The sequence below is a fragment of the Streptomyces sp. SudanB182_2057 genome, assembly GCF_964272715.1.
GTDB classification, from domain to species: Bacteria; Actinomycetota; Actinomycetes; order Streptomycetales; family Streptomycetaceae; genus Streptomyces; species Streptomyces rubradiris.
The window spans coordinates 4,003,832-4,119,174 of the sequence record NZ_OZ186798.1 but is presented as its reverse complement, the minus strand read 5'-3'; the positions used below and the strand labels follow the sequence as shown (position 1 = coordinate 4,119,174).

Sequence of the window (115,343 nt, the reverse complement as noted above, 5' to 3'; positions counted from 1 at the left end):
GGCGTTGCACTGGCGGGAGGTACGGGCCGACCTGGCGATGTTCGCCGGGGACCCGGCGCGCAGCTGCCGGGCCTGGCTCGCGGTGGCCGAGGCGCGGCTGGCCGCCGGGCAGGCGGCGGACGCGCCCGCCGTGGAGGCGGCCGTGGACCGCGCCCACCACCAGTGGGGCCGCATCGAGGACCCGGCGCACCTCCGCGAACTCGGATCCACCCTCGCGGAGTTGCGCCTCAGGGTGCCCGGACGCAGGCGCGGCGCGCTGGAGGACATCCAGCGGCAGCTGGGCCGGCTCCAGGCCGCGCCGTAGGCAGGAGGCCCACGCTCGGGCCGTCCGGAAGAAGACGACCGGCATGCGCTGTCCGCACGCGACCGGCCGGTGCGACCGGTCGCACCGGGCACCAGGCCGGCGCGGTTCGTCACCCGCGCGTTGATACGAACCGGCCCCGCGTCCGTACCGCTTGGGTGTCCGGGCCCGCGTACCGCCGTGCGTCCGGGCCGACGACGGACGATCCCCGGCAGGAGGCACGGTGCGCTTTTCGCGGAACGCGACCGGAACGCTGTTCGTGGGCGGTGCGATGGCCCTGACCCTCGCCGCGCTCGCCTACCCGGGCATGCTCGGCCTGAGCACGGCCTCCGGCGCGCAGGACCGAGTCATCGCGAGCACCCCGTGGGGGCCGCTGACCGAGCAGGACCGGGACTTCGTGGTGAAGGTGCGGGCGGCGGGACTGTGGGAGTACCCCGTCGGCCGGATCGGACTGCGCAAGGGCGGCTCCGAGGCGGTGATCACGGCGAGCCGGCACCTGGTCGACGGACACGCGGCGCTCGACACCACCTGCCGGAAGATCGCCCCGATGCTGGGCATCACGCTGCCCGACGAGGCGAGCCCCCAGCAGCGGGGCTTCGTGCGGCAGCTGGACGGGGAGAGCGGTGCGCGGTTCGACACCGACTTCGCCAACATCCTGCGGATGACGCACGGCTCCATCTTCAACACGGTGGCGAAGATCCGGTCCACCACGAAGAACTCGCTGGTGCGGGCCCTGGCCGACCAGGCCAACGACACCGTGCTGGACCACATCTCCATGATGGAGAAGACGGGCCTGGTGGACTTCGACCGGACCCTGTACCAGCAGACCACCCCGCCCAAGCTGCCCGACTCCGACCTGACCCCGCCGCCCCCGGCCGCCGGCCGGCCGGAGGTGGTCCTCACCCCGCCGCCGTCGGCCACCTCCACACCGGTGGACATCGACGCCCTCGCGCGCGGCGGCACCGGGGCGGGGCCGAGCCCGACCCCGCCGGCCGGTTAGCCGCGGCGCGGCCGGAAGGGCCTACGCCAGCCACACGGTGGTGTCCGGCGGCAGCACCCCGCCGCCGGGCAGCGGTGTGCTGCTCAGCAGGACCTCGCCGGGCGGCAGCGGCACCGGCTCGGTGCCCAGGTTGGTGACGCTGCGCCAGGTCTCGGTGCGGGTGAAGTCCAGCACGCCGTCCGGCGCGTCCGGGGTCCACGTCAGCGTCTCGCCGTCCAGCAGCTTGCGGCGCAGCCGCAGGGCCGTGCGGTACAGCTCCAGCGTGGAGCCCTCCACACCGGCCTGCGCCTGGACCGCGTACCCGGCGAAGGACGCGGGCTGCGGCAGCCAGCCGGCCCCGGGCCCGAAGCCGTAGGACGGCCCGGCCGTCGTCCACGGCAGCGGCACCCGGCAGCCGTCACGGCCCTTGCGGGTGTGGCCGGTCTGCTCCCAGATCGGGTCCTGGAGCACCTCCGTGGGCAGGTCCGCGACCTCGGGCAGGCCGAGTTCCTCGCCCTGGTACAGATACGCCGAGCCGGGCAGCGCCAGCATCAGCAGGGTCGCCGCCCGGGCCCGGCGCAGCCCGGCCGCCGGGTCGACGGCGGGCGCCGCGCCGTGCGCGAGCAGCCAGGCCTCCGGGTCGGTGCCGGGCGGCAGCATGAGCCGGGAGGCGTGCCGTACGACGTCGTGGTTGGACAGCACCCAGGTCGCGGAGGCACCGGCCGAGCGGGCTGTGGCCAGCTCGCCGGCGATGATCTCGCGCAGCTCCCCCGCGTCCCAGCGCGCCTGGAGGTACTCGAAGTTGAAGGCCTGGCCGAGTTCGTCCGGGCGGGCGTACAGCGCCCGGCGGCCGCCCGGGACCCATGCCTCGGCGACGGCCATGCGGGGCGGGCGGTAGGCGTCGAAGATCTTGCGCCAGTCGCGGTAGATCTCGTGCACCTCGTCCCGGTCCCAGTACGGGTGACTGCCCGGCGACAGGTGCCGCAGCGCCGCCTCGCCGGCCGTGCCGAGGGCGCCGAGGTCCCGCAGCGGCTCGGTGAGGTCCTTGGCCAGGCCGTGGGCGACGTCCACGCGGAAGCCGTCCACGCCCCGGTCCGACCAGAACCGCAGGGTGGCGCGGAAGTCGGCGCGGACCTCCTCGTTGTCCCAGTTCAGGTCGGGCTGCTCGGGGGCGAACAGGTGCAGGTACCACTCCCCGTCGGCCACCCGCTGCCAGGCGCTGCCGCCGAACACCGACTGCCAGTCGGTGGGCGGCAGTTCCCCGTGCGCGCCGCGCCCCGGCCGGAAGACGTACCGCTCGCGGGCGGCCGATCCGGGCCCGGCGCGCAGCGCCTCCCGGAACCAGCGGTGCAGATGGGAGGTGTGGTTGGGGACGATGTCCACGACGACCTTCAGGCCCAGCCGGTGCGCCTCGCCCACCAGGGCGTCGAAGTCGTCCAGCGTGCCCAGGCGTTCGTCGACACCGCGCGGGTCGATGACGTCGTAGCCGCCGTCGGCGAGTTCGGAGGGGTAGAAGGGGCTCAGCCACAGGGCGTCGACGCCCAGCGTGGCGAGGTGCGAAAGCCGCTGGGTCAGGCCCCTCAGGTCACCGAGACCGTCACCGTCGGCGTCGGCGAAACTGCGGGGATAGACCTGGTAGATGACGGCCTGGCGCCACCAGTCGGGGTTCCTGGACGAGAGGTCCGGCGGACGGTCTGCCATACGGGCTCCCATGGGACGGACAGCGGTACGGGATCTGTATCTGTCCACATTGCCCGAAAGGGAACCTTTTCCGGGACGATCAGGCGGCGCAGTGCTCCAACAGGCCCCTTACGTCCTCGTCCACCACCCGATAGCGCACCACGCGCCCCTCTTTCTCCCCTGCCACGACCCCCGCCGCGCGCAGCAGCCGCAGGGCCTGGGAGACGGCCGGGTCGTTCATGCCCGTGGCGATCGCCAGGTCCGAGACGGCCAGCGGCCCGGTCCGGTGCAGCGCGAGCAGCAGCGCGAGCCGGTTGGCGTCGGCCAGCAGCGAGAAACGGTCGGCCCAGGTGCGCAGACGCCCCGCGTCACCGATCGCGGCGATCGCCTCGCACACCCGGTGCCCGTCGATGGTCCGACGCCCGGCCCGGTCGGCAGGAACGAGATGCATGCTCCCATCCTGGCAGGTGGCGATGTGATCTTGCATACCTGCCCGACTGCGCAGCTATGCAGGCGACCGCGTGCCCCTCTACGGTGGGCGGGCCGTGGTGTTCGGGAAGCCGGTGTGAGACCGGAGCGGCCCTCGCCACTGTGATCGGGGAGTTCCCGTTCCGTCCGGCACCCGCCGGGCCACTGGTCGAAAGGCCGGGAAGGCAGGAACGGCGGACGCGTGACCCGTAAGCCAGGAGACCGGCCACGGCAGCTCAGAAAGATCCACGAGGTGCTGGAGCTGACCATATGAACCTGCCCGGGACGTCTCTGTCCGAGTCCGCGCACCCCTCGTTCCGCTGGCGACGCGAGGACACCGTCAAGACGGCGGGGCTGCTGGTGGTGATCCTCGCCCTGCATGTCGTCGCCTTCGGGATCCTGTATGTGCTGGTGGCCCCGCGCCATTTCGAGGTGGGCTCCCAGGTGTTCGGCGTGGGGCTGGGGATCACCGCCTACACCCTCGGCGTGCGCCACGCCTTCGACGCCGACCACATCGCGGCGATCGACAACACCACCCGCAAGCTGATGGCCGACGGAAAGCGCCCGGTGTCGGTGGGGTTCTGGTTCGCGCTCGGGCACTCCAGCGTGGTCGTGCTGCTGGCGCTGCTGATCGCGGGCGGCACCTCGCTGGCCGGGAAGGTGATGAACGAGGGCTCCGCCACCCACCAGGTGCTCGGGGTGCTCGGTACGACGATCTCCGGGTCCTTCCTCTACCTCATCGCCGCCCTGAACCTGGTCGCGCTGGCGGGCATCCTGAAGGTGTTCCGGGCGATGCGCGCGGGCGGGTACGACGAGACGGAGCTGGAACGGCACCTGGACTCGCGGGGGTTCATGAACCGGCTGCTGGGGCGGCTGACGAAGTCCGTGTCCCGGCCGGGGCAGATGTACCCGCTGGGCTTCCTGTTCGGCCTCGGCTTCGACACGGCCACCGAGGTCAGCCTGATGGTGATGGCCGGCTCGGGCGCGGCGGCCGGCCTGCCCTGGTACGCGATCCTGTGCCTGCCGCTGCTGTTCGCCGCCGGGATGAGCCTGTTCGACACCCTCGACGGCACGTTCATGAACTTCGCCTACCAGTGGGCCTTCGCCAACCCCGTCCGCAAGGTCTTCTACAACCTCGCCATCACCGGGCTGTCCATCGCCGTGGCCTTCTTCATCGGCACCATCGAACTGGTCGGGGTGCTGCACGAGAAGGCCGGCCTCAGCGACCCGGTGACCGGCTGGGTGGCCGGTCTGAACCTGGACAGCGTCGGCTATCTCATCGTCGGCCTGTTCGTGGTGGTGTGGGCGGCGGCGCTGGCGTACTGGCGGCTGGCACGGGTGGAGGAGCGCTGGTCGGTGCGGGCGGCGCCGTCCGACTGAGCCGGCGGGCGAGCGCGGCGCAGACCACCAGCTGGAGGGTGTGGTAGAGCATCAGCGGCAGGACGGTCATGGCGACCTCGTCCGCGGGAAACAGCACGGAGGCCATCGGCAGCCCGCTGGCCAGGCTCTTGGTCGCCCCGCAGAAGACCGCCGTCACCCGGTCCTCGCGGGGCAGCCGCAGCGCCCGCGCGGAGCGGTCGGCCAGCAGCAGGGCGGCGGCGAGCAGCACCGCCACCAGAACCCCGAGCAGGACCAGGCGGCCGGGGGACACCCGCTGCCAGATGCCGGTGGTCATGCCCCGGCTGAACGCCGCGTAGACGACGAGCAGGATGGAGCCCCGGTCGCAGAGCCCGATCACCTTGCGGTGCCGGCCGAGCCAGCCGGAGATCCACCGCCGCACCGCCTGCCCGGCGGCGAACGGCAGCAGCAACTGCACGGCGATGTCCACGAGTTGGCCCGCGCCGATCGGGATGCCGCCGCCCTCGCCGCCGCCGATCAGCGCGACGGCCAGGACCGGGGTGAGGACCACGCCCAGCACGGTGGAGAAGGACGCGGAACACAGGGCCGCTGCCACGTTGCCGCGGGCCAGGGAGGTGAGGGCGATGGAGGACTGCACGGTGGACGGCAGCACCGCCAGGAACAGCACCCCGGCGGTCAGTTCGGCGCCGAGCCACCCGTCCGGCAGCAGCTTCGCGCCCAGGCCGAGCAGCGGGAAGGCGGCGAACGTCAGGGCGAGCACCGGGAGATGCAGCCGCCAGTGCCGTACGCCGTCCAGCGCGGCCTGCGGGGAGAGCCGGGCGCCGTAGAGGAAGAAGAGCAGGCCGATCGCCAGCTTGGTCAGCCACGAGACGGCCTCGGCCGCCGTGTCCTCGGCCGGGACGAGCGCGGCGATCCCGATCGCGCCGAACAGCGCGACGATGTACCAGTCGACACGGCGCGCCAGACCGCGGGCCGAGCCGGTGAGCGTCTGAGACATGCGCTCCTGCCTTGGAAGCGGGTGGCATGGGACGGGGGATGCCTCTATGGGGCGGGCTCACCCATGGGCTACGTCCATGGGGCACGCCCGTGGGTTCGTCCATGGGGTTCGTCAACCGGTGGGGCCCGCGTGCCGGGTGCGCGCGGGCCCCTGGGGTGGATCAGGTCACGCCGGGGTGCGGACGTGGTGCCGGCTGATGTTCTTCTCCAGCAGGGCCAGGCTCTCGGCGACCCCCACGCTGTCCGGCCCGGTCTGCGGCAGGCGGCCGTCGGCCTCCTTCAGCTCGGTCAGGGCGCGGTCGATGGCGGTCTGCGCGGCGAACAGGCAGGGCGTGCTGTAGATGGCGACGTCGACGCCCAGGTCGGACAGCTCGCTCAGCGACAGCCGCGGCGACTTGCCCCCGGCTATCTGGTTGAACAGCAGCGGCTTGTCCCCGATGACCTTGCGCACCTTGTGGATCCAGTCCACGCTGCGCACCCCGTCGACCAGCACCACGTCGGCGTCGGTCGCGGCGAGCGCCTTGGCGCGGCGCAGGATCTCGTCCTCCTCGGTGGCGTCGGTGCGGGCGACCACCACCAGGTCGCGGCGGGACTGCAGGACCAGCTCCAGCTTCTCCAGGTACTCCTCCAGCGGGAGCACCTGCTTGCCGTCGACGTGACCGCAGCGCCGAGGCCGCTTCTGGTCCTCCAGGATGACGCCGGAGGCGCCGACGGCCTCGAGGTTCTGCACGACGTGGCACGCGGTCTCCGGGTCCACGTAGCCGTCGTCGATGTCCACCAGCAGGTGCTGCGTGGGGAACGCCATGCGCAGGCGCTGGACGAAGGCGATGATGTCGGGCCAGGCGATGAAGCCGATGTCGGGCAGACCGTAGTGGGACGCGGCGAAGCCGAAGCCGGAGACGAACATGCCGTCGTAGTGCTGCGCCGACACGGACGCGGAGAACATGTCGAAGACGCCGATCAGAGGGGTGGTGCCGTCCGAGTGAATGGCATCGCGTAGCCGGTTGGGGTGGCTCACGGTATCCTCCGTGGTTGCTGGTTGCGTGGGCTGTGTGCCGTTGCGACCGTCTGCCCGCCAAAGCTGTTGGCCGCGCGGCATGTTCCGCACCAGACCGGCCGGGTGCCCTTCCTTGTGAGAGGCGCCCGGTCTACAGCTGTCCAGCCCGGTGGCCCGAAGATTAGGAAACCCTTTGCCGAGCCACAACCATCTCTTTGCGATCGCGGTCCGAAACGTGGCGTTCCGGAACGCCGGTTCAGGCACATGAACGCCTGCTCACCCATGTGATCGACCGGCTACCGGCCGTACCGGTGGGCCGTACGATGGCCGGATCGGGTCTCCCCGACGAGCCGGACACCCTTTTTGTAAAGGGCGTTGCCGCGACCGCGACCGGGACCGGCGGAGGACAGGGCCTAGGGCCGCTCCACCGTCTCCAGGTACAGCCGCACGTACCGGTCCACGTCCACGTCCAACGCCACGTCCACCAGGGTCCGTTCGGAGTCGTCGGCGTGGAACTCGGCCTCGCCGGGGCCGGGCCGGAGGTCCACGACGGTCTGGCCGCGGGCCGGGCCGGGCGCCAGGCAGACCTCGACCGGCAGCAGCCGGGTGGTCAGGCCCGCCGGATCGGCCACCGCGCACACCGCGCCCGCGTCGCCGAGGCCGCCCGCCTCCTCCGCTCCCGGCTCCGCGCCCTGCCTGGTCGGCCGGCACGCGAGGAGTTCCCCGGCCAGCCGGGTGCCGGGCTCGTCGCTCGCGCGCAGCCGGCGCACCTCGGCGCCGGGTACGACGACCCGCCGGAAGACGTCCAGGCCGTACATGGTGATCGGCACCCCGGCCGTCAGCAGCACCGCCGCGGCCTCCGGGTCGTGCCAGACGTTGAACTCCGCGACCGGGGTGGCGTTCCCGGTGCTCACCGCCCCGCCCATGAACACGATCCGCTCGATGTTCCGGGTGACCTCCGGGTGGGTGCGCAGCAGCAGCGCGATGTTGGTCAGCGGGGCGGTCGGGATCAGCGTCACGGGACGCGGGCAGGCGAGGATCTCCCGGCGCAGCAGGGTGACCGCGTCCACGTCGGCCGGGCGCCGGGCGGGCGCCGGCAGCCCCAGGTCGCCCATGCCGTCGGCGCCGTGCACCGGCGCCCGGCGGGCCGGCTCGATCAGCGGGCGCTCGGCACCCCGCGCCACCGGGACGGCCGGAGCGCCCGCCCGCTCCAGCACGGTCAGGGTGTTGCGGACCACCCCGTCCACGCCGGTGTTCCCGGCGACACAGGTCACGGCCCGCAGATCGAGCCCCGGGTGGCGCACGGCGAAGAGCAGGGCCAGGGCGTCGTCGACGCCGGTGTCACAGTCGATGATCACGGGCACGGGCTGACCGGCCACGGCGGCCTCCTTCCGTCCAGCCGACCTTAGACCAGCGGATCCTCGTCCCACAGGACGGTGGAGTGGGCCGCCACCCGTGCGGTGATCCGGCGCAGCAGTTCCGGTGCCGGCAGCGCGCCCGGTCGCCGTCCGTCCCGCAGCCGCAGGGCGGCCAGCCCGGCGCCGGCCTCCCGGGGGCCGATCACCGCCTGGTACGGCACCAGCCGCGCGGCCCGGATCCTGGCCCCGAGGGTGCCCTGGGCGGGCCCGGCCGACTCGGCGCGCAGGCCGGCCGCGACGGCCTCCCGGACCAGCCGCTCCGCCTGCTCCGACTGGTCCTCGGCCACCGGCAGGACGACCAGCTGGACCGGCGCCAGCCAGGCCGGGAAGGCTCCGCCGTGGGTCTCGACGAGGTGGGCGACCGCCCGTTCCACGCTGCCGATGACGCTGCGGTGCACCATCACCGGCCGGTGCCGGGCGCCGTCGGGGCCGGTGTAGCGCAGGCCGAAGCGGGCGGGCTGGTGGAAGTCGATCTGCACGGTGGACAAGGTGGACTCGCGGCCCGCCGGGTCGGCGATCTGCACGTCGATCTTCGGGCCGTAGAACGCGGCCTCGCCCGGCGCCTCCTCGTACGCCACCCCGGCCTCGGCCAGGACCTGCCGCAGCAGTGCGGTGGCCCGCCGCCACAACTCGGGGTCGGCGACGTACTTGCCGCCCGCGCCGGGCAGGGAGAGGCGGTGGCGTACGGCCTCGATGCCGAGGTCCGCGTAGGCGCGGCCGATCAGCTCCAGGGCGGCGCGGGCCTCGGCCACCGCCTGGTCCAGGGTGCAGAAGACGTGCGCGTCGTTGAGGTGGATGGCGCGCACCCGGGTCAGGCCGCCGAGCACCCCGGACAGCTCGGCGCGGTGCATGGTGCCCAGTTCGGCGATGCGCAGCGGCAGCTCCCGGTGGCTGCGGGCGCGGGAGCGGTAGATCAGCGCGTGGTGCGGGCAGAGGCTGGGCCGCAGGACGGCCTCCTCGCCGCCGAGCCGCATCGGCGGGTACATGTCGTCGCGGTAGTGGTCCCAGTGCCCGGAGATCTCGTACAGCTCCCGTTTGCCGAGCACGGGCGAGTACACGTGCCGGTAGCCGGCCCGGCGTTCGGCCTCCCGGATGTACTCCTCCAGGGCGTGCCGGACGGCGGCGCCGTCGGGCAGCCAGTACGGCAGTCCGGCCCCCATCAGCGGATCGGTGCCGAAGAGGCCGAGCTCGCGGCCGAGGCGGCGGTGGTCGGGGCGGTCGGGCCGGTGGGAGTGGTCGGAGTGGCCGGGCTGGTGGTCCATGGGTGTCCTTCCGTCGGGGTGGACGGGGGCGGACGGCCCGGGACACGCGAAAGCCCCGGGGCGTGCGCCCCGGGGCTTTCGATGCTGGTCAGGTGTCAGCGCGCCGGGACGGTCTCCGGCGTCGTCGTGCTCGACGGGCACTGCGGGGCGCGCTGCATGGCCGGGACGGTAACAGGGGCCGTACGGGACGCCCCACTGAATTTCCCCCGCGCCCCGCGGCGCCCGGCCGTACGCCCTCACCCGTACGGCCCCGAGCGCTGGTGGGCCGCCCGGGCCGGTGGTGCCGTGAGACCAGGCACCCCGGCCGCCACGCAGTCCAGGAGGCACCGATGTCCCCCGCGATATCCCCGCGCGTCCCCCGCCTCCCCCGTGCCGTCGCGCTGCCCCTCCTCGCCACCGGCCTGCTGCTCGGCGGCGGCTGCGCGGCCCTCGGGCTGCACCACCCGGCCAGCGCCCCGTACCCGCTGCCCACACTCGACCGGCCGGCGCCCGCGTCCCCGGCGCCCCGGCGGGCCGACGGCTCCACGCTCGGCGACGAGCAGGCGCGGGCCGCGCTGATCACCCCGACCGACCTCGGCGCCCCCTGGACCGCCACGCGCGGCGCGGCCACCTGGCGGGACGGGCTGCTCAAGAGCCGCACCACGGCCGGGGAGTGCCAGCGGCTGCTGGACGCCCTCTACAGCGACGAACTCCTCGGCGCCCCGGCGCGCGTCGCCGTCGGCTTGGACGACCCCGGCACCGGGGCCCAGCTCCGGTTCCAGATCGGCGCCCGCCGCCCGGCGGACGTCGACGCCGTGCTGACCTGGCTGGGGGAGCTGCCGGTGCGCTGCGGCCGGTTCACGGCGACCACGCAACTGGGGCTGCTGGAGGACGTACAGGTGTGGAACGCCCCGCTGCCGGAGGTCGGGGACGCGCGCCAGGGGCTGCGCGTCACCTGCGCCGCCACCGATCCGGACGGACGGCGGTCCCTGCTCACCATGGACGTGGCGGCCGTCCGGGTCGGCGAGGACGCCTTCGCGCTCACCAACGCCGGCCTGGGCGACGTACCGAACGAGGCGACCCAGGCCGCCGTCCAGATCGGCGCCCTCCGGCTGGCGGACATCCGCCGGCAGGGCCGGGCGCAGGTGTGAGGGTCACAGCGGGGACCGGTCCGGGAGCGGGGGCGCGGGCCACAGCGGGGGCTGGGCCGGGGCCGGGCCCAGGGTGGTGGTGCCGGGGGCGGTGCGGTGGCCCAGGCCGGTGCGGTAGGCGTCCAGGGCGGCCTCGGTCCGGCCGGTGCGGCGCAGCAGGTCGCCCAGCAGCCGGCACAGGTCGGCGAGGTCACCGGCGGCGCCCGCGCGCTCCAGGAGGCTGAGGGCGCGGACGTAGTGCTCCTCGGCGGCCTCGGTGTCCCGGGCGTCCTCGGCGATGATGCCGAGCAGGCGGTGCGCGGCGGCGGCGTGCACGGCGCCGCGCTCGGAGGAGAAGTCCCCGAGCACCCCCTCCAGCAGCTCGGCGGCCTCCGCGGAGCGGCCCCGGCGGTGCAGCACGTCGGCGAGTTCGACGGCGGCCTGGCTGCGGTACAGGGCGGCCCGGGTCCGCGCGAGCATGCCGTATGCCTGGCGCAACTCCTGCTCCGCCCGCTCCAGTTCGCCGTTCTGCGCGCAGACGTAGCCGCGCATCCAGTGGCAGTTGGCCAGCTCGGTGCGCAGCCGCAGCTGGGCGTACAGCTCGGCCGCCTTGGCCAGGGAGGCGTCGGCCTCGGCGACACGGCCCTCGGCGAGCAGGGTGCGGGCGACCGAGCGGTGCATCCGGGCGATCAGCGCGGGGTCGCCGGCCCGCGGGGCGAGCGCGAGGGCGAACTCGGCGGCCTGGGCGGCGCGGGCGTGGGCGCCCATGTCCATGTACGGGCCGATGACGCTGGCGTAGAGCAGCAGCAGCGCGTCCGGGTCGTGCAGTCCGCCGCGGTTCAGCTCGTCGAGCGCGGACTCCAGGAGGTAGACGGCGTACCGGAGTTCACCGGCCAGGTAGTGGGCGACGGCCCGGCCGCGCACCGCGGGCACCCGCACCGGCAGGGCCTGGTCGGCCAGTTGCTCCTCGGCCCGTTCGAAGCAGTCCCGCGCCTCGCTCAACGCGCCGGTCTCCAGGGCGCATTCGCCGAGGCCGAGCAGCGCGTCGGCCTGTTCGCGGCCGAGCCCGTGGGCCGCCGCCTCGGCGCGGACCAGGCCGTACTGGACGGCGGCCTCCTCGGCCCGGCCGTCGGCGAGGATCCGCTGGGCCTCGGTGAGCCGCAGCCGCAGGCCGGTGGCGAGGTGGGCGGGGCGGCCGACGGCCAGCTCCTCGACGGTGACCCCGAGCCGGTCCGCGATGTGCCTGAGCGCCTCGTCCGAGGCCCGGACCCGGCCCGCCTCCAGGGTGGAGATGTAGGCGGGGGTGTACGCCGGTTCCGCCAGCTGCCGCTGGGTCAGCCCCCGCTGGGCGCGCAGCCGCTGCACCCGCCGCCCGACGACCTCCGGTTCGTCCCGCTCCCGCATGCCTGCCCGCCCCCCAACTCGGCCTGCCGCCCTTGCCGTTGGGCGGCGACAGCACCTAGGTTAAACGGCGGATTAAGCATGCTTAACACTCCGCTGTTGTGTTGCGAGGTCGCCGTGTCCGGACGTACATCCGCACCCTACGCATCCCACTCCCGCACCCGCCCCGGCGTCCGCCCGTCCGGGCGGGCCTCCGCGGCCCGGGGGATCACCGCGGCCGTGATAGCCGCGTCCGGTCTGCTCCTGGCGGCCAACGTGGGCCCGGCCGGTACCGCCGACACCCCGCAGGCACCGGCGTCGGTGGTCCGGCAGACGAGCGGCTGAGAACGCCGTACCCACTTCCTGCGGATCGCCCTTGCGGGTGGCCGGAAGCGTTCACCCTGCGGGGAGTGACGTTGTGAGCCAATATGGGGACATTGGCCGCATCGCTCTCTTCCAAGGGGGCCTCCATGGCTGTGGACATCCCTCCACTCGTCAAGACGTCCCGGCTCAGAAGCCGGGGCGGTCTGCTGGGCGAGTGCATGGCGGAGTTCCTCGGGACCTTCGTCCTCATCTCGTTCGGCTGCGGCGTGGTCGCGATGGCGGTGGCCGCGCTGCCGGGTTCCGGCCGGGCCGCCACGTCCACCACGATCTTCCTGGCGGCCGGCGACTGGCTGCTCATCGCCTGGGGCTGGGCCTTCGCCGTCATGTTCGGCGTCTACGTCGCCGGCGGGATCAGCGGCGCCCACCTCAACCCGGCGGTGACCCTGGCCATGGCCTTGCGCCGGGGCTTCTCCTGGGCCAAGGTGCTGCCGTACTGGTTCGCCCAGTTCGTGGGCGCCCTCACCGGCGCGGCGCTGGTCTACCTCGTCTACCACGACGCGATCAACGCCTTCGACAGCACCGTGGCCGGGCCGAAGGTGAACGGGCACACGAACACCACCTTCTCCATCTTCGCCACCTTCCCGGCCCCCTACTTCCACGGCGGCGTCTGGGGCCCGCTGATCGACCAGATCGTGGGCACGGCGTTCCTGCTGATGCTGATCGCCGCCGTCATCGACCTGCGCAACCAGGCCGTGCAGGCCAACCTCGGCCCCCTGATCACCGGCCTCGTCGTCGCCGCCATCGGCATGTCCTACGGCGCGAACGCGGGCTACGCCATCAACCCGGCCCGCGACTTCGGCCCCCGCCTGTTCACCTACGCGGCGGGCTGGGGCAGCCTGGCGTTCCCGGGCAGCGTGTCCGGCGCCTTCAGCGGCTACTGGTGGATCCCGATCGTCGGCCCGCTGATCGGCGGCGCGCTCGGCATCCTGCTCTACGACCTCTTCATCGGCGACGTCCTGCTCACCCGCACCAAGCTGGCCCAACTCCCCCCACCGGGCCGCTCCACCCCGACCCGCCCCCGCCCCGAGGAGTGACCACCGCCCCTTTCGCGCGGGGGGCCGGGCGCCGACCGGTCGGCTAGGTTCCGATCCCGGTCAGCGTGACGCGGGTGCCGACCTCCGTGTGCTCGTACAGCCAGCGGGCGTCGTCGGGGCGCAGGCCGATCACGCTCAGCGTGGACGGGCGGCGTCCGGGGACGTCGGTGGCGGTGTCGTCGGCGCCGTAGAGGTAGTGCGGTTCCCGCTCGGGGCCGCTGAAGGCCATCACCCACTCGTGCCGCTCGATCTCGCCCGTCGGCGAGACGCTGAACCGGGCGTGCCGCAGGCGTTCGGTGACCCGGGCGACCGCGTCACCGCGGAACGGCCGGTTCATACCGGGGGCGGAGATGGGGAACGTCCGTCCTCCGGCCCGCAGTTCCAGCGCGGACAGGTCGATCCGGATGTCGTCGACGGCGGCGTCGTCGGGGGACGGGGGCGGTGCCGGGGCGGTGGTGGAGGCGGTCGCGGCGGGTGGCGCGGGCCGCTCGGCGCCGCCCAGCAGGGTCGTGGCGGTCAGGACGGCCGCGCCCGCGACGACGAAGCCCGCCGACGCCAGGGCGGCCCGTCGGGTACGGCGGCGCAGCAGGGCCCGGCGGCGCACGGCGGCGCCCGGGCCGGGCGCGGGGCGCCGGCCCTGCTCGGCGACCTCGCGCAGGGCGTGCGTCAGCCGGTCGGTGCCCTCCCCGGGCGCGGCCGGGCCCGTCGGGTCATGGGGCATGCGTGGCCTCCTTCGTCCCGGTCATGGTCTCGGCCTCCTCGGGCGACAGATGGCGGGCGAGCGCGGCGCGGCCCCGGGCCAGCCGCGCCTTGACCGTGCCGGCGGGCGCGCCGGTCTCCGCGGCGATCTGTTCCACGCTCAGGTCGCACACGTGGTACAGGACCACGGCCAGCCGTTGCGCCGGGGGCAGGGTGCGCAACGCGGCGACCAGGGCGACGTGTTCCGGCCCGGGCCCCGGGACCTGCTCACGGGGGGTGTCCTCGCGGACGAGCTCCAGCCAGCGCCGGGCGCGCCGGAACCGGCTGACCGCGAGCCGGGTGGCCACCGTGCGGATCCACGCCTCCGGCGCCTCGGCCGCGTCGAAGGACGTCCGCCGGTCCCAGGCCCGTACGAACGCCTCCTGCACGACGTCCTGCGCCTCGGCGTGGTCACCGGTGAAGGCGTAGAGCTGGCCCACCAGTCGGGGGAAGGCAGCCGTGTAGAAGGCGTCGAACTCCTCCTCCGTCATGCCGGCTCCCGTGCTGTTCGTCCCGAAAGGGTGCATCCTACGGCGCGTGAGGTGCCGGAAATTTCGCCCGGTCCCGATGCAACCGGGGCGCCGCGCCGTGCGTACAGACGATGTCCGTACGCATCCCAGGGGGGAACTTCCGTGTCCACGCACGCGCACCGCTCACGCATCCCGCAGGCCCCGTCAGCCCGTCCGGCCACCGCCCGTCCGGCCACCGCCCGCCCGGCCACCGGTCACCCGGCCACCGGTCAACCGGCTACCGGTCACCCGAGTACCGGCCGTCCGCCCGCCCGCCGTTCGAAAGCCGTCGCCGGTGCTCTCGCGGCGGCCTGCGCGCTGGTGCTCGGGGCGACCGGCTGCGCGGCCACCACCTCCACGGCCGCGACCGAACCGGCCGTCCCGGCCGCCGCGCGCGCCTCCGCCTCGCCCCGCCCCACCGTGCCCGCCGTCCCGGAGCCGGCCGCGCTCGCCGGCGCCGAGGTCAACGTCGGCGAGGGGGCCACCGTAGGCGTGGGCATGCCGATATCCGTGACCTTCCCGCGCCCGGTGCCGCGCTCCGAGCGGGCCGCGGTCGAGCACTGGCTCGGTGTCGCCGCCCAGCCCGCCGTCACGGGCGCCTGGAGCTGGGTCAAGGACCGCAACCTGTTCGACGGGCAGCGCGTCGACTACCGCCCGCCCACGTACTGGAAGCCCGGCACCCGCGTCACCCTGCGCGTCGGCAGCCACTCCGTACGGCACTTCTCCATCGGCCGTTCCCTGACCGCGACCGTCGACGTGCGCACCCACACCATGACCGTCACGGAGGACGGCAGGCCCGACACCCGCATCCCGGTCACCGCCGGCCGCCCCGGCCTGGACACCTGGAACGGGACGATGGTCGTGATGGACAAGCAGCCCAAGGTCTACATGGACTCCCAAACCGTCGGCCTCGGCGACGCCTACCACGGCTACTACGCCTGGGCCATCCACACCACCGCGTCCGGCACCTACGTCCACCAGAACCCCGGCGCGAACACCCACGCCGGGAGGACCAACGTCACCCACGGCTGCGTCGGCCTCGCCACCGACGGCACCGCCGAACGCTTCTACCGGCGGGTGATCCCCGGTGACGTCATCCGCGTCACCGGCTCCAAGGACACGGTCGAGGCCGGAAACGGCTACGGCGACTGGAACCTCACCTGGTCCGAGTGGCTCGCCCACAGCGCGTCCCGGCACGGCGGCGACGGCCGGTGAGGCGCTGAGGAACGGCGGGGATCACAGGGCGAGCAGCAGCGCGGTCAGCGCGGTGCAGCCCGCGCACACCGCGAGCACCACGGCCAGGCAGCGTCGCCGCAGTTCCTGGTAGCGGTGCTCGTACTCGGCCCGCAGCGACACGCACCGGGCCGCGACGCGCTCCAGGTCGGCGCGGGCCCGGCGCAGGCTGTCGGCGGTGTACTGCCGCTCGATCTCCTCGCGCTGGGCCGTCGTCAGCCAGTCCAGGGGCCCGGTGAACTCGCGGGCGCGCTGCTCCGCCTCCGCGACCCGGGCCTGCCACAGCAGGTAGCCCTCGACCTCGTTGCCGAGGGCGCCGCCCGCTTGGGTCCCCCGCTTGCGCAGGCCGCTCATCCGCGGGGCCGGTCGCTGGTGGGGATCTCGTAGCCCTCCTGCTCCCGCGCCGCGATGTCCGGGTGGTGCAGGTCGAAGGCCGGGGATTCGCTGCGGATACGGGGCAGGGTGACGAAGTTGTGCCGGGGCGGCGGGCAGGAGGTGGCCCACTCCAGGGAGCGGCCGTAGCCCCACGGGTCGTCCACGCCGACCGGGGTGCCGAACCGCGCGGTCTTCCACACGTTGTAGAGGAACGGCAGCATCGACAGGCCCAGCAGGAAGGAGCTGATGGACGACAGCGTGTTCAGCACGGTGAAGCCGTCGGAGGCCAGGTAGTCGGGGTACCGGCGGGGCATGCCCTCGGCGCCCAGCCAGTGCTGGACCAGGAAGGTGCCGTGGAAGCCGATGAACAGCGTCCAGAAGGTGATCTTGCCGAGGCGTTCGTCGAGCAGTTTTCCGGTGAACTTGGGCCACCAGAAGTGGAATCCGGCGAACATCGCGAAGACGACCGTGCCGAAGACCACGTAGTGGAAGTGGGCGACGACGAAGTACGTGTCGGAGACGTGGAAGTCCATGGGCGGCGAGGCGAGGATGACGCCGGTCAGCCCGCCGAAGAGGAACGTCACGAGGAAGCCGGCCGCCCACAGCATCGGGGTCTCGAAGGAGAGGCTGCCCTTCCACATCGTGCCGATCCAGTTGAAGAACTTCACCCCGGTCGGCACGGCGATCAGGAAGGTCATGAAGGCGAAGAAGGGCAGCAGCGCCCCGCCGGTGACGTACATGTGGTGGGCCCACACCGTGATGGACAGGCCGGCGATGGCGATCGTCGCGGCGACCAGGCCCATGTAGCCGAAGATCGGCTTGCGGGAGAAGACCGGGATGATCTCGGTGATGATCCCGAAGAACGGCAGGGCGATGATGTAGACCTCGGGATGCCCGAAGAACCAGAACAGGTGCTGCCACAACAGGGGCCCGCCGTTGGCCGGGTCGTAGACGTGGGCGCCGAAGATGCGGTCGGCCGCCAGGGCGAACAGGGCGGCGGCCAGCACCGGGAAGGCCAGCAGGACCAGCACACCGGTCAGCAGCACGTTCCAGGTGAAGATCGGCATGCGGAACATGGTCAGGCCGGGGGCACGCATGCAGATGATCGTGGTGATGAAGTTGACGGCGCCGAGGATCGTGCCGAACCCGGAGAACGCCAGGCCCAGGATCCACAGGTTCCCGCCGAGCCCGGGGGTGCGGGTGGCGTCGGACAGCGGGGTGTAGGCGAACCAGCCGAAGTCGGCCGCGCCGTTCGCGGTGAGGAAGCCGCCGACCGCGATGAGCGAGCCGAACAGGTAGAGCCAGTAGGCGAACATGTTCAGCCGGGGGAAGGCCACGTCGGGCGCGCCGATCTGGAGCGGCATGATCCAGTTGGTGAACCCGGCGAACAGCGGGGTGGCGAACATCAGCAGCATCACGGTGCCGTGCATCGTGAACATCTGGTTGAACTGTTCGTTGGAGATGACCTGCAAGCCCGGACGGGCCAGCTCGGCGCGCATGATCAGCGCCATCACCCCGCCGAACAGGAAGAACGCGAAGGACGTCGTCAGATACAGGGTGCCGATCGTCTTGTGGTCGGTGGTCGTCAGCCACTTCACCACGACATTGCCGGGCTGCTTGCGCCGGACCGGCAGCTCGTTCTCGTACGAGTCCTCGGCCGCCGCGCCTCCGCCCTGGGGTTCGTTCAGGATGCTCACAGGTCGTCCGTCTCCCGATCCTCGCGTCCGCCCGTGCCGTGACGGCGCTCCACCCGCCATCCTCGCCGCACGGGCACGCTCCAGGCGCCCCCTGAGCGGTCGTTGTGCGGCCATCCGGGTGAGCGATACACCCGGACGCAGCAGCGCACCAAGGGGCGCCAGCCTCCGCACACGGGACTGCCCCGGCCGGTGGGGCCGGGGCAGCACCGGGTCCAGGTCAGCGACCGTCGTGGAGTTCCTGGTGCATCTGGGGCTGCCTGTCCTTGTCGTGGGTGACGGCGTCCTCCAGCACCTTGTTGAACACCTTGCCGCCGGCGCCGATGGCCTCCTCGCGGGGGTCGACACCGGTGACCTTCTTGGCGGCGCCGCCGAGGACGCTCCCGAACCCGCCGAGCGCGCTGTTGCCGGCGGCAGCGGCCTTGGCACCGAGGTCGACGGGGCTGCGCGGCACGCCGGCCATGTCGGCGTACTTGTCGGTGAGCGCCTGGCGGACCATCGCGATGAACATGTCGGTGACGCCGGGGACGTTCCCCACCAGTTGCTTGTAGTAGGTGATGGCCTGCCGGGTCATGAAGACACCGTCGTCGGTCTTCTTCCACTCGTCGTCGCGGACCCCGGTCCACATCCGGTCGACCAGGTCCACGTCCTTGGGCAGCTGCCACCGCTCCGGCGTGCCGAGATAGTGGTTGACGTAGTGCCAGGCGCACATGAACCCGTGGGCGTCGGCCTTCGAGACGTCGATACCCAAATTGCGCATGGCCTGCAGGATCTGCACGCTGAAGACGCAGGCGGCGCCGGTGGTGTACTTCTGCGAGACGGGCATCCCCCACTTCTGGTAGTCCCACTCGCCGCTCTTCCGGTGCAGTTGCCGTACCGAGGCGTGGACGAGCCGGACCTTGGTGACCGTCGCCTTCAGCGTCCCGTCGCGCAGGGCGTCCTTGTCGCCCATGCCCAGGAACAGCCGGGTGGACTGCGAGAGGCGGCGGCCGGGGCCTTCGACGCCGCCGAGGCGGCCGGTGGACCGCAGGGTGTAGGCCCCGGTGGGCGAGAGGTAGGTGCCGATGAGGCCGACCGTGCCCTGGAGCATGGACGCCTCGCCGTGGTGGTGGGCGAAGAAGCCCTCCGCGGCCTTGGTGTCGCCCTCGGTCCAGCCCGGCGGATCGGCCTCCGCCGCCCGCATGAAGTCCGCCAGCCGTGGCGGAAGTTGCCCGTAGTCCATGCCGGGCTTGAGGGTGTTGACGGTGCGGAACAGTTCGTTGACCCCGGGCACCTCCCCGTGGTCGATCAGGGCGGACACCAGATCGTCGGCGGGCGGGTCACCCGCCTGCGCCGCCGCTTCCAGCTCCTGGGCAAAGTTCGCTTCCGTCAGCGCCACAGCCGATCTCTCTCTTCTCTGTATTCCGGTACGGGCATCGACTCGACATCCCAAGCGCGGCTTCGCGGCGCGGGGCAACGTTCCTGGCTCCGACCGCCCACGCAAGATCACCGGAATAGATGCTTCCGTCGCCTCGTGTGGCGGACAAGGGCTGCTGCGGGGCGCACGGAGGTGACGTGCGTTGCGCGCGCACTCCTCACCCCCTGCGACGCGCCGTGCGGGTGCGGGTCCCGGCGTGCCGGGCCGCACGGTCTGTGCGGCCCGGCACCGGGGTTCCTTCAGGCGTTTCGCCGGACGGGGGTCAGGCGGGGTTGAGCGACCAGGTGGACAGCGCGGAGGTGCTGGGGGTGTCGAGGATGACGACCTGGTTGGGCAGGTTGTACTGGGGGCGCAGCGCCTGGCTGGTGGACCTGGAGACGATCACGAACTGGGTGGGGCTGTTCGGGACTCCGCGGAAGCTCCACTGGAAGTCGTAGCTCTGCGAGCAGGTGTACTGGACGGCGAAGGTGACGTTGGTGTCGTAGGGGCTGCCGGCCTTGATGCACTTGTTGGTGATGGTGTTGCGGATGAGGTAGTAGTCGGCCGTGACCGGCTCCACGCGCCAGGAGTTTCCGGCCGCGGAGTCGTTCCAGGCGTAGATGAGCAGGTTGTCGGCGTGGTTGACGCCGAGGCCCCAGGGGACGAGGTTCCCTCCGGTCGCCGAGTTGACGATGCGGTACGGGCCGGGGTGCCAGAGGATATCGGCGCTGGAGGCGGGGGCGGTGCCGAGGACCAGGGTGTGAGCAGCGTGCCCACGAGCAGGGCCAGCCGGCCGAGGAGACCGGGGGAGCGACGGAGTTTCACGTGACGGCCTTTCGCTGTGCGCGGTGTACGCCCTCCACTCGCGGGCATGCCGGAATGGCGGCACGGGAGGGGGCGGGGTGAAGTCGAGGCTTGCCGGCTGGTGCCGTGATGCCTCGTCAACCAACTTTCGAAGCGCGGCGGTGGACCATTCAAGGGGGTGATAGTGAGTCGACTCGAAAGAGTGAAAGGAGAGGTCATAGTGCCGCTTAAAACTCACGGAAAATAACTGCGGTAAATGGTTTGACCGGCGCTTCGAGGGTTCGCGCGTACACCCTCTGGCTTTTCTCCTTTCACAATTCTTCACTCGTCTCCCGTGAATCTCTGTGAGTGATGGGAGTTGCCGCTCACCGGGACACCCACTCGGGCGAAGACGTGGCAGAACAGGCACAGTGGGTCGCGTGAGCGGGCATCGATCGGAGGAAACGCGAACCGAGAGGACCCTTCCGTGCGCTCACTCCTCGCCGTCGTCGGCGTCTCCCTCATCACCGCCGTACTGGGCCCCGCCGCCCCCGCCGCGGCTGCCTCCGGCACCACCGCGGCCACCGGCACTCTGATCGTCAACGGTGTCTCGTACACCAATCCGCACGGCTGTTACCCGGCGAACGGCTTCCTCGTGTCCGTCGTGAACCACACCGACCGCACGGCCTACGTCTACCCGAACGGCGGCTGCTTCGGCCAGTACGAAGGCTGGGTCCAGGCCGGTGGACAGGCCACCATGAACGGCTCCTCCGTCTACATCGACTAGCCACTGCCGGTCGCGGGTTCGTCGCAGGGAACAGTTGCCGGCCGCGCGCCGGGAAAGGAGTCCTTCGTGAGAGGGCTGGTCGGTGTCGCCGGGGCGGGTGCGGTCGTGGTCGCGATCGGCGCCGTGGTGATGGCGGGTGTCACGGACAAGAGCGAGGGAACCACCTCCGAGGCGCATACCGAGGCAACGTCTGCGCGGGGCACCGGGGCCGAGGCCCGCGGGGTCAGGGAAGCCGCCGCCCGGGCGGCGAAGGCGGGTGTCGACTGGAAGGCGTGCCCGTCCGACTGGGGATTGTTCAAGGAATTCCGCTGTGGATCGGTGACGGTTCCCGTCGACTACGCCGAGCCGGACGGCGAGACCATCACCCTGTGGCTCGACCGGCTCGCCGGCCCCGGTGAAGCACAGGACCGTCAAGGCGCGCTGGTGCTCAACCCGGGCGGGCCCGGCGCCTCCGGCATGACGGCGCTCAAGGGGCTCATCAACGACGTGTGGGTGAACGTCGCACGTGCCTATGACCTCGTGGGGTTCGACCCCCGCGGGGTCGGGCACTCGGCACCGGTCTCCTGTGCCGATCCGCGAGAGTTCGCCAAGGGGCCCAAGCCCGATCCCGTCCCGGACAGCGAGGCCGACAAGAAGCGGCTGCGGGACGACGCACAGGCGTACGCCCAGGGCTGCCGGAAGCGCGGCGGTGCGCTGCTGTCGCACCTGACCACCCCGGACACCGCGCGCGACCTGGAAGTGATCCGGGCCGCCCTGGGCGAACCGAAGCTGAACTACCTGGGTATCTCCTACGGCACCTACCTCGGCGCGGTCTACGGCACCCTCTTCCCCGACCACGTGCGGCGCATGGTGCTCGACTCCGTCGTCAACCCCTCACCGGACAAGATCTGGTACGGGATGCACCAGGACCAGATCCCCAACTTCGAACGCCGCTTCGCCGACTGGACCGCCTGGGTCGCCCGGAACGACGCGAAGTACCACCTCGGCGACACCCAGGCGAAGGTACGGGACCGGTGGCAGAAACTGCTGACCACCGCCGAGCGGCATCCGATCGGTGGCACCGTCGGCCCCCACGAGCTGATCGACTCGTTCCAGAAGGTCGTGTACTTCGACCAGGCATGGCCCTTGAAGGCCGAGGCGTGGAGCGAGTACGAGGCCGGTCACCCGGAGAAGCTCGTCAAGGACGCCGGGGCGAATCCCTCCGACACCAAGGGCAACGCCGTCAAAGAGAACGCCGCAGCCGCCTACACCGCCGTCAACTGCGCGGACGCCAAGTGGCCCACCGACTTCGGCCGCTGGGACCGGGACGCCGGCCGCCTGAACGCCAAGAGCCCCTTCATGGCGTGGTTCAGCACCTGGCAGAACCTCCCCTGCGCGACCTGGCCCGGCACCCAGCACACGCCGATCGACGTCAAGGGGGCCAAGCAACTGCCGCCCGTCCTGCTCGTACAGGACGACGGAGACGCGGCGACCCCCTACGAGGGAGCCGTCGAGCTCCACCGGCGGTTCCCGAACTCGGGCCTGCTCACCGTCAAGGGCGCCGGGGCGCACAGCGTCACCACCGGGCGCAACCCGTGCGTCAACGACCGGGTCGACGCCTACTTCCTGCGCGGCGACCTGGACCGGGACATGACCTGCCGGGCGGCCCCGTCACCGGAGAACTCGTGACACCGGAGCCGGCCCGCCCGCCCCGCGGCATCCGGCCCGCCCGGTCCGGTTCAGCCCGCCCAGTCCAGGAGGCGTTCGCCCGTCTCGGGGGCCCGTAGCCGGACGAGGGACTCCTTCTCCAGCTGGCGTACGCGCTCCCGGGTCAGCCCCACCTGCTCGGCCACCTGTTGCAGGGTGCGCGGGTGACCGTCGTGCAGCCCGTAGCGCAGGCTGAGGATCATGGCCTCGCGCGGGGCCAGCACGCCCAGCGCGTCCCGGAGGTCCTCGGCGAGCGCGCGGTACTCGGCGACCTGGGGCGCCTGGAGGACGTCGGTGGCCGGGATGAGGTCGCCGACCACGGTCTCGCCGGTGTCGTCCACGGGCGTGTCCAGGCTGATCGTCTGCCGGCCGACCCGGCGCAGCCAGGCGACCCGGTCCTCGGCGAGGCCGCTCTCCCGCGCCACCTCGTCGTCCGACGGCTCGTGCCCGATGCGCAGCTGGAGCTGCCGCTCGACCTTCGCCAGCTTCTGCAACTGCTCCACGACGTGCATCGGCAGCCGGACGGTACGGGCGTGCTGGGCCAGGCCCCGCTCGATCGCCTGGCGGATCCACCAGGTGGCGTACGTGGAGAACTTGAAGCCCTTGGTGTGGTCGAACTTCTCCACGGCCCGGATCAGCCCGAGGTTGCCCTCCTGGATCAGGTCCAGCAGGGGCACCCCGCGGTGGGCGTGCCGTTTGGCGATCGACACCACGAGCCGCAGATTGGCCCGGATCATGTGGTCCTTGGCGTGCCGGCCGTCGCGTACGGCGGCCTCCAGCTCGTGGCGCCGGTGCGCCGGGAGGTGGTGCGCGGTGTCCCGCTCCAGTTCCCCGGCGGCGTACTGACCCGCGTCGATGAGCCCGCCGAGGCGGACCTCGTCCTCGGCGTCGAGCAGCGGGGTCGCGGCGATCTGGTTCAGGTACTGGCCGAGCAGATCGGCCTCGTCACCGGTTTCGGGGACCCGGCTCCGCGGGCGTGCGGACCGGGCCGCGGTACGGCGGCGCTGCCGCGGGTCGGCCGTGGTGGTGCGTGCCGGACCAGGCATTGTCTTCCGGCCTCCGACTCCTGTCGCTTCGGCTCTGTGCGCCAGAGCCCGGGCTTCCAGCGACCGCCGGGTACCCGGCCCCGCCCCCGGGATGCGCACCGGCGCCCCGACTGCCGGGCGGTACCGGCGGGCGCGGGGCGGACCGGGCGCTCCACGGACCGGCGACAGGACCTACTAGGCCAGCGGGGTGTCCGCCCAGGGCAGTGCCGAGGGCTCGCGGTGCTCCGGCGGGCGGGGCGCCGCGGCCTCGTGGCAGGTGAAGCCGAGCCTGGTCAGCGCCCGGCTCACCTCGGCCGCCGTGAAATCGCGGCGGTCCTGTCCGGTGATGACCTGGCCGACCTGCTTGACCGGGTAGACGTGGCCGCCGACGGTCACGCAGACGCCGACGGCGGGCTCGGGGGAGACGCCCTCCATCGACTGCTCGACCTCGGACTTGGTCAGGTCGAAGGGGAAACGGGCGATGACACAGCGCATGGTGCCTCCAGCGGAGCGGTCGGGGTGGGGACGGGGCCGTCGGGGCGCGGGGCCGCCCGGCGGCCGGGGTGCGTGGGGGTCAGCGGCTTCCCTCGGCGGCGGGGCGCCCGGACGGGGCGCGCCGGGGTCCCCGGCCCCGCCGGGACCGCCCGCCCCGGCCACGCCCGGCGGCACCGGCGGCGCCGGTGCGCTGGGGGCGTTCGGCGGCCGGTACGGCGAGGGTGACGGGCACTCCGGAGGGCGTGCGGGCGCCGGTGATCCGGTTCAGCTCGGGCTCGCCCGGGCGTACGCGGGTGGTACGGGCGGTGATGCCGGCGGTGTTCATGAGGCGGTCCACCGCGCGCCGCTGGTGCGGCAGCACGAGGGTGACGACCGTGCCGGACTTGCCGGCGCGGGCGGTGCGGCCGCCGCGGTGCAGGTAGTCCTTGTGGTCGGCGGGCGGGTCGAAGTTCACCACGAGGTCGATGTCGTCGATGTGCAGGCCGCGGGCGGCGACATTGGTGGCCACCAGGACCGTGACGTGGCCGTCCTTGAACTGGGCGAGGGTCCGGGTGCGCTGCGGCTGGGACTTGCCGCCGTGCAGCGCCGAGGCCCGTACGCCCACCGACAGCAGGTGCTTGGCCAGCCGCTCCGCCGCGTGCTTGGTGTCCAGGAACATGATCACCCGGCCGTCGCGGGCGGCGATCTCGGTGGCGGCGGTGTGCTTGTCGTCGTCGTGGACGTGCAGCAGGTGGTGTTCCATCGTGGTGACCGCGCCCGCCGACGGGTCGACCGAGTGCACCACGGGGTCGTGCAGGTACCGGCGCACCAGCAGGTCGATGTTGCGGTCGAGGGTGGCCGAGAACAGCAGCCGCTGGCCGTCCGGGCGGACCTGGTCGAGCAGGGCGGTGACCTGGGGCAGGAAGCCCATGTCGGTCATCTGGTCGGCTTCGTCCAGGACGGTGACGGCCACGCGGTCGAGCCGGCAGCCGCCGCGGTCGATGATGTCCTTGAGCCGGCCGGGGGTCGCCACGACGATCTCGGCACCGGCGCGCAGCGCGGATGTCTGGCGGCCGATCGACATGCCGCCGACCACGGTGACCGAGCGCAGGCGCAGCGCCCGCGCGTACGGGGCGAGGGCCTCGGTGACCTGCTGGGCCAGCTCACGGGTGGGTACGAGGATCAGGGCGAGCGGCTGCCGGGGCTCGGCCCGCTGGCCGGCCAGGCGGGCCAGCAGGGGGAGACCGAAGGCGAGGGTCTTGCCCGATCCGGTGCGGCCGCGGCCGAGGACGTCCCGGCCGGCCAGCGTGTTCGGCAGCGTCGCCGCCTGGATGGGGAAGGGCGCGGTCACGCCTTCGGCCCGCAGCGCGTCCCGCAGCGGCTCGGGCAGGTCCAGCTCGGCGAAGTCCTCCGCCGGCGGCAGCGCCTCGGTGAGGGTGACGGGCAGGGCGAACTCACCGCGGGGGGCCCGGCGGGCTCCCGGGCTCTTTCCCTGGGGACCCTTGGCGCGCGTCGTGGTCCGTGCGGACCGGAAAGGGGCGGAGTCGTTGCCGGTACGGCGACCGGCACCGCCGGTGCCTGCGGCGCCTCGGGTACGACGGGTGCGGTTCATGATGAGGAACCTCCTCGATGTGCGCGGCACGTGTCGAGGAATTCCTTTCGGCGGTGCGCAACCGCGGCAGAATTCACAAGAATGAGCCGAAGAAAGAGCCGGCAGGCCAGGAGAGGGCCGCTCGGCGGGTAAAAGGGGGGCCGGCGTTCGCCGGGCAAACGGAACCGGGGCCCGCACCCCAAGAGCGCGGGCCCCGTCCTCGTGGAACGCGTCAGCGTCAGGCGGGAACGATGTTCTCGGCCTGCGGGCCCTTCTGGCCCTGCGTGACGTCGAAGGTAACCTTCTGGCCTTCCTGAAGCTCGCGGAAGCCGGAGGTGGCGATGTTCGAGTAGTGCGCGAACACGTCGGCGCCGCCGCCGTCCTGCTCGATGAAGCCGAAGCCCTTTTCCGCGTTGAACCACTTCACGGTGCCAGATGCCATATTGAATCTCCCTAGGGGCATGCCGTGACCCGCACTGTGCGGATCGCGAGTCGCCGCGATGATCGCCCCTCAGGGGCCCGGAAAGTCCGGAAATCAAAACTGCAACTGTTATCACGGTAACACGGCCCGGCCCGGCGCACCCAGCTTTTTTGACTTTCGGCCCGGGCGGGGGCGATATTCTGAAGCGCGTCTGCCGGAAAACCTTTCGGCTCCCTGTGGGTAATTCTCCAGTGGCCGGAACAGATATCCGTCGCGCTCAGTGGTCGTCGCCGGTGCCCGGCCCGTCCGGCCGGCGGCGCAGTTCCGCGTTGTCCCGCAGTGCCTCGTCGAGCCGGTCCTCAAGGGTGATGATGCGGCACGCGGCCTCGATGGGGGTGCCCTGGCCGACCAGCTCGCGGGCGCGGGCGGCGATGCGCAACTGCCGGCGGGAGTACCGCCGGTGGCCGCCCTCGGAGCGCAGCGGAGTGATCAGTCCCGCCTCGCCGACGGCCCGCAGGAACGCGGGCGTGGTGCCGAGCAGATCGGCGGCGCGGCCCATCGTGTAGGCGGGGTAGTCGTCGTCGTCCAGATGGCGGGCGGGCGGGTTGTCGGGCATGGCACCTTCGGTCGGGGCCGGGGGTCCGTGCGGTCCCCGGTTCCTCCAACCCTAACGGCGGCGCTTGCGCGTATGTGCTGCCGCCGCGACAGATTTGCGGTGCGCGGCCCCGGCGGGGCTCACCGGCGCCGTCCAGGACGGCCGGCGCCCGACTCACCGGGCCCCGCCCCGGACGCACGGAACCGCCGCTCCGGGGAGGGCTTCGTGGCCCCGGGAGCGGCGGTTTCCGGCCTCTTGCCGTCTGTTTCCGGTCGTGTCAAGATCAAACTCTTGGCAGATACACCCAATATCACCCCACAATGCCTCGGAGTATGAGGCTGGAGTTACTGGGCGGTACGCCGGAGTACCCCGCTCACGTTCACGACCTCGTGGCACCCCTGCGCCTGGCGCCCGGAAGCCGGAGTTCCGGGCTTCTCGCAGGTCACTTCGACGGTCACGGTGTCGTTCTCGGGGATCTTGATGGGGGTCACCCAGTGGTAGTCCTGGTTGCGGAAGGTCTCCAGCGCGATGGTGGTGATCTTCCGGTTGCCGAAGCTGATCGTCATCAGACCCTCGTCGCCCTGGAAGTTGGCGATGACGATGTCCGTGACCTCGAAGACGTTGTCCTCGGGCACCGGATACGTGCCCGGCTTGGTCTGTCCGCGGTTCGACCTCACGTCGATGGTCTGCGAGACCTGTCCACCGTCGACCCCGTTGCCGTTTCCGACCGCCGTGCCGCCACCGCCCGTCCCGCCCGGACCGCCCGTGCCCTGGCCCCCGGAACCGGCGCCGGGCGCCGTGCCCGTACCCGCGTTCGGGCCCGTGCCCGTGCCGGGGGCGGTGCCCGGGGCCTGCCCGGCCCCGCCCTGTTCCCCGGCGGGCGTGGGCCGCGGCTGGACCGCCTCGGTGGCCGCTTCCTGGGCGGCACTGCGCACCGCCGGACGGACCAGCATGAACCAGGCGAGCAACAGCGCGAGCAGCGCCGCGAGCAGGGCGAGCAGCCACTTGGGGAAGATCGGGATCTGGACGAACTCGGCGTCCAGCGGCGCCCGCACGGCGGGTTCGTCCGGCCGGGGCGCGTCCTGCTCGCCGGTCTCGGACACCTCGGCGGCGTCCACGGTGAACGGCCACACCACCGGGGCGCCGAACCACACCGGCTTGCCGGTGCGGACCCGCAGCCCGATCTCCGCCGACTCGCCGGGCTCCAGCGGGTGCTGTGCCGGGGTGAAGGCGAACGTCAGCTCCTCGCCCGCCTGTCCGGCGGTGAAGCCGACCCGCACGGGGGTGTTGCCCTGGTTGCGCACCGCCAGCCGGTACCGCCCGCGCAGCCAGCCGCGCCGCCTGCGCGGGGCCAGCTCGCTGTGCAGCTCGTGGAACGCCCCGATGCGCACGGTGGTTTCCAGCACCCGCACCGACTCGGGGTGCTCGGCCGGCAGCACCCGTACCCCGAGGGGCACCTCACCGGCCCGGACCTCCGGGGACCGCGGCGGCTCCAGCCGGAGCGTCACCGTCTCGGACGTGCCCGGATACAGGGAGACCCGCGCGGGCTCCACGGTGGTCCAGGCGGCGCAGTCCCCGACGATCTCCAGGCTGTACGCCTCGACGATGTCGCTGTCGTTGCGCACGGTCACGGTGGTCGTGGCGATGTCCCCCGGCGCCACGGTCACTTCCGGGATGTCGAGTCCGGGAGCGCCGGGGCTGGAAGAGGCTGCAGAAGGCGTCACGCCAGCACGGTAGACCGGGCCCGGGCACGCGACGAGAAGCGCGAGGGCAATGCCCGGGCAGTCCCGGTGCCCCTGAGGTCACCCATCAACTCCCCGAGGGCAGCGGACCGTTGACCGGCCGCTGTCCCGGGTGCGCCGTCCAGCGGCGCTCGTCCCCGTCCCCGCGTCCTCCGACCAGTACTCATCAGACAGGTACCCCTTATGTCCAGCTCTGAACAAGCCGGGCCGGCCATGCCCACCGCGACCTCCCCCGGGCCGGCACCGGCCTGGGCCGCGCACCGGGCCCCGGCCGCCGACCGTCCCGACCGGGTCACCGTGGCGGTGTACGCCGCCGACCCCGTGCTGCGCCTGGGCGTCGTCCAGCAACTGCGGCAGCGCCCCGAGATCGACCTGCTCGCCGACGCCGACGCCGAGCGGGCCCAGGTGTCGCTGGTGGTGGTGGACCACGTCGACGACGACGTGGCCGCGCTGCTGCACCGGCTGCGGCACAACACCGCCACCCGCACCGGCCTGGTGGTCGCCACCCTCGGCTCCGGCTCGCTGCAACGCGTCATCGAGTGCGGGGTCGCGGCGGTGCTGCGGCGCGCCGAGGCCGACCAGGACCAGCTGCTGCGGCTCGTCCTCGCCATAGCCAACGGCGAGGGCGTCCTGCCCGGCGACCTGCTCGGCAAGCTCCTCAGCCACGTGGGCAGCCTCCAGCGGTCGGCGCTCGACCCACGGGGGCTGTCCCTGTCCACGCTGACCACCCGGGAGGCGGACATGCTGCGGATGGTGTCGGAGGGCCTGGACACCGCCGAGATCGCCCGCAAGACCTCGTACTCCGAACGGACCGTCAAGAACATCCTCCACGAGGTCATCACCCGGCTCCAGCTGCGCAACCGGGCCCACGCGGTCGGCTACGCGCTGCGCAACGGGCTGATCTGACGGAACGGCCCGCCCACACGACGGGTGATCCGACGGAACGGCCCGTCCGCACAACGGGTCAATCCGGTACGACGGCGGCCCGCCCGCACAGCGGGCCGATCCGGCGCGACGGTCCGGCCGTATCGCTTGCCGATCAGGCGGTACGGTCCGGCCGGGCAACGCGCGCTGCCCGAAAGCACACCGCGCGTTTCCCCCGGGTATGGCCCCGCCGCCCTCGCGCGCCGCGCGCGCCCGGGACAGGGTGGCGGGGGCACACCCGGATTGCCGCACCAGACTGCGAGGGGGACCTTGATGGGAACCGCTGGCCCCGGCGGGCGGTACCGCCTGGGGCGGCTCGGCGCGACGGCGCTGTTGCTGATCCCCCTGCTCGGCGCCACCGCGGCCTCCGGCGAGAACGGCACCGTCGACGCCTCGCCACGGGTGGCCACCACCGCCGCGGAGACGCGGATCGCGTTCGCCGGCACCCGGCACCGCAGTCTCGGCGTGCCCACCTCCACCACGAAGAGCGGCCCGCTGTTCGACGACGACGGCCCGGTCCACAACGACATCCAGCCGTCCGCCATGGGCGAGCAGCTGGTCTTCGCCAGTCGCCGCGACGAGAAGGACCCGCAGATCTATCTGCGGTCCGCGGGTGGTCAGGTGGTCCGCCTCACCACAGGCATGGACGCGGCCCACCCCCGGCTGGCGCCGGACGGTGCCTTCGTCGTCTTCGACGCGGCCGGGCCCGGCGGCCCGGACGGCAAGAAACAGCGCGACCTGTGGCGGATCGGCACCGACGGCAAGGGACTGAAGCAGCTCACCGCCACTTCCGCCGACGAGACGTACCCGACGGTCTCCCCGGACCTGAAGCAGGTGGCGTACTCCAGCAACGAGGACGCGGCGGACGGAGCGCAGATCTACGTACGGCCCCTGGAAGGCGACACCGCCCCCCGCCGGGTCACCGATCCCAAGAACGGCAAGGCCACCGAACCGATCTGGAACCCGGTGAACGACGAGGACCACCGCGGTCTCATCGCGTACACCGCGACCAAGGACAACGGCCGGTCCCAGCTGAGGGAGACGAACGGCCCCGGTACCACCGACGGGCCGCTGCTCGGCGTCGGCCGGGAGGAGTGGCGGGCGCACGCCCCGGCCTGGATGCCGGGCGGGGACGAGGTGCTGTTCCTCAGCCCCGAGATCACCTGCCAGTGCGAGGGCAACTACGACCACGTGTTCCGCGCCAAGCGGCACGACACCGGGACGCCCGGGCTGGTGCTGGACGAGGACCGGCAGATCGGCTCGCCCACCTGGCTCGGCCCGCTCGACGGCGGCCGGGCGGTGGTGGAGCACCTCACGGCCGACGGCCCGCACACCGTGACGCTCCAGGACATCCGGGCGGACGGGGCCGACCCCCGCGACCTGAACCTGACGATCCTGAACGAGGATCCGGAGGCCGACACCAACATCGACCCGAAGAAGGACCCGCTCTTCCAGCCCGGGCCCGACTACGACCCGTGGACCGAGCGGCAGAGCTACACACCGGACGGCCGCCGGATCGTGGTGACCCGCTTCACGGGCGACCGTGGCAGCCGCGTCGAGGAGATCTGGCTGGCCGACGCCGACGGCACGCACCCGGAGCGGATGCGGCTCGCCGGACGCGGGCCGCTCGACCGGGACACCGACCCGGCGTTCTCGCCGGACGGCAAGTACCTCGCCTTCACCCGGATCTCGCCGGGCACCGACGGGGCCGCGCCCACCAGCAAGGTGCTCATCGCGGACGTCGCCTCCGGCGCGATCACCGGCACGATCGTCCCGCCCGACACGGAGCTCAAGGGCCACGACGCCCAGCCCACCTGGTCCTCCGACGGCACGATGCTGGCCTTCACCCGCGACGAGCTGGTCTACGGCGCCGGCGGCAACAAGCACATCTGGACCGTGCCCGTGAACGACCTGGGCGATCAGGACGACCTGAGCAAGAGGATCTGCCCGGGCACCTGCGCGGTCATCGACGACAGCCCCGCGTTCTCCCCCGACGGAGGCAGCATCGCCTTCAACCGCAAGAACGACGCCTCCCGGATCGACGAGCGCAACGGCATCATCGTGACCTCCGTGTCCGGCAAGGACTGCCGGGTGCTCCTCCCCGGCTCCGCCCGGAACCAGAACGACGCCTGCCACCGCGAACTGCCCGAGAACCCCGGGCCGTTCCAGCCCCGGGACGCCGCCTGGACGCCCGACGGCACGTCCCTGGTGCTCAGCTCCCGCCCCAGCCAGCCGGTCAACAGCCCCGAGAAGCTCAAGGTGCTGAACGTCGTCACCGGCGAGCTGACCAAGCTCACCAACGACCTGCCGGGCCGGCACAAGGAGCCCAGCGTCCAGCAGTCCGTCGACCTCGCCGTCCGGGCGCCCGGCACCGTCCCGGACGTGACCGTCGGCGACTCCACCACGGTCCGCGTCGAGGTGGTCAACAACGGCCCCGCCGCCTCTCCCGGCACCCGGCTGACCATCGACCCGCCCGCCGGGGTCACCGTCACCCGGATCACCAAGCCCGACGGCTCGTGCGTCCCCACGTCCCTCCAGTGCGACCTGGGCGTGGTGCGGCCCGGCACGACGGTCCCGGTGGACGTCACCCTCACCGGGGTCACCCCGGGGGATGTGCCGGTCGGCTGGTCGGTCACCGGTACGGTCCTCGACCCGCGGCCCAGCGACAACGCGGGCCGGACCGTGGTGCCGGTGCGCACGCCCCCGCCGCCGACCCCGACCCCGACTCCTACGCCCACCCCCACTCCCACACCCACGCCCACCGTGCCTCCGGCTCCCACCCCGACGCCGACACCGCCGCCCACCGTGCCGCCGGTGCCGCCGCAGCCGCCGGCGCCGAAGGCCGGGCCCGGCGTGCGCGTCACGGCCCAGCCGAACCCCGGCTACGTCGGCGGACGCGTCGTGGTGACGTACACCGTCAGCAACGGCCGCAACGCGCTGGCCACCGGGCTGCGGCTGCGCATCGGGCTGCCCGCCGGCATCCCCGACAGCGGGCCCCCGCCGGGCTGCGACGCCTCCTGGCTGTGCGCGCTGCCGGACCTCCAGCCGGGCGCGAGCACGGTCGTACGCGTCGTCCTCAGCCCCAAGAAGGCGATGACCGGCCAGGTCACCGGCGTGCTCACCACCACCGGCACGGACGCCGACCGCGGTGACAACACCGCCCGGCAGCGGCTGCGCATCCTCCAGCCGCGCATCATCGCCGCACCGGACATCGGCAAGCCCGGCTTCGTCACCTCCGTGCGCGGCAAGGACTTCCCGCCCGGAGTGCCGGTGCGGTTCACCTGGAAGCCGGGGATCACCGCGGCGGCGGCGCCGACCGTGCCCAAGCCCGACGGCACCTTCATCGGCCAGCTCCTCATCCTCGCCAAGGACCAGACCGGGCCGCGCGTCATCATCGCCAAGGGTCCCGGATTCTCCCCGGTGCAGACCGACTTCCTGGTGGTCAGCGGCAGCATCCAGCCGCCCGACGAGGTGACCCGCCGGTGATCCACGAGGTCGACGAGGGGCTGCGCCGGCTGCTCGGCGAGTCCGGCCTGGAGGCGTCGGGCGTCGAGATCGTCTTCGACGCCCCCACCCGGGACTGGGCGGCGCGCCGCAGCGCGCCCACCGTGTGCGCCTTCCTGTACGACATCCGGGAGGACGCCACCCGGCGCGGCTCCGGCGCGGGGGAGGTGTACGACGCGGACGGGCAGCTCGTGGCGCGGCGCACCCCGCCCCGCTGGTTCGACCTGACGTACCTGGTCACGGCGTGGGCGAGCCGCCCGCAGGACGAGCACCGGCTGCTGTCGCAGGTGCTCTCCAGCCTGGTCTCCTTCGACACGCTGCCCGCGCGGCTGCTCACCGGCACGCTCGCCGAACTGGGCCTGACCGTGGGCCTGGACGTCGCCGGGGCCGCCGCCGACGTACCGGCCGCCGCCGATGTGTGGTCGGCGCTCGGCGGCGAACTGAAGGCGTCGCTGGGGGTACGGGTGCGGGCACCGCTCGCCGGGGCGGTCACGGCCGTCGCGCCGCCGGTCACCGAGGGACTCGTCGTGCGCTCCGCCGCGCGGCGCGCGGACGGGCAGGCGGACCCCGGGCGCCGGCTGCGCTACACGGAGGTGAGCGACCCGGGCCCGCAGGGCTTCGCCGGCCCCCGCGAACGGGGCCCGGCCCCCGCCCGCCGCCGCCACCGGGGAGACCGCCAGCCGTGACCCGCAGGACCGGGACTGGCGGGACCCTCGATACCCGCGATACTCGCGATACCTCTGAGACCGCCGAGACGATCGAGATCACCGAGACCGACGAGACTTCCGTGACGCACCACGCCACCGTCGAGCCGTCCGTAGAGCCGTCCGGGGAGCCGTCCGTGGAGCCGGGCGCCCCGGTGGACGCGCTGTGGGAGCGGCTGCGGGCCGTCGAGGAGCGGGTGCGGTGGGCGGTGGAGGAGCGGCGGGCCGGGGACCCCGACCCCGACGACCCGTACCGGGGGCAGTACCTCACCCCCGAGGCGGCGGCGCGCATCCTGGACGGGCCGGGCGGGCTCGGCCTGCCCGGCCCGGACCCCTGGCAGCCGCCGGCCGGTTCCGTCCTCGCCCCTCTCGCCGCGCGGTTCGGGCTGTCACCGCTGGACCTGGATCTGCTCCTGGTCGCGGTGGCACCCGACCTCGACGCGCGGTTCGAGCGGCTCTACGGCTACCTCAACGACGACCTGACCCGCCGCCGGCCCACCGTCGGACTGGCCCTGGAGCTGTGCGGGCTCGCCGGGGCGGCACCCGCGCGGTTCCGGCTCGCCCCCGGAGCCCCGCTGGTCGCGGGCGGCCTGGTGGAGGTCACCGAACCGGAACGGCCCCCGCTGTCCCGGGTCCTGGTGGTGCCCGACCGGGTCACCGCCCATCTCCTCGGCAACGCGTGGCCCGACGCCCGGCTGGCCGGCGTGCTCGACGAGGCCCGCGAGGACCCGACCGCCGAGCCCGAGGCGGTGCGCCGCACGGCGGCGGCCGTTCGGACCGGCACCGGCCTGGTGCAGTTGCGCGGCCGGGGCGACACCGGCGGCCTGGCCGTCGCCGCGCTCGGCGCGGCCGGCCTGCGCCCCCTGGTGCTGGACGCGGCGGCGCTCGCACGGCGCTCCGGCGACGTCCCGGAGCTGGCGCGGGTGGCCGCTCTCGAAGCCCGGCTGACCGGCGCCGGGGTGGTCCTCGGCCCGCTGGAGGCGCTGCCCGACGAACCCGCCGAACGCGCCCGCACGCTGCGGACACTGTGCTCGGCGCTGCGCGGCATCCCCCTGCTGATCCACGGCACCCCCGGCTGGGACCCGCTCTGGGCCGCCGACACCCCCGTCGTGGTGACCGTGCCGGCGCCCTCGCCCGAGCGGCAGGCGGCACGCTGGCGGCACGCCCTGGAGCGGGCCGCCGGTGACGGCTCCGTACCGGATGACACCGAGGCCCTCGCCCGGGCGGTGGCCGCGCACCGCCTGGACTCCGGGCAGGTGCGCCGCGCCGCCGACGTGGCCGTGCGCACCGCCGCCGTCGCGGGCCGCCCGGTCCACCCCGACGACCTGCGCACCGCCGTACGCGCCCAGAACGGCGCGGGCCTGGACCGGCTGGCCCGCCGGGTGGAGCCCTCGGTCGGCTGGGACGACCTGGTGCTGCCGCCGCTCACCCACCGGCGGCTGCGCGAACTCGCGCTGCGCGCCCGCCACCGGGAGCAGGTCCTCGGGCAGTGGGGGATGCGGCCCGGCGGCGGACGCGGACGCGGGGTGATCGCGCTGTTCGCGGGCGAGTCGGGCACCGGCAAGACCATGTCCGCCGAGGTCGTCGCAGCGGACCTGGGCATGGACCTGTACGTGGTGGACCTGTCCACGGTGGTCGACAAGTACGTGGGCGAGACCGAGAAGAACCTGGAGCGGATCTTCACCGAGGCGTCGGCGGTCAACGCCGTGCTGCTCTTCGACGAGGCCGACGCGATCTTCGGCAAGCGCTCGGAGGTGAAGGACGCGCACGACCGGCACGCCAACATCGAGTCGGCGTACCTGCTCCAGCGCATGGAGTCGTTCGACGGGATCGCGGTGCTGACCACCAACCTGCGGGCCAACCTGGACGAGGCGTTCACCCGCCGGCTGGACGTGATCGCCGACTTCCCGGTGCCCGACGCCACCCAGCGGCTCGCCCTGTGGGAACGCTGCCTGGGCGACCGTCTGCCCCGGGCCGGCGACCTGGACCTCGGGTTCTGCGCCGACCGCTTCGAACTGGCCGGCGGCTCGATCCGGGCCTGCGCGGTGACCGCGGCCTACCTCGCTGCCGAATCCGGGACACCGCTCACCATGAGCCAGGTGGTGACGGCGATCGCCCAGGAGTACCGCAAGCTGGGCCGCCTGGTCCTGGAGACCGAGTTCGGCCCGTACCTGTCGGAGGCCGTGGGCGCCTGACGGGCCGGGATCGCGGGTAGGCGGTTCCCTGAGGACCCGGGCGACGGCAACTCCCCAGGGGCGCGGGGAACCGCGCGACCAGCCCCGGCGCACCGGCACCCCTACGGCGATATCCGCGTCCGCACCCCGTCGGCGACCCAGTGCACCGCCGGCATGTCCGGCATGTCCAGGGGCGTAGGGGCAGAACCGGGGCAACGGGGGAGGGCGGGCGGACGGTCCGGGCGGGATGGGAAAGGCAGCGGTCCTGCCCCCGGTCGGGTCCGCACGTCCCTGTTCCCCCGGCCCATCCGCCCCGCAGACTCGGCCTGGACACAGGTGACCCACCCGCAAGGACCCCGAAGGAGCGAGCATGCCGACGTACCTCACCCCGGGCGTGTACGTGGAGGAGGTGCAGTCCGGTGCCCGACCGATCGAAGGGGTCGGCACCGCCGTCGCCGCGTTCGTCGGGTTCGCCGAGACCGGCCCGTTCCACACCCCGACGCTGGTCACCAGCTGGGACCAGTACACCCAGCTGTTCGGCGGCTTCACCGAGGGCACCTATCTGGCCCACTCGGTCTACGGCTACTTCGCCAACGGCGGCGGCGCCGCCTACATCGTGCGCATCGGCGGCTCCGCCCAGGACGCCTCCGCCCCGGCGGCCGACGCCGGCGGGCGGCGCGAGGCCCGGGCGGCCCAGCCGGCCGAGCTGGGCGGCTTCCTGATCGCGGCCCGGCCGGGCGCCACCGGCGTGTCGGTGGAGATCGCCGACGCCGACGGCGAGAACCCGCCGGAGGACCGCTTCAAGGTGCTGGTCCGCCAGGGCGACCAGGTCGCGGAGACCTACGAGGCATCCACCCGGAAGAACGTCAAGGGATACCTGGTCACCCAGGCCCGCGGCTCCCGGCTGATCGAGGTCACCGAGCAGCAGGGCGCCACCCAGACCCGGCCCGCCAACCAGACCGTGCCGCTCGCCGAGGCCCCGGCCGCGCCCGCCCCGGCCGGCTCCGGCGCGGTGGCCCGCCTCGACCCGTCCGAGTACGTCGGCGACGCCGCGGCCCGCACCGGGTTCGGCGGTCTGGAGACCATCGACGAGATCACCATGGTCGCGGTGCCGGACCTGATGAGCGCCTACCAGCGCGGCGACATCGACGCCGAGGGCGTGCGCACCGTGCAGCTCGCCGTGATCTCGCACTGCGAGCAGATGGGCGACCGGGTCGCGGTCCTGGACACCCCGCCCGGGCTCAACGCCCAGCAGGTGCGCACCTGGCGCAACGACGAGGCGGGCTACGACTCCCGGTACGCCACCCTGTACTACCCGTGGGTGCGGGTCTTCGACCCGGCCGCCGGACGCAACACCACGGTCCCGCCGAGCGGTCACATCGCCGGTGTGTGGGCGCGCAGCGACGCCGAGCGCGGCGTGCACAAGGCGCCCGCCAACGAGGTGATCCGCGGCGCGGTCGACCTGGAGCTGCGGCTCAGCAAGGGCGAGCAGGACCTGCTCAACCCGATCGGCGTGAACTGCGTACGCGCCTTCCCCGGCCGGGGCATCCGGATCTGGGGCGCCCGCACGCTCTCCTCCGACCCGGCCTGGCGCTACCTGAACGTGCGCAGGCTCTTCAACTACCTGGAGGAGTCGATCCTCCTGGGCACCCAGTGGGTGGTCTTCGAGCCGAACGACGACCGGCTGTGGTCGAGCATCCGGCGCAACGTCACCGCGTTCCTCACCGAGGAGTGGCGCCGGGGCGCGCTGTTCGGCCGCACCGCCGAAGAGGCGTTCTACGTCAAGTGCGACCGCGACAACAACCCGCAGGAGTCCATCGACCAGGGCCGGGTCGTCTGCGAGATCGGCGTCTCGCCGGTCAAGCCCGCGGAGTTCGTGGTGTTCCGGCTGGCCCAGTTCTCCGACAGCACCAGTCTCATCGACGAGTGAGACGAGCCAGACCAGTGACCCGCGGGTCCAGCAACGGAAGGTGACAGACAGTCATGGCAACGGGCGATGCTCTTTCCACCCACGTCTTCGGCGTGCAGCTCGGTGGCTACCTGGTCGAATCGATCCAGGAGATCAGCGGGCTGACCGTCGAGGAGGACGTCGTCGAGGTCAAGCAGGTCACCGCTGAGGGCAAGCAGATCATCCGCAAGCAGCCCGGCGGCCGGCAGGCGGGCGAGATCACGATCACCCGGGGACTCGACCAGAGCAGTGAGTTCACCAACTGGATCAAGGAGACCCTGAACAACGGGGCCGTGAACACCGCCCGGCAGAACCTCACCATCGAGATCAAGGACTCCGAGGGCAACACGGTCCGCCGGATCCAGCTGATGCAGGGCTGGGCCTCCAAGTGGGAGGGCCCCTCCCTCAAGGCAGGCGAGTCGGCCGCGGCCACCGAGTCCGTCACCATCGTGTTCGAGGAGATCATCGTCGAATGAGGCGTCGTACCGTGACGGCGGGCAACCTGGAGGAGATCCTCCAGCTGACGACGCCCGCCACGGCGACCGAGCAGCCGGCGGCGGCACCCCCCGCCGCCGCTCCGGCCCCGCCGCCCCGCGAGGAACCGCACGGGTTGCGCACCGAGTTCGAGTTCGTGCTGCCGCGCGGCTACGTCGACGAGGCGGGCACGGTGCACCGCGAGGGCGCGATGCGCCTGGCCACGGCCCGGGACGAGCTGCGGCCGCAGATCGACCTGCGGGTCAAGGAGAACCCGGCGTACCTGAGCGTGGTGCTGCTGAGCCAGGTGATCACCCGGCTCGGCACCATCACCGACGTGCACGCCGGGATCGTGGAACGGATGTACGCCACCGACGTGGCCTTCCTCCAGGACTTCTACCGCCGTGTGAACAGCGAGGGCCACACCGGGCGGCGGTGACCTGTCCGCACTGCGAGGGCGGCTTCGAGGTCGACCTCTCGGGTGGGCGCCTGGGGGAATCGTGACGTACGCCCTTCCCCGGCTCCGGGAGGAGGTCGCGTACATCGCCTATCACTTCCACTGGTCGAGAGAGGAAGTCCTCGACCTGACGCATGACGAACGACGGCAGTGGGTGGCCGAGATCGCCCGTATCAACACCCGCGTGAACGAAGGCGGTTGAGCACATGGCATGGCGGGACAGGCTGCGCCGCCGGTCCGCCGGGGCGGGGGGCGTGCGGCGCGGGGAGCGTGACGGCGCCCCGGCTGCCGCCGTGCCCGGTGCTCCGGCCGCCGCCGCGCCGGACGCTCCCGCCGCCTCCGTGCCCGCCGACTGGGACGGCGGCTGGCGCCGTACCGCGCCGCCGGAGCTGACCGTGTCCCGGGCGCCGCTCGGCGTCAGTGACGGTCTCGCCTTCCGGTCCGGCCTCGCCGCCTGGCAGAACCCGTCGTTCGACTCCGGCCTCGCCCACGCCCTGCTGCCCACGGCCCCCACGGGCCTGGTGCACGGCGTCACCCACCGCCCGGCCACCCCTCGGGCCGCCAGCCCGGAAGGGGGTCCGCTGCTGCTGCGGGCGTTGCGGCGGGAGGGGGACCGGGAGACTCCGGACGGGGCGGCGCCGGCTGATTCGGCTTCCTCGGGCTCGACGTCGTCGGGTTCGGCTTCCTCCGGTTCGACGTCCTCCGGTTCGGCCGCTCCGGGCGTACGGCCTGGGGCTTCCCGTGCCTCCCGTGCCTCCCGTGACGGGGCCGCGGGGGAGGGGCGTACGGGGGACGCCTCGCCGAGCCGTGGCCTCACGTCCGGTGCTTCTCCCGCCGTGCTGGCCTCGTCGTCTCCCGCCATTCAGCGGTCGGTCGAGCCCGGTGCCGGCCCGGTGGTCGCTCCGCCCGGTCCCGGCCACTGGCCCGCCGTACCGGAGATCCCGGTGGTGCGCCGGGTTACGGCGGTCCCGGGCGCGGTCGCGTCGGGCGGGCCGGCCTCTCAGGCGCGGTCCGGCTCCGGAGGGGGTGCGCGGGCCCAGGTGTCCCGAGCCCCCGGCTCCGCCGCGCCCGCCGCGCCCGACGTGCCCCGTCCGACCGTCCGGCCCCGCCCGACGAGCCCCTCCCTGACCGTGGCCCGCCGCCCGGCCGGTCCCGTGCGCCGCGTCCCCGCACTGCGCCCCCCGGCCCCGGCGCCGGCCCCGGTCAAGGGCGCCCAGGCACCGGCCCGCCCCGCCGCAGACAAGGCGCCCGAGGCCCCCGGGGCGCCCGGCGGCCACTCCGCCGCGTCCACCGAGGCCGGGACGCGGGCGCGTCCGGCCGACGCCGCGCAGGGTACGGCGACCCGTGCCCCCCTTGGCGCCCCGCTCACCGAACTCCCGCCCACCGCGCGACCCTTGACCGACAACCCCCCTGTCCAGCGCGCCACGTCCGGCCCCGCTCCGGCGCTCCCCGTCGTGCAGCGCCAGGCCGAGGGCGCGTCCGGCACCCCGGGCTCGTCCGACGGCGGGTCCAAGGGCGCGGCCTCGCGCACCCCGGACGGCCCCGCGGGCGGCCCGAGCCGGCCCTCCGCCCGCAGTGGGGCACGCGCCCGCGGCGGCCTGGGCGCGCCGCTGCCCGAGCTGCCGCCGAGCGCCGACATCCCGGGCGGCCGGGGTGACCGACGTGCTCGGGCACGGCAGGACCGGGCACCCGGAGCCACGCCGGACCAAGGACGTACGCCCACCGGGGCCACGCCGCCCGCGACCGGAGGAAACGGCGCGGGCGCTCAACTGCCGGGCCCCGGTACCGTGCAGCGCCGCCCGGCGGCCGGCCCCGCCGACGGGAGCGCTCCGGAGACCGGTGACCGTCCCGGACACGGGCTGACGGCACCCCTGTTGGGCAAGGGTGTCGTGCAGCGGAGTGCGACGGCGGACCCGGCCGGCGGGGGTGCCCCGACGGCCGGTGCCCGCGCCGGAAGCGGCCCGCACGCGCCGCTGGTGGAGAAGCCCGTCGTGCAGCGGAGCGCCGTGGGGGACACGGGCGCCCGGGAGACCGCCCGGCCGTCGAACTCGGGCGGTGCTCAGGACGCGCCGTCGGCCGAGAAGGGTGCCGTACAGCGTCGTTCGGCGGAGGGTGCCACCGGCGCCGGTACGTCGTCGCGCTCGGGCGGGGCTCAGCAAGCGCCGTCGGCCGAGACGGGCGTCGTACAGCGTCGTTCGGCGGCGGATTCCGATGAGGGGCGCGCTCCCGGAGCCGGTACGCCGTCGCGCTCCGGCGGAGGTCCGGACGCGCCGCTGCTGGGCGAGGGCGCGGTGCGGCGCGGTTTGGCGGCGGACCCCGTCGGCGGGAGCACCCCGGAGGGGGTCGCCCACTCCGCGGACGGTCCCGCCACGCCGCTGGTGACACCGTCCCAGGGCCCGGCCGCCGCCTCCCAGGCCCCCGCCACGCCGTCCCCGGCGGCGTCCCCGGCGGGAGACACGCGACGCCCCGGTACGACCCCCGGCGGGCCGCGGCGTGCCGGATCCGCCGCCGAGACACCCGTCGTCGTCGCTCGGGCCGTGGCCGGGGGCGCGTCCGGTGCTCCGGGCGCTTCGGGTGCCCGGCGTCCGGGAGCGGCCGGGCAGCCTCCGCTCACCGTGACCCGCTCCGCCCCGGCGGCACCCCGTACCCTCTCCCTGCTCGCCGCGCGCCCGCTCACCCTGAACACCCGGCCCGCGGCGGGAGCGGCGGCGCCCGCCGCCCCGCGCCCCGCCGGCCGTCCCGTGGTGCCGGTCCGCTGGCCCGGCACCCCGCACCACCAGGGTCCGGACACCTCCGCCCGGCCCGGCCCCGCCCCCACGGCGCCCACGATCCAGCGGGCCCCGGCCGCGCCGGCACCCGGCTCCCCGGCCCCCGCTCACCGTGCCTCCGGTCCGGCGGCCGTACGCGCCTCCGCCCCCGTGCGCCCCGGCCCGCAGCCCTCGGCCACGGTCCAACGCGTTCCCGTCGTCCGCCCGGCCCCGCCCCGCGCGGAGTCGTCCGGGCCGGGCGCCTCCACCACTTCGGCCCCCTCCGCGCCCGTACCCGCGCGGGCCCTTCCGGTGACCGCCCCGCAGGCGCCGCCGGTCGCGGAACGCCCGCCGGCCGGGCCGGCACCGGCGCCCGCGGTGCCCGTGCCCGTGGTCCGGTGGCAGCACCCCGCGCGGGCCGGTGCCACCGGGGACAAGGCGCCCGTGGTGCAGCGCGCCGGTGACGCCGGATCCCAGGCCGCGCCGACGCGCGGCCGCCAGCGGTCGGCCACCGTGTCCGGCACGTCGTCCGGCACGTCGTCCGGTACGTCGACAGGCGCGTCGTCCGGCTCGTCGCTCGGCTCGTCATCCCGTTCCTCGTCCGCCGGCCGGAACGCGGGTCGGCGGACGGCCGAGAACCCGCCCGATCCCGGTCTCGACCTGGACGACCTGGCGCGCCGGCTGATCGACCCGGTGGCCCGGCTGCTCCGTGCCGAACTGCGCCGCGGCCGGGAGCGCACCGGCCGTCCGCACGACGGACGCCGCTGAGACCACGGACATGGATGAGGCGACCCGATGAACGACGCCACGCCAACGAAAGAAGGCCCGCCCGAGGCCACGGAACGGATGACGGACGAATGACGGACAACATCTTCGCGACGAGCGTGTTCTTCCGGCTCGCGATCGGCGGCAACGACCTGGGCGCCTTCCACACCTGCTCCGGCATGGGCGCAGAGGTGGAGATCGAGAGCTATGCCGAGGGCGGCAACAACGGCTTCACCTGGCAGTTGCCCGGCCGGGTGACCTGGTCGAACATCACGCTCACCCGGCCGGTCACCGCCGACACGGTGAAGATCGGCCGCTGGCTGGACGAGACGCTGAAGCGGGTGGAGCGCAAGGACGGCGAGATCGTGGCGCTGCGGCCGGACCGCACCCCGATCATCAGCTGGCAGGTGTTCGGGATCGTCCCGGTGCGCTGGCAGGGACCGTCCTTCGACCCCAACAGCTCCGAGGCGGCCGTGGAGACCCTGGAGATCGCCCACGAGGGGCTGCGCCCGTCCTGACTTTCTGCCTTGACCCGCCCGCCCGCCCGATGAGCCGTACCCGCCCGTGCCCGTGAGAAAGGAAGTCCCGGCATGTCACCAGCGTTCCGTTCCAGCCGGGCCAGGGCCCAGCTGACCCTGATGGAGCCGCCCGCCTCGGTCGGCGCCAAGCCCGGCGGCACGATCGCGCGGCTGAACCTCCAGTTCAACCCCTCCACCCTGGAGCTGCGCAAGACCACCGAGTGGCGGCGCACCCCGTCCCGGATGGCGGGGCAGTCGGCGCTGCCCGAGTTCGTCGGCAGCGGCCCGCGCGAGCTGAGCCTGGAGGTGTTCCTGGACGCCACCGCCACCCACGACAACTCCGTGGAGCAGGCGGTGGAGAAGCTGATGAAGGGGTGTGTGCCGACCCCGGCCAGCCTGGGCCGGAAGAAGCCGGCCAGCCCCTGGGTGCGGTTCGAGTGGGGCACCGCGCGGACCACCTCGTTCGACGGGGTGCTCTCCAGTCTCTCGGTGACGTACACCCTCTTCGACGTGGACGGCAAGCCGCTGCGGGCCACCTGCGCGCTGTCGATCGAGGAGGCGAGCGTCGACCCGGCGGGCCAGAACCCGACCTCCGGCGCGCGCACCGCCCGCAGCACGCACACGGTGGTGGCGGGCGACAGCCTGGCGATGCTCGCCTGGCGGGAGTACGGCGACGCGACGGCCTGGCGGGTCATCGCGGAGGCGAACGGAATCGACGACCCGATGGCGCTCGTGCCCGGCACCGAACTGGTGGTGCCGGGGCTGCGGGACGCCGGTGGTGAGGAGGAGCGGTGAGCGCAGCGGAGGCGCGGGGTGGCCGGTCGTTCGCGGCGGACCCCGTCATCGAGACGCCCGGCGAACTGCCGCCGGTCTGGGCCGCCCAGCTGGTGAGCTGCGTGGTGGACGAGAACGTGGGCCTGCCGGACGCGGCACAGCTCACCTTCCGCGACCCCGACCACGAGTTCCTGCGGGCGGTCGGCATCACCATCGGCACCCCGCTCAGGGTGTCGGTGGTGACGGTGAACGGGCAGGCCCGCGAGCGGCTGTTCGACGGCGAGGTGACCGCCCTGGAGGTGGACCGGGACCGTACCGGCTCGTTCACGGTGGTGCGCGCCTACTCCAAGGCGCACCGGCTCCAGCGCGGCCGGAAGGTGGTGGCGTACCGGAACATGACGGCGGCCGCGATCGTCCGCAAGGTGGCCGCCGGGGCCGGGCTGGCCTGCGGCACCGTGGAGGCCGCGCCGGTCACGTACAAGCAGCTGTCCCAGGCGAACGTGTCCGACTGGGACTTCCTGCAGTACCTCGCGGCCGAGAGCGGGGCGCAGGTGCGCGTGGACGACAAGGGCGTGCTCCAGTTCACCCAGCCGAAGAAGGCGTCCGGGGCGCCCGCGCCGTCGACGCCGGCCACCCGGAACCCGATGGTGCTGGAGTACGGGCGGAACCTGCTGGCGCTGCGGGCCTCGCTGTCGGCGGCGGACGGCGCCGCGCAGGTGGAGGTGCGCGGCTGGGACGTCACCACCAAACGCCCGCTGGTGGCCCGGCAGCCGTCGGTGGAGAGCGACACGGTGGTGCCGGGACTGAGCCCGGCGTTCGCCGCCCGGTTCGGCAGGCAGTCCAAGCTGACCGTCACCGACACCCCGTACCGCACCCAGGCGGAGACCACCGCCGTCGCCGACGCCGTGGCCGCGCAGGTGAGCGCCGGGTTCGGGGACCTGGAGGCGGTCGCGGAGGGCAACCCGCGGCTGCGGGCGGGCAAGCCGGTCGCGCTCGGCAACGTCGGCCCGGCGTTCTCCGGCAAGTACACCGCGACGGCCGTGCAGCACGTCCTGGAGCCGCACGGCGGGTACCGGACCACGGTGTGGGTGAGCGCCAGCCCCGACCGCTCCCTGACCGGGCTGGTGACCGGCGCCAACGCGCCGAGCCGCGGCCCGCGCATGCCGGGGCTGGCGATCGGCGTGGTCACGGACGTCCGCGAGCCGGGCGGCGCCGAGAGCGGCGCGGTGAAGCTGCGCTTCCCCTGGCTGGACGACACCTACACCACCGACTGGGTGCGCACCGTGCAGTGGGGCGGCAAGGGCGGCGGAGGTGTGGTGAGCCCCGAGGTCAACGACGAGGTGCTGGTCGGCTTCGAACAGGGCCTGCTGGACAGCCCGTACGTCATCGGCGGGCTGTACAACGGCGTCGACAAGCCCTCGCCGCACGACGTCCCGCTGATCGACGGCACCACCGGCAGGGTCAACCGGCGCTCCCTCGTCTCCCGCTCCGGGCACCGGGTGGAGCTGCTGGACGCCAGGGCCCCGGGCCCGTCCGGGCTGCGCCTGCGGACCGCCGACGAGCGCCTCGAAGTGTTCCTGGACGACCGGCGCGACCGGATCGAGCTGACGGTGTACGCCCGGGGCCGGCAGCCCCTCACCTCCGTCGTGCTCGACGGCAAGGGCATCACCCTGGACGCGGGCCGGGGCGATGTGAGCGTGTCGGGCCGGAACGTGGACATCCAGGGCCGGGTCGGGGTGAAGGTCGGCGGCCGGTCGGTGAGCGTCACCGGCAGCTCGGACGTCACCGTCGACGGCGGCCTGCTCGGCGTCCTGAAGGCCAAGCTCATCCGCATCAACTGACCCGCCACCACCAGCAGTCAACCGAAACTCCCGAGGAGCAACGCATGCCGGCCGCAGCCCGTACCGGTGACCCCAGCAGTCACGGCGGGGTGATCACCACCCCGCCGCCCGGCGCCGCCGCGACCGTGGCCCGCGTGCTGATCGGCGGCCGGCCCGCCGCCGTCGTCGGCAGCCAGCACACCTGCGCGATGCCGCCGCACGCGGTCATGGGCCCCGCCAACGTGATCATGCCCAACCCGGTCGCGGCCACCGTCCTGATCGGCGGGCTGCCGGCCGCGCGGGCGCGCGACAAGACCTCGTGCGGCGCCACGATCCTGACCGGCGCCCCCAACGTCCTGATCGGGGGCCTGTGATGAGCGAGCGGTTCATCGGCCGCGGCTGGGCGTTCCCGCTGCGGGTCGGCCCGACCGGCGGCATCGCCCTGGTCGACCGGGAGCGGGAGATCGAGGAGGCGATCCGCCTGGTGCTCGGCACCGCGCCCGGCGAGCGCCCCATGCGCCCCGAGTTCGGCTGCGGCATCCACGACTACGTCTTCGCCCCCGGCGACGGCGCCACCGCCGGACGCATCGCGCAGCAGGTGCGCGAGGCCCTGGAACGCTGGGAGCCGCGCATCTCGGTGGACGACGTGGTCGTCGCCTTCGACGCCGTCGAGGACGGCACCCTCTACATCGACGTGCACTACACCGTGCGCTCCACCAACGACCGGCGCAACCTGGTCTTTCCCTTCTACACCATCCCCTCCGAGGAGGGGGCCGAGGACAGGGGCACGGACTGATGGCACTGCCCTCCCCGAACCTGGACGACCGGCGGTTCCAGCAACTCGTCGACGAGGCCAAGCGGTACGTGCAGCAGCGCGCGCCGGAGTGGACCGACCACAACGTCTCCGACCCGGGCGTCACCCTGATCGAGACGTTCGCCTACCTGGTGGACCAGCTGCTGTACCGGCTGAACCGGGTCCCGGACAAGAACTACACCGCCTTCCTCGACCTGCTCGGCATCCGGCTGTTCCCGCCGGCCGCCGCCGTCGCCGAGGTCGACTTCTGGCTGTCGGCACCGCAGCCCGACACGGTCGAGCTGCCCACCGGCACGGAGGTGACCACCGCGCGCGGCGAGAGCGACGAGTCCGTGGTGTTCACCACCACCGACCACCTGGACATCCTGCCCAGCGAGCTGACCCGCCTGGTGACCGCGCACCGCACCGGCGAGCAGACCGACCGCACCGGGACGCTCTCCGAGGGCCGCGACATCCCCTGCTTCCAGGCCGCGCCCGAGCCGGGCGACGCCCTGCTGTTCGGCCTGCCGACGGCGGTGCCCCGGTGCATCGTCGCCGTACGCCTGGACAGCCGGGTGGAGGGCGTCGGCGTGGACCCGCGCCAGCCCCCGCTGGTGTGGGAGGCGTGGGACGGCGGCGGCTGGCGGGTGTGCGAGACCGGCGCGGACACCACCGGCGGGCTCAACCGGCCCGGCGAGGTCATCGTGTACGTCCCGGCCGGGCACACCGCCTCGGTGATCGGCGGCACCCGGGCCGGCTGGCTGCGCTGCCGGGTCACCGAGCCGGAGCCGGGCCAGCCGTTCTACTCGGAGTCGCCGACCGTGCGCGAGGCCGCGGTGTTCACCGTGGGCGGCACCATGACCGTGGAGCACGCCGAGACGGTCACCGACGTGCCGCTCGGCACCTCGGAGGGGGTGCCCGGGCAGACGTTCCGGCTCGGCCGCCCGCCGGTCCTGCTCGACCGCGAACCCCCGGTCGTGGAGGTGTCCACCGCCGAGGGCTGGCAGCGCTGGGAGGTCGTCGAGCACTTCGGCCGCTCCGGGCCCGACGACCGGCACGTCCGGGTCGACGCCACCACCGGCGAGTTCGGCTTCCCGCCCGCGCTGCGCGAGCCGGACGGCACGCTGCGCCCGTGCGGCGCCGTGCCGCCCAAGGGGGCGCAGATCCGGGTGGCCCGCTACCGCACCGGCGGCGGCCCGGCCGGCAACGTCGCCCGCGGCGCGATCTCCGTGCTGCGCAGCTCCGTGCCGTACGTCGCCCGGATCACCAACCGGGAGGCGGCGCGCGGCGGGGTCGCCGGGGAGACCGTGGAGAACGCCAAGCTGCGCGCGCCGCAGGCGCTGCGCATGCAGGAGCGCGCGGTGACCGCCGAGGACTACGAGATCATCAGCCGCCAGGCCGCGCCCTCGGTGCGCCGGGTGCGCTGTCTGCCCGCCGCCGAGGGCGCGGGCGCGGTACGGGTCCTGGTGGTGCCGGACGCGGTCGCCGACGAGGGCGACGACCGGCTCCGGTTCGAGCAGCTGATCCCCTCCGACCAGGTGCTCCGGGCCATCACCGAGTCCCTGGACGAGCGGCGCCTGATCGGTACCCGCCTGGTGGTGGAGCCGCCGGTCTACCAGGGCGTCACCGTGGTGACCCGGCTCGCGGCGGCCCCGGGCGACACCGACCGGGTGCGCGACGCGGCGCTCGCCGCGCTGTACCGGCACCTGAACCCGCTGCACGGCGGCCTCGACGGGACCGGCTGGCCGTTCGGGCGGCCGGTGCAGTACGGCGAGCTGTTCGGCGTGCTGCAACGCGCCGTCGGCAACGCGCTGGTGGAGGAGATCCGGCTCTTCCCCGCCGACCCGATCACCGGCCGGCGCGGCGCCCCGACGGACCGCATCGACCTGGCCCAGGGCGCGCTGGTCTTCTCGTACCAGCACCAGGTGGTCGTCACGGCCGTGGACCCGGAGGGCGGACGATGAGCCGCGCCGCCGTCCCCGGCCTGCCGAGCCGTCACCCGATCGGCGAACAGCTGCCGGCCCTGTACGCCGACGACGACTTCGCCCAGCGCTTCACCGCCGGCCTGGACACCGTCCTGGCCCCCGTCTTCCTGACCCTGGACACTCTCCCCGCCTATCTCGACCCCCGGGTGGCCCCGGCCGACTTCCTGACCTGGCTGGGGTCCTGGGTGGGCGCCACCGACGACCCCCAGTGGCCGGAGGAACAGCGCCGGGAGGCCGTCACCCGCGCCGTGGAACTGCACCGCTGGCGCGGCACCGCCCGGGGTCTGACCGAGGCGCTGCGGCTCGCCCTGGGCGTGCGCGCGGAGGTGACCGGGGCCGGCGGGGCGACCTGGTCGGCGACGCCGGGCGCGGACCTGCCGCCGGAGTCCGGGGCGGGGCCCGTGGTGCGGGTGTGGCCGGCGGAAGGGGCCGCCGACGGGCCCGGGGTGGACCCGGCCCGGGTCCGCGAGATCGTCCGGGTGATGTGCCCGGTGCACACCGACTGCCGGGTGGAGATCCTGTCCGGCCCGCCCACCGACGAAGGGAGGTGACGCCGTGCGCGCGTGTCCCTCGTGCGGGGCGTCGAACGGCCCCACGGACGACTTCTGCGGCAACTGCGGCACGTACCTGGGCTGGTCGGACTCCGGCCCGGCGACGAGCACGCCCGCGCGGCCCACCGCCCCGGAACCCGAACCGGCCCCGCACACACCCCCGAAGCCGGACCCCGTACCCGACCCGGCTCCCGCTCCCGCTCCGGACCCCGCCCCGGCGGAGGACCCGGAGCGGCCCGCACCGCAGCCCCGCGCCTCGTCGCTGCGCTCCCGCCTGACGGGCCGGACCCGCGGCGAGACGAAGCCGGAGGAGCCGAGGCAGGAGGAGCGGAAGCAGGAGGAGCCGAGGCCGGAGCAGGAAAGGGCGGCGGAGCCGAGGCAGGGCGAGGCGGGGCCGGCGGAGCCGAAACCGGCCGGGAGCACCCGTTCCGGGAACGAGTCTCCCGCCGCGGCCCCCGGCCGGGCCGAGCCCGCGAGCACGTCGTCGGCCGAGTCGGCCCCCGAGCCCCGTACGGAGCCGTCCGGGTCCGGGACGACGGGCACGGCACCGTCCGCCGACGCGCGCCGTTCGACGGCGGCGCCTGACGATTCCCGGTCGGGCACGCGGGGTTCGACCGCCTCATCCGCCGAATCCCCGTCTGCCACCCGAGGTTCGTCGGCCGGGCCCACCGACTCCCCGAGCGGCACCCGGGGTTCGTCGGCCACGCCTGCCGAACCCCCGTCCGCTCCCCGACGCTCGGCAGCCGCGCCTGCCGAACCCCCCGCCGCCCGCCCGGCACCCGCGTCCGCCGACGGTCCCCGCCGCCCCGAGCGCACCACCTCCCCCGCTCCCGCCAAGCCCCCGGCGGCAGCACCGCCCCCCATCGCCCCCCGCGTCCCGTCGGCCCCGGACACGCCGGGCCCGCGCCCCCCGGCCGCACGCGCCCCGGAGGGGCCGGCGCCGGAGGCCGTGGCTCCCGTGCGCCCGGCGAAGCCGGTGGCCCCGCGCCCCGTCGTACGGCCCGTGGAGGCGCCGGAGGAAGTGGCGGGCAGGCCGTGCCCGTCCTGCGGCACGCCCAACCCGCCGGGCCGCCGTTTCTGCCGCCGCTGCGCGGCCGAGCTGAACCCGGCGGCGAAGCCGGAGCCGCTGCCGTGGTGGCGGACGGTGTGGCCGCTGCGCCGCCGGGTGCGGGCCGGCTCGGGCCGCGGCGTGCGGCTGCTGGTGATCCTGGGACTGCTGGTGGCTCTGTGCGCGGCCGGTCTCTTCCTGCTGCCGGCCGGACGTGCCCTGTTCGAGGACACCCGGGACAAGCTGGGCAAGCCCAAGGCCGTGACCCCGGTGGGCATCAAGGCGAGCGCCGAGGTGCCCGGGCACCCGGCCCGGAACACCACGGACGAGGTGAGCAACCACTACTGGGGCGCGCCGGCGCCGGGCGCGTCGGTGACCTACACCTTCGGCGAGCCGTTCCGGCTGATCGACGTGATCATCACCAACGGCGCGTCCAAGTCCCCCGAGGCTTACGCCGACGAGGCGCGCGCGCTCCGGATGGACATGGAGGTCACCACGCGGGACGGCGAGGTGCACCGCAAGCGGATCACCCTCGCCGACAAGCCGGGCCCCCAGACGATCCACACCGCGTTCAGCCATGTCACCACGGTGCGCCTGGTGCTCGACTCCCCGGCCGGCCTGTCCCCGGGCCGCCACCTGGCCCTCGCGGAGGTGGAGTTCTTCGCCCGGAGCTGACCCGGAAACCCTGCCCGGAGCCCCCGCAAGGGAGTTGCAAGGAGCCTGCAAGGAAAGTGCCCTCCGGGCCGGGAAATCCCCTGTCGACCGCTGAACGCGGCGACGAGCGATGGGGGATCGCATGTCCGTCAGCACCACGAAACCAGCACTGATCGAGCAGGGACACTGGCTGACCGTACGAGACTGCAAGAGGGTATTGGTGGTCGTCCACACCGTGACGTTCGCCCAGCGCCTCCAGGAAGTCTTCGGTCTGCTGGAGTCCGACCTGCGCGTCCAGCTGGTCTTCACCGCAGCCCCGCACGCCTTCGGCAGCGGGACCACGCAGTACCTGCACGAGCTGGGCATCTCCACGGTGCCCTGGGAGGAGGCCCTACGGACGGAATTCGACCTGGCGCTGGCCGCCGGGTCCCGCGGAGTGCACGAACTGCGCGCTCCGGTCCTGCGCGTCTCGCACGGGGCGGGACACATCAAACCGCTCACCGACGTCAGCGGGCTCGCCCCGGGGGAGCACCGGGCGCCGGGGATGCTGAGCAGGCAGCACCTGCTGCACGAAGGCCGCCTGGTACCGGCGGCGATCGCCTACGCCCATGAACGGGACGTGGCGGAACTGGCGCGGTCGTGCCCGGAGGCGCTTCCGGCCGCGCACGTGGTGGGCGACCCGTGCGTCGACCGGATCACGGCGGGCCTGCCGCTGCGCGAGGACTACCGGCGCGCACTGGGGATCGAGAGCGGACAGCGTCTCGTGGTCGTCACCTCCACCTGGGGGCCCACCTCGACGTTCGGGCGGCTCGACGCCCTGCTCCCGCAGCTGCTCGGCCGGCTGCCGGACGACGGCTACCGCATCGCGCTGCTGGTCCACCCGAACGTGTTCGCGGGCCACGGGACGTGGCAGGTGCGCGGGTGGCTGGCCGGCTGCCGTGACCGGGGCGTCGCGCTGGTGCCCCCGGAGGCCGACTGGCAGGCCCCGCTGATCGCGGCCGACTGGATCATCGGCGACCACGGCTCGCTGACCGTGTACGGCGCGCTCACCCGGGCCACGCTGCTGCTCACGCCCGGCCCCCGGCGGGAGGTGTCCGCCTCCTCCCCGACGGCGCTGCTCACGGCCGTCGCGCCCGTGCTCGCCCCGGGCTATCCGCTGGCCGAACAACTGGAGTACGCGGCCCGGTTGCGCCGCCCGGGGCAGTACGACGAGGTGACCGCCTCGCTGTCGTCGGCGCCGGGTGAGTTCCACCGGCGGATGCGCGCGGTCGTCTACCGCCTGCTGGGCCTCGGCGAACCCGCCCTTCCGCCGCTCGTCACCCCGCCCCCGCCGCCGCCTTCGCTGCGGCAGTGGGAGATTCCCGCCGGACGGGGAGCGGAGCGGTGATCCGCCGGTCGCCGACCTCCCGGGGGCACGCGCCGCCCGCCCGACCCGCGCCCGCCCGGGGCGCGGAGCCGGGGGCCGCGTGGGCCACCGTCTGCTTCCGTCCGCCGCACCCCGGCGCCCTGCCCCGGGAGGCCGGCTTCCGGGGCGGTCCGGCCCTCGTCGTCTGGCGCACGCGGGCGGCGCACGGACCGGCCCTCGTCCGCTGCGACGCGCTGCCGGTCACGGAGCGGGGGCGCGCGTACGGGCACCCCTCCCCGTGTCTCCACCCGCCCGGCCGGCTGCCGTGCGACACGCATCTGTGGGCGGACGCGGAGGGGCCGGCGGAGCTGAGGGAACAGGCCGACGTGCTGGTCGGCCGGGTGCCCAGGGCGGTCGCCGAGGCCCGGTGGCGGGTGCGGGTGCTGCTCGCGGAGCACCCGGGGTGTCTCGCCGCCGTCGTGCCCGGCTTCGGCGCGGGGTGCGTGGTCGGTGTGCGGCGGGCGGCGGGTGACCCGTGGTGTGCCGGGCTGGAGCGGGGCGGCCCCCGGGCCCCGGCCTCGCCCCAGGCGGTCGCCTCGGTGGTGCACGCCTGGGTCACCGCCGGGGGTGCGCCGAGCGCGCTGCGCGCCGTCGTGCCGGGGTGCCCCGGCTGACGCGGGGCCGTCCGGACGGACCGGCCGCGGCGGGGATCACCGCCGCCGCAGCCGGTCGTCCAGGCGGTCGGCGTCGGCCGGGCTCAGCCGGCGCAGGAGGTCGCGGGCCGCCCGGTAATGGCCGTCCGCTTCCGCCGGGTCGTCCCGCGACTCGGCGGCCAGCCCCAGCCATTCCAGGCAGCGCGCCTCCCAGTGCTCCGACCGGGCGCTGCCCGCGCGGAAGCGGGGCAGCGCCTCCCGTAACAGCCGGGTGCCCTCCTCCGGGTCCCCGGCCCGGACCAGGACGTGCCCGAGGAGGGCCAGCACCCGGGTGGCCTCGTAGGTCTCTTCCAGCGCGTCCAGCTCCGCTCGCGCCCGCCGCAGGTGGGCGGCGGCCGCGTCCGGGTCGCCCGCGGCCAGTGCGGTCTCGCCGAGGCGCCGCCGGGTGAGCGCCGCCCCGCGCCGGTAGCCGATCGACTCCCGCAGCCGCAGCGCCTCCTCGAAGTGACCGCGCGCCTCGTCGAGCCGGTCGGCCAGCAGGGCGATGTGTCCGAGTCCGCTGAGGGCCTGGGCCTGCTGCCGTACGTCCGCGTCCGCGGTGGCCATCTCCAGCGCCTGCCGGTACCAGTCGGCCGCCTCCGCGTACCGTCCGGCGTTGCGCAGGCCGATCGCGCCGGAGGTGAGCATGCGGCCCTCCCCGGGCCGGGATCCGCTCCGGCGGGCCGCTTCGAGACCGAGGCGGTGTGCCTCGATCCACATCTCCGTGGGGCGCAGCCGTACGAAGAGGGGCCAGATGAGGTCCGTCAGCCGCCAGCAGTGGGTGTGCCAGCCGGCCCGCGCGCAGTGCCGGACAGCGCCCATCAGCCCGTTGCGGTGCGTGTCCAGCCAGGCCAGCGCCTCGTCGGGACCGTCGAGCGGGGTGGGCGGAACCGATTCGCCGGGCAGGACGTCGGCCAGGTCGTGGTCCGCCAGCCGGTGGCTCGGGGTGAGGACGCGCTCCGCCGACGCCGCGGTGGACAGACACCAGCCGACGAACCGGCGCAGTACCTCCTCGCGCAGGGCGGGATCCTCGCGTTCCTCGCCCAGCCGGCGGGCGTGCGGCTGGACGAGGTCGTGGAACCGGTAGGTGCCCGGTCCCGTCTCCTCCAGCAGGTTCGCCTCCACGAGGGTGTGGACGGCGATGTCGGTGACGTGTTCCGCGTCCTGCGGCGGCTCGCCGTCGGCCGCGATGGCGGACAGCATCCGGAGGTCGTGGCGGTCCGCGGGCAGCAGTCCCATCCGGCGGTAGAGCCGGGCGCTCGGCTCCGGCAGCACGTCATACGCCATGTCCAGCGCCGTACGCATCACGGCCTCCCCGTCGATACGCAGCAGATCGACCGCCCCCTGCCCGCGGGAGAGGCGGTCGGCCAGGTCGGACACGGAATGGTGCGGGCGGATGGCGAGCTGAGCGGAGGCCAGGCCGACGGTCAGCGGCAGGCCGCCGCACAGCCGGACCACTTCCTGCGCGGCGTCCGGCTCCCGGGCCACCCGCGCCCCGCCGCCGACGGCCAGCAACTCTACGGCCGACGCGTCCGGCAGCCCCTCCATCCGGTGCAGGGACGCCCCGTCGACCCGCAGCCCCGTCAGATTGTTCCTGCTGGTCACCAAGGTGATCCCGGTCGGCGAGCCGGACAGCAGCGGACGTACCTGGGCGGCGGTGAAGGCGTTGTCCAGCAGCACGGCCAGCCGCAGCCCCGAGGTCAGCGAACGCCACAGCGCGCTGCGTTGCGCGATGCCCGCCGGGGGCGAGGTCACGCCGAGCGCGATCAGGAAGGCCTCCAGGACGGTGGTGGGCGAGGCCGGGCCGCTCTCCCCGTCGGCGGCCTGTCCGGCCAGGTCGGCGTACAGCTGGCCGTCGGGGAAGCTGTCGGCGTGCTCGTGCAGCCAGTGGCAGACGAACGTGGTCTTCCCGACGCCCGCGAGCCCGCTGACCACCACCACCTGGGCCGCGTGCGCCGGGTGCTGGGCGCGCAGCGCGTCCAGGGCTCTGCGGTCCGCCTCCCGGTCCATGAACCGTGCCGTCACCGGCGGGAGCTGGCGGGGGACCGGGGGCCGGGAGCGGGACGCTTCGGCGGGCGGGTGGAAGTGGATGCCGCCGTGGATGTCACGGGCCTGCACGCTGGGGCCGTGGAGCACCGCGTTCCCGCCGATGGCGTTGGCGGTCGTGCCCGGCACCGGGCCGGGTGGCGCGGGCGGCGGGGACGGGGCGTGCCGCCGTAACCACGCGGCGAGCGCGTCCCGCGTCGCCGTGTCCCGCTGGGCGGCGTCCGTCAGCTCCCGCGCGAGTTCCCGCCAGGGCGGTGTCTCCGGCCGGTACGGGCCCGCGGTGTCCGGGGGCCAGAGCCGGGCCAGCGTCGCGTCCGCGCGCGCCGCGGTGTCCACGACCCGGGCCAGCTCGCGCCAGGCGGGGGTTTCCAGGTCGGTACCGCAGGCGGCCAGGGCCGCCAGCAGCTCCCGCCGCGTGTCCGAAGGAGATGCTCCCACGTGAGTGACTCCTTTCGACTCCTGGAGGAATCACTCCCCGCTCCGGGAGGGATGGGAACGAAACCGCGGGAAGGGTGGGAGCGGAAGTCCGGGAACGGTGGGAGCGAAAGAGATTATTTATCGGTCAATTTTGGGTTCGTCGGTACCGGTCATGGCCTGTGGGAGCGGGTCCATGACACTCTCGAAGACCCGGGCAGGCCCTACCGGCGGGAGGACGCTGGTGGTGTTCGAGATTCGGCTCTCAGGAGCGGTCGAGGTACGAGCGGCCGGCCGGCGCGGTGACCTCCGCTCGACCAAGACCCGGCTCACCCTGGCCGCCCTGGCGTGGGACGCGGGCCGCACCGTGAGCGTGGACACCCTGATCCACCGGGTGTGGGACGACCATCCGCCCGGCAAGGCCCGGGAGGCGCTGCACGCGCACGTCTCACGGATCCGCGCCTCCCTGCGGATCGCCGGCGGCGACGCGCCCCCGATCACCAGCCGCACCAACTCCTACGTGCTGCAGGTCGACCCGGACCGGGTGGACCTGCGCTGCTACCAGAGCTGTGTCCACCAGGCGCGCGCCCTCAGGGACAGCGACGACCGGGAGGCCGCCCTGCGCCTGCTGGACCGGGCGGACGGGCTGTGGCGCGGCGAACCGCTGGCCGGGATCCCCGGTTCCTGGGCGGAGCACCTGCGTACCGCCGTCGGCGAGACCAGCCTCGCGGCCGCGATGACCCGGACCGAGATCCTGCTCGGCGAGGGCAAGTTCGCCGATGCCGTCCCCGTGCTGCTGCCCCTGGCCGAGGAGCACCCGGTGGACGAGGCACTGGCCGAGCGGCTGGCCATCGCCTTGTACGGCTGCGACCGCACCGCCGAGGCCACCAGGCTGCTCCAGCGGACGCGGCAGCGCGTCGTGCGCGACATCGGCCTCGACGCCGGACGTGGCCTGCACCGCGTCCACCAGGGCATCCTGTCCGGCACCCCGGCGGCGGCCCTGCTCAGGCGCACCGGCGGCGACGAGAAGAAACCCGCGCGGCCGGCCCACCGGGTCCCGGACAACCTGCCCCGGGACGTCCCGTGGGTCGGCCGGCGCGAGGAGCTGCGCCGGCTCACCTCCGCGCTCTGCGAGGGCCAGGGCAGCCCGGGCGTGGTCGTCACGGTGGAGGCGATCGACGGGCTGGGCGGCGTCGGCAAGACGGCGCTGGCCGTCCATCTGGGGCACCGATTACGGGACCGCTTCCCCGACGGGCGGATCTTCCTCCACCTGGGCGGCACCCACCCCGACCGCACGGCCACCACGCCGGCCCGGGCGCTCACCGAACTGCTGCGGCTGACCGGCCTGGACGCCAAGGAACTGCCCCACGAAACAGACGAGTTGGTCGCCCTCTGGCGAGCGACGGCGCGGGACCGCCGGATGCTGGTGATCCTGGACGACGCCGCCGGGTCCGAGCAGGTCCGCCCGCTGCTCCCGGGGGCCTCCCCGGCGGCCGTCATCGTGACCAGCCGCCGCCGGCTCCCCGGGCTTCCCGGGGTACGGCCGGTCTCCCTCGACGTGCTCCCGCGCGAGGACGCGATCGCGCTGTTCACGAGGCGGCTGGGGGTGCGGTCCGGCGTGGACGAGTCGGACATCGCCGAGATCGTGCGGATGTGCGGTCACCTGCCCCTGGCCATCGAGATCGCCGCGAGCCGGCTGCTCGCCCGGCCCTCGTGGGGCACGTCCGACCTGCTGCGGCAGCTGCGTACCGGCGGCGCGCACCTGGCCCAACTGCACGACGGGGAGCGGGCGTTGGTGCCCGTCTTCGACCTGTCCTACCGTGCGCTGAGCGCGGAGCAGCAACTGGTCTTCCGGCGCATCGGGCTGCATGTCGGCACGGAATTCACGCCGCACGCGGTGGCGGCGCTCACCGGCCTGTCCGTGCCGGTGGCCGGGCGGGCACTGGAAGAACTTCTGGCGCACCACCTGGTTTCCGAAAAATCTCCGTACCGATTCACGATTCACGATCTCCTGCGCGATTACGCCCGGTCGCTGATGGAAGCCGGTGACCTGGAGTCCGAGGACGACTGCCGGCGGGCCGTGCGCGCCCTGGTCGATCACTACGTCACCACCGCGGACCGGGCCGACCGACTGGCTTATCCGTTCCGGTTACGGATCGCCGACTTTACAGAGACGTCAGTTGTGTCGAGTCCGGAACTCGCCGACGCCCAGGCGGCCGAGCAATGGATGATCGCCGAGGGTGCCAACCTGCTCGACACGCTGGACTGGCTCGCGCATCACGGAACTGAGCGTCAACTCGCCATTGCCGTACATGTGTTGGCCGGTTTCCTGGATATGGAGGGGCATGTCCTGACGGCCGAACCGCTGCTGCGGCGGGCCGTCGCCCACTGGGAAGCCGCAGGTGACAGCGCGGCCAAGGCCCGCGCCCTGCTCGACCTCGGCGCCGTGCACACCCACAGCTCCCGCTACGCCGAGGCCATCGCGGCCGCGACCGAGGCCCTGGAGACCGCGCGCGCCCTCGGCGAATGGGAGTTGCAGAGCGAGTGCGTCCATCAGCTGTCGATCCTTCTGTGGCAGAAGGGACAGTACGCCGAGGCGCAGAAACTCCAGAAGGAGTCACTGCATTTCCTGCTGCGAACGGACAGCAAGCGGAGGATCGCCCGGAGCAGGAATTTGCTGGGAATCACCCACCTCCACCTCGCGGAAAACCGTGAGGCATTGGAATGCTTCACCTCGGCGCTGGCTGATTTCACGGAAATAGGCGACGGGCGGGGAAGGTACAGCACGCTGAACAACATCGCGGAATTGTGCCAGAGGATGGGAGACCCGGAGGCTGCCGAGAGTGCTTATCGCGAGGCGATGAGTGTGGCGGAGGGAATGGGTAACAAAAGGGACCGGGCCACTCTGGAGATGAATTTGGCGAGTGTCCTGGACACCCTCGGGAAGACCGAGGAGGCCCTCGCCCTGTACGGCCGAGTCCTGCCGGTGCTGCGAGCCGTTGGCGACCGTCGTGGCGAGGCCATCGCCCTCAACCGCATCGGCAGGGCCCACCGCGCGGCCGGCCGCGGCGAGGAGGCCCTGCCCCGGCACATCGCCGCCCTGGCGGTGATCCGCCGCATCCACGCAGCAGGTGAAGAGGCCGAAGTGCTCTACGACTTGGCTTTGGCGGAGCGTGACACCGGGCGCACGGCCCAGGCCGTGGCACATCTGGAGGAGAGCCTTTCCGTGAGCCGCGGCATCGGTGCCCCGGTCGAGGAGGCCCGCGCCGCGCGGGCTCTGGCGGAGCTGCGCGGGACGCTGAACGAGTCTGTGCAGTAGGGGCGAGAGCGCCCGTATTCGGTATTGAGTCGCCACTGCCGGACAAACCGGGTGGCCGCCGCGCGGCAGGCTTTGTGCACCGGACTTCGGAAGACTTCTCCGGCGGCTGTGCGGATGCACGTGATGCGGCGGGATACGATTGCCTCGCTGCGGCGCCGACCCACCATCTCCATGGCGGCGTTCCCGTGCGCCTGCGTTCTTCCGCGTTTCCTCCCTTCTCCAGGTCGTGAAAGGTTCGACGGCAGAGTGAAGTTCATGCTCGTCATCACGTTCACATGTATCGCTTACTTTGTGATGGCGAATGGTGCCTACCCGTCAGGGCCTGGCATATGACAGAGTCAATTTCCCTGGCCCGGGCCTGACCGCAGCCACGCGGTCCGTACCGGACACCGGCCCCTTGTGTGGCTGACCGGCCCTCCCATTCCGGGGAGAGGCCGGTTCGCCTTCTCCCCGGTGGGCGCGAGGTTCTGAGACCATGGCGCTCCGATCGGTTCCGCTTCGTCGGGGACAAGGAGCGCGCTCATGGACGCGATCTCGGCGGATCTCCTGGTGACGGTGGCGACCGGGGCGGCCGGTGAGGCCGGGCGGCAGCTGTGGGCGGCGTTGAGCGGCCTGGTGCGCAGGAGGCCCGCGGCGGCGGAGGAGCCGGTGACCGGAGAGGTCGAACTGGCCTCTCTGGCCGAGGCGCCCCACGACGTCGCGCGAGCACGGGCGCTGAGCGACGTCCTCGCACTCCGTGCCGAACGCGACCCCCTGTTTCTGGCCGGCCTGACGCGGTGGCACGAGCAGGCGCGGACGCTGGAAACCGGCCAGGGGGACACCAGCAACACGATCAGCGGCGGGACGCAGAACGGACCGGTTCTGCAAGGGCGTGACTTCTCCGGGATCACGTTCAACGACCCCGGGCAGGGCGGCGCCCGCTGACCCGCCCGGCCCGCACCGAGGCGTTGTCGATCGTGACCGGCGCGGGTGTCACACGGTCACCGGCACGCCGGTCCGGTGCAGGAAGTCGGCCGTGCTGCGCAGCACCTGGGCGTGCGCGGCCTGCCGTGCCGGGTGGTCCAGGAGCCGTTTGCGCAGGCCGGGCCCGTCGGCGAGGCCCGCGTCGCGGTAGGCGGCCGGGCTGTAGAAGGACGCCATGGTCTCCCGCAGGTACTCCGACAGCCGGCGGCCGACGGCCCGGCGCCCCTCCTCGTCCAGCCCGGACTCCGCCAGCCGCTCCCACAGCAGCCGGAGCAGCCGCACCCCGAACGCGAGGTGCCGGCTCTCGTCCTGGTGGTGGATCCGGTTGAGCCGCCGGATCGCCGGGTGCAGGCGGGTGTCCGCCGCGAGCCGTACGTTGTAGTGGCCGACGATCCGCTCGAAGAGCACGATCCGGGCGAGGACGAGGAAGTCCTCCAGCGCCGGGTCCTGGCCGGCGGAGGGCGGCCGGGGCCTCGTGTCCGGGTAGATCCGGCCGCCGTACCTCAGGCAGAAGGTGGCGAAAGACCACATGTGCCGGTTCTCCTCGCCGACGAAGTGGCGGAGGAACTCGGACGGCAGCTCGAAGCCGGGCGTGTGGACGCGCCGCATCACCTCGGTGAGCAGTTCACGGATGCCGTGGACGTGGAGGCTGTGGAAGTTGACGCTCTCCCAGCGGCTGAGGACGCACAGCTGCTCGTCGCTCAGCTCGTCGGCGTACTCCGTACCGTGCACGGACAGCAGTTCCGGCGAGAACCAGTACTCGTCACCGGGCAGCGCGGGCGGCCACGCGAAGGCGGTGTACGGGTCGCAGTGGTCGCCGCCCGCCTTGGCGGACAGCCGGGCGAGCAGCTCCCGGAGGTGACGGTCGTCGGTCACGGCGTCTCCCGTCGCGGCGGCCACGCCCGGATACACCAGAGCTCGCACAGCGCCTCCTGAGTGCCCTCGCGGGGCAGCCCCGCCGAGTGCTTGTCAGACCAGCCCGGTTTGCCCGCGCTTCACGCTAACTCGCGCTCCGGAGGCCGTGGAACAGCGCCTTTTCGCCGTTCCAGGGGTGCGTCAGGCGTGACGGGGAGCGGCTCGCGGGGTGGGTGCGGGGGGAGGGAGGACCGGAGCGCCCCTCGCCGGGCCGCCGGATGGTGCCGACGCCTCCGGCGGGAACCGCGCGGGCCCGGGCTACGGTTCCTTGCCGCAGACCTCGCCGGGTTCCAGGCTCGCTATGGCCGACCAGGGCACCGAGACCTCGCCGTCCGTGCCGGAGCGGAGCTCCACGTGATGCCGGTCGGCGCGGATCAGTTCGCCGCACAGCACGTCGGTGCCCGTCTTCACGATCACCGGCTGACCGGCGGGACCGGGTGTCGTCACCCAGGCGACGAAGAGCGCGGCGACGACCAGGACCACTCCCAGGACGCAGCACAGGCGGGCCCGGACCAGGGCCCGGGTCACGCGTGCCACCTCCCGCTCGGTCCAGCGGCGCAACGCCTGCCCGCCCAGGAGGATCTCGCGCTCCACGGTCCCGTGCGCCGCCCGTACGGCCAGCAGCGACCCCACGGCCAGCAGCACGAAGGCGGTGAACAGCAGCCCGGTGGCGGTCGCGCGGGCCGCCGCGGACAGGTCGGCGAGGTTGTCCCGCCCCTTCAGCAGTACAAGAACCGCGAACAGGGCCGTCAGGCCCGTGAGACCGGTGCGCCACCCCTCCGCCTGCCGGCGCAGCTCCGGAAGCCGGGTGAACTCCAGCTCGCGGGCGAGTTCGGCCCAGCGACGGTCGGAACGCGTGCTCATCGCCGTATCCGCCAGCTCGCGCCGCATCCGACGTACAGCGTGTCCGGGGGGCACTGGGGGTGGGCGTGGCCGCACTCGCACAGGTGCACTTCCGCGAGCAGCGGCTCCGGCCCGTCCTGCGCCCTGCTCGTCGTACCCCTGCCGAGGAGCCGTCCCAGTCCGCCCTTCGACCCGGTGCCCGGCCGGGCCCACGGGAACAGCGTCCGGGTGGTGCCGTGACAGCGCGGGCACCTCCCCGAGACGATCATCCCGCGTCCGTCCGGGGCGGGTTCCTGGGTGAACAGGGCGGCGTCGACGACACCGGCGTCCACCTCGGCGTACGGCACGCCGTGCTCGTGCTGACCGGCCCGCGTCACGCTGTCTCCTCCCGTTCCCCGTCCCGCTCTCCCGGGACGTCGGCGGGCTCGACCTGGAGCCCGAACATCTCCGCGTACACCTCCAGGCGCCCGCGCACCCACTCCGGCGTCTCGTCCACGGCCCGGGCGCACCGCTCGATCCGGTCCCGCCCGACCGGGCCGGTCACCTGCGGGAGCCGGCCGTCGAGGTGTGCGGAGAGGACCGCCAGGTCCTGCCAGCCGGGTACGAGGTCGGGGACGCCGGTGATCGACGGCGGCACCTCCTCCAGGGCGAGGTAGGGGGTGACGCGCCGCTGCCAGGTGTGCCGTACGGACTCGCCGAGCCGGGCGGCGATGCCGACCAGGTCGAGCGGCAGCAGCGGGGTCCCGGGCGGGGAGACCCGGTACGCCGGGTCGACGGCGACCGCGTCGTGGGCGGTGGGCACGTCGTCCGGCAGGGCGGCCAACGCCTCCTCGGACAGCTCCGGCACGAGCGCGCCGACGGCCCGCAGCGGAGCCAGCGCCCGGTACGCCGCCCGCGCGCCGAGGCTGCGCCTGCGGGCGTAGTCCACGAGTCTCCGCGCGGTGAGCGGCGCCCAGCGAGGCGTCTCGCGCCACTCGTAGTCCGGGTCCTCGTCCGGGCCCGTGTCGATCAGCACCGCCGTCTCGTCCCAGGTCGGGGCGTACTCCTCCAGCTCCCCGGGCGGGCGCGGGGCGACCAGTCCGGTGCCCAGCCCGAGGTTCCGGGCCTCCCGGTGCGCGGTGTCCCACAGCACCGACAGCCTCTGCCGGAGCCGCTGGCTGCCGGTGAACAGCACGGCCGAGGTCGCCGGTACGGGATAGTCGGCGCCCACCCAGCTGGGGTCCTCCCCGGAGAACGCGTACCTGCTGGGCGTCGGCAGGTCGTCCCAGGCGCGCAGCAGGCTTCCCGCGTCGGGCAGCCGCACCCCGGCGCTCCGCAACTCGTCCGCGCACCAGGACAGTTCCTCCCACGACAGCTCGTGGGGGCGGACCAACGCCAGGTCCCGCAGCGAGACGCCGTCCTCCAGCCGGATGCCCGCGTCGTGCAGCCACCGTGCGAGCTCGCCCGTGTCGGGGGAGGGGGCCACGTCCCGGCCGGGCGAGCGCCTGGTGTAGCGACGGCGGTGGACCACCCCGAGGCCCTCCGTCTCGCGGGCCAGGACGCGTTCGGCCTCCCACAGGGTGAGTTCGTGCTCCGCGGCCAGTTCCACCGTGGCGGCCCAGGGCAGCACGGGGCGGCCCGCGCCGTCGTGGCCGAGGTAGTGACGCAGGAGGGGGAACACCTCCGGTGACACGGCGTCCCACCGGGCGGCCAGGACCGGATCGGGCGCGGGGCGGCCCAGCCAGGCGAACCCGGCCATCCGGCGCGTCACCTCGGCCGTGCCGAGGCCGGTCGCGACGGCCACCACCGGTACGTCCCAGGGGTGGATCGCGGGTTGCGCCCGGTGCGTGTCCTCCTTCAGGTAGAGGAGCTTCAGCTCGGCCTCCGAGCAGACGTGGTCGCGGTGGTGGTCCGGGACCGCCCCCAGCGGCCCGCTCAGGAAGGGCGCGTACCGGGCGCATGCCTCGGCCAGCTCCCCGAGGGGGGTGCCGAAGCGGGCGGAGGCGCGGACGAGGCCGGAGAGATCGTCCGGGGCGTGCCGGTAGTACAGCTCGTCGGTGACCCGTCGCCTGCGCGGCGCGGAGTGCCCCCAGTCGTCGGTGCGGATCACGTCCAGCGGATCGGGCTCGCTGCCCAGGAGCCCCCGCATGACGCACCAGTCGGTGTAGCCGGGTTTCCAGTCCAGGTCGCCGTCGGTGAGCACGGCCGGCCCGGCCAGCAGCGGATGCGTGACGCGCAGGCCACGCGTCACGCGCAGCACCTCCGCCACCGTCATGTCCTGTCTGGCGGCGGCCAGGACCGCGTCACGCCAGTCGTCGCCGACCTCTTCCGCGATGTCCGACCAACCCGGCCGCGGAACGGGGTGGCCCGCCAGGGATAGTGGAACCGCCTGGTTACGGCTCCGGGACTCGGGACCGAGAGCGGCCTGCCGCCAGGGCCGGACCGCCCGGCGAAGGCGCTCGTCCTCGGGATCCCCGTGCTCCTTGAGGGACTTGTCCAGCCTGAACCAGCCGACCTCGTCGAGGTTCATCCGCCGGCCGTGGTCGTCCGACACGAGGACGCCGTGGCCGCGCAGGGCCTTCCACAGCACCCGGGCGATCGAGGGCTCACGGGATTCCATCTCCCACAGCCACTTCAGGCTCAGGGTGGCTCCCGTGGCGAGCGCGCGGGCGCCCCGCTCGATCTGCTGCCCGGCCCACAGCTCGTCGTACTTCTCCAGCTTCCCGCGGTTGACGCTGAGTTCGCCCGCGTGCGGCCCCGACAGATTGAGCACGTACCCGAAGGGCCGCCGGTCCGTGGCGATGCCGTCGTTCACGATCGCCCCCTTGCCCGAGACCCACCACAACGTGTCGGGCACGGCCTCGACCACGAACCGGGTGGCGAACTCGCCGGGCCCGTCACCCGTCTTGAGGCGCCCCGGCTGCCAGGTCTCCCCGGTGCCGTCCCGGTCGCGCACCTCAAGGCGGAACTCGCCGAGCAGGACCAGGGAGCGCAGCACCGCCACGGCGGAGTCGTCGGGCAGCGCGCTCGCGCGCCGCAGGTACAGGCGTACGCGGGTGCCGCCCTCGGGCAGCAACGTCCCGTCCTGCTCGTCGTCCTCCCGCACCCGGAAGAGGCTGCCGCTGACCGGGATCTCGACGCGCCAGGCGGTCCGGGCGGGGCGGCCGTCCGTGCCGACCGGCCGGGTCACGATCGACATCTCGTCGGCGAGCATGAAGTAGCTGAACACCCCGATGCCGAAACGACTGTTGGGGTACAGCCGCAGCGAGCTGTCGTGCCGCAGCCAGGCGGCCTGCTCGCGGCGGAAGGCGTGGGACTGGTCGAAGCGGCGGCCGGCCCGGGTGAAGGTGTTCTTGAGCTGGTCGACGGTCATGCCGACGCCGTTGTCCACGCACTCGACGTAGCGTCCGCGGCCGTCCTCGCCGGTCTCGATCCGGATCCGGCCCGCCCACGCGGCCGGCTCCCTGCCGAGCGAGCGCAGGTACCTGACCCGCGTCTCCCGGTAACGGCAGGCGTCCATGGCGTTCTGGTACAGCTCCCGCAGCGCGAGCGCGGGCCGGCCGTCGTACAGCTTCTCGCCCATCAGCAGCCGGCGGATCTCGGTCTGCGCCAGGGAGAACCGGGCGAGCGGCACGTCGTACGCGTCCGTGCCGCGGGTGCGGTCCGGGCGGAGCCGGTGGTCGGAGAAGCGCGCGGGCAGGGCCCGGAGCAACGCGGACTCCTCGTGCGGGAGGTGCCGGGCCGACTCCCGCAGCAGATGGCCGAGGTCGTCGGCGTCCTCGACGACCGAGGCGAGCGCGGCGTGCAGCGCCGGGTGCGGGCAGACCGCGTCCAGATGCAGCGTGGGCGGGGTGTCCCCGTCCTGGTCGAGGTCCCAGAAGGCGTCCCGGAGCACGGTGACCACCTCGCCCGGCACCACCGCGTCGGAGACGGCGAGGTGTTCGGCGAGGACCTCCGGCAGGCACCGCGTGTCGAAGGCGATCAGGCCCGCGAGGCGGAGCAGCGCGGCGAGCGGGCGCACCCGCAGGCGCCACGGTGTCCTGCGCACGACGTGGCGGTCCGGCGGCAGCCGCTCGTCGTCCGGCGGGGCCCCGGCGGTGATCCCCGCGGCGACCGCGCGCAGCGCCGTGGACAGCGCTCCGGCCCGGCCGCCGAGCCGCTCGCCCGCCGTGGGCGGGGCGACGTCCAGCAGCCGGGCCACGAAGTTGTCGGCCAGTACGGCGGGTACGGCCTCCTCGTCGGTGACGAACCGCTCCCCGATCCAGCGGTGGACCAGCCACAGCGTGACGGCGTGCCGGTCGTCCCCGGATTCCGTCAGCCACGAGTGCGGGTCCGTGAGCTTCTCGCTGATCTGCGGGTGCTGCTCGGTGATCTGCTCGTAGTGCCGCCGCTGACCGTCGGCGTCAGGGCGGCGCCGTACCCGCCATGGACGCGCTTCGGCGGCCTGGCTCAGCCGGTCGGCCCAGGCCGTCTCGTGCAACAGGACGCCCGCGATCAGCGCGGTGACCTCCAGGGCGGACAGCTCGGCGCCCTTGGGCAGGAGCTGGGGGAGGCGCTCGGTCAGCAGCCGCACCGGATACTCGTCGTCGGCCCAGGGGTCCGGCAGCCGTTCCTGGGCGCGGTGCACGTGCCGGGCGGCCTGGGCGGCGAGGCGGGACAGACAGTCCTGGAGATGGGCCACGGCTTCCGCGTCGCCGTCCGGTACCCGCTCCCAGAGCGCGGACGTGCGGACGACGTCCTGCCAGGGTTCGAGCAGCCGCCTGCCCTCGGCGACCGCCAGGGACCTGGTCCGCTCCGCCAGGTCGTGGCCGTAGAAGACGCTGACCTTCTGCGGACGGCCCAGGGCCCGTAAGGAGAGCGCCTGGGTGGCGCGTTCGGTCGCCCGGTACACCTGCTCCACCGTCGTGGCCTCGGTCAGCGGGTCGAAGGCACGGGCGAGCGAGGCGGTGAAGAAGCTGCCCGTCTCCGCGAAACCGCTGGGCTCTCCCGGGCCGCAGCTCGTCATCATGGCGAAGCCGCCGTGCGGGGGACCCGCGACCACTTTGCTGCCGAACGCGGCGCCCTGGTCGCCCACGCCCCAGCGGCAGGCGTCGATCACCCACAGCACGGTGCCGGCCGCGCAGTCGGCCAGATAGCGGCTGATGTCGGCTTCCAGGAGCGACTCCCGCACGTGCGGCTGCTCCCACCCGGCCGCGTCGTCGCTCGCGGGGGCCCGGGCGTCGGCCGGGACCAGGTAGTCGGTCGTGCCGATCCGGACGCCGTGACCGGTGAAGTGGAGGAGCACGGTGCTGTCCGGGGGCGCGCCGCCGGAGAAGCCGGAGATGCCCGCCGTGATCTCGTTCCGGGTGGGGTTCAGCAGGGTCCGCACCTCGTACCCGCTGCCGCGCAGGGCGGCGCCCAGGACCTCCAGATCCGCGGCGACCGTCTCCGCCAGGGGCGGAAGAAGGTGTTCCGCCCCCGGGTTCGCGCCCACGCCGATGAGCAGGGCCACGCGTCCCTCGTCTGCCACTCGCCCCCCTGGACTCGGCCGTCCCGCCCATGGTGACACCCGCCTGGGCCCGGACGGTTCGTTTAACTTTCCTTTCCATTTCTCCTCGTTGGCTGATTCCAGCCAGTGCGGTAACAATGAGCCGTGTCCCGGTTCGGGAGCGCGGGTGTTCGGGGGGTCCTGTGTTCTGTCGTCCACGCATGTCCGGGAACGTGCTTCCACCCGTCCTGCCTCGGCCGTCGGCGTGACGGCCCCCTTGGTCGGTCTCAACGGAACGGGTGGGGCAGCCTTGCAGCGCGACATCGAAGTGAAGCTTCTGCGTACCCTGCTGGCTGTCGTCGACGAAGGCGGCTTCGCCCGTGCCGCCCAGACCCTCCACGTCACCCAGCCGACCGTCAGCCAGCAGGTGCAGCGGCTGGAATCGATCGTCCGGACACCGGTGTTCCACCGCACCAGGCGCCCGCTGCGGCTGACCCCGGCCGGCCGGGAACTGGTGGCCCACGCCCGGCACGTGATCAGGCTCAACAACGACGTGCTCAACCGGGTGACGGCCCTGTGCAGCCAGGCCACGCTGAGCATGGGCTGCTCCATCCACTTCGCGGACGGGCTGGGCCTGATGTTCTCCCGGCTGGACGCCGAGATGCCGCACGTGCGGTGCGCGATGGTCACCGACCTGAGCACCCCGCTGGCCGACCGGGTCGCCGCGGCCGACATCGACGCGGCCCTGCTGCTCGGCACCCAGACGGCCCGCGCGGAGACGCTGGGGCGGCTGCGGCTCGACTGGTTCGGCGGCCCGCCGCCCACGCCCGGGCGCGGGGTGCCCGTCGCGCTGCTCGGCGGCAGCTCGGCGCTGAGCCGGCACATCGCGGAGACGCTCGACCGCAACGGGGTCGCCTGGTACTCGGTGCCCTGGTGCAACGATCCGCACACCGTGCGGGCGTCCGTGCAGGCCGGTCTCGCCTGTACGGCACTGTGCGAGAACGCCCACCAGAGGGATCCCGGAATCCGTCCCGCCCCGCCCGGAGTCCTCGGCCCCGCCCCGTTGCCCCTCCCCGTCTACCTGGCCTTCTCGCCCACCCTGCGCGACGGCGCCGTGGACGTCGTGCGGGCCGTGGCCCGGATGATCGTGGCGGGCATGCCGATCGCTCCGCCGTGACCTGATGCAGAGACGTTTCTGATGCAGAGACGTTTCTCTGGAAAGAGGCACGGCAGACGCCGGCCGGGAAACCGGCACCGGGGGCGGAACGACCGCATCGGCGAGCGGGAGAACCTCCGACGGCGGCCCGTGCCGCGTCGCCGGCCCGGGGGAGTGACCGGCCGGGACCGGCCGCCGTCGGAGGTGCGTGGGGGCCGCTCAGTACGAGCCGCGGCCGGCGCCCCGCGCCGTCAGCTTGGGGCCGTACGGCGCGGAGTCCAGCCACTCGCCCGCCCTGCGGCCGGCCGAGGCCACCGCCGCGGCGGCGCGCTGGCGCAGCCAGAGGGACGGGCGGTGGGCCAGCATGTGCTCCAGCGCGGCGCTGGCGCAGGCCCGGTTGTAGGCGGCCGCCTCCTTGCGGTCCTGGGCGAACGCCGCGATCGCCGCCCCGGCGGCGGCCGGGTCGCGCTCGCTGTCCAGGGCCTGGGTGATCGCCTCCACCGCCCGGACGGCGTCCGGGATGCTGGAGTTCATGCCGCGCGCGCCGAACGGCGCGAACAGGTGGGCCGCCTCGCCGGTCAGCAGGATCCGGCGGTGGTGGTCGGTGAACCGTTGCGCGACCTGCTGCGCGAAGCGGTACGTCGACACCCAGCGGACCCGGTCGCCGTACGCCTCGGGCAGGATCCGCGGGATCCAGCGGCGCAGGCCCTCCGGGGAGACGAACCGCTCGGGGTCGTCGTTCACCAGCAGGTTGAGGTCGACCCGCCAGCCGCCCGCGAACGGCACCGTCAGCACGTTGCGGCCGCCGACGGCCGGATGGCGGTAGTGGAAGACGCGCTCCATCGGCAGCGGATTGTGCTCCGGGTCGTCGTCGAGGTCGACGACCACGAAGGTGTTCCGGGACCGCGGACCCTCCAAGGGGCTGTCGATCGCCGAGCGCAGCGCGGAGCGGGAGCCGTCGGCCGCGACCACGTAATCGGCCTGCCACTCGCGCCCCGCCGAGTCCTTGAGCAGGACGCCCTCGGGGGTGCTCAGCGCCGAGGCGATCTCCACCCCCCAGTGGAACTCCACGCCCCGCTTGCGGCAGGCCGCCGCCATCAGGTCCTCGGTGATCACCTGCGGCAGGCTGGTGAAGTGCGGCAGGCCCTCGCGGGTGCTCGGCGGATAGGTGCGGGTGTAGACCTCCTTCCCGGCCCAGTACGAGCGTTTCGTCGCCCACATCACGCCGCGGCCCGCTATCTCGTGACCGAGGCCGGGGCTCAGCCGCTCCAGTTCGCGCAGCGAGGCGCCGTGCAGGTAGGCGGCCCGGCTGCCGGGCCGTACGGTGCTCTCCGTACGGCGCTCCAGGACCACCGCGGGCAGGCCGGCGGCGCGCAGGGCCAGGGCCGCGCCGAGGCCGGCCGGTCCGGCGCCCACGACGAGGACCGGGTGACGGGGGGTGGGTCCGGTGCTCGTGCTCACGCCTGCTCCTTGGCGAGGTGGAGGGTGTCGGAGGTGAAGCGGACGATCCGGCCGTCCAGACCGCCGGTGAGGGCGGCGTGCCACACCGCGGTGCGGATCGCGGACTCGTCGCGGCGCAGCACGGCCTCGTCGGCGTCGGTGCTCAGTTCGAGGTAGTCGCCGGCCCGCCGGGCGGTCAGCCCGGCGGCCTCGGCGGCGCGGGCCACGGGCTGGAACTCGGGCACGTCGAGCACGTACAGGGCGAGGCTCACCGGCCGGCTCCTTCCGTGTCCTTGCGGATCAGTTCCGCCTTGCGCCGCCACAGCGCCTCCACCGTCGGCCGCGGCGACTCGGCGACGTCGGCCAGCGCCCGGACCGTCAGCTCCGCGTCCCGGGCGTCGATCCCGGACATGGGCCGCAGCGGACGGGTGATCTCCAGCTGGATGCCGTTGGGGTCGTCGAAGTAGACGGACTCGATCAGTTCGTGCGCGAGCGGGCGGGTGACCCGGACGCCGTGGCTCTTCAGCCGCTCGCGCCAGGCGAGGAGCTCCTCCTCGGTGTCGACGTGGAAGGCCAGGTGCCGCGAGCGGTGCATCAGGTCGCTCGGGGCGTCCTCCTCGGGCAGGCCGAAGTAGTAGAAGAAGGCGATGCGGTTGCCCGCGCCCATGTCGAAGAAGAAGTGCACGAAGTCCGGGTAGTCCTCGGTGACCCACCCGTTGGCGGTGATGGCGTGCACCAGCGGCAGGCCGAGGGCCTGGGTGTAGAACTCGACGGTGGCGCGGGGCTTCCAGGTGACGAAGGCGAGGTGGTCGACCCCGTCCACGCGCAGGACCGGCGGACCGGCCGGGGGACGGGCGGACGGTGATGCGGTTGCCAATGCTCCTCCAGTGGTTGGGGCAGGGGCGCTGCGCGCGGGGCCGGGGTCGGGGCCGGTTCAGCTCGCGGTACGCCCCCGCAGGCCCGTCACGGTGATCAGCGCCCCGGCCAGCAGGGTCAGTCCGCCGACGACGAGCGCCCACTCGGTGCCGCCGGCGTTGGTCGCGGACAGGTTGAGCACCACACCGAGGACGGCGACGCCGAGGGAGGCGCCGACCTGGCGAGCGGAGTTGAGCGCGCCGGCCCCGATGCCGGCCAGCTCGGGCGGTACGGAGCTCGCCATGCCCGCCACCAGCGCGGGCAGCGCGAAGGAGACGCCGAACCCGAAGGCGAGCAGACCGACCACGGTGGCGGTCAGCGCCAGGGCGGAGTCACCGGTGAACGGCGCCTGGAGCAGCGCGCCGACGCCCATCAGGACGAAGCCGGTGGTGGCGGGGCGGCGCGGGCCGATGCGGCCGACGAGACGCCCGGTGTAGATCGGGTTGAAGGCGGTGGGCAGGGTCAGCGGCAGGAAGGCGAGGCCGGCGCTGAAGGAGGAGTAGCCGCGGCTCTCCTGGAAGTACAGCGACAGCACGAACAGCAGCCCGGACAGGCCGAAGTTGGCGAGCAGACCGGAGGCGAGCGCGGCGGAGAAGCCACGGCTGCGGAACATGCGCAGCGGCAGCATCGCCGCGTCCCCGGCCCGCGACTCGGCGGTGACGAACACCGCGGCGGCCACGGCGGCCAGCACGAACCCGCCGACGACCAGCCCCGCTCCCCAGCCCTTGGACGGACCCTCGATCAGCGCGTACGACAGGGCGCCCAGCGCGACGACCGCGCTGACCTGGCCGGGGACGTCGAGCCCGCTGCGCTGCTTGAGGGCGGTCTCCGGCGCCAGGCGCATCGTGATCACGAAGCTGACCAGCGCCAGCGGCACGTTGATGAGGAAGATCGCGCGCCAGCCGACGGTGTCGGTGAGCGCGCCGCCCACCAGCGGGCCGGCGGCCAGGGCGAGCCCGGTGATCGCGGCCCAGTTGCCGACGGCACGGGCGCGGTCGGCGGGGTTGCTGTAGGCGTTCGTGATCACCGCCAGGGAGGCGGGCAGCAGCAGTGCCCCCGCCACACCGAGCGCCAGGCGCAGGGCGACCAGGGCGCCGAGGGTGTTCGCGGCGGCGGAGACGCCGGAGAGGACGCCGAAGGCCGCCAGGCCCCACAGGAAGACCCGGCGCCCGCCGAGCCGGTCGGACAGCCAGCCGGCCGTCAGCAGCAGGGCGGCGAAGGTGATGGTGTAGCCGTTGGTGACCCACTGCAGACCGCTCAGCCCGACGTGGAGGCTGGTGGAGATGGCGGGCAGTGCCACCGAGACGATCGTCATGTCCAGCAGGACCATGAAGTAGCCGAGCGAGAGCCCGACCAGCAGGGTCCGCGAGGGCTTGTCGGTTCGTGCCGGTGCGACGGAAGCCCGCTGCGGTTCCGCCTGCGTCGACATGGAATTCTCCTTTGTTCGATTGCGCGAATTACCGCCACGGAAGAGGAAGTCGCGGGGGGCGGTACCGACCATTCAAGCGGACCGGAAAGGCGAATTGCCGCTGGTGACGACGGGAATGCCCTATGGGTAACATCGGCTCAGCCGATGGGTCGAGCAAGGGGGAGCCGGGACGTGGAGCTACGACATCTTCGGACGTTCGAGACGGTCGCCCGGACGCTCAGCGTCACCCAGGCGGCCAGGGAACTGCATTACGCGCAGTCCAGCGTCAGCGACCAGATCCAGGCCCTGGAGCGCGAGCTGGGCGTGGACCTGCTCGACCGCTCCCAGCGGCGGGTGCGGCTGACCCCGCAGGGCGTGGCGCTGTCGGAGTACACCGAGCGGATCCTCAAGCTGCTGGAGGAGGCCCGCTGGGCGGTGTCCCGGCCCGGCGCGGAGGTGGCGGTGGGCGCGCTGGAGACGGTGTGCCTGCACCTGCTGCCCGGCGTGCTCGCGCGCTACCGCTCGCTGTACCCGGAGGCCCGGGTCCGCGTCACACAGGGCAACCGGGGGGAGCTGTACAAGGCGGTACGCCGCGGTGACGTCGACGTCTGCCTGACCTTCGGCGCCCCGCCGGCGGACGCGGGGCTGCGGGCCGAGACACTGGCCGAGGAGCCGCTCGTGGTGATCGCCCCGCCGGACCATCCACTGGCCGAGCGCGGCCGGGCACCGCTCGCCGAGCTTGTCAAGGAGCCGTTTCTGGCCACCGAACGGGGCTGTGGATTCCGGGAGATGTACGACGGCGCCTTCTCCGGCGCCGCCGCCAAGGAACCGGTCGCGGAGGTGTCCAGCATCGGCACCCTCGGCGCCTGCGTGGCCGCGGGCATGGGCTGCGCCCTGCTGCCGCACGTCGCGGTACGGGCCCAGGCGGACCGGCGCGAGGTCGCGCTCATCGAGGTGGAGGACGCCCGCCTGCGTACGGCGGTCACCATGACCTGGCTGGACCGCAACTCGACCAACCCGAACCTGGTGGGGCTGCAGACGGTACTGCGCAGGCAACTGGGCGTCTGAGAAGCGGCGTTGGGCGGCAGGGTGCGCCCCGACCGGTACGGTCCACCGGCCGGCGGTCATGTTCCCGCCTCCGTGCGGCTCGCGGGTGTCACGGGGGTGCGCCGGGGCGGACGCGCGGGCAGTGGGGGCAGGGGGAGCGTCCGCAGGCGGGCGCGGGCGATCTTGCCGGTCACGGTCGTGGGCAGCCGGTCCACGACGACGAGCTGTTCGGGCAGCTTGTAGGTCGCCAGGCCCTTGCCGGACAGGTGCCCGGTGACGTCCTCCAGGGTGAGGCGCGCCCCCGCGCGCAGCGCGACGACCAGGCCGGCGCGCTGCCCGAGGCGCGGGTCGGGGCGGGCGACCACGGCGTGCTGGGCCAACTGCGGCAGGTCGTTCAGCAGTTCCTCCACCTCCAGCGCGCTGAACTTCAGCCCGCCCCGGTTGATCAGCTCGTCCGCCCGGCCGCGGTAGACGACGGAGCCGTCCGGGCGCAGGGCCGCCAGGTCGCCGGTGCGCAGCCAGCCGTCCGGGGTGAACGCGGCCCGGGTCGGCTCGGGGGCGCGGTGGTAGCCGGAGAACATCCACGGGCTGCGGTACTGGAGTTCACCGGTCTCGCCGGGCGCGGCCGGCCCGCCGTCCCGCTGGATGCGCACGGCCGCGCCGAGGGCGGGCCGGCCGATGGTGCCGACCGCCTCGGGCGGATCCCCGGGACGGGTGTACGTACCGGCGCCGATCTCCGTCATCCCCCACTGCACGATCAGCCGGGCGCCCAGCACGCGCCGTACGCCGTCGGCCAGTTCGCGCGGCACGGGGGCGCCGCCGGTGCGCACCTCCCGCAGCCCGGGCGGAGCGCCTCCGGGCCAGGGGGCCGGGAGGGCGAGCAGGTCGCGCAGCTGGGCCGGGACGGCGAAGGCGGCGGTGGCGCCGCAGGCGCGCAGGGCGGCGGCGAAGGCGCGGGGTTCCCAGGCGCCGAACAGGCCCACCGCTCCGCCGGTCACCAGGGCGAGATGCACGGAGAGCAGCCCGAAGGCATGGCTGAGCGGGCTCGCGGAGACGATGGTGTCCCGCGCGCCGAACCCGCCGTCCGTCGCCACGGCCGCCGCGTTGCCGAGGAGCCCGGCGTGGCTGTGCACGCACAGCTTCGGCTGCCGGGACGTCGTACCGGAGGATGCCAGCAGCACCAGCGGGGCCGCGGGGTCGGCGGGCGGGGGCGGCAGCCGTACGGCGGGGTCCGCCGTCAGGCTCGCCAGGTCCGGCAGCCCTCCGGTGGAGGCCGGGACGCCGCTGTGGGCCTGGGCACCGGTGTCGGCGGCTCCGCGTCCCGCGCCGGTGGACACCCAGACGTGCCGCAGCCCTGGGCAGGTCTCGCGCAGGGCGCGGATCTCGCCGAGGTGGTCGCGTCCGCGCCGGCCGGCGGCGACCACCAGCGCGACCGCGCCGGACTGCTCGATCAGTGACCGCGTCTCACGGCTGCCGTAGGCGGAGTGCAGGGGCAGCAGCAGCACACCGAGCCGGGCGGTGGCCGCGTGCAGCACCACCAGCTCCCAGGAGTTGGGCAGCCGGGCCGCCAGCACATCGCCGGCCGCGAGCCCGTGCCGGTGCAGGGCGGCGGCGGTGCGTTCGGACTGGCGGAGGCAGTCTTGCCAGGTCCGCCAGTGGCCGCCGTCCCACACGGCGGGTTCCCGGCGGCCGGCCGCGCGTACCAGCGCGTCGGTGAAGGTGCGGGACGAGGTCAGGAAATCCGTGGGTGGAGCGTTCACGAGGAAACCTCCGTTGCGGCAGAACGAAACAGGCGCTGCCTTGCGAGAGGGGATTCTGCGGGGCGCTCGATCTCCTGGTCCAGCATTCGCCGATAAGAATTGCCGATCCTGTGCGCCCGGCCGGAACCGATAAGAAAGCTCAATGAAGGGCGAGGAGCGCCCTATCGCGCCGGGACATCGTTCGGTGCTGCCGATGGCCGTCATCGGGAGAGGCGAACCGTGGATTTCCCGAACGTAAGAAACCTCAATAGAGAATGCTCGTGTTCCGCTTCTCCGGCGGGTCGGAAAAAGCCGCGTGCGAACCGATCGACTCCCCCGATATGGGCCATCCGCAAGACCGAATCGTCAGATCGCCGCAGGTCAGAGCGGGTGACGAGGGGGTGGTCCGGCAGTCGGTGGCGCCCCGTTCGCGGATCGCTCTTGCCCGGAAAACCAAGACCTGCACAGAATTCCGGCGGCCCTGAGGCAGGAGGTATCAATGGCCTTCGTACAATCCTCCGGCACCACCCGCCCGTCATTCCGGCCGGCCGCCGAGCCGACCACTGACGGCGCGTTCCGCGCGGCCGACCTGCGCCGCCTCGACACGGTCGTCCGCGACGCCCGCCACGCCAGTACCGCACCGGCGTCCGAACTCCTCGCGCCGCTGCGGCCGGGTGGCACGGCAGCCGCGCTGACCGAGCGGGAGTGCACCTTCGACCACTGCGCCGTTCTGCTGTTTCCCGTCACCCTCGAAGCGGGCCTGCGCCACTTGGCGGAGCGGGGTCTGGCGCCCCTCCCCGCCGTGCCCAGCACCGTGGTGCGGGCCCGGCTCGCCACCCGCCACGGCCTGGACCCGGCCCGCTGCGACGTCCACATCACCCGCCTGCGGCTCACCCTGCCGGACGGGCGACGGCACCCCGCCGTGGAGGTCTTCCTCTTCCCGCGCGACAGCGAAGCCTTCGACGAGCGGATCGAGGCCGCGGAGTCCGCGCACGGCTTCGAGAACCACACCGCGTTCGTCGTCGGCCGTCCCTCCGGCCCCCTGCTGCGCCGGCTCGTCACCGCCTGGCACGCCGAGGCGGGGCTGCTGTGGGAGGGCGGCGGCCACAACCCGCACGAGGGCGGTCCGGGGGGATCGACCGTGACGTACTTCGTGCGCGACCACCGGAGCCCCGCCCGCCGGCGCCGCTTCGAACTGCACTGCGCCGGCGACCTGCGCGGCGCCACCGACGGTCTGCCCCGCCCGGCCGAGGCCGTCCGCCATGCCTACGAGGCGTGGCCGGCCGCCCCGGAGCACCCGGACGCCTGAGCGGGACCCACGGGGATCCCCGTGCGAGCCGTCCCGTCGCCCCACCCTGCGTACCCATCCCTAGACCACCGGGAGCACCCGTGCTGCGGAACGAAACGCTCAGGAACATCGCGCTCACCCCCGAACTCCACGACTATCTGCTCGTCCAGGGCAGGATGCTCCCCGACCCGCTGCTGGCGGAGCTGGCCGAGCGGACCCGGGAGGCGATCCCGGACCAGGCGCACATGGTGGTCGCCCCCGAGGAGGCCGCCCTGCTGACCTTCCTGGTGCGGCTGCTCGGCGCCCGCACCATCGTGGAGGTCGGCACCTTCACCGGCTCCTCCTCCCTCTGTCTGGCCCGCGGGCTGGCCCCCGGCGGCTCCCTGATCACCTGTGACGTCTCCGCCGAATGGACCGCGCTGGCCCGGGAGTTCTGGGCCCGCGCCGGGGTCGCCGACCGCATCGAGCTGCGCCTCGGCCCGGCCGTGTCGACCCTGCGCGCCCTGCCCGCCGAGCCGCACGTCGACCTCGCCTTCATCGACGCCGACAAGCCCGGCTACATCGACTACTGGGAGGAGCTGGTCCCCCGGATGCGTCCGGGCGGGCTGATCCTCGTGGACAACACCCTGTTCAGCGGCCAGGTGATCGACGAGTTCCCCGGCGCCAAGGCCGCCGCCGTGCACGCGTTCAACGAGCACGCCCGCAACGACGATCGCGTCGAACTGGTCCTGCTGCCGGTCGCCGACGGCCTCACACTGGCGCGCCGGCTGCCCGCCGGGGCGTCGTCGTTCTGATGACGGCCCCCACCGCACCGTACGCGCTCGCCCCGACCCCTGGAGGACGGCCGTGACCGGGCTGACCCGCCCCGGATACCCGCTGCACCCGCTCGCCGTCGAGGTCCCCCTCGACGATCTCGACGAGGACTTCCCGCGCGACCTGGGCGCGGCCCCGCAGCAGCCGGCCTGGCACGACCCCGTCCGGGCCGCGGCGGTCCGTGCCGAACTCGCCCAGCTGCCGGGCCTGGTGACCTGGGAGGAGGTACGCCTGCTGCGCACCCTGCTGGCCGAGGCGGCGACCGGCCACTACCTGGTCGTCCAGGCCGGCGACTGCGCGGAGGACCCCGCCGAGTGCGCCCCGGCGACGGTCATGCGCAAGGCGGGCCTGCTGGACGCGCTGGCCGGGGTGATGGTGGCGGCCACCGGCCGTCCGGTGGTGCGCGTCGGCCGGATCGCCGGTCAGTTCGCCAAGCCGCGCAGCGCGCCCACCGAGCTGGTCGACGGCGCCGAACTGCCGGTCTACCGCGGCCACTTGGTCAACGCGCCGGAACCCACCGCGGCGGCCCGCCGCGCCGACCCGCGCCGCATGCTGGAGTGCTACTACGCCGCCCATCGCGCCGTGACCTATCTGCGGCAGCGCACCAGCGACTGGGCGCTGCCCACCGGCGCCCCGGTGTGGACCAGCCACGAGGCGCTGGTCCTCGACTACGAGCTGCCGCTGCTGCGCCGCACCACGGCCGGGCACGTCCTGCTGTCCTCCACCCACCTGCCCTGGATCGGCGAGCGCACCCGGCACCCGGACGGCCCGCACGCCCGGATGCTGGCACAGGTGACCAACCCGGTCGCCTGCAAGGTCGGCCCGACGACCCGCCCGGTGGAGCTGCTCGCCCTGTGCGCCCGGCTGGACCCGGACCGCGAGCCGGGCCGGCTGACCCTGATCTCCCGGATGGGCGCCTCGGCGGTGCGCACCGCGCTGCCGCCGCTGGTCGGCGCCGTCCGCGAGGCCGGGCACCGGGTGGCGTGGCTGTGCGATCCGATGCACGGCAACACCGTCAAGGCGCCGTCCGGGGCGAAGGTCCGGGTGGTGCGGACGGTGGTGGCGGAGGTCCGGGCCTTCCTCGAGGCGGTCACCGAGGCCGGCGGCACCCCCGCGGGCCTGCACCTGGAGACCACCCCGCACGACGTCGCCGAGTGCGTCCGGACGGATCCGGCCGAACTCGGCGCCACCCCGGCCGGGACCGCGCCCGCCACTTTGTGCGATCCCCGGCTCAACCCCGAGCAGGCGCTGGAGGTGGCCCGCGCCTGGGCGGCCCCGCCCGTCTGACCCACGCCACCGGCACCTCACCGACGTCATACCGACCATGAGAGGAAACGTCATGTCAGAGACGGTCATCCGGGAGAACGACGGCACGTACGCCATGATCAACGTCTTCGACGTGGAACCGGAGAAGCAGCAGGAGCTGGCCGAGGTGCTCAGCGAGGGCGCCGAGAAGTTCATCCGGCACCGGCCCGGCTGCATCTCCGTGAACATCCTGACCAGCCTCGACGGCAAGCGCCTGGTCTACTACGCGCAGTGGGTCAGCAAGGCCGACATCAAGGCCACCATGGGCGACCCGGACGTGCAGGTGTACCGGGACCGGGCCGCCGCCCTGGCCAAGCCCGACCCGCACGCGTACACGGTCTTCGCAGTCCACCACCCGGAGAACTGACCCCCACCCACCCCGGCCGGTCCTACCCACCCCGGCGGCCGGTCCTGCCCGACCCGTCCACCGGCCCCGGGCGATCCGCCCGGCCCAGCGGACCCAGCGGGTCCGGCCCGTACGGCCGGTGCAGCGGGTCCAGCGGGTCCAGCGGGTCTGGTCCGTACGGTTGGTGCAGCGGGTCCAGCCGGTCCGGTTTGTACGGCCGGTCCCGTTGGTCCAGCGATCGCAGCCGGTCCGATCGGCCCAGCGGGCCTGGCCGGTCCGGTCGATATGCCGGTCCGGGACGTCCGGCCGGTTCAGCGGGTCCGGCCCGTCCAGCGGGCCCGGCCGGTTTCGGGCGGTCCTGCCTATCCGGCCGGGCCCGCTCGTCCGGCCGGGTCGTGGTCGGTCATGCCAGTCTGGCTCGTTGAGCCGGGCCAGCGGTCCCAGCCGTTCCGGCGGGTCCGGCTCGCCCGGCCTCGTAACGGCCGACCCGGCCGGTTCAGTGGGTCCGGCGGGTCCGGCCTGTTGAGCGGGTCCTGCCGGTTCCAAGCGGTCCTGCCCGTCCGGCCGGGTCGTGGCCGATCGTGCCGGTTCAGCAGGCATGGCAGGTCCGACCGGTCATGCCGGTCCGGCTCGTTGAGCCGTGCCAGTGGTCCCAGCCGATCTGGCGGGTCCGGCTCATCCGGCCTGTAATAGCCGACTTGGTCGTTCGAGCGGGTCCGGTCCGTACGGCCATCCGGCCGGTTCAGTGGGTCCGGCGGGTCCGGCCTGTCCAGCGGACCCAGCCGGTTCCGGCCGGTCCTGCCCGTCCAGCCGGACCCGCTCGTCCGGCTGGTCACGCCGGTCCGGCTGGTCACGCCCGTCCGCCGGTCACGCCCGTTCAACCCGTCCGGCCGCGCACTCCCCGGCCCCCGCCCGTGGCGGTGCGGAGCCGGTGATCCGTTGCCCACCTCCCCGGGTAAGGAGACACCCGTACATGTCCCGTCGCCTGTTCACCTCGGAGTCCGTGACCGAGGGCCATCCCGACAAGATCGCCGATCAGATCAGCGACGCCGTCCTCGACGCGCTGCTCGCCCAGGACCCCACCGCCCGGGTCGCCGTGGAGACCCTGATCACCACCGGCCAGGTGCACGTGGCCGGGGAGGTCACCACCACCGCCTACGCGGACATCGCGGCCCTCGTCCGCGAGACGATCCTCCGCATCGGCTACGACTCCTCCAAGAAGGGCTTCGACGGCGCCTCCTGCGGAGTGTCCGTGTCGATCGGCGCGCAGTCCCCGGACATCGCCCAGGGCGTCGACACCGGCGGCGCGGGCGACCAGGGCCTGATGTTCGGCTACGCCACCGACGAGACCCCCGAACTGATGCCCCTGCCGATCCGCCTCGCCCACCGTCTGTCCCACCGGCTCGCCCAGGTCCGCAAGAACGGCACGGTCCCCTACCTGCGCCCCGACGGGAAGACCCAGGTCACCATCGAGTACGACGGTGACAAGGCCGTCCGCCTGGACACGGTGGTCGTCTCCTCCCAGCACGCCTCCGACATCGACCTGGAGTCGCTGCTCGCCCCCGACATCCGCGAGTTCGTCGTGGAGCCGGAGCTGAGGGCGCTGCCGGACGAGGGCATCAAGCTCGACATCGAGGGATACCGCCTGCTGGTGAACCCGACGGGCCGGTTCGAGATCGGCGGTCCGATGGGCGACGCGGGCCTGACCGGCCGCAAGATCATCATCGACACCTACGGCGGCATGGCCCGGCACGGCGGCGGCGCCTTCTCGGGCAAGGACCCGTCCAAGGTGGACCGCTCGGCGGCGTACGCGGTGCGCTGGGTCGCCAAGAACGTCGTCGCGGCCGGCCTGGCCGCCCGCTGCGAGGTCCAGGTCGCCTACGCGATCGGCAAGGCCGAACCGGTCGGGCTGTTCGTGGAGACCTTCGGCACCGCACGCGTCCCGCAGACCGTCCTGGAGAAGGCCATCGGAGACGTCTTCGACCTCTCCCCGAAGGGCATCATCCGCGACCTCGACCTGCTCCGCCCGATCTACGGCCGGACCGCCGCGTACGGCCACTTCGGCCGCGAGCTGCCCGACTTCACCTGGGAGCGCACCGACCGCGTGGACGCGCTGCGCGCCGCGGCGGGAGTCTGAGATGCGCGTCGCCGTCACCGGATCCATCGCCACCGACCACCTGATGACGTTCCCGGCCCGCATCACCGACCAACTGCTGGCCGACCGCCTGGACCGGGTGTCGCTGTCGTTCCTCGTGGACAGCCTGGAGATCCGCCAGGGCGGGGTCGCCGCCAACATCAGCTACGGGCTGGCCCTGCTGGGACACCGCCCGCTGCTGGTGGGGGCGGTCGGCGCCGACTTCGCGGAGTACGGCGCCCGGCTGTCGGCCCTCGGCGTGGACACCGGCGCCGTCCTCGTCTCCGCCACCCGCCACACGGCCCGCTTCCTGTGCACCACGGACCCGGACGGCAACCAGATCGCGTCCTTCTATCCGGGCGCGATGGCGGAGGCGGCGCACATCGACCTCGCCGAGGTCGCCGCCGACGCGGACGTCGTCCTGATCGGAGCGGACGACCCGGCGGCCATGCTGCGCCACACCCGCGCCTGCCGCACGCTGGGCATCCGCTTCATGGCCGACCCGTCCCAGCAGCTGGCCCGCCTGGACGGCGGGGACATCCGCGCACTCGTCGACGGCGCCGACCACTTGTTCACCAACGAGTACGAACACGACCTGCTCCTGCGCAAGACCGGCTGGACCGCGGGCGAGGTCCTGGACCGGGTCGGCACGTGGGTGACCACGCTCGGCGACAAGGGCAGCCGTATCGACCGCGCCGGAGAACCGCCGGTGGAGGTGGCGGCGGCCCCGGCGGCCTCGGTCACCGACCCGACGGGCGTCGGCGACGCGTTCCGCGCGGGCTACCTCGCCGCCCTGGCCGCCGGCCGCACCGCGCCCGAGGCCGCCCGCACCGGCTCGGTCCTGGCCTCCCTCGCCCTGGCGACGGTGGGCACCCAGACCTACCAGGCCACCCCCGCCGCCCTCCCACCCCTCCTCAGGGCCGCCTACGGCGTCTCCGCCCCACCGTCCGGCTGAACCCCGCGGCTGGCCTCGCCGGGGAAGAGGGCCCGGGCCACGTGGCGGGTGCCGGCGAACGCGACCCATGAAAACGATCCTGTCGGCGCGCACCGTGCAGGCGCCGACGCAGCGGTTGTCGTGGGGGCGCGCCGGGCGGCGCGCCACGGCCGGTCCTCCGACTCGGGGGTTTTCCACAGGGCCCGGGGCGCGGGCCGAAGCCGCTCCCGGGTGCGGGAAGCGCCGTCGCGCGGCCCCGGCGGGGCGGGATCAGCCCGAGCCGGTGCTGCCCGCCGATCCGCCGGCGGCACGGCGGTACTCGGCGTTGATGCGCTGCGCTTCCTCGAGCTGGTCCTCAAGGATGACGATGCGGCACGCGGCCTCGATCGGGGTCCCTCTGTCGACGAGCTCGCGGGCGCGGGCGGCGATCCGCAGTTGGTAGCGGGAGTACCGGCGGTGTCCTCCGTCCGAGCGGAGCGGAGTGATCAGCCGAGCCTCACCGATGGCCCGCAGGAAGGCCGGGGTGGTACCGAGCATCTCGGCTGCCCGGCCCATGGTGTACGCGGGGTAGTCGTCGTCGTCCAGACGATCATTCAGAGGGTTGTCCGATGTCATGTCACCTCGCTGTGCAACGCGTCGAGGGGCCCTGATGCCGTACGGCACCAGGGCCCCGAAGGAAATTCAACACCATCTGTCGGCCCTACTGCGGTGCCGACCTTCTGTTTCCGCTACCCGGCCCGGCCGGGCGGAGCGGTGGATCGCAGCTGCGTGACCGGGGACCACCATCCAATCCGGGGTCTTGCGGTACCCGGGCCGAGCGCTTCTCGGACCGGGCGATCCTGATGGCGTCAGCTCCTCCATTCCTCTCGGACCAAACCACTGAACGAACCGGTACTGCTGTCGGCAGCTTCTCCACCTGCGTCCGGGACGCTACGGCTGCCACCCGCCAGTTCGTGTCTGGCGGGTCTCGCTGGACCATGTCTACGAGAGAAACCGTACCCCTGTCAGCGACAAAAATCTACTGTGACAAGCCTAGGTTTCACGCGTTCGGCGGCGGATGAATCCTTCCGTGACCGACTCCTCGCCGGTGGGCCGGGAGCCGCGTCCGGTCGCCCGCGCGTCCGCTTCCCGCCCCGCGGGCGGTGCGGGGGCGGCCGGGCCGCATAAGCTCTGCTGTCATGTCGAACCCTGATGAGCTGCTCGTCGCCATCTCCGCCGCGGTGGAGTCCGAGCGAAGCAATCAGATGTCGCTGACCGTGGTCGTCGGCGGCGCCGTCATCACCGGCCGGTTGGCCCCCGAGGCCGTGTGGCGGGAGCGGGTGGCGGAGGTCCTGAAGGACTCCGACCGTCTAGGCCCGTTCGCGGGCGTCTTCTCCCGTGACCCACGAGGGTCCCGGCCCGGCCGTGACGAGGCGCCCACGCATCTGCACTTCCACCTCGCCCGCATCCTGCAGGGCAGCCTCGGCATCCCGGAGACGGGAGGCATGTACCGAGTCGCCATCAAGGACGTCAGCGCGTGGTCCGTGGGCGACGTCAGTTACTCCGACCGGTGACACAGCGGTGGGGGCCCTCCCGACACCTGTCGGAAGGGCCCCCACCGGGGTCCGGAGGGCGGTTTCCCGCCCGTCGTCATACGGCCATGGGGCCAGGGCCGCCGAGCAGTGCCGACGCGGTCCGGAGCGCGTCGGGTCCGGCCACGCCCACGGGTGCGGCCCCGGGCGCGTCGTGACAGGTGAAACCGAGGCGCGTCATGGCCCGGGTGACCTCGCCGGCGCTGAAGTCACGCGGGTCCTGCCGGGTGAGGACCCGGCCGACCTGCTTGACGGGGTAGCGACGGCGTCCGATGGTCACGGACGCGCCGGTGACGGGCTCGGGCCTGACGCCCTTCATCGAGTCCAGCACTCCGATTCTGGTCAGGTCGAACGGATACCGGGCGATCACACAGCGCATGGTGCCTCACAGGGGAGAAGTCGGGGAGAGAAGAACGGGCGGCCGGCCGGGCGGATCAGTGCGAGAGGGCGAGTACGTCCGCGGTCCGGCCGTACTCACCGTCGTCACCGGGGCGGGTGCCGGGCGCGGGCGGCGGTCCGTCGAGGACGTCCCGCAGCCGGATCCGGTCGGTGTACGCGGAACTGTCGCGGAGCACGGCGAGCCGGACCCGGGTGATCCGGCCCGTGCTCCGGTCGTCCTCGTCGCACACGGTCAGGTACTCGACCTGAGCGCCCGCCATGACGGCCAGAGCCACCTCGACGGTCATGTCGTCCCACACCCGGGGCGCGTGCCCTTCGACGTCCCCGTCCGCGGGCACGGGGGCGGGGTCCGTCATGCGGTGCTGCGTCCGTGCTGGCGTCAAGGGTGTCTCCTTCGGTAGCGGCGGGCCGGCCCGGGGCCCTTGTGGCCCCGGAGACCGAGAGGACTTCGGGGCCGCGCCGGGCTAGGCGGCCGCGTCGTTGCCGGGCCGCCGCTGTGCCCTGCGGCGCGGTCCCGTACCGGCGGGCCGGCCCTGGCCGCCACCCCCACCCCTGCGGTTCCGGGACGGCGACGACGCGCGGCGGGGGCGTTCCACGACCGGCGCGGTGATGACCACCGGGACGCCGGAGGGCGCCTGGGCGCCGGTGATGCGGCTCAGTTCCGCCTCGCCCGAGCGGACCGGGGTGACCCGCGGGGTGATGCCGGCCGCCGCCATCAGCCGGGTCATGCCGCGGCGCTGGCCGGGGGTCACCAGGGTGACGACGCTGCCGGACTCCCCGGCCCGGGCCGTACGGCCGCCGCGGTGCAGGTAGTCCTTGTGGTCGCTGGGCGGGTCCACGTTGACGACCAGGTCGAGGCTGTCGACGTGGATGCCGCGGGCGGCGACGTTGGTGGCCACCAGGACCGTGACGTGACCGTCCTTGAACTGGGCGAGGGTCCGGGTGCGCTGCGGCTGGGAGCGGCCACCGTGCAGGGCCGCGGCGCGGACACCGCTGTTCAGCAGGTGCTTGGTCAGCCGGTCCACCGCGTGCTTGGTGTCCAGGAACATGATCACCCGGCCGTCGCGGGCCGCGATCTCCGTGGTGGTGCGGTGCTTGTCCGTCTCGTGGACGTGGAGTACGTGGTGCTCCATCGTGGTGACGGCACCGGCCGACGGGTCGACGGAGTGCACCACCGGGTCGGTCAGGTAGCGGCGGACGAGCAGATCGACGTTGCGGTCCAGGGTGGCCGAGAACAGCAGCCGCTGGCCGTCGGGGCGGACCTGGTCGAGCAGGGCGGTGACCTGCGGCATGAAGCCCATGTCGGTCATCTGGTCGGCCTCGTCGAGGACGGTCACGGCGACATCGTCCAGCCGGCAGTCGCCCCGGTCGATGAGGTCCTTGAGCCGGCCGGGCGTCGCGACGACCACCTCCGCGCCGGTCCGCAGCGCACCGGCCTGCCTGCCGATGGACATCCCGCCGACGACGGTGGCGAGCCGCAGGCTCACGGAGCGGGCGTAGGGCGCGAGCGCGTCGGTTACCTGCTGGGCCAGTTCCCGGGTGGGAACGAGGAGCAGGGCCAGCGGCCGGCGCGGCTCGGCCCGCCGGCCCGCCGTACGGGCCAGTGCCGCGAGGCCGAAGGCGAGGGTCTTGCCCGACCCGGTACGGCCACGACCGAGTACGTCACGGCCCGCCAGGGAGTTCGGCAGGGTCGCCGCCTGGATCGGGAACGGTACGCTCACGCCTTCCTTGGCGAGCGTGGCCAGCAGCGGTGCCGGCATGGCGAGATCGGCGAACGCCTCGACGGCGGGCAGCGCCGGTGTGACCGTCTTCGGCGGTGCGAACTCGCCCTGCGCGGGCCGCCGGTTTCCCTGACCTCCGGAGCGGCGCGAGCCGCCGGAGCGGCCGGCGGTGCCACTCCCGCCGAAGCGGTCGTAGCCGCGGCCGGTATTGGTGGTGCGAGTGGTACGGGTGCGGTTCATGCGGAACCTTCCTCGATGCGGGCGCGTATCAAGGAATTTCCGCGGCAGTGCGAGCGGCGCAGAGAATCGCGAGAACGGGCCGAAAATGACAGGGTCGAATCGCCCTGGTAACAAAGCGAGCCGGGGCCCGCACCCCAAGGTGCGGGCCCCAGCTGTGAAGTATGCGTCAGTCCCGAGGGTCAGGCGGGAATGATGTTCTCGGCCGTCGGGCCCTTCTGGCCCTGCGCGATGTCGAAGGACACCTTCTGGCCTTCCAGCAGCTCGCGGAAGCCCTGGGTGGCGATGTTCGAGTAGTGGGCGAAGACGTCGGGGCCGCCGCCGTCCTGCTCGATGAAGCCGAAGCCCTTTTCCGCGTTGAACCACTTCACGGTGCCAGTAGCCATTTTGTTTCTCCTTCGGAGACGGTGTCGGGAACACGCCCTGTGCGTATTCCGTGTCGCCGTGATGATCAACCGTCGGAAAAACCTTCTGGCAACCACACCTGCAACTGATGACGACACTAGCACGTCGGCGCAGGTCATGCGCTGTACGTAATTCCGTCCCGCCTGCGGTCGTGGGAATATTTATCGCGCGCCACGTCGATTTCTGACGTTGCCGGAACAGATATTGGTTCGCAGTGGCGCGGTATTCTCCCCGGCCGCTTCCGCCCGCAGCGCTGTGACCTCCTGCGACGGGCCCGTACGCGGCCCCTCCCGTCGTCGGCGGGCGGGACCCCGACGGGCCCGCCCGGACCCATGAGGGAGACGAAGCCCACATACGGCGTCCCGGGCGGTGGAGGCGGGGCGTCGACGCCGGGCGGTCGGCGTTCGCGGGCGGCACCGGGGTACGCGTCGGTGATCTGTCCGGCGAGCGTAAAGGGGTGTGGGTGTTGCGGCGGCAACTGATGCGGATGCTGGTCGCGCGAGGCGCGGTGGCCTTGGCGTTCGGCGTGCTGGCGCTGGTGTGGCCGGGGGTGACCGCGCTGGCCCTGGCCCTGCTGTTCGGTCTCTACGCCCTCGGGGACGGCCTCGCCCTGCTGACCGGCTCCTGCCGCCGGGAGGAGGGCGGAACGCATCGCGTGGCGCATGCGGCCGGGGGCGTCCTGGGCCTGGCGGCCGGCCTGGTCGCCATCGCCTGGCCCGGGGTCACCGCCCTCGCGCTCGTCACGCTGATCGGCGCGTGGGCCGTGACGACCGGCGTGGCGGAGATCTGGGCGGCGGCCCGCTTCCGGCGCGAACCGCGCCACCAGTGGGCGCTGCTCCTGGCCGGTGCCGCCTCGGTCGTCGCCGGTGTGCTCCTGTGGGCCCGGCCGGACGTCGGCGCGGTCGCGGTCGCCCGGGTCGTCGGCTGCTATGCCCTCGTCAGCGGCGCGTCGCTGCTGGCGGCGGCCCACCGGCTGCGCGACGCGGCCCCCGCGGCACGGCCGGCCCGTGGCGCCCGGCACGCCCATCACGTCCGGCGCGTATGACCCGGGTACCCGTGTAGCCGCGTACCCGCGTGCTCGGCCCCGGCTCCTCGGGGCCCCGGCCCGGCCGCAAGGACACAGCATGTTCACACCGGCTCCCCGTAGCCGCTTCCCGTGTGGGCACCCGTCCAGGGCTGTCTGCCGGGAAGGAGCCCGAGCATGGCCATCGTCGCGTGCCTGTTGCTGCCGGTCGTGGGACTGCTGCTGTACGGCATGGACCGGGTCGAGGACTGGCTGTCGCGTCCGCCGCGGCCACCACGTCATGGCGCCGCCCGGCACCTGCGCCTGATCCGGGGAGGCGGGCAGGCGACCGGCACCCGGGCACGTACCGATCGGCGCTCGTCCGAGGCCGCTTGATGCCGTCTCACCTCGTCTGACGCCGCCTGACGCCGTCTGATGCCGCGTCACACCGCCTGAGCCGGGGGAGGAACCGGACCACCGAGCCGTGCCGGGCGTCGCGGTTTCCCGCGATGGCCCCGGACATGCGTCGTACCCCCCTTTCGGAGACATGGCGCACAACCACCGGAAGAACGGGCCGCCACGGGGTATCCGGGTCGTGGAAAGGGCTGTCAGACGCACTGTTGCCGTTTGACAACAATAGCCGTGAGGCAACAAAGTAGCCGTGTCGGACGTGCGCGGGGAAGGACCTGGAATGCTCCGGTGGAGGAAGGTCGTTCCGTGTGCCGGCCGCCATCGCCGAGAGGCAACGGTGGTGCCGGTGCCGCGAACGGTGGGTCAGGCGGTCCGGCTGCCGGAGTCCGGGGCGTCGTCGAGTATCTGCGTCGCCGCCGTGGCGCAGAACGCCTCCAGCCCCTCCAGCAGCGCGATCCGCTTGGCGGCGGGCATATCCGCCAGCACCTTCCGCAACTCCCCCTCCCTGCGGGCCCGCAGATCGGCGAGGAAGGCGCGGCCCCGGCCGCTGAGGTGCAGGCGCACCTCGCGCCTGTCCTCCGGGCTCGCCACCCGCTCGACGAAACCGGCTGCCTGCAGCCGGTCGCACAGCCTGCTGGTGGACGGTGGGGTGGAGGCCAGGGACTCGGCGAGCGTGCGCAGGTTGATGCCGTCGTGGTGCTCCAGGACGTGCAGCACGCGCAGTTGTGACGCGGAGGTGGGCGCCGTCGAGGCGCGGCCCCACACGACTTCCAGCAGCTCGACGGCCGTGGTGGTCACACGCGCGACCTCGTCGGGCTCTGGGCGGCGGCGGAAGGCAGTCACGGTCACACTCTCGCAGGCACTGGGGCGCCTCTCAGCGTACTAGGCACAGGCGCCGGCCCCAGGCGGCCGGAGGGGCCCGACGAGGCTCGCGGGGGAGACCGGCCTCGTGGGACGAGGCACGTACGTTGTCCGGCGAAAGATTGGTGATTACTCCCTTATGAACAGATTCGTGGCCGCTGAACGCGCCCTGCGCACGGCGGCTCCCGACGCGTTGCTCGACGCCATCCGTGCCGTACTGGTGGAGCAGTACGGCGCGGAGGACGTCGAGCTGTTCCTGGCCGACTACGGCCTGACCGTGCTCCAGCCGGTGTCGCTCCCGCCGCACACCCTGGAGCAGGTGCCGGTGCACAGCAGCCCGGCCGGCCGCGCCTTCGGTTCCCAGCGGCCGTACCGCGAGGACGGGCACGACGGGCGGGCCCGGCTGCACCTCCCGGTCAGCGTGCGCGGCGACCGGCTCGGGGTGCTGTCCGTGACCCTGCCCGGCGGCGAGGCCGTCCGCCGCTACGAGGCGGAACTGGCCGACATCGCCGAGGTGCTGGCGCACGAGGTGATCGTGGCCGAGCGCGACACCGACCTGTATCTGCGGGCACGCCGCAAGGAACGGCTCACGCTGGCCGCCGAGATGCAGTGGCAGTTGCTGCCCGGCCGCTCCTGCTCCCGCCCCGAGTACGAACTGGGCGCCCAACTGGAGCCCGCGTACGCCATCTTCGGCGACAACTTCGACTGGTCCGCCACCGCCGACCGCCTGATGCTGTACGTCACCAACGGCATGGGCGAGGGCATAGAGGCGTCGCTGCTGACGAACCTGGCCATCAACGCGCTGCGCAACGCCCGGCGCGCCGGCATCTCCATCGCCGACCAGGCGGCGCTCGCGGACCAGGCCGTCTACGCCCACTACCGGGGCCGCTGCTATCTGTCCGTGCTGATGTTCGACTTCGACCTGGCCACCGGCCGGGCCAGCGTCGTGGACGCGGGCTCGCCCCGGTTGCTGCGGCTGCGGGAGGGCACCGTGGAGCACGTCACCTTCGACGCGCAGTTGCCGTTGGGCATGTTCGAGGAGACCGACTACGTGGCCCAGGACTTCCAGGTCCGGCCCGGTGACCGGCTCGTCTTCGTCAGTGACGGGGTGCACGCCGTGGCCTCCCCGAAGGGGGAGGCGTACGGGGACGCGGCCCTGTCCCGGGCCATCCACTCCACCCGGCTGCTGCCCGCCGCGGAGGTGCCGCGCGCGATCCTGCGGGAGCTGACCGGACACCGCGGAAAACCCGTACCCGACGACGACGCACTGGTCGTGTGCCTGGACTGGCACGGGAAGCCGGCCGCCACCTGAGCGGCGGGACCGCCCGATTGTGACGATCGCGTGTTGGCCGTCGTACCCCCTCCCCCGGATGCTTGCCGCGTGGCAATAATTGTCGTATGGCTTGCCGTCGGCCGGTCGGGGACGTGCGCAGCAGGGAGACGATGAAGATGGCGGACTACGACACGACACCCGAGGTGGCGCGGGAGCTGGGCGCCTTCATGGAGCGGCGCCGCGAGCAGCTCGCCCAGCGGTGGGCGGACACCGCGCTGTTCCGCACGGTCTTCACCGTCTCCCGGGACGAGGCGGTCGAGGCGAGCAGGGCCGTGCTGGACGCCCTGGCCGAGGTGGCCCGCGCCGGACGGCTGGAGGACGTCGGCGCACCGGGCTTCGCGGCCGTCAGGGAACAGCTCGGCCGCATGGCCGCCGCCCGCTCCCGGGCGGGACTCGGCCCGTCCCGGATCGCGGGCGAGGTGGCCGGCCTGCGCGAGCCGGCCCTCGCACTGCTGCGGGCCGATTCCGAGGACGCCGCCGACGAGCGGACGCACGCCCTTGCGCTCGCGCTGACGGTCCTGATGGGCACGCTGCGGCTGGTGGTCATGGAGACCACCATCGGCGCCGGCGGGGAACTGATCGCCCGGCAGCGGCAGCAGCTGCTGGAGGTGGCCACCCCCGTCATCAAGCTGTGGGAGGGCGTCGTCGCCGTACCCCTGATCGGGACTCTGGACAGCGCCCGCAGCCACGTCGTGATGGAGAGTCTGCTGGAGGCGATCGTGGACCAGCGGGCCCGGTACGCCATCCTCGACATCACCGGTGTGCCGACCGTCGACACGTTCGTGGCGCAGCACCTGATGAGGACGGTCGCCGCGGCCCGGCTGATGGGCGCGGAGTGCGTCGTCTCCGGTATCCGCCCGGCCATCGCGCAGACCATCGTCCACCTCGGCATCGACCTCGGGTCGGTCATCACCCGGTCCGGCCTCTCCGACGCCCTGGCGTACGCGCTCACCCGGCAGGGCATCGTCCTCTCCCCACCCACGGGCGCGGGAGCGGGCCCGCGGTGACCGGCCTGTCCGCCCTCCGTCAGGGTCCCGTGCCGGTGCGGGCGTCGGGCGAGGCCCTGCTGGTCGCTTCGCGGGGAGCACCGTACGAGGACGGGGTGGCGGGACACCTTCGGTACGACATCGCCGGGCGGGCCGCCGCCGGTCCGGCACCGGCAGGCACTGTGCCCGTCGGCGGAGCCGGCACCGGTATCTCCGGAGCGGAGGCCACCGGCTCCTCTCCCGGCGGACTCCTGGCCAGGACCGCCGATCCTCTCCCCGGTCGGGTCCCGGCCGGGACCGTTGGCCCCTTTTCCGGTCGCGCCCTGGCCGGGATCATGGATTCCATGCCCGGTCGCGTCCTGGCCGAGATCGCCGACTCCTCCACCGGCCGTGTCCTGGCCGGGGCCGTCGCCACCGCGCGCCCGTCGGCCACCCGTACCGTCCTGGCCGGAACGCGCCCCGCCATGACCGGCGCCCCGGCCGGGCCCGGCCTCACCGGGCCGGGTCACACCGGGCCCGGCCTCACCGGGCCGGGTCACACCGGGCCCGGCCTCACCGGGCCGGGTCACACCGTGCCGGGTCACACCGGGCCGGGTCACACCGTGCCCGGCCTCACCGTGCCCGGCCCGGATACGGCACCGGACATCGTCAGATCCCCGTCCCTCCCGGACCGCGGCCCCTCGGCCATACCACCCGCTCACCCGGAAGAGGGTGCGTGATGCATGCCCCACCCGTCTCGGCCACCCACCTGCCCATCGGCTCGGAGGCGGACCTGGCCCAGGTGCGCCGGCACGTGCGCCGGATCGCGGCCGACCTCGGATTCAGACTCGTACAACAGACGAAGCTCGTGACGGCCGTCAGCGAACTCGCCCGCAACACCCTGGTCCACGGCGGCGGCGGGCACATGGAGATCACCCGGCTCGGGGAAGGCGGCGGCCTGCGCGGCCTGCGGCTGTCCTTCGTCGACGCCGGCCCCGGCATCCGTGACATCGACCTGGCGATGACCGACGGCTACACCTCCGGCGACGGCCTCGGCCTGGGCCTGAGCGGCGCCAGACGGCTCGTGCAGGAATTCACCCTCGACAGCCACCCCGGCCGGGGCACCACCGTCACGATCACCGACTGGGTCTCCGGCGTGCCGTCTCCCCGTACGGGAGCGTCATGAGCGAGGCCCAGAACACCTCGGCGAGACCCGCCCCGGCCGGTCACGGGCACCACGGTCAGGGAAGCGGTCCCTCGGTCCCCGCGTCCATACCGTCCTGAGCGGACAGGAAGGCCCGCATGCCCCGCCTCAGCGCCTCCCGCGCGGCGGGATCCATGCCGGCGAGGACCATGGCGAGCACCTGTGACCGTCGCTCGGCCACCTCGCTCAGCACCTGCCGGCCGCGCCCCGTGAGGACGAGTTGCACCTCGCGCCGCTTGTGCGGATGCAGCAGCCGCTCCAGCAGGCCCGCCGCCTCCAGCCGGTCGCACAGCCGGCTGGCGGTCGGCGGACCTATCTCCATGCCCTCCGCCAGCGCCGTGAGATTGAGCCCCGGCTCGGCCTCCAGGATCCGCAGGGCCCGCAACTGGTGCGGCGACAACCGCAGACTCGCCCCCTGGGCGGCCACCGCCCACAGGTTCGCCAGACCGTCCACGGCATCGGCGATCTCCCGCGCGACGGCCAGGAGATCGTCCCCCGGTCCGTTCGGCTGGTCGTCCCCGATACCGCCGAGACGAGTCACGAACACATCGCTTTCAGTAATGGCCTGCCCATGCCGATACCACCTTCATTCACACGCGGTACCCGGCGAGCCGCCGTACAACCACCTCCGCTGTGGCGTCGCGGGGACTCGGGCAGAACCCCCGCGCCTTTCCACGGGGGCGGAACGGGACGCTGCCGGCACGCGCCGGGGCGGGGCGGCCGGGGGCGGTGGTACGTGAACGCGACGGTCGTGACGCGTACCGCCCCGACCGGCAGTGCGTCGAACGCGTCAAGTCCGCGGGGGCATGGACCGGTTCAGCGCGGCAGTCCGACAGGCCGACGCGAGGTCTTCGTGACGGCCTGCCGCACTGCCCGGCGGTGGTGCGGCGGGCGCGGCGGGCTCACCCGGTGGCGAGCATCCCCGAGCGCAGACGCGCCACGATGCGGGAGATGAGCCGGGAGACGTGCATCTGCGAGACGCCCAGCTCCTTGCCGATCTCCGCCTGGGTCCGCTCCTCCACGAACCGCAGGTGCAGGATCCGCCGCTCCCGCTCGTCCAGCCCGGCGACGAGCGGGGCGAGGGCGTGGAAGTCCTCGACGAGTTCCAGCGCGGTGTCCTCCTCGCCGATGAACTCGGAGAGGGCCGCCTCGCCGTCCTCGGCGTCGCCGGTGATCGCGGCGTCGAGGGAGGCGGAGTTGTAGCCGTTCGCCGCGATCTGGACCTCTACGACCTGCTCCTCCGTGAGGTTCATCAGCGCGGCCAGCTCCGAGACCTTCGGGGCCCGCCCCAGCCGGCTGCGCAACTCCTCGCTCGCCTTGGCGAGTTCGGTACGGGCCTCCTGCAGCCGGCGCGGCACGTGGACGGACCAGGAGGTGTCCCGGAAGAACCGCTTGATCTCGCCGACGATGTACGGCACCGCGAAGCTGGTGAACTGCACGTCACGGGAGATCTCGAACCGGTCGATCGCCTTGATCAGGCCGATCGTGCCGACCTGGACGACATCCTCCATGTCCTGACCGCTGTTGCGGAACCGGCGGGCGGCGAAGCGCACCAGCGACATGTTCATCTCGATGAGCGTGTTGCGCGCGTACTGGTACTCGGGCGTGCCCTCCTCCAGTACGGCGAGCCGGTCCAGGAACGTCTTGGTCAGCTCACGGGCGTCCTGGGGTGCGATCTTCTGCGGATCCGCGATCTCGGGCAGCTCCGTAGCGGAGCCGGTCGCCGTCCCGACGAGTGCCGTCGTCATCCCAGGCCCTCCCTGCCATCCACGCCCGCCCCCGGTGAGCAGGCCCTCGCGAGCCCGCCTACCCGATAACAACCACCTCATGTCCCCCCAATGTCCCGGATCACCTCCGGACGGCCCCCCCACGGACCGAACGTGAGGCTTCAGACGCCCCGGGACCGCTCAGGAGAAGACGACGGAGCGCAGCAGCAGCCGATCGGATGCCCCGGCGCCGGGCCGCAGGGTGTAGTACGTGTCACCTTCGCAGTCGGCGTCGAGGAAGACGGTGGCGGTGGAGTCCGTGAGGTTCTTCGGCGCCCGCGACACCGCGCCGGGACCGGCGCCGCGCGTCGGGAGGTTGACGCACCGGCGGCTGTCGGGGTTGTTCAGGAAGCCGACGGCGTCGTATCCCTCGTCGGTGGTGTAGGTGTAGCGGAACTGCCCGGTCGCCGCGGCGGCCGACCCCGGAGCGGCCAGCAGCAGGACGAGCGCACTACAGGCGGCACCGACGGCCGCGGTGACGGTACGAAGAGACACAGGCTTTCCTTCTGTCGGGTAACCGGAACGAACAGTCCCAGCGATGCCCAGGCACAGACGGAATAGACGCTCTGTCCCTCGAAAGGGTCCGCCGACCGCCGTGCCACTACGGTCCCGGCCCGCGCGCGGGCGAGGCCGCCGTCCGCCCCCCGGCCCACCGCTGACCAGTGACCGAACTCACGGCCCCCCACGGACCTTTGCCCGGCCTTTGCGCAGCTCACGGACGTGGGGGAGGGAGGGCTGACCAAGGTCGGATGCCCGGGTGATCAACGGAGGGGGAGGCGTCGAGTCATGAGTGACAGCGGGGAGGTGCTCGACATCAAGATCGCGGATCTCAAGGCGACAGCACCTCACATCCACCATCAGAGCGTCGCCCTCGCGCAAGCGCTCACGAAGTTGCGGCACGGGCTGGCCGCGGCCGGCTCTCCCTGGGGCGACGACGAGCAGGGCGAGAAGTTCCACAAGGCGTACGGCCCGCACGTCGAGCGGATCGAGCGGTCCACCCGGATCCTGGCCGACGGGCTGGCCAGTATCCGGGAAGCCATGGTGGACATGGCCGACGGGCACATCGACAACGAGGAGCTGATCCGGGGCGTGTTCAGCCGGATCCGCGTCGACCACGACGGGAAGAACCGCGGCGAGTGAGCGTCGCGGACAAGGCCCGCGAGGTCGTCCAGGACCTGACGGGCATGTGGTGGCCGGATGCCGATGAAGACGGGCTGCGGGACGCCGCGAAGGTATGGCGGGCCTTCGCCGACGACGTCGACGACGTCACCTCCGGTGCCGACAAGGCGGCGCGCTCCATCATCGAGCACAACAAGGGCGAGGCCATCTCCGCCTTCGCCGACCCCTACTGGCGTCGCTACCACCACGACGGTCACGGCTGGCTGAAGGACCTGGCCGACGCCGCCCGCGACATGGCCAAGGCGCTGGACGCGTACGCGGACGCCGTGCACAGCGCGAAGAAGAAGCTGGAACACGAGCTGGAGATCGTCGGCGCCACACTCGTCGCCGGCACGGCCCTGGCCGTCTTCACCGCGGGAATCTCGGAAGGCGCGGCAGCGGCGGCCGCGGTCACCGTCGCGGACCTGGCCGCCGGCCTCGGCATCGCGGTGACCGAGGAGATCGCCACCATCGCGGGCACCACCCTGGCCACGGCGGCCTTCGCCGGCGTCGAATCCATCACGGTGGACCTCGCCGTGACCCAGCCCGTCTCCATCGCCTTGGGAGAACAGAAGGGCGGTCTCAACCTCGACGAGGCACGCGAGACCGGCCTCTACGGCGCACTCCTGGGCGGCGGCCTCGGCGGTGCGGGCGCGACGGTACGGGCCGCGCGTGACGCAGGAGGCTTCACGGAGCTTCTCGGTGGTGTCCGGCTGCCCTCCTTCGGTCCGGCGGTGGCCTTGCCCGAGGGCGCGAGCCCCTCTCTCGACGAACTCGGCCTGCTCATCAAGGGCGACGGGGAACCCAATGCCTGGCCGCGCAACAAACGCAGGGGAAGGGTGAACCCTCAGTACCGGGCCGATGTCGTCGGCGATGAGGGAAAGAACGGGGCCCATACCCTGGCCAAGCATGTGCGGATCACTACTCATGAGCTGCGTGCCCGGCTGCGAGCGGAGCCCGCGAGGGAAAGGGTCTCGCGATATGTGGACGAAGCGTCGGCGCAGAGGCATACCGACGGCGTGGTACTCAAGCGTCAGAAGGAGATCGACGCGTGGCTCGCGAAGGACAAGGGGCGGAAGCTTGAGCTGGAAGCTCATTTCGATGAGCACACCGGGTTGAGTCTGTCCCGGGAGAACTTCCGCAACGGGCTGCCCCCGGAGTGGGTCAAGGGCGCCAGAGTGATCCTCAAACGTGACCCATCAGGCGAAATGGGATATCGCGTGCTCACCTCCTATCCCGTCCCCTAGAACCGACAGGTCTGACTGCGACGATGACACCGACGGACGACCGATTTCAGGAGCTGCGTCGGCTCCTCCAGGCGTATGAGCAGCCAAGTCATGGCTTCGACGACACGATGGAGGCACCGGGAACGGCGCTGGGCGCGTATCTCCGGGTGGCCGCCTTCGCCCCGGAGCGCGCGGCAAGGGCCGTACGGGAGATCCAGTCCCTCCTCGCGGTGGGCCTGTTCAGCGACGAGATCGCCGACGACGTCGATCTGCTGCCCCGCATTCATCCGCCCCAAGGCGTCGGCGTCGAGGACTGCCTGCGTGTCATCCAGGAACATCTGGAGCGCTTCCTGGCGGCACCGCCGTCACCCCGGTCCTCGCTCCGGCCCAAGATCCCCTGGGAGTGGCGGGAACGGTTCCCCGCCCTGGCCCAATTCCTCGGCGCGTACTTCTACCAGGACAGCCTCAAACTCGAATACGGGTCACACGCGGAAGCGGTCGACGACTACCTCTCCGGCGAACCGGCCGAGGACCTCGGGAAAGCAGCGGCCGAAATCGGCGAACTCCTCGACCTGGATCAGTCAGAAGACCAACTGCGCGAGGCGACCGCCACACTTGGCCTCGAGGAGCCACCTCCGGCCGGGGTTCCCTTGCGCCAGTGGCTTGTCGATCTACAGGGTCTGATCAGGCACCACCTGCGCGCGGGCACGCCCTGACGAGGGACGGCACGCGGGCTCACCGAGGAGGTGCGAGTCCGGGAACGCGTCGACGCGGTGCCGCACATCATGGGCGGCCCCGGCGGCGCCCGATCCGCCCCCCCGCCTCACCAAAAAGCCACCGCGTCCGTCACGGCCCGTACCCTTCCGCTCCCCGTTCCCCCGACCGGAGTACGCCCGGTCGTGCGGGCGTACAGGCCGGGTGAGGGTGGTTACGGCCGCGACCGACCGTGTCGCCGGCCCTCCCACGTAGTCCGCGAGGGGACCGACATGACGCAGACCACCGATGCCAAGCCCGCCGAGCGCCAGGTCGCGGAGGCCAACGCGGCCGTGCGGGAGCGGTTCGCCTTTGACGACAGGCGGGATCTCGAGGACGCGCGGCGCGGTTTCCTGGGCACGGCGGGGGAGAGCGTGATCCAGGACCGCGACGGGCGCGCGGTGTGGGACCTGGGCGCGTACGGGTTCCTCGACCAGGACTGCCCCGAGACGGCCAATCCGAGCCTGTGGCGGCAGAGCAGGCTGTGCTCCGACCACGGGCTGTTCGAGGTGACCGAGGGCATCTACCAGGTGCGCGGCTTCGACCTGTCGAACATGACGATCGTCGAGGGGGAGCGCGGCATCCTCGTCATCGACCCGCTGCTGTGCGCCGAGACCGCGGCGGCGGGCCTGGCCCTCTACCGTTCCCACCGGGGCGACCGCCCGGTGAGCGCCGTGCTGTACACCCACAGCCACGCCGACCACTTCGGCGGCGTCCGGGGCGTCGTCACGGACGAGGACGTCGCCGGCGGCGTACCGGTGTTCGCCCCGCACGGCTTCCTGGAGCACGCGGTCAGCGAGAACGTCTACGCCGGTACGGCGATGGGCCGGCGCGCCGCGTACATGTACGGCGCCGCCCTGCCGAAGGGCGGGCGCGGCCAGATCGGCGCCGGCCTCGGGCAGACCACGTCCACCGGCGCGGTCGGCCTGATCCCGCCGACGGCGGACATCACCCGTACCGGGCAGACGGAGACCGTCGACGGCATCCGGATGGTCTTCCAGCTCACCCCGGGCACCGAGGCACCCGCGGAGCTGAACATCCACTTCCCCGACCACGCGGCGCTGTGCATGGCGGAGAACGCCACCCACAACCTGCACAACCTGCTGACCCTGCGCGGGGCCGAGGTCCGCGACCCGCGCGTGTGGGCCCGCTACCTCACCGAGGCCATCACCCTGTTCGCGGGATCGAGCGACGTGGCGTTCGCCTCGCACCACTGGCCGACCTGGGGCCGCGACCGCGTGCTGACGTTCCTGAGCGAGCAGCGCGACCTGTACGCCTACCTCCACGACCAGACCGTACGCATGCTCAACCAGGGGCTGACCGGCCTGGAGATCGCCGAGGAGATGAGGCTGCCGCCCGCGCTGGAGCGGGCCTGGCACACCCACGGCTACTACGGCTCGGTCAGCCACAACACCAAGGCGATCTACCAGCGGTACCTGGGCTGGTTCGACGGCAACCCGGCACACCTGTGGGAGCACCCGCCGGTGGAGTCCGCGAAACGGTACGTGGAGTTCATGGGCGGCGCCGACGAAGTCCTGCGCCGGGCGCGGCAGTCCTTCGCCGCCGGTGACTTCCGCTGGGTGGCCCAGGTCGTCGACCACGTCGTCTTCGCCGACCCGGACAACGCCGAGGCCCGTACGCTCCAGGCCGACGCGCTGGAACAGCTCGGCTACGGCAGCGAGAACGGCACCTGGCGGAACTTCTACCTCATGGGCGCGCTGGAACTGCGCCACGGCTCGGTCGGCACACCGACGGTCACCGCCTCGCCCGACGTGCTGGCGGCGCTGTCCCTGGAGCAGCTCTTCGACGCCCTCGCCATCCGGGTGGACGGTCCCCGCAGCTGGGACGCGGACATCACCGTGCGCTGGAACCCCACCGGCGGCGAACCGGTCACGCAGCGGCTGCGCAACGGCGTACTGACCCATGTCACGGGCACGAGCCCGGCCGCGGCCGAACCGGACACCGAGATCACCCTCACCGAGAGCGACCTGCGGGCCGTCCTGCTCGGCACCGTCACCCCGGAGGAGCTGGCGGCCCGGGACACCGTCACGGTCACCGGGGACATCGGCCGGCTGACCGAACTGCTCGGCCATCTCTCCGCTCCCGACCCGGACTTCGCCATTGTCACGCCCTGAGCCGGGGGAGCGTCGCGCCGTGAGCCGGGAACGGGCCGCCGGGGTGGAGAGCCGGTCCTGGGTGCGGCGACTGCTCCCGGCGCCGGGCAAGCCGAAGCCCTCGGACGTGGGCGCGGGGCTGGTGACGGGACTGTTCTCGATCCCGGAGGGCATGGCGTACGCGTCCATCGCCGGGTTCAACCCGGTCGCGGGCCTGTACGCGGGCATCGTCCCCGCGATCGTCGGCTCGCTCACCGCCCGTACGGTCCTCATGGTCACCACGCTGACCAGCGCCATCGCCCTCACCTCGCAGAACGTGCTGCGGGAGGCGGGGCTGGACCCGCGGAACGCCGGCCACCTGGCCACGCTCACGCTGCTGGCGGGCCTGGTCATGCTGCTGATGGGCGTGCTGCGGCTCGGCGCCGTGATGAGTTTCGTGTCCCATGCCGTGATGACCGGGTTCTCGACCGGTATCGCCCTGCAGATCATCACCGGTGTCCTCAAGGACGCCACCGGCTACCGCCCGCAGGGGCACAACCGCCTCTACCAGGTGGGCGACTGGCTCGCGCACATCGGCCGCTGGCAGCTCGCGGCCACCCTCGTCGCCGTCGCCACGGTCGTCGTCTGGGCGCTCGCCCGGAAGGTACGGCGGCTGGAGCCCGTCGCGCTGCTGGTCGCCATGGTCGTGGTCGGTGCCGCGGTCGCCGCCGTCGGGACACAGGTCGAGCTGGTGCGTGACATCGCGCGCATCCCGGCCGCCCTGCCCGGCTTCTCCGCCCCCGACCTGTCGGTCGTACCGCAGTTGCTCGGGGGCGCGGTCGCCGTGGCCCTGGTGGCGCTGGCGCAGGCGGCGAGCATCGGGTCGTCCGTGCCCAACCCCGACGGTTCCCGGTCCTCGGTCAACGGCGACTTCGCCGCGCAGGGCCTGGCCAACCTGGCCGGCGGCCTCTTCCAGGCCCTGCCCTCCGGCGGCTCCCTGTCCCGCACCGGGGTCGCCGTCTCGGCGGGGGCCCGCACCCGGTGGGCCGGCGTCCTCTCCGGTGTCCTGCTCGCCCTGGTCGTCCTCGTCTGCGCGCCCCTGGCCGAACGCGTCCCGATGCCCGTCATCGGCGGGCTGATCCTGGTCGTGGGCGGCGAGCTGATCTGGGGCAAGCGCCACGACATCCTGCTCGTCCTGCGCACCTCCCCGCTGTCCTCGGCGGCGATGGTGCTGACCTTCCTGGCCACGACCCAACTGCCCCTCCAGCAGGCCATCGTGCTCGGCGCGATCCTCTCCCTGCTGCTGTACTGCGCGCAGGCCGCCCGCCAGGCCCGCTTCCTGGCCCTCACCCGTGATCCGGAGGGCCGCTGGCACCTGTCCGACCCCCCGGACCGGCTGCCGCCCGGCGACGTCACCGTCCTCTACTACGCCGGTACGAGCTTCTTCGCCGAACTGCCCCGCATCGAGCAGGCCCTCCCACGCGCCGACGACGCCCACGGTGCCGTACTGATCCTCGTGGTGCGCGGAGCACCGGACGTCCCCTCCGCCACCATGGCCAAGGTCATCCGCCGCCACGCCCGGGAACTCGACCGGCAGGGCGGCCGGCTGATCCTCGCGGGCGTCAGCCCGGGCCTCGCCCGCATCCTGCGCATGACCGGTGTCGACCGGGACCTGGGCCCGGGCGGGATCGTCCCGGCGGAGGGCGCCGTCTTCGAACCCCTGGACCGGGCCCTGGCCGACGCGCGCTCCTGGATCGCGGCGCGGCCGGGCGGGACACCGGACGGCACGGCCGGCCACCGCACACCACCCGGCCCGCCGACATGACCCGACCCGGGGATCCCGCAACCCGGGAGCCCGGTTCCGTCCGCCATCCGAGGACCCGGCAGGACGGTCACCACCCGTACGGCGGCGCGGATGTGCGGCCGGTCGCCATGACCGGAAGCCTAGAATCCGTCACCGGACCGCACCGAATATCCGCTTTGTACGTTAATGAGCTGGTCCCTCTACGACCCAAGGAGACGGGATGTCGCAGCACGCCGGCCGGACCCGTTGGCGGCGCTTCGCGGTGCTCATGGTCCCCAGCGTCGCGCTCAGCGCGGCCCTCGGAGTCGCCATGGCGCAGGGGGCGCTGGCCGCCTCGTTCCTGGTCTCCGGCCAGCGGTTCCAGGTCACCGCGGACACGATGACCGTCCGCGGGGTGAGCATCTACGGCATGGTGGACGTCTCCAAGGACGGCGAACACGTACCCGTGCTGGTCACCGGTGCCCATCACGTGACGGTGGACGACCTGTGCCAGTCCGTACCGATCGACATCCCGGGACTGGGCACGTACACGCTGAAGCTCACCGGCGGGCAGGAACGCCCGGCCGAGGCGTCGCACATGTTCCTCGACGCGACCTTCGAAGCCGCCGGCCAGGCGAACTTCGAGGACATCGACCTCGGCATCGCGCAGGGCGAGATCACCAAGGGCCCGATCAACCCGGACGACAGGAACTCGCGCTTCTTCGACCCCAGCGGCTTCGGGCAGCAGGCCGACTCGGTCCGTCTGACCGACGTGCAGATCACCGCGGCCGCCATCTCCGCCGGGACCTTCAACATCCCCGGCATGCGCGTGCGGATCGAGGAAGGCCACCACGACTGCGGCTGACCACCGCGAAGAAGGCCCAGCCGCCGCCCCCTCCGGGACCCCGGTCGTACGCCACACCCCTGATCAGGACGACACATGCTCAACCACATCCCCGGCAGCCCCCTCCTGCCGCGCGGCAAAGCCGCGGACGCCCGGCGCAGATTCGGCACCTGGCGAGGCGAACGCCCCTTCTGGGCGGGCCTGTTCACCATGACGGCCGGCGTTCCCATCCTGTACTGGCCGTACGCGAACCTGGACATGGACGGGGTCCCGCTGGCCCTCGCCACCACCTCCGGCAGCGGCTCCCTGCTCATCGGCATCCTGCTCATCGCCCTGGGCCTCGCCCTCTGGTACCGCCCCCACCAGCGCCTGTTCGCCGGCATCGCCACCCTCCTGCTCGCCCTCATCTCCTTCCCCGTCGCGAACTTCGGCGGTCTCTTCCTCGGCCTGGCCGCCGGCCTGGTCGGCGGCTGCCTGGCCTGCTCCTGGGCACCGCCCGACCCCGCCGCACCACCACCACCGGCACCGACCGCCGCCGCATCCGCACCCCTCCCCACCGGAGACAGCCAACGTGGCGACTGACCACTCCACGCCCCCCACCGGGACGCGACCACGTCCCCGCACGTCTCGACCCGCCCTCTGCGCACTGGCCGCCGCCACCCTCCCCCTGGCCCTGCACTTCCCCACCCCGTGGACGACGAGCCCGCCCTCCACCCCCGCCGCGACGGCGAGCCCCACGGCAGCCGGAACCGCGTCCCCGCCCCCGCCGCACACCACACCACCACCCGAGTCCGGCACGCCGTCACCCGAGTCCGGGACGCCGTCACCCAGCGCCACCCCGCACCACCCCACGCCGACGTCCTCCGGCCCGGAGGCACCCCCGACGCCCACCACCCAGGCGCCTTCGAAACGCCCGCGAGCGACAAGGCCACGCCCGCCCAAGCGCTCCACCACCGCCCCGCTCGACCGGCCGCCGGCGCGGCCCGCGCGCACCCCCTGGACACTGCACGCCGACCGGCTCGTCCTGCGCGCCGCCACCTTCCACGGCACGGTCACCGTGCCGACCGCGGCCGGATCCCGGCGGGCACTGAAGTTCACCGTACGGTCGCTGGAGGCCCTCGACCTGGACCTCACGGCGGGAGAGGGGGACGCGGCGATCCGGCTACGGACCGGCCCTACGACCACGTCCACGCTCAAGGGGGAGGGCAGCGAAGGCATGGTGACCCTCTACGTCCGAGCACTCTCCGGCACGCTCACGGCCCTCGGCGGCGTGCCGCTCCCGGAACCCCGCACCGTCAGCCTCTCCCCGGATTCCGTCCCCGCCTGGCTTGCCCCCGCCGGTCCCGCGAGCACGATCACCTTCACCGACGTCACGGTCTCGCCCCTCGCCCAGTACGGGGGAAACCTGACCCTCACAGGGCTGCGCCTGGACTCCTGACCCGGTCGACCGCCCCCCGTCGGCACGAGTGCACCTCACCCGAACGGCTCAGCCCTCGTGGCCGGAAGCCGCTGGGGAACGGAAGGTCGAAGCAGGTGAGGCGGGCCGCCCGGACGCCGCCCGCCACGGGAGAACGGAGTGCGACCATGACCGCACAGCCTCACCCGGGAACGCCTTCCCCCGGGAACAGCGCCCTGGCCGCCGGCGGCGCCACCTTCGCCGGCGTCCTGCTGCTCCTCAACGGCATCCTGGCGATCTTCCAGGGCATCGCCGCGATCGCCGAGGACGACGTCTACGCCCGCGTCGGCGACTACGTCTACAGGATCAACCTCACCGGCTGGGGCTGGATCCTGCTGATCCTCGGCATCATCGCCGCCATCGCGGGCTGGGGCATCCTCACCCGCGCCGCCTGGGCCCGCGCAGTCGGCATCACCCTGGCGTCACTGAGCCTGATCGCGCAGTTCCTTTTCCTCCCGTACCAGCCACTGTGGTCGCTCATCGTCATGGCCATCGACGTATTCGTGATCTGGTCCCTCGCCACCTACCAGCCGGAACCCAGCCGTCGCTGACCTCCCACCCCGGCCGACAAGAACGGCTGCGCGAGCCTGACGGCCCCGACCTCCGGCGGCAAGGGACCGACGCGGAGGCGCGGCAGCGGCTGAGCGCGCCGGAGGAGCGGAGGGCAGGCGAGGCGTGAGCCGTCGCTCATGGTGCGGATGTGATGCGCGGCCCGCGCACTCGTCCAGGCAGCGAACAACCCCCAGGTCTCCGAACTGGGGGTTTCTCATGAAGCGGGTGACGAGAATCGAACTCGCGCTCTCAGCTTGGGAAGCGACGGCGCTTGGACAACCGCGTCCCTGTGACCTGCGGTTATGCGATTCTGTGGCGGTCCTGGGAGGGTGCGTTCGCACCGCTGCTGACCGTTGTTGTCCGCTCTCAAGGGCACGCTGTGGGCACGGCGCCGTAGTGCCATGTCGGCGGCAGCCGGGTAGACCCTCCCGGTCCCGGGTGACCTCGGCTCGCATGTCAAGCACCTCAGCAGAGCCCCGCCTCTCATGACATCTGCTTCAGACCGCGCAGAGCGTCGACGACTCGTACGTGGAGGCTGCCGGTTTGCGCACCCGCTCCGACGCGGAGGCTGGCCTCGACGTCGTTGGTCTGCATGGCCACATGTCCGAACCGGGCCGAGAACCTGACCAGACCGGGCGAGGTTTCCGCATGCACGCCGGGCACCTCTACGGTCAGCTTCACCTCACAGCCCACGCCGTCGGCGTGGGCCGCAAGGATCTCCTCCACGTCACGAACGATCGGCGACAGCGCCTCATCCAGGAGACCATTCGGTATGCCGATCGACCGCCGGGCAATCTCGACCCCACTGCCACGCAGAGTGGTCAGAGTCAGGCAGACGCTCCTGGCGCTGTAAATACCGTGATGGTGCAACACGTACACGGCCGTCAGCGCTGCCTGCACGGCTCCGACAACGGGACCGACGGCCGCCGCCGACTTCAAGTCCCAGGCATGCGTGATTTCGCGAAGCCTGCGCGGAGCCAGCCCGGTGATCACGTTCTCGATGCCTTCGAGCGCACTGTCCCCCATGTGCCAGGAGCCACCGAGACCGAAAGAGAGAAGTTGTCCCTCCTCACCCACAGCAAGCACGGAGTCGTTTTCGGTCACACCGACCGGGAACAAAGCCACGCGGAGCCCGGCGGACAGGTGGTCCAACTTGATCAGCTGAAACCTGGCCTTCTCCGGATCGATGGAAAACCCGATAGAGGCCACCTCCCGGCCCGGTTCCACCGGCCGGTGATCGAGGCCGTAGAACTCACTCAGAAAGGCTTTCGCGGCAGGAAACAGCGACAGAGACATTCCGTAGCTCTCCGCCATCGCTGCAAGCCGCAGCACTGCCTGCATCGCCTCTTGCTCGACGTTCCTCCCTGCGGTCCAACCGATCCTCTCCGCAGCCCGGTGGTGCTGAGTCACTCGTCCACCACTTCGATGCCGAGACGCTCCAGCAGAGCTGTGCAAGATCGGCACGGTTTCGCATGACGTCCGTGCTCCGGATCTCCTTCGGGGCGAATCTTCCTCGTCACTATGGCCGACCCCGAAAAATGCCCCGTCGCATCGTCGAGGGTCGTTCTCCCCCCGCTCGGAAGCTGCTCGTCCAAGCCCCACAACTGATCGGAGATTAGTGCGGTCTCCGCGCAGTAACCCATAAACGGTTCCCGCTGCGAGGCAGGAAGCTGCTGAAAAAACTCGGAAACCGCAGGATGTAGATCCGGGTCCGAATCCGCGTCGAGGTCGGTCTGGCTGAAGATCTGGCCGTTCACCAGCAGGGACGCGGCGGTCATCGGAATATGCTCAGGCATAGTAGTCCTCCGCGTGTTCGAGCGGATAGCCACGTGAGTAATTCATGAACGCCGAGTACTTGTCATTTCCGAGGAAGTACTCGCCGCTGTGATGCAGGTAGAAGAACCGCCCCGCTTCGTCCATGAGGATCGTGCCGCCGTCGTACGTGTCGTGCGCGACGGGGAAGACCTTTTCCCCCAGTCCGTCGGCGAGTTCTTGAACGTCTTCCGCTGCGCCCCGGTACATGAGGGCCGGAAGGAACATCACGGTGTCTTCCGGAGAGTCGTGCAGGGGTGCCACAAGGCCGACATGCTCGCGCAGAAAATCGAGAGCGGGCTGGATGACGTCAAGACTGCCGCCGTCCCTGCGGAATGATGCCTGACAGTCCTCGATCTCGGTGGCGGCAAGGTCGTCACACCTACGGCCCGGGTGCCATCCGGCCTTCGCCAGCCAGGCGTCAACTGCCTCGGGCGACTTCAATGCGGACACAGTTCTTATCCTTTTCCAGGTCAAACAGCGGTGACGCCGATTAGCGGAAGCATGCGCGCGCAGGAGGCGCAGGGCGGCTTGTACTCCCCGTGGCTCAAGAATCCAGGCTTGTCCGGTTTCATGTCACCGATCTGCCGCGTATGCACCTGTGCTCCCTCCATCACCCTTCTGATGTCATCGGTGGTCCGTATGTCGACACCGTCACGCTCTGATATAGCGTGCAGTCGGTCGGAGATCAGCGCCACTTCGGCGCACTTTCCGTGCCCGACACCCGTATTTCCACCCTCGGCCTGTGTCTTTCGGTCGATGTCGTCCAGGACGGACTGCAGGGCGGGATGTGTATCCAGATTCTCTTGCGGATCCGGGTTCTGGGGATTCTTTTTCAGCCTCGACACACTGGTATGTCCCGTCAGGATCCCTTCGTGCAGCAAGGCTCCCGAACACCCCTGCTTGATTCTGCCCTTGCCCAGCACAGGCTGCCCGTCCGCCCCGTTGGGAGCCTTCTGTGCTTCGTCCGCCAGATCCTTCGCCTCCTGGATCAGCGCCCGACGCTGATCTTCCGGGCCGAGGTGATCGACCTGCATGGCGTCACGACGGTAGTGTCGCATCTGACCGGCGCTTCTTCCGTGCCAGCCGGGCTGCGGGTTCATGCGCCGAGGACTGTTCCCGCCACCCCCTCCGCCGCCACCGCCGTTCCCGCCCCCTCCGCCGCCACCGCCTGCTGAACCGCGCGGATCGACCTTGTTCACGTTGATGCCGTCAGCCTGTTTGCCGATCTTGTGGTCGATTTCCTTGTGGTGCCGGGAGGCTGCCTTCACGCGCTGTGGGATCTCGTCGCTGATGTGCCTGGCCGTACGGGTGACCGACTTGGTGGCGGCGTCGAGCGCCTTCTCCAGGGCGTGGTCGAAGGTCTTGGTGAACCCGTCCCGGCCCTTCGTCCGACCGAACGCGCCCTTCGCCTTGCGCAGATGGATATGGGCCTTGCTGCCGAGGTCCCCGCCGTGGAGGAAGAGCTTGCCGGCACCGTCCTCGAACTCGGCGTGGTCGATACGGGTCCGCTTGCCCGCACCGCCGCCCCCGCCCCCGCCGCCCGCGGAGGCAAGGGTCATGCCACCCGGAGTGCCGCTCCCCCCGCCGCTGGGGTGGAACGCACTCTCGGCCAGATCGAGCGCCGCATCGGCGGCGAGCTGTTCCAGTTTCGCCGTGACCGGCTCCGCCAGCTTGGCGGCGATCTCCGCGACGATCTCCTCGATCGCCTCCTTCACCAGCCTCTTCACGAGCTGCCGCATCAGGACGATTTCGCCCGCGGCAGCAGCGGCCGAGATACCCAAGGTGACACCGGACGCGGCGAGTTCGGCGACGATCGTCCCGGCGAGAACGGTCAGCTCGACCGCTGCCTTCGTCTTCATCGCGATGATGATCTCGGCGATCCGGTCACACACGAACGCGAACGTCCGTGCCACATCAGGGATCTTCTCCAGGTGACTGGTCTTCACGTACGACCAGTGCTGCTCCATGGCGTCGACCGCCCAGCCCTCCGAAGAGCTGAGGATCCGCGTGATCACCTTGTGCGCATCGCCGCCGTGGCCCTCGAACTTGTCCGCGAACTCACGGAGCGAGTCCGCCATATCCGTGTAGTCGTCCTCGTCCACGTTCGGCCAGTCGATGCCCGCAAGGTCCAGTGCCTGGTCGACGATGTCCGGCAGCATGATGCCCATGTTCCGTGCTCCCCCGTGGCGTTCGGCGCTTCAGCAATTGCAGCAGAGAACAGTTAAGTCTTCGTACGCACGTACCACCAACAGGAACAGGGGTCTCAGTGCGAGGTTGAGACAACTCACGCATGACAAAGGAGTTGAACGAAATATATCGGGCAATCCGAACGCATGGCAGGCACGTGCTTGTGCCCACCCTGCCTGACCGGCAAGCCCATGCCCCCTCCGGCCACGTGATTCGACCGCCTCCCTACCGGGTCACCGAGCTCACCAGGTACGGGCCCACCTGTCACGATCCGTCGGGGAGGAGCAATCCCCGGAGATCCGACCATGCGCCACCGAGGCATCTACGGGCCGCCGACCGGACCCATCGCATGCCACCATCCGTATCGCCATTGGCGAGGGCATCGTCGGCATGCCGGAGGGCTCCCGGTTCTACGACCTTCACCACACCGGGCACGCGCTCTCGACCCGACCCGGCGCCACGCTCAAGGACACGATGGTCCGTGCCGGGCATTCCTCCGAGAATGCCGCGCTGATCCAGCGGCACTCTGACGACGAGCGGCAAGACGTGTCGCCGGCGGCCTCGATCACCGCACACAACAACAAGGCCCAGGTCTCCGACCTGGGCCTTCAGCATGGAGCGGGTGACGAGAATCGAACTCGCGCTCTCAGCTTGGGAAGCGACGGCGCTCGGGCGGGCTTTGCTGCTCTGACCTGCGCAGATGCATTCGCTCTGGGTGGTCGCGCGGGCCGGATCGCACCGCTATTTACCGTGGTTGTCCTGTCTTATGGGCACGCTATGGGCACGGCTCCGCGCAACGTCGGGACATCACGTAAGCGTGGAGGGCGATGGCTCGGTTCGGCTCAAGTCTGTCCTCCTCCGTGAACGTCGTCGCGAGTGCACACACCAGACCTGCTTGGGGCGTGCGGCAAGCGTGACCGGGCCAGTCAGGGACTCCGCAGAGTTCACCGACGGTGTTCCCTTTGTCCCCGAAGAGGTCCAGATTGCAGGCGCCCCCTAGGTCCTGTCTTCAAATGTCACGCCCACATCAGCAGCGATGCGAGGGTGACGGCTGCTTGGTAGGACTCGGCGGTCTTGTCGTAGCGGGTCGCGATGCCTCGCCATTGCTTCAGGCGGTTGAAGCACCGTTCCACTACGTTGCGCCGCTTGTAGAGCTGCTTGTCGAAGACCGGCGGGCGCCCGCCCCGGCTGCCGCGCCGGAGCCGGTTGCGGACCTGGTCGGCCCGCTCGGGGATGGTGTGGCTGATGCCCCGGCGTCGCAGCCAGGTCCGGATGGCCCTGGAGCTGTAGCCCTTGTCGCCCAGGACGTGGGCGGGCCGCACGCGGGGCCGTCCCGGGCCGATGCGGGGCACGCGGATCTGCTCCATCACGGCGGTGAACTGCGTGCAGTCGTTGGTGTTCCCGCCCGTGACCGTGAAGGCGAGCGGGCGGCCAAAGGCGTCGCAGGCCAGGTAAATCTTGCTGGTCAGTCCGCCTCGGGAGCGTCCGAGGCCGGGGACGCGCAGCCCCCTTTTCTGGCCCCGGCGGCGTGCTGGTGGGCACGGACGACGGTGGAGTCGACCGACACCAGCCAGTCGATGTTCCCGGCCGCGTCGGCCCTGGCCTGGGCGGCACGGAGCATCCGCTCGAAGGTGCCGTCCAGGGCCCAGCGGCGGAAGCGGGTGTGGAGCGTGTGCCACGGACCGTACCGCTCGGGCACATCCCGCCAAGCGGTGCCGGTCCGGAACTTCCACACGATCCCGTTGAGCACGGTGCGGTCGTCCAACCGCTTCCGCCCCCGCAAGGACTCGGGCAACAACGGTCGAACGAACTCCCACTCAGCATCGGACAGTTCATGACGACGTATCACCCAACCATGATCCACTACTCAAGATCATTTGAAGACACGGCCTAGGCCGCCACCCACGCCCGGGCAGTGCGATCGACGCCTGGGCCGCGATGAGCGCGGTGTCGGCCTGCCGGTAGGTGTCCATCCGCAGGTCGGTCCGGTCGACGTACGACAGCCACCCGTACCGCGGGGCGTCCGCGCTGCCGACCGCCGGGGTGAAGTCGGCGTTTGCAGCCGTGCGCGACCAACAGCGCCGCGATCGCCACCGGCAGGTCCTTGAACCGGGGCTCGCCGCCGGTCACGGAGGTGAACGCCGGGTCGGCGCTGGTCCAGGAGAACACCTCCAGCAGAACCTCCAGCAGGTCCACCCCCGGCGGCATGGTGTTCACCGCCGACCGGAACCGAAGCAGTGGCGCGGGTTCGGCCTCCGGCTTCAGCGTGGGAAAGCGCAGCCGCCCGTCACCGCAGGCGGTGATCTGGGTGTTCACGGAGAGCCGGACGGCGACCTCAACGTGCGTGCCGTCCAGCAGCGCGGCCCGCGCGGCCAGGTGCCTAGAGGCAGTGGATGATCCGGGCCCCGGCCGGCAGCCGGCGTGTTCTCGAACGTCTTGGTGCATGGGTGGTGTGCACCCGACGGGCGTGGGGCCGGGATTGTCTGTCCCTCACTCAGGTGGTTTCGGCCTGGTGGGGGTGGTCTCTTCGTGGCGTGGCGTGCGTAACTGGGCTGAAGGAAGCGGGAGTTCCGCTTCCAAGAGACTGGAGGTGATCGCTGTGAAGGAGACGCTGGAGAGTATCGGGGCCGAGGGCGTCTACGAGCCGCCGCTGCTGGCCGAGGTCGGTCAGTACGCCGAGGTGACCCAGGGCGAGTGGGGGGACTGGCCTGACTTCCCGGTCGGCTATTGGCTCTGAGGGCCCGGAGGGTGCCGGTCCTGGCCGTGCGGGTCGGGACCGGCACCCGGTCTCACGCCGCACACTGTCGCTCGGTCCTCACTCTGGAGTAGTCGATGGGCATCCCGCCGGCCTGCTGGTTCGTTGTCCTTCCCGACCGGGATATGGCACCTGGTCTCGTCGGTCTTCTGCGGGAGATCGCCGGGTCGGCCGCCGTCCGGGTCCTGTCGCACGCTTCCGGCCGTCCGTGGCTGGTCGGCTGCTGGCCGGACGAGGAGCTGACTGCCTGCGCCGTCGGTGACGTGCGCCTGGCCCTCGCCGGGACGTGTTCCCTGAACCCCGCCGAACTGGCCGCGCGGGCCCGGCAGATCACTGACGCCGCGCACATCGAGCCGGTGCTCTCGGGTGTCCACGGCTGCTTCCACGTCCTCGCCTCCGTCGCGGGGCACACCTACGCGCGGGGAAGTTTCTCCGGGCAGCGGCGGGTGTACCGGGCCGAGGCCGGTGGCGTCACGGTCCTGGCCGGCCAGTCCCGCGTCCTCGCCCGGCTGACCGGCGCGGAGCTGGACACCGCGCAGCTGGCGCTGCGGTTGTCCGGTGACACCGTTCCGCATCCGCTCGGATGGGGTGTGCTGTGGCGTGGCGTGCACGCCGTGCTGCCCGGCACTGCCGTGGAGCTGGTGCGCGACGGTGAGGTGCGCACCCGGCGCTGGTGGGATCCGCCGGAGGCCCAGCTGCCCTTGGAGGAGGCTGCGGCCGGGCTACGTGAGGCGCTTGAGCGGGCGGTCGCGTTGCGGGTGCGGGCGGACGAGGTGGTCGGTGCGGACCTGTCGGGCGGCATGGACTCGACGTCACTGTGTTTCCTGGCGGCCCGGGCGGGCGCCCGGCTGGTCACCGTCACCATGAACGCGGGCGCTTCCACCAACGAAGACCTCCGCTACGCCACCCAGGCTGTCGGGCACCTACCCCGCGTCGAGCATCTGGTGTTCGAGCCGGCCGATCTGCCCGCCCATTTCAGTGGGCTGGACGAGCGCGTGGATCTGGGCGACGAGCCGTCCGCGGTCGTCCGTACGCGGGTGGAGCAGCGGTACCTGGCCGAGCGGATGCGGGCGCGCGGGGCCCGGCTGCGGCTGTCCGGCTTCGGCGGGGACCAGGTCATCCAGTCGAATCCCTCGTATGTGCACGGTCTGCTGCGGCACTCGCCCGCGGCCGGCCTGCGCCACGCGGCCGGGTGGCGCGCGCGGCACCGCCGGCCTCTCGGGGCGGTCATGAGGGCGCTGCTCGACCGGGGCTCGTACGCTGCCTGGCTCGCCGAGGCCGCCGGACTGCTGCGCACGCCGGTGACCGCGGACGACCTGCGCTGGGGGTGGCGCCCGCATCTTCCGCCATGGGCGAGCGAGCAGGCCGTGCAACTGTGCCGTGAGCGGTTGCTCGCGGCGGCCCGGGACGCCACCGAGCCGCTGCACCGCGAACGCGGGCGGCACACCTGGCTCGCCGGGGCGCAGAGCGGGGGACGGCTCGCCGGCCACCTGGCCCACTGCGGGCAGCTCGCCGCCCTGCCATATCACAGCCCGTACTGCGACGACGCCGTCATCGCGGCCGCGCTCACCGCCCGCCCGCACGAGGCCACGAGCCCCTGGTCCTACAAGCCGCTCCTCGCCGCCGCCATGCGCGGCCTGGTGCCCGAGGCCATCCTGTGCCGCACCACCAAGGACCAATTCGGGCACGAATGGCAGGGCGGCCTGCGCCGCAACCGGGACACGCTCGCGGCCTGGGCGGAGGACTCCCGGCTGGTGGCCGCCGGACTGGCGGACGAAGACGCATTGCGCCGAGCCCTGCTCTCACCCCAGCTGCTGACCGGCAAGACCGCGGAACTGGAGACCACGCTCGGGGTGGAGGCGTGGCTGCGCAGCCTGGAGCACCAGCACACCCCGCACGGCACGAGGGAGACGAACAGTGCACCGACTACGCGATGACGTCACCGCCTGCACCACGGACGACGGCATGGTCCTGCTCGACGAACGCGCCGGGCGCTACTGGCAGTTGAACGGCACCGGTACCTTCGTCATCAAGGCGCTGCTGGACGGCGCCACGCCCGAGCAGATCGCCGGGCAACTCGCCGCCACCCGGCCGGTCACCCCCGAGCGCGCCACCGCCGACGTCACGGCACTGGTCGCCCACCTGGTGAAAGAGAAGCTGGTGACCGACTCATGAGCCAGATCCTGGACACCGACGGCACCCGCCCCGGGCTCGGCACCCGCATCACCGCCCACACCGCCGTCGCCGCCGCCCGGCTCCTCGCCCGCCTGCCACCACGCCGGATCCGCACCGTACTGGGCCTGACCCGCCGAGGAGCCAGGCCCGCCCGCTACGACGAGGCTCTACGGGCACGGCGGGACGTCACAGCCGTCAGCACCCTGTGCTCGGGCCGCTACTGCCTCCCCCGCTCCCTGGCCACCGCCCTGCTGTGCCGCATGCGAGGCCACTGGCCCACCTGGTGCAGCGGAGTACGCACCTCACCGTTCGGCGCCCACGCCTGGGTAGAGGCCGAGGGCCGACCCGTCGGCGAACCCGACGACACCACCACCTACCGGCCGATCCTCACCGTCCCGGACACATCGGCGAACTCGGGGCCAGCCCACGGCCAATGAGACAGTCGAGTCGATCGCGCAGCCGGTTCAGTCCAGCTCGGACGGCGGTGAGCCGCTCCCGCACGTATGCCCCTTCCGCTGGTTCGCCCGACTCGGCGTGCTGACCGAACGCCGTTGCCCTGCATTGCGTTCGCCACTTCGCACACCTTCCGCCAACATGTGGCGCAGGTCACAGGAAATCGATCTCGCCATTTGAGATGGTCCGGCGTCGCCCAAGCTCTGATGCTCCGTGATGCCCTTCAGGCCGCCCTTCGGCCTCGATTTAGGGCACGTGAAGGGCACGCTGCCTTCGGATTGGTCTAGACAACAAACAACCCCCGGGTCTCTGACCTGGGGGTTTGTCATGGAGCGGGTGACGAGAATCGAACTCGCGCTCTCAGCTTGGGAAGCTTGGGTTTCTCGGCGGTGGTTGCTGCGCTGACCTGCGGCGCAGCAGTGGCGGAGCCCTGGTTGTACCTGGGCAAGTTCCCGCTGTTTCCCGTAGTTCCCCGCAGGATCTGGCACGCGTCTGGCACGGGGTCGGTAGTCCGGACTGCGCTGCTGACGACGACCGCAGCAGGAGTTCGGTCGGTATCCCCCTCGGGGCTGGAACCTGTCAGTTGACTGTTCCGTGCAAGCACTGCCAACCAAGGCCGCTGATGTCACCTGTGGACATTACGGAACTGGCCGCCGCAACAACGCCCTTTCTGTGACGGCTCCAACTCGGTCTTGGCTGGCTCGTCTCTGTCGTCACATGCCGTGAAGACCACTTCATCCAGGCAGCTACGTGGCGGCATGGAGATCATGCAGGGAGTTGACCTGTCCACGACTCTCATCGAGGCCCACCTACCGCAGGACGAGCCGTCGATTCGTAGTCGCCTCTGACGGTGCCACGAGTGCGGGGGAACGGGGATGGCGGAGCACAGATGCGACGCTGGCGGATCTTGGGTGTACGCAACTTGCACCCTCACACCTAGCGCTGGCGAAGCCAGGTGCGGCCCAGGCTCGACTACGGCAGGTCCTCCAGGCGTGCCAGCAGCCCGGCAGCCGTCGCTACCGCGGCGATCGCGTCCGCGCGGGTCCACGTGAAGTGCTCGGTGGTGCCCTCGTCATCGTGAGGCGCACCGCTGAACAGGGCGTACGCGCTCTGCGCGAGCATGGCCCACCGCTCGTCCTGAGTGCGGTCCCTGGCCTTCTTGCTGAGAGCCTGGGTGTACAGGGCCTCGGTGTTACAGGCTGGCCGCACCGCGTCCAGAACGGAACGTGCTTTGCCGACGGCGCCTTCGTAATCTCCATTGCGGATCAGCACCTTGGCTTCCCGGAGCCGCTGGGCAGCCAGTGCCCGTCCGTCGATGTCGGTGATTGGCACCAGGACGTCAATGAACGCCCCCGCGTTGAGACCGTCGAGAGCCTTGGCCCATTCTTCGGGCGAGATCCGGATCGTCAGCTGGTGTTCACGGCCGGGCCAACCATCGACGGCGCCGAGCTGCACCGCGGTCAGGTTCGCACGTAGCTCCAGCTCTCTGCCTTGCCGTGCCTTCTCCAGTCCCATGATCTGGGCGTCGGTCAATGTAACGTCGAAACTGAGAAGGCGGCCCTCGGGGTGCGCTTCTATCGGCCACCGCTGCACCATCTGGCCGAGGTACCCGGAGTTCCCAAGGCCGTCGGCCCATAGCTCGCCCGACACCTGGTGCGCCTGCTGCACGGGGATGTTGCCTGTTCCGCCGGTCTCGAAAAACAACGTGAGGCGATGCACCCCCCAGCCAGGCAAGAGAGTCAGGGCATGCCGTGCCGGCTTGATGGACAGCAGGTAGTCGTCAAACTGGAAGGCCATCTGGGGGCTCCTCGCCGGTAGGTATAAGAATGCCTTGATGGTGCCAGCCCGGCGGCCAGCTACGCCAAGGACTTACGCCGAGCCTCGCAACTTGTAGCAGAAGGCTCGTCGCTCGTGGGTCAGGCCACCGCCTTGCGCGTACCTCACACGACCGGAATACCACAGGGATGCGAGGCGGCAGCCGGCACGACTCCATGGCTTGAAACTCAGTTAATCAGGGACTCCAGGGCCGGCCGCTTGCCAAAGCACGCATAGCAGCCTCAACCAAGTCGGCACGCTGATTCAAAAAGGCCTCGTAGTTATTCTCCCGCAGAGGCTCTTCAGGGATCGAATGACTCTTCAGGCGAAAAAGGATCTCTTCATCTCCCAGACTACTTGCGTCGGCCCGATCGCGCATGTAGACGAGAGGTTCTTTGTCTCGAATGGTGCGATTCGTTTTCCATGTAATTAGAGCGCAGTTTAGGGCAAGACCGGCCGGCTGCTCTGCTTGCTGGTTCTTGAGGTAAGCTTCAGGGAAGATGTGATGATACTCGCGCTGACTAGCATTTCCGACCTGAATCTCTCCTCCGTCTGCCAAGTCCGTTGCTCCTCCCTTGAGGGAAACGAGGAGAATTGCGCGAGCCAGTCGGTCTTTTTTCTTGGGCCAGCCAGCTTCGAGTAGCTCCTGCTTGCTTGGGAGGTCGGAAGCAAAGATCGCAGGATTGCCTTCCTTGCCATCACGGATGATTTTTCTAAGTTCTCGCACGTCTTGGATTGCAGCCGTATGCGCACTGCTTTCATACCGCTCGGTGAAGAAGCCTCTCCAAAGGAATTTGCGTAGAAGGGTCCTTGCTTCGCCGAGTTTATCGCCGGTAAGTTTTGCGGCATAAGACCACAGTGTGATGAGTGCGGGCAGGACTGTGAAAGTTGGGAGTCGTTGTGCGTCAAGCACCTTCTCTGATTCGAGAAACTTAACCGCCTCTTCGGCTCCCACTACGATCTCCCCCCAATTCTCGACAAGCTTCTTCCAATCGAGCTCAAGAATGCTCGGTCGGTCCGGTGTCTTGTCCTGCACCAGTGCGGCCGTACGCAGGATAATGTCCTGAACGTCTCCAAAACGGGCAAGCCCTGGGACGCGGCCATTAAGGCTTTCGAGCAAGTCGTGTAGAGACTCGCCAATTTCCTGCTCAATGTCGGCTGTGATGATGTCAAAGATAGACAGAGGTGTGAAACCTGTGTTGATCCTCGTAAAGACTTCCAGCACCTGCGCCCGACTGGTCGTGGTGGGGAGTGACAAGAAGGGGATGTTAAACGACGAGAATTTGGCTCGCCAAGCGTTGATCCGTACTACATGTTCAAGGACTTCCTCTGATGAATCAACGCACGCTTCTTTGACCCATTCAGTTACTCTCTGTGCTGTCTCCTCGCCGGGCAGGAGCAATTGAACGGGGACGTATCCGCGCTTCATCAACTCGACTGGACTGTTCGTCCATAGAGGGTACTTCCGGCCCTGCTTGTAGGTGGTCTTTACGCTCTGAACGGCGATCCCGTCATAATCTGTCCGCTCGTTGAAGCTAACGAAGTAATCTCGGTCCTGATAGCGGCCATTGAGGCTTTTCCAGAGTGCAGTCAAGCGCTGCTGACCATCGAGAAGGAGTTCAGATACTCGGGCGTCGT

The 115,343-nt window shown here is 72.5% G+C and carries 102 protein-coding genes, 2 pseudogenes and 1 riboswitch (2 of these 105 running past the window's edge); of the genes and pseudogenes, 58 read left to right on the top strand and 46 right to left on the bottom strand.

Annotated elements, in window-relative coordinates:
• Both ACSURM_RS17890 and ACSURM_RS17885 read left to right on the top strand, forming a co-directional pair.
• Positions 1-304, top strand: the 3' portion of a protein-coding gene (locus tag ACSURM_RS17890) for a hypothetical protein (RefSeq protein ID WP_436956234.1). The gene continues 1,253 nt to the left of window position 1, outside the view; only the last 304 of its 1,557 coding nucleotides appear in the window; the start codon falls outside the window, past its left edge; it ends in the stop codon at positions 302-304.
• A 256-nt stretch (positions 305-560) separates the two neighbouring features.
• Complete coding sequence (locus ACSURM_RS17885; RefSeq protein ID WP_436961129.1) at positions 561-1,301, top strand: DUF4142 domain-containing protein; 741 nt, start codon at positions 561-563, stop codon at positions 1,299-1,301.
• Between the two features lie 21 nt (positions 1,302-1,322).
• Here the strand turns inward: ACSURM_RS17885 and ACSURM_RS17880 are convergent, their stop codons facing one another.
• Together ACSURM_RS17880 and ACSURM_RS17875 are read right to left on the bottom strand one after the other, a co-directional pair.
• Positions 1,323-2,981 carry a glycoside hydrolase family 13 protein gene (locus ACSURM_RS17880; RefSeq protein ID WP_436956232.1) on the bottom strand — a complete coding sequence of 553 codons (1,659 nt, stop codon included), beginning with the start codon at positions 2,979-2,981 and terminating at the stop codon, positions 1,323-1,325.
• 79 nt (positions 2,982-3,060) lie between these two features.
• A complete protein-coding gene (locus ACSURM_RS17875; protein ID WP_344346853.1) occupies positions 3,061-3,411 on the bottom strand; it encodes an ArsR/SmtB family transcription factor in 351 nt (116 codons plus the stop codon).
• 78 nt (positions 3,412-3,489) lie between these two features.
• Positions 3,490-3,673: riboswitch (cobalamin riboswitch) on the top strand.
• 25 nt (positions 3,674-3,698) lie between these two features.
• Between ACSURM_RS17875 and ACSURM_RS17870 the strand changes: the two genes are divergently transcribed.
• Positions 3,699-4,808 carry a HoxN/HupN/NixA family nickel/cobalt transporter gene (locus ACSURM_RS17870; protein WP_436956230.1) on the top strand — a complete coding sequence of 370 codons (1,110 nt, stop codon included), beginning with the start codon at positions 3,699-3,701 and terminating at the stop codon, positions 4,806-4,808.
• Here the strand turns inward: ACSURM_RS17870 and ACSURM_RS17865 are convergent.
• From ACSURM_RS17865 to thrS, 4 genes are all read right to left on the bottom strand, one after another.
• Positions 4,705-5,784 carry a bile acid:sodium symporter family protein gene (locus tag ACSURM_RS17865; RefSeq protein ID WP_436956229.1) on the bottom strand — a complete coding sequence of 360 codons (1,080 nt, stop codon included), beginning with the start codon at positions 5,782-5,784 and terminating at the stop codon, positions 4,705-4,707. The genes ACSURM_RS17870 and ACSURM_RS17865 overlap by 104 nt on opposite strands.
• A 165-nt stretch (positions 5,785-5,949) precedes the next feature.
• Entirely contained in the window at positions 5,950-6,801 is an 852-nt protein-coding gene (locus ACSURM_RS17860) for an isocitrate lyase/PEP mutase family protein (RefSeq protein WP_436956227.1), read from the bottom strand.
• Positions 6,802-7,193: 392 nt separating this feature from the next.
• Entirely contained in the window at positions 7,194-8,159 is a 966-nt protein-coding gene (locus ACSURM_RS17855; RefSeq protein ID WP_436956225.1) for a nucleoside hydrolase, read from the bottom strand.
• A gap of 26 nt (positions 8,160-8,185) precedes the next feature.
• Positions 8,186-9,460: a threonine--tRNA ligase gene (gene thrS / locus ACSURM_RS17850; protein WP_436956224.1), complete on the bottom strand. Its 1,275-nt coding sequence runs from the start codon at positions 9,458-9,460 to the stop codon at positions 8,186-8,188.
• Between the two features lie 329 nt (positions 9,461-9,789).
• On the opposite strand from thrS, the gene ACSURM_RS17845 reads away from it, so the two are divergent.
• Positions 9,790-10,590, top strand: coding sequence for a hypothetical protein (locus ACSURM_RS17845; RefSeq protein ID WP_436956223.1), 801 nt, complete (start codon positions 9,790-9,792; stop codon positions 10,588-10,590).
• A gap of 3 nt (positions 10,591-10,593) precedes the next feature.
• Here the strand turns inward: ACSURM_RS17845 and ACSURM_RS17840 are convergent, their stop codons facing one another.
• On the bottom strand, positions 10,594-11,973 hold the full coding sequence (locus tag ACSURM_RS17840; RefSeq protein ID WP_436956221.1) for a tetratricopeptide repeat protein: 1,380 nt from the start codon (positions 11,971-11,973) through the stop codon (positions 10,594-10,596).
• Between the two features lie 114 nt (positions 11,974-12,087).
• Here ACSURM_RS17840 and ACSURM_RS17835 point away from each other — a divergent pair, with 114 nt between their 5' ends.
• Both ACSURM_RS17835 and ACSURM_RS17830 read left to right on the top strand, forming a co-directional pair.
• The gene (locus ACSURM_RS17835; RefSeq protein WP_436956220.1) at positions 12,088-12,294 is read left to right on the top strand and encodes a hypothetical protein; all 207 of its coding nucleotides are present in this window, start codon (positions 12,088-12,090) and stop codon (positions 12,292-12,294) included.
• A 125-nt stretch (positions 12,295-12,419) separates the two neighbouring features.
• Positions 12,420-13,367, top strand: a complete 948-nt coding sequence (locus ACSURM_RS17830; RefSeq protein WP_436956219.1) for an MIP/aquaporin family protein — start codon at positions 12,420-12,422, stop codon at positions 13,365-13,367.
• A gap of 43 nt (positions 13,368-13,410) precedes the next feature.
• Here ACSURM_RS17830 and ACSURM_RS17825 read toward each other — a convergent pair whose 3' ends face one another.
• Positions 13,411-14,088: a L,D-transpeptidase gene (locus ACSURM_RS17825; RefSeq protein WP_436956217.1), complete on the bottom strand. Its 678-nt coding sequence runs from the start codon at positions 14,086-14,088 to the stop codon at positions 13,411-13,413.
• Complete coding sequence (locus ACSURM_RS17820) at positions 14,078-14,596, bottom strand: SigE family RNA polymerase sigma factor (protein ID WP_436956216.1); 519 nt, start codon at positions 14,594-14,596, stop codon at positions 14,078-14,080. Before ACSURM_RS17820 ends, ACSURM_RS17825 begins: the two co-directional genes overlap by 11 nt.
• Before the next feature lie 141 nt (positions 14,597-14,737).
• Here ACSURM_RS17820 and ACSURM_RS17815 point away from each other — a divergent pair, with 141 nt between their 5' ends.
• Positions 14,738-15,829: a L,D-transpeptidase gene (locus ACSURM_RS17815; protein WP_436956214.1), complete on the top strand. Its 1,092-nt coding sequence runs from the start codon at positions 14,738-14,740 to the stop codon at positions 15,827-15,829.
• 21 nt (positions 15,830-15,850) lie between these two features.
• Here ACSURM_RS17815 and ACSURM_RS17810 read toward each other — a convergent pair whose 3' ends face one another.
• The 4 genes from ACSURM_RS17810 to ACSURM_RS17795 all read right to left on the bottom strand — a co-directional run bounded on the left by ACSURM_RS17810 (position 15,851) and on the right by ACSURM_RS17795 (position 19,892).
• On the bottom strand, positions 15,851-16,201 hold the full coding sequence (locus ACSURM_RS17810) for a cytochrome C oxidase subunit I (RefSeq protein WP_436956213.1): 351 nt from the start codon (positions 16,199-16,201) through the stop codon (positions 15,851-15,853).
• Positions 16,198-17,919 carry an aa3-type cytochrome oxidase subunit I gene (ctaD, locus tag ACSURM_RS17805; RefSeq protein ID WP_436956211.1) on the bottom strand — a complete coding sequence of 574 codons (1,722 nt, stop codon included), beginning with the start codon at positions 17,917-17,919 and terminating at the stop codon, positions 16,198-16,200. The genes ACSURM_RS17810 and ctaD overlap by 4 nt, the downstream gene beginning before the upstream one ends.
• Positions 17,920-18,136: 217 nt before the next feature.
• A complete protein-coding gene (locus ACSURM_RS17800; RefSeq protein WP_436956209.1) occupies positions 18,137-19,294 on the bottom strand; it encodes an oxygenase MpaB family protein in 1,158 nt (385 codons plus the stop codon).
• 301 nt (positions 19,295-19,595) lie between these two features.
• On the bottom strand, positions 19,596-19,892 hold the full coding sequence (locus tag ACSURM_RS17795) for an RICIN domain-containing protein (protein ID WP_436956208.1): 297 nt from the start codon (positions 19,890-19,892) through the stop codon (positions 19,596-19,598).
• 690 nt (positions 19,893-20,582) lie between these two features.
• On the opposite strand from ACSURM_RS17795, the gene ACSURM_RS17790 reads away from it, so the two are divergent.
• Positions 20,583-20,882 (top strand): hypothetical protein, encoded by a 300-nt coding sequence (locus ACSURM_RS17790; protein ID WP_436956206.1) that lies wholly within the window; start codon positions 20,583-20,585, stop codon positions 20,880-20,882.
• Positions 20,883-21,011: 129 nt separating this feature from the next.
• Entirely contained in the window at positions 21,012-22,550 is a 1,539-nt protein-coding gene (locus ACSURM_RS17785) for an alpha/beta hydrolase (protein ID WP_436961128.1), read from the top strand.
• 50 nt (positions 22,551-22,600) lie between these two features.
• Here ACSURM_RS17785 and ACSURM_RS17780 read toward each other — a convergent pair whose 3' ends face one another.
• The 6 genes from ACSURM_RS17780 to ACSURM_RS17755 all read right to left on the bottom strand — a co-directional run bounded on the left by ACSURM_RS17780 (position 22,601) and on the right by ACSURM_RS17755 (position 28,398).
• Entirely contained in the window at positions 22,601-23,614 is a 1,014-nt protein-coding gene (locus tag ACSURM_RS17780; RefSeq protein ID WP_436956204.1) for a sigma-70 family RNA polymerase sigma factor, read from the bottom strand.
• A gap of 174 nt (positions 23,615-23,788) precedes the next feature.
• The gene (locus ACSURM_RS17775; protein WP_436956202.1) at positions 23,789-24,088 is read right to left on the bottom strand and encodes an SCO5918 family protein; all 300 of its coding nucleotides are present in this window, start codon (positions 24,086-24,088) and stop codon (positions 23,789-23,791) included.
• A gap of 79 nt (positions 24,089-24,167) precedes the next feature.
• Entirely contained in the window at positions 24,168-25,679 is a 1,512-nt protein-coding gene (locus ACSURM_RS17770) for a DEAD/DEAH box helicase (RefSeq protein WP_436956201.1), read from the bottom strand.
• 217 nt (positions 25,680-25,896) lie between these two features.
• On the bottom strand, positions 25,897-26,100 hold the full coding sequence (locus ACSURM_RS17765) for a cold-shock protein (protein WP_007383480.1): 204 nt from the start codon (positions 26,098-26,100) through the stop codon (positions 25,897-25,899).
• Positions 26,101-26,356: 256 nt separating this feature from the next.
• Positions 26,357-26,695, bottom strand: coding sequence for a MerR family transcriptional regulator (locus ACSURM_RS17760; RefSeq protein ID WP_436956198.1), 339 nt, complete (start codon positions 26,693-26,695; stop codon positions 26,357-26,359).
• Positions 26,696-27,018: 323 nt separating this feature from the next.
• The gene (locus tag ACSURM_RS17755; protein WP_436956197.1) at positions 27,019-28,398 is read right to left on the bottom strand and encodes a COG1470 family protein; all 1,380 of its coding nucleotides are present in this window, start codon (positions 28,396-28,398) and stop codon (positions 27,019-27,021) included.
• Between the two features lie 231 nt (positions 28,399-28,629).
• Here ACSURM_RS17755 and ACSURM_RS17750 point away from each other — a divergent pair, with 231 nt between their 5' ends.
• The 19 genes and pseudogenes from ACSURM_RS17750 to ACSURM_RS17660 all read left to right on the top strand — a co-directional run bounded on the left by ACSURM_RS17750 (position 28,630) and on the right by ACSURM_RS17660 (position 52,275).
• The gene (locus ACSURM_RS17750) at positions 28,630-29,322 is read left to right on the top strand and encodes a LuxR C-terminal-related transcriptional regulator (RefSeq protein ID WP_436961127.1); all 693 of its coding nucleotides are present in this window, start codon (positions 28,630-28,632) and stop codon (positions 29,320-29,322) included.
• 291 nt (positions 29,323-29,613) lie between these two features.
• Positions 29,614-32,826, top strand: coding sequence for a hypothetical protein (locus ACSURM_RS17745; protein WP_436956196.1), 3,213 nt, complete (start codon positions 29,614-29,616; stop codon positions 32,824-32,826).
• The gene (locus tag ACSURM_RS17740) at positions 32,823-33,530 is read left to right on the top strand and encodes a DUF4255 domain-containing protein (protein ID WP_436956195.1); all 708 of its coding nucleotides are present in this window, start codon (positions 32,823-32,825) and stop codon (positions 33,528-33,530) included. The genes ACSURM_RS17745 and ACSURM_RS17740 overlap by 4 nt, the downstream gene beginning before the upstream one ends.
• A gap of 101 nt (positions 33,531-33,631) precedes the next feature.
• Positions 33,632-35,743 (top strand): ATP-binding protein, encoded by a 2,112-nt coding sequence (locus tag ACSURM_RS17735; protein ID WP_436956193.1) that lies wholly within the window; start codon positions 33,632-33,634, stop codon positions 35,741-35,743.
• Between the two features lie 349 nt (positions 35,744-36,092).
• Positions 36,093-37,652 (top strand): phage tail sheath family protein, encoded by a 1,560-nt coding sequence (locus ACSURM_RS17730; RefSeq protein WP_436956192.1) that lies wholly within the window; start codon positions 36,093-36,095, stop codon positions 37,650-37,652.
• A gap of 53 nt (positions 37,653-37,705) precedes the next feature.
• Positions 37,706-38,146 (top strand): phage tail protein, encoded by a 441-nt coding sequence (locus ACSURM_RS17725; protein WP_030609652.1) that lies wholly within the window; start codon positions 37,706-37,708, stop codon positions 38,144-38,146.
• Positions 38,143-38,648, top strand: a pseudogene (locus ACSURM_RS17720) (hypothetical protein). Before ACSURM_RS17725 ends, ACSURM_RS17720 begins: the two are co-directional and overlap by 4 nt.
• Positions 38,645-38,803 carry a DUF6760 family protein gene (locus ACSURM_RS17715; RefSeq protein WP_167345732.1) on the top strand — a complete coding sequence of 53 codons (159 nt, stop codon included), beginning with the start codon at positions 38,645-38,647 and terminating at the stop codon, positions 38,801-38,803. The pseudogene ACSURM_RS17720 and the gene ACSURM_RS17715 overlap by 4 nt, the downstream one beginning before the upstream one ends.
• 4 nt (positions 38,804-38,807) lie before the next feature.
• The gene (locus ACSURM_RS17710) at positions 38,808-42,116 is read left to right on the top strand and encodes a hypothetical protein (protein WP_436956189.1); all 3,309 of its coding nucleotides are present in this window, start codon (positions 38,808-38,810) and stop codon (positions 42,114-42,116) included.
• A gap of 89 nt (positions 42,117-42,205) precedes the next feature.
• Entirely contained in the window at positions 42,206-42,631 is a 426-nt protein-coding gene (locus ACSURM_RS17705) for a phage tail protein (protein WP_359041098.1), read from the top strand.
• Positions 42,632-42,703: 72 nt separating this feature from the next.
• On the top strand, positions 42,704-43,426 hold the full coding sequence (locus ACSURM_RS17700) for a CIS tube protein (protein ID WP_436956187.1): 723 nt from the start codon (positions 42,704-42,706) through the stop codon (positions 43,424-43,426).
• Positions 43,423-45,246, top strand: coding sequence for a VgrG-related protein (locus ACSURM_RS17695; RefSeq protein ID WP_436956185.1), 1,824 nt, complete (start codon positions 43,423-43,425; stop codon positions 45,244-45,246). The genes ACSURM_RS17700 and ACSURM_RS17695 overlap by 4 nt, the downstream gene beginning before the upstream one ends.
• 44 nt (positions 45,247-45,290) lie before the next feature.
• A complete protein-coding gene (locus ACSURM_RS17690; protein WP_189995192.1) occupies positions 45,291-45,599 on the top strand; it encodes a PAAR domain-containing protein in 309 nt (102 codons plus the stop codon).
• Complete coding sequence (locus ACSURM_RS17685; protein WP_189995194.1) at positions 45,599-46,021, top strand: GPW/gp25 family protein; 423 nt, start codon at positions 45,599-45,601, stop codon at positions 46,019-46,021. Before ACSURM_RS17690 ends, ACSURM_RS17685 begins: the two co-directional genes overlap by 1 nt.
• Positions 46,021-47,982: a putative baseplate assembly protein gene (locus ACSURM_RS17680; RefSeq protein WP_436956183.1), complete on the top strand. Its 1,962-nt coding sequence runs from the start codon at positions 46,021-46,023 to the stop codon at positions 47,980-47,982. The genes ACSURM_RS17685 and ACSURM_RS17680 overlap by 1 nt, the downstream gene beginning before the upstream one ends.
• Positions 47,979-48,554: a phage tail protein gene (locus tag ACSURM_RS17675; protein WP_436956181.1), complete on the top strand. Its 576-nt coding sequence runs from the start codon at positions 47,979-47,981 to the stop codon at positions 48,552-48,554. Before ACSURM_RS17680 ends, ACSURM_RS17675 begins: the two co-directional genes overlap by 4 nt.
• A gap of 949 nt (positions 48,555-49,503) precedes the next feature.
• Complete coding sequence (locus tag ACSURM_RS17670; protein ID WP_436956180.1) at positions 49,504-50,277, top strand: zinc ribbon domain-containing protein; 774 nt, start codon at positions 49,504-49,506, stop codon at positions 50,275-50,277.
• A gap of 121 nt (positions 50,278-50,398) precedes the next feature.
• Positions 50,399-51,643, top strand: coding sequence for a hypothetical protein (locus ACSURM_RS17665; RefSeq protein WP_436956179.1), 1,245 nt, complete (start codon positions 50,399-50,401; stop codon positions 51,641-51,643).
• Positions 51,640-52,275 carry a hypothetical protein gene (locus ACSURM_RS17660; protein ID WP_436956177.1) on the top strand — a complete coding sequence of 212 codons (636 nt, stop codon included), beginning with the start codon at positions 51,640-51,642 and terminating at the stop codon, positions 52,273-52,275. The genes ACSURM_RS17665 and ACSURM_RS17660 overlap by 4 nt, the downstream gene beginning before the upstream one ends.
• Before the next feature lie 36 nt (positions 52,276-52,311).
• Here the strand turns inward: ACSURM_RS17660 and ACSURM_RS17655 are convergent, their stop codons facing one another.
• Positions 52,312-54,777, bottom strand: coding sequence for a tetratricopeptide repeat protein (locus tag ACSURM_RS17655; RefSeq protein ID WP_436956176.1), 2,466 nt, complete (start codon positions 54,775-54,777; stop codon positions 52,312-52,314).
• 220 nt (positions 54,778-54,997) lie between these two features.
• Here ACSURM_RS17655 and ACSURM_RS17650 point away from each other — a divergent pair, with 220 nt between their 5' ends.
• Positions 54,998-58,072 carry a tetratricopeptide repeat protein gene (locus ACSURM_RS17650; RefSeq protein WP_436956175.1) on the top strand — a complete coding sequence of 1,025 codons (3,075 nt, stop codon included), beginning with the start codon at positions 54,998-55,000 and terminating at the stop codon, positions 58,070-58,072.
• A 522-nt stretch (positions 58,073-58,594) separates the two neighbouring features.
• Positions 58,595-58,996, top strand: a complete 402-nt coding sequence (locus ACSURM_RS17645) for a hypothetical protein (RefSeq protein ID WP_436956173.1) — start codon at positions 58,595-58,597, stop codon at positions 58,994-58,996.
• A 48-nt stretch (positions 58,997-59,044) separates the two neighbouring features.
• On the opposite strand, the gene ACSURM_RS17640 is transcribed toward ACSURM_RS17645, so the two are convergent.
• The 4 genes from ACSURM_RS17640 to ACSURM_RS17625 all read right to left on the bottom strand — a co-directional run bounded on the left by ACSURM_RS17640 (position 59,045) and on the right by ACSURM_RS17625 (position 66,281).
• Positions 59,045-59,959: a diiron oxygenase gene (locus ACSURM_RS17640; protein ID WP_436956172.1), complete on the bottom strand. Its 915-nt coding sequence runs from the start codon at positions 59,957-59,959 to the stop codon at positions 59,045-59,047.
• A gap of 249 nt (positions 59,960-60,208) precedes the next feature.
• Positions 60,209-60,814, bottom strand: coding sequence for a hypothetical protein (locus ACSURM_RS17635; protein WP_436956170.1), 606 nt, complete (start codon positions 60,812-60,814; stop codon positions 60,209-60,211).
• Positions 60,811-61,170: a hypothetical protein gene (locus ACSURM_RS17630; RefSeq protein ID WP_436956169.1), complete on the bottom strand. Its 360-nt coding sequence runs from the start codon at positions 61,168-61,170 to the stop codon at positions 60,811-60,813. Before ACSURM_RS17630 ends, ACSURM_RS17635 begins: the two co-directional genes overlap by 4 nt.
• Positions 61,167-66,281, bottom strand: a complete 5,115-nt coding sequence (locus tag ACSURM_RS17625) for an HD domain-containing protein (RefSeq protein ID WP_436956167.1) — start codon at positions 66,279-66,281, stop codon at positions 61,167-61,169. The genes ACSURM_RS17630 and ACSURM_RS17625 overlap by 4 nt, the downstream gene beginning before the upstream one ends.
• A 286-nt stretch (positions 66,282-66,567) precedes the next feature.
• Between ACSURM_RS17625 and ACSURM_RS17620 the strand changes: the two genes are divergently transcribed.
• On the top strand, positions 66,568-67,416 hold the full coding sequence (locus tag ACSURM_RS17620) for a LysR family transcriptional regulator (RefSeq protein ID WP_436956165.1): 849 nt from the start codon (positions 66,568-66,570) through the stop codon (positions 67,414-67,416).
• Between the two features lie 198 nt (positions 67,417-67,614).
• Here ACSURM_RS17620 and ACSURM_RS17615 read toward each other — a convergent pair whose 3' ends face one another.
• Genes ACSURM_RS17615 through ACSURM_RS17600 form a run of 4 tightly spaced genes read right to left on the bottom strand, consistent with a single transcriptional unit; the run spans position 67,615 to position 71,179 of the window.
• On the bottom strand, positions 67,615-68,856 hold the full coding sequence (locus ACSURM_RS17615; protein WP_436956163.1) for an FAD-dependent monooxygenase: 1,242 nt from the start codon (positions 68,854-68,856) through the stop codon (positions 67,615-67,617).
• Positions 68,853-69,107: a hypothetical protein gene (locus ACSURM_RS17610; RefSeq protein WP_037656281.1), complete on the bottom strand. Its 255-nt coding sequence runs from the start codon at positions 69,105-69,107 to the stop codon at positions 68,853-68,855. The genes ACSURM_RS17615 and ACSURM_RS17610 overlap by 4 nt, the downstream gene beginning before the upstream one ends.
• On the bottom strand, positions 69,104-69,712 hold the full coding sequence (locus tag ACSURM_RS17605) for a VOC family protein (protein ID WP_436956161.1): 609 nt from the start codon (positions 69,710-69,712) through the stop codon (positions 69,104-69,106). The genes ACSURM_RS17610 and ACSURM_RS17605 overlap by 4 nt, the downstream gene beginning before the upstream one ends.
• A 57-nt stretch (positions 69,713-69,769) precedes the next feature.
• A complete protein-coding gene (locus ACSURM_RS17600; RefSeq protein WP_436956159.1) occupies positions 69,770-71,179 on the bottom strand; it encodes an MFS transporter in 1,410 nt (469 codons plus the stop codon).
• 171 nt (positions 71,180-71,350) lie between these two features.
• On the opposite strand from ACSURM_RS17600, the gene ACSURM_RS17595 reads away from it, so the two are divergent.
• Positions 71,351-72,226 carry a LysR family transcriptional regulator gene (locus tag ACSURM_RS17595; protein ID WP_436956157.1) on the top strand — a complete coding sequence of 292 codons (876 nt, stop codon included), beginning with the start codon at positions 71,351-71,353 and terminating at the stop codon, positions 72,224-72,226.
• A gap of 56 nt (positions 72,227-72,282) precedes the next feature.
• Here the strand turns inward: ACSURM_RS17595 and ACSURM_RS17590 are convergent, their stop codons facing one another.
• Complete coding sequence (locus tag ACSURM_RS17590; protein WP_436956155.1) at positions 72,283-73,965, bottom strand: class I adenylate-forming enzyme family protein; 1,683 nt, start codon at positions 73,963-73,965, stop codon at positions 72,283-72,285.
• A gap of 478 nt (positions 73,966-74,443) precedes the next feature.
• Between ACSURM_RS17590 and ACSURM_RS17585 the strand changes: the two genes are divergently transcribed.
• From ACSURM_RS17585 to ACSURM_RS17560, 6 genes are all read left to right on the top strand, one after another.
• A complete protein-coding gene (locus ACSURM_RS17585; protein WP_436956153.1) occupies positions 74,444-75,253 on the top strand; it encodes a hypothetical protein in 810 nt (269 codons plus the stop codon).
• An 80-nt stretch (positions 75,254-75,333) separates the two neighbouring features.
• Positions 75,334-76,026 (top strand): O-methyltransferase, encoded by a 693-nt coding sequence (locus tag ACSURM_RS17580; protein ID WP_436956152.1) that lies wholly within the window; start codon positions 75,334-75,336, stop codon positions 76,024-76,026.
• A gap of 61 nt (positions 76,027-76,087) precedes the next feature.
• On the top strand, positions 76,088-77,332 hold the full coding sequence (locus tag ACSURM_RS17575; RefSeq protein ID WP_436961126.1) for a 3-deoxy-7-phosphoheptulonate synthase: 1,245 nt from the start codon (positions 76,088-76,090) through the stop codon (positions 77,330-77,332).
• 52 nt (positions 77,333-77,384) lie between these two features.
• Positions 77,385-77,717, top strand: coding sequence for a putative quinol monooxygenase (locus ACSURM_RS17570; RefSeq protein ID WP_030780474.1), 333 nt, complete (start codon positions 77,385-77,387; stop codon positions 77,715-77,717).
• Positions 77,718-78,669: 952 nt separating this feature from the next.
• Positions 78,670-79,833: a methionine adenosyltransferase gene (gene metK, locus ACSURM_RS17565; RefSeq protein ID WP_436956151.1), complete on the top strand. Its 1,164-nt coding sequence runs from the start codon at positions 78,670-78,672 to the stop codon at positions 79,831-79,833.
• 1 nt (position 79,834) lies between these two features.
• Positions 79,835-80,785 carry a carbohydrate kinase family protein gene (locus tag ACSURM_RS17560; RefSeq protein WP_436956150.1) on the top strand — a complete coding sequence of 317 codons (951 nt, stop codon included), beginning with the start codon at positions 79,835-79,837 and terminating at the stop codon, positions 80,783-80,785.
• 249 nt (positions 80,786-81,034) lie between these two features.
• Here ACSURM_RS17560 and ACSURM_RS17555 read toward each other — a convergent pair whose 3' ends face one another.
• Positions 81,035-81,379, bottom strand: coding sequence for a MerR family transcriptional regulator (locus ACSURM_RS17555; RefSeq protein WP_436956148.1), 345 nt, complete (start codon positions 81,377-81,379; stop codon positions 81,035-81,037).
• Positions 81,380-81,942: 563 nt separating this feature from the next.
• Between ACSURM_RS17555 and ACSURM_RS17550 the strand changes: the two genes are divergently transcribed.
• The gene (locus ACSURM_RS17550; protein ID WP_436956146.1) at positions 81,943-82,317 is read left to right on the top strand and encodes a hypothetical protein; all 375 of its coding nucleotides are present in this window, start codon (positions 81,943-81,945) and stop codon (positions 82,315-82,317) included.
• 76 nt (positions 82,318-82,393) lie between these two features.
• Here the strand turns inward: ACSURM_RS17550 and ACSURM_RS17545 are convergent, their stop codons facing one another.
• The 4 genes from ACSURM_RS17545 to ACSURM_RS17530 all read right to left on the bottom strand — a co-directional run bounded on the left by ACSURM_RS17545 (position 82,394) and on the right by ACSURM_RS17530 (position 85,078).
• Complete coding sequence (locus ACSURM_RS17545) at positions 82,394-82,714, bottom strand: SCO5918 family protein (protein WP_436956144.1); 321 nt, start codon at positions 82,712-82,714, stop codon at positions 82,394-82,396.
• A 55-nt stretch (positions 82,715-82,769) separates the two neighbouring features.
• Positions 82,770-83,090 (bottom strand): CBS domain-containing protein, encoded by a 321-nt coding sequence (locus ACSURM_RS17540; protein ID WP_436961125.1) that lies wholly within the window; start codon positions 83,088-83,090, stop codon positions 82,770-82,772.
• Positions 83,091-83,198: 108 nt separating this feature from the next.
• Entirely contained in the window at positions 83,199-84,695 is a 1,497-nt protein-coding gene (locus tag ACSURM_RS17535) for a DEAD/DEAH box helicase (RefSeq protein ID WP_436956142.1), read from the bottom strand.
• A 179-nt stretch (positions 84,696-84,874) separates the two neighbouring features.
• Complete coding sequence (locus tag ACSURM_RS17530; protein ID WP_030790686.1) at positions 84,875-85,078, bottom strand: cold-shock protein; 204 nt, start codon at positions 85,076-85,078, stop codon at positions 84,875-84,877.
• Between the two features lie 482 nt (positions 85,079-85,560).
• On the opposite strand from ACSURM_RS17530, the gene ACSURM_RS17525 reads away from it, so the two are divergent.
• Together ACSURM_RS17525 and ACSURM_RS17520 are read left to right on the top strand one after the other, a co-directional pair.
• Positions 85,561-86,142 carry an HdeD family acid-resistance protein gene (locus tag ACSURM_RS17525; RefSeq protein ID WP_436956140.1) on the top strand — a complete coding sequence of 194 codons (582 nt, stop codon included), beginning with the start codon at positions 85,561-85,563 and terminating at the stop codon, positions 86,140-86,142.
• Positions 86,143-86,298: 156 nt separating this feature from the next.
• The gene (locus ACSURM_RS17520) at positions 86,299-86,496 is read left to right on the top strand and encodes a hypothetical protein (RefSeq protein WP_436956138.1); all 198 of its coding nucleotides are present in this window, start codon (positions 86,299-86,301) and stop codon (positions 86,494-86,496) included.
• Between the two features lie 378 nt (positions 86,497-86,874).
• Here ACSURM_RS17520 and ACSURM_RS17515 read toward each other — a convergent pair whose 3' ends face one another.
• Positions 86,875-87,309 (bottom strand): MarR family transcriptional regulator, encoded by a 435-nt coding sequence (locus ACSURM_RS17515; RefSeq protein WP_436956137.1) that lies wholly within the window; start codon positions 87,307-87,309, stop codon positions 86,875-86,877.
• Between the two features lie 202 nt (positions 87,310-87,511).
• On the opposite strand from ACSURM_RS17515, the gene ACSURM_RS17510 reads away from it, so the two are divergent.
• From ACSURM_RS17510 to ACSURM_RS17495, 4 genes are all read left to right on the top strand, one after another.
• The gene (locus tag ACSURM_RS17510; RefSeq protein WP_436956135.1) at positions 87,512-88,684 is read left to right on the top strand and encodes a PP2C family protein-serine/threonine phosphatase; all 1,173 of its coding nucleotides are present in this window, start codon (positions 87,512-87,514) and stop codon (positions 88,682-88,684) included.
• Positions 88,685-88,815: 131 nt separating this feature from the next.
• On the top strand, positions 88,816-89,712 hold the full coding sequence (locus tag ACSURM_RS17505) for an STAS domain-containing protein (protein WP_436961124.1): 897 nt from the start codon (positions 88,816-88,818) through the stop codon (positions 89,710-89,712).
• A 323-nt stretch (positions 89,713-90,035) separates the two neighbouring features.
• A complete protein-coding gene (locus tag ACSURM_RS17500; protein ID WP_436956133.1) occupies positions 90,036-90,410 on the top strand; it encodes a hypothetical protein in 375 nt (124 codons plus the stop codon).
• Positions 90,410-90,856, top strand: coding sequence for an ATP-binding protein (locus tag ACSURM_RS17495; RefSeq protein WP_436956131.1), 447 nt, complete (start codon positions 90,410-90,412; stop codon positions 90,854-90,856). Before ACSURM_RS17500 ends, ACSURM_RS17495 begins: the two co-directional genes overlap by 1 nt.
• Before the next feature lie 55 nt (positions 90,857-90,911).
• Here the strand turns inward: ACSURM_RS17495 and ACSURM_RS17490 are convergent, their stop codons facing one another.
• The 3 genes from ACSURM_RS17490 to ACSURM_RS17480 form a co-directional block, all read right to left on the bottom strand.
• Positions 90,912-91,415, bottom strand: a complete 504-nt coding sequence (locus ACSURM_RS17490) for a MarR family winged helix-turn-helix transcriptional regulator (protein ID WP_436961123.1) — start codon at positions 91,413-91,415, stop codon at positions 90,912-90,914.
• Positions 91,416-91,776: 361 nt separating this feature from the next.
• On the bottom strand, positions 91,777-92,622 hold the full coding sequence (locus ACSURM_RS17485) for an RNA polymerase sigma factor SigF (protein WP_436956129.1): 846 nt from the start codon (positions 92,620-92,622) through the stop codon (positions 91,777-91,779).
• A gap of 159 nt (positions 92,623-92,781) precedes the next feature.
• Complete coding sequence (locus ACSURM_RS17480; protein ID WP_436956127.1) at positions 92,782-93,135, bottom strand: hypothetical protein; 354 nt, start codon at positions 93,133-93,135, stop codon at positions 92,782-92,784.
• A 291-nt stretch (positions 93,136-93,426) separates the two neighbouring features.
• Here ACSURM_RS17480 and ACSURM_RS17475 point away from each other — a divergent pair, with 291 nt between their 5' ends.
• From ACSURM_RS17475 to ACSURM_RS17435, 9 genes are all read left to right on the top strand, one after another.
• Positions 93,427-93,780, top strand: a complete 354-nt coding sequence (locus tag ACSURM_RS17475) for a hypothetical protein (RefSeq protein WP_436956126.1) — start codon at positions 93,427-93,429, stop codon at positions 93,778-93,780.
• Entirely contained in the window at positions 93,777-95,045 is a 1,269-nt protein-coding gene (locus ACSURM_RS17470) for an RNase A-like domain-containing protein (protein WP_436956124.1), read from the top strand. The genes ACSURM_RS17475 and ACSURM_RS17470 overlap by 4 nt, the downstream gene beginning before the upstream one ends.
• A 23-nt stretch (positions 95,046-95,068) precedes the next feature.
• On the top strand, positions 95,069-95,740 hold the full coding sequence (locus ACSURM_RS17465; protein ID WP_436956122.1) for a contact-dependent growth inhibition system immunity protein: 672 nt from the start codon (positions 95,069-95,071) through the stop codon (positions 95,738-95,740).
• 270 nt (positions 95,741-96,010) lie between these two features.
• Positions 96,011-97,912: an alkyl/aryl-sulfatase gene (locus tag ACSURM_RS17460; protein WP_436956120.1), complete on the top strand. Its 1,902-nt coding sequence runs from the start codon at positions 96,011-96,013 to the stop codon at positions 97,910-97,912.
• Between the two features lie 19 nt (positions 97,913-97,931).
• On the top strand, positions 97,932-99,695 hold the full coding sequence (locus ACSURM_RS17455) for a SulP family inorganic anion transporter (RefSeq protein WP_436956119.1): 1,764 nt from the start codon (positions 97,932-97,934) through the stop codon (positions 99,693-99,695).
• 199 nt (positions 99,696-99,894) lie between these two features.
• Positions 99,895-100,518: a DUF6230 family protein gene (locus ACSURM_RS17450; protein ID WP_436956117.1), complete on the top strand. Its 624-nt coding sequence runs from the start codon at positions 99,895-99,897 to the stop codon at positions 100,516-100,518.
• A gap of 75 nt (positions 100,519-100,593) precedes the next feature.
• On the top strand, positions 100,594-101,079 hold the full coding sequence (locus tag ACSURM_RS17445; protein ID WP_436956115.1) for a DUF6114 domain-containing protein: 486 nt from the start codon (positions 100,594-100,596) through the stop codon (positions 101,077-101,079).
• Entirely contained in the window at positions 101,069-101,935 is an 867-nt protein-coding gene (locus ACSURM_RS17440; protein ID WP_436956114.1) for a hypothetical protein, read from the top strand. The genes ACSURM_RS17445 and ACSURM_RS17440 overlap by 11 nt, the downstream gene beginning before the upstream one ends.
• 146 nt (positions 101,936-102,081) lie before the next feature.
• Entirely contained in the window at positions 102,082-102,504 is a 423-nt protein-coding gene (locus ACSURM_RS17435) for a DUF7144 family membrane protein (protein WP_436956112.1), read from the top strand.
• A 484-nt stretch (positions 102,505-102,988) separates the two neighbouring features.
• Here ACSURM_RS17435 and ACSURM_RS17430 read toward each other — a convergent pair whose 3' ends face one another.
• From ACSURM_RS17430 to ACSURM_RS17405, 6 genes and pseudogenes are all read right to left on the bottom strand, one after another.
• Positions 102,989-103,915 carry an SUKH-3 domain-containing protein gene (locus ACSURM_RS17430; RefSeq protein WP_436956110.1) on the bottom strand — a complete coding sequence of 309 codons (927 nt, stop codon included), beginning with the start codon at positions 103,913-103,915 and terminating at the stop codon, positions 102,989-102,991.
• The gene (locus ACSURM_RS17425) at positions 103,912-104,283 is read right to left on the bottom strand and encodes a YwqJ-related putative deaminase (RefSeq protein ID WP_436956109.1); all 372 of its coding nucleotides are present in this window, start codon (positions 104,281-104,283) and stop codon (positions 103,912-103,914) included. The genes ACSURM_RS17430 and ACSURM_RS17425 overlap by 4 nt, the downstream gene beginning before the upstream one ends.
• A gap of 10 nt (positions 104,284-104,293) precedes the next feature.
• Positions 104,294-104,770: an SUKH-3 domain-containing protein gene (locus ACSURM_RS17420; protein ID WP_436956107.1), complete on the bottom strand. Its 477-nt coding sequence runs from the start codon at positions 104,768-104,770 to the stop codon at positions 104,294-104,296.
• A 20-nt stretch (positions 104,771-104,790) separates the two neighbouring features.
• Positions 104,791-106,488, bottom strand: coding sequence for a YwqJ-related putative deaminase (locus ACSURM_RS17415; RefSeq protein ID WP_436956105.1), 1,698 nt, complete (start codon positions 106,486-106,488; stop codon positions 104,791-104,793).
• Positions 106,489-107,523: 1,035 nt separating this feature from the next.
• Positions 107,524-108,353 (bottom strand): IS5 family transposase gene (locus tag ACSURM_RS17410; RefSeq protein WP_436961122.1). Its coding sequence is split into 2 segments (ribosomal slippage): positions 107,524-108,023 and positions 108,023-108,353, totalling 831 coding nucleotides; the frame shifts between segments, so codons are not numbered across the junction.
• 67 nt (positions 108,354-108,420) lie between these two features.
• A pseudogene (locus tag ACSURM_RS17405) lies at positions 108,421-108,895 on the bottom strand (Tn3 family transposase); the annotation flags it as partial.
• A 202-nt stretch (positions 108,896-109,097) separates the two neighbouring features.
• On the opposite strand from ACSURM_RS17405, the gene ACSURM_RS17400 reads away from it, so the two are divergent.
• The 4 genes from ACSURM_RS17400 to ACSURM_RS17385 all read left to right on the top strand — a co-directional run bounded on the left by ACSURM_RS17400 (position 109,098) and on the right by ACSURM_RS17385 (position 111,874).
• On the top strand, positions 109,098-109,244 hold the full coding sequence (locus ACSURM_RS17400; protein WP_436956103.1) for a lasso RiPP family leader peptide-containing protein: 147 nt from the start codon (positions 109,098-109,100) through the stop codon (positions 109,242-109,244).
• Positions 109,245-109,387: 143 nt separating this feature from the next.
• Positions 109,388-111,199: an asparagine synthase-related protein gene (locus tag ACSURM_RS17395; protein WP_436956101.1), complete on the top strand. Its 1,812-nt coding sequence runs from the start codon at positions 109,388-109,390 to the stop codon at positions 111,197-111,199.
• A complete protein-coding gene (locus tag ACSURM_RS17390; protein WP_436956099.1) occupies positions 111,180-111,437 on the top strand; it encodes a lasso peptide biosynthesis PqqD family chaperone in 258 nt (85 codons plus the stop codon). Before ACSURM_RS17395 ends, ACSURM_RS17390 begins: the two co-directional genes overlap by 20 nt.
• Entirely contained in the window at positions 111,434-111,874 is a 441-nt protein-coding gene (locus tag ACSURM_RS17385; RefSeq protein WP_436956098.1) for a lasso peptide biosynthesis B2 protein, read from the top strand. Before ACSURM_RS17390 ends, ACSURM_RS17385 begins: the two co-directional genes overlap by 4 nt.
• 988 nt (positions 111,875-112,862) lie before the next feature.
• Here the strand turns inward: ACSURM_RS17385 and ACSURM_RS17380 are convergent.
• Together ACSURM_RS17380 and ACSURM_RS17375 are read right to left on the bottom strand one after the other, a co-directional pair.
• On the bottom strand, positions 112,863-113,687 hold the full coding sequence (locus ACSURM_RS17380; RefSeq protein WP_436956096.1) for a hypothetical protein: 825 nt from the start codon (positions 113,685-113,687) through the stop codon (positions 112,863-112,865).
• Positions 113,688-113,901: 214 nt separating this feature from the next.
• Positions 113,902-115,343, bottom strand: partial view of a GmrSD restriction endonuclease domain-containing protein gene (locus tag ACSURM_RS17375; RefSeq protein WP_436956094.1) — the 3' portion only. It continues 223 nt past the right edge of the window; 1,442 of the gene's 1,665 nt are visible here — the last part of the coding sequence; its start codon lies beyond the right edge, outside the window — the gene reads right to left on this strand; its stop codon occupies positions 113,902-113,904.

Coding starts and splice junctions, on each gene's coding strand:
- ACSURM_RS17745 (WP_436956196.1), top strand. CDS start 29,614: ATGGGAACCGCTGGCCCCGGCGGGCGGTACCGCCTGGGGCGGCTCGGC.
- ACSURM_RS17505 (WP_436961124.1), top strand. CDS start 88,816: ATGAAGATGGCGGACTACGACACGACACCCGAGGTGGCGCGGGAGCTG.
- ACSURM_RS17415 (WP_436956105.1), bottom strand. CDS start 106,488: ATGGGCATCATGCTGCCGGACATCGTCGACCAGGCACTGGACCTTGCG.
- ACSURM_RS17535 (WP_436956142.1), bottom strand. CDS start 84,695: ATGAACCGCACCCGTACCACTCGCACCACCAATACCGGCCGCGGCTAC.
- ACSURM_RS17555 (WP_436956148.1), bottom strand. CDS start 81,379: ATGACATCGGACAACCCTCTGAATGATCGTCTGGACGACGACGACTAC.
- ACSURM_RS17485 (WP_436956129.1), bottom strand. CDS start 92,622: ATGACGACGGCACTCGTCGGGACGGCGACCGGCTCCGCTACGGAGCTG.
- ACSURM_RS17380 (WP_436956096.1), bottom strand. CDS start 113,687: ATGGCCTTCCAGTTTGACGACTACCTGCTGTCCATCAAGCCGGCACGG.
- ACSURM_RS17395 (WP_436956101.1), top strand. CDS start 109,388: ATGGCACCTGGTCTCGTCGGTCTTCTGCGGGAGATCGCCGGGTCGGCC.
- ACSURM_RS17845 (WP_436956223.1), top strand. CDS start 9,790: ATGTCCCCCGCGATATCCCCGCGCGTCCCCCGCCTCCCCCGTGCCGTC.
- ACSURM_RS17645 (WP_436956173.1), top strand. CDS start 58,595: ATGGACGCGATCTCGGCGGATCTCCTGGTGACGGTGGCGACCGGGGCG.
- ACSURM_RS17730 (WP_436956192.1), top strand. CDS start 36,093: ATGCCGACGTACCTCACCCCGGGCGTGTACGTGGAGGAGGTGCAGTCC.
- ACSURM_RS17750 (WP_436961127.1), top strand. CDS start 28,630: ATGCCCACCGCGACCTCCCCCGGGCCGGCACCGGCCTGGGCCGCGCAC.
- ACSURM_RS17520 (WP_436956138.1), top strand. CDS start 86,299: ATGGCCATCGTCGCGTGCCTGTTGCTGCCGGTCGTGGGACTGCTGCTG.
- ACSURM_RS17775 (WP_436956202.1), bottom strand. CDS start 24,088: ATGCGCTGTGTCATCGCCCGTTTCCCCTTCGACCTGACCAAGTCCGAG.
- ACSURM_RS17825 (WP_436956217.1), bottom strand. CDS start 14,088: ATGCCCCATGACCCGACGGGCCCGGCCGCGCCCGGGGAGGGCACCGAC.
- ACSURM_RS17435 (WP_436956112.1), top strand. CDS start 102,082: ATGACCGCACAGCCTCACCCGGGAACGCCTTCCCCCGGGAACAGCGCC.
- ACSURM_RS17445 (WP_436956115.1), top strand. CDS start 100,594: ATGCTCAACCACATCCCCGGCAGCCCCCTCCTGCCGCGCGGCAAAGCC.
- thrS (WP_436956224.1), bottom strand. CDS start 9,460: ATGGACCACCAGCCCGGCCACTCCGACCACTCCCACCGGCCCGACCGC.
- ACSURM_RS17685 (WP_189995194.1), top strand. CDS start 45,599: ATGAGCGAGCGGTTCATCGGCCGCGGCTGGGCGTTCCCGCTGCGGGTC.
- ACSURM_RS17880 (WP_436956232.1), bottom strand. CDS start 2,981: ATGGCAGACCGTCCGCCGGACCTCTCGTCCAGGAACCCCGACTGGTGG.
- ACSURM_RS17665 (WP_436956179.1), top strand. CDS start 50,399: ATGTCCGTCAGCACCACGAAACCAGCACTGATCGAGCAGGGACACTGG.
- ACSURM_RS17780 (WP_436956204.1), bottom strand. CDS start 23,614: ATGCCTGGTCCGGCACGCACCACCACGGCCGACCCGCGGCAGCGCCGC.
- ACSURM_RS17710 (WP_436956189.1), top strand. CDS start 38,808: ATGGCATGGCGGGACAGGCTGCGCCGCCGGTCCGCCGGGGCGGGGGGC.
- ACSURM_RS17840 (WP_436956221.1), bottom strand. CDS start 11,973: ATGCGGGAGCGGGACGAACCGGAGGTCGTCGGGCGGCGGGTGCAGCGG.
- ACSURM_RS17830 (WP_436956219.1), top strand. CDS start 12,420: ATGGCTGTGGACATCCCTCCACTCGTCAAGACGTCCCGGCTCAGAAGC.
- ACSURM_RS17865 (WP_436956229.1), bottom strand. CDS start 5,784: ATGTCTCAGACGCTCACCGGCTCGGCCCGCGGTCTGGCGCGCCGTGTC.
- ACSURM_RS17785 (WP_436961128.1), top strand. CDS start 21,012: ATGGCGGGTGTCACGGACAAGAGCGAGGGAACCACCTCCGAGGCGCAT.
- ACSURM_RS17450 (WP_436956117.1), top strand. CDS start 99,895: ATGTCGCAGCACGCCGGCCGGACCCGTTGGCGGCGCTTCGCGGTGCTC.
- ACSURM_RS17550 (WP_436956146.1), top strand. CDS start 81,943: ATGTCGAACCCTGATGAGCTGCTCGTCGCCATCTCCGCCGCGGTGGAG.
- ACSURM_RS17700 (WP_436956187.1), top strand. CDS start 42,704: ATGTCACCAGCGTTCCGTTCCAGCCGGGCCAGGGCCCAGCTGACCCTG.
- ACSURM_RS17675 (WP_436956181.1), top strand. CDS start 47,979: ATGAGCCGCGCCGCCGTCCCCGGCCTGCCGAGCCGTCACCCGATCGGC.
- ACSURM_RS17875 (WP_344346853.1), bottom strand. CDS start 3,411: ATGCATCTCGTTCCTGCCGACCGGGCCGGGCGTCGGACCATCGACGGG.
- ACSURM_RS17460 (WP_436956120.1), top strand. CDS start 96,011: ATGACGCAGACCACCGATGCCAAGCCCGCCGAGCGCCAGGTCGCGGAG.
- ACSURM_RS17820 (WP_436956216.1), bottom strand. CDS start 14,596: ATGACGGAGGAGGAGTTCGACGCCTTCTACACGGCTGCCTTCCCCCGA.
- ACSURM_RS17690 (WP_189995192.1), top strand. CDS start 45,291: ATGCCGGCCGCAGCCCGTACCGGTGACCCCAGCAGTCACGGCGGGGTG.
- ACSURM_RS17530 (WP_030790686.1), bottom strand. CDS start 85,078: ATGGCTACTGGCACCGTGAAGTGGTTCAACGCGGAAAAGGGCTTCGGC.
- ACSURM_RS17500 (WP_436956133.1), top strand. CDS start 90,036: ATGCCCGGTCGCGTCCTGGCCGAGATCGCCGACTCCTCCACCGGCCGT.
- ACSURM_RS17765 (WP_007383480.1), bottom strand. CDS start 26,100: ATGGCATCTGGCACCGTGAAGTGGTTCAACGCGGAAAAGGGCTTCGGC.
- ACSURM_RS17545 (WP_436956144.1), bottom strand. CDS start 82,714: ATGCGCTGTGTGATCGCCCGGTATCCGTTCGACCTGACCAGAATCGGA.
- ACSURM_RS17425 (WP_436956109.1), bottom strand. CDS start 104,283: ATGACCGCCGCGTCCCTGCTGGTGAACGGCCAGATCTTCAGCCAGACC.
- metK (WP_436956151.1), top strand. CDS start 78,670: ATGTCCCGTCGCCTGTTCACCTCGGAGTCCGTGACCGAGGGCCATCCC.
- ACSURM_RS17560 (WP_436956150.1), top strand. CDS start 79,835: ATGCGCGTCGCCGTCACCGGATCCATCGCCACCGACCACCTGATGACG.
- ACSURM_RS17475 (WP_436956126.1), top strand. CDS start 93,427: ATGAGTGACAGCGGGGAGGTGCTCGACATCAAGATCGCGGATCTCAAG.
- ACSURM_RS17680 (WP_436956183.1), top strand. CDS start 46,021: ATGGCACTGCCCTCCCCGAACCTGGACGACCGGCGGTTCCAGCAACTC.
- ACSURM_RS17725 (WP_030609652.1), top strand. CDS start 37,706: ATGGCAACGGGCGATGCTCTTTCCACCCACGTCTTCGGCGTGCAGCTC.
- ACSURM_RS17510 (WP_436956135.1), top strand. CDS start 87,512: ATGAACAGATTCGTGGCCGCTGAACGCGCCCTGCGCACGGCGGCTCCC.
- ACSURM_RS17495 (WP_436956131.1), top strand. CDS start 90,410: ATGCATGCCCCACCCGTCTCGGCCACCCACCTGCCCATCGGCTCGGAG.
- ACSURM_RS17810 (WP_436956213.1), bottom strand. CDS start 16,201: ATGAGCGGCCTGCGCAAGCGGGGGACCCAAGCGGGCGGCGCCCTCGGC.
- ACSURM_RS17870 (WP_436956230.1), top strand. CDS start 3,699: ATGAACCTGCCCGGGACGTCTCTGTCCGAGTCCGCGCACCCCTCGTTC.
- ACSURM_RS17385 (WP_436956098.1), top strand. CDS start 111,434: ATGAGCCAGATCCTGGACACCGACGGCACCCGCCCCGGGCTCGGCACC.
- ACSURM_RS17585 (WP_436956153.1), top strand. CDS start 74,444: ATGGCCTTCGTACAATCCTCCGGCACCACCCGCCCGTCATTCCGGCCG.
- ACSURM_RS17760 (WP_436956198.1), bottom strand. CDS start 26,695: ATGCCCGACAACCCGCCCGCCCGCCATCTGGACGACGACGACTACCCC.
- ACSURM_RS17570 (WP_030780474.1), top strand. CDS start 77,385: ATGTCAGAGACGGTCATCCGGGAGAACGACGGCACGTACGCCATGATC.
- ACSURM_RS17705 (WP_359041098.1), top strand. CDS start 42,206: ATGACGGACAACATCTTCGCGACGAGCGTGTTCTTCCGGCTCGCGATC.
- ACSURM_RS17465 (WP_436956122.1), top strand. CDS start 95,069: ATGACACCGACGGACGACCGATTTCAGGAGCTGCGTCGGCTCCTCCAG.
- ACSURM_RS17770 (WP_436956201.1), bottom strand. CDS start 25,679: ATGAACCGCACCCGTCGTACCCGAGGCGCCGCAGGCACCGGCGGTGCC.
- ACSURM_RS17635 (WP_436956170.1), bottom strand. CDS start 60,814: ATGAGCACGCGTTCCGACCGTCGCTGGGCCGAACTCGCCCGCGAGCTG.
- ACSURM_RS17600 (WP_436956159.1), bottom strand. CDS start 71,179: ATGTCGACGCAGGCGGAACCGCAGCGGGCTTCCGTCGCACCGGCACGA.
- ACSURM_RS17540 (WP_436961125.1), bottom strand. CDS start 83,090: ATGACGGACCCCGCCCCCGTGCCCGCGGACGGGGACGTCGAAGGGCAC.